Annotated in this window: 90 protein-coding genes and 1 tRNA gene (2 of these 91 only partly in view); 51 read left to right on the top strand and 40 right to left on the bottom strand. The window is 39.5% G+C overall.

All coding sequences use genetic code 11. The features are described 5' to 3' along the window. Both IEE83_RS33200 and IEE83_RS33195 read left to right on the top strand, forming a co-directional pair. A protein-coding gene (locus tag IEE83_RS33200) for a ComEC/Rec2 family competence protein (protein ID WP_194121063.1) crosses the window boundary here: on the top strand, positions 1-757 show its 3' portion. Its footprint begins 203 nt before the window's first position; the window shows 757 of its 960 coding nt (coding positions 204-960); its start codon lies off the left edge, out of view; it ends in the stop codon at positions 755-757. Next, positions 694-1,890, top strand: coding sequence for a ComEC/Rec2 family competence protein (locus IEE83_RS33195; protein ID WP_194121062.1), 1,197 nt, complete (start codon positions 694-696; stop codon positions 1,888-1,890). Before IEE83_RS33200 ends, IEE83_RS33195 begins: the two co-directional genes overlap by 64 nt. On the opposite strand, the gene IEE83_RS13420 is transcribed toward IEE83_RS33195, so the two are convergent. Next, positions 1,879-2,994, bottom strand: coding sequence for a DUF922 domain-containing protein (locus IEE83_RS13420; RefSeq protein ID WP_228101801.1), 1,116 nt, complete (start codon positions 2,992-2,994; stop codon positions 1,879-1,881). The two genes, IEE83_RS33195 and IEE83_RS13420, sit on opposite strands and share 12 nt — an antisense overlap. Positions 2,995-3,036: 42 nt before the next feature. Here IEE83_RS13420 and IEE83_RS13415 point away from each other — a divergent pair, with 42 nt between their 5' ends. After that, the gene (locus IEE83_RS13415; protein WP_194121061.1) at positions 3,037-3,510 is read left to right on the top strand and encodes a deoxycytidylate deaminase; all 474 of its coding nucleotides are present in this window, start codon (positions 3,037-3,039) and stop codon (positions 3,508-3,510) included. 67 nt (positions 3,511-3,577) lie between these two features. Here IEE83_RS13415 and IEE83_RS13410 read toward each other — a convergent pair whose 3' ends face one another. Then, a complete protein-coding gene (locus IEE83_RS13410; RefSeq protein WP_194121060.1) occupies positions 3,578-4,090 on the bottom strand; it encodes an FKBP-type peptidyl-prolyl cis-trans isomerase in 513 nt (170 codons plus the stop codon). Positions 4,091-4,189: 99 nt separating this feature from the next. Between IEE83_RS13410 and IEE83_RS13405 the strand changes: the two genes are divergently transcribed. Beyond that, on the top strand, positions 4,190-4,786 hold the full coding sequence (locus tag IEE83_RS13405) for an acyl carrier protein phosphodiesterase (protein ID WP_194121059.1): 597 nt from the start codon (positions 4,190-4,192) through the stop codon (positions 4,784-4,786). A gap of 48 nt (positions 4,787-4,834) precedes the next feature. Beyond that, entirely contained in the window at positions 4,835-5,854 is a 1,020-nt protein-coding gene (gene holA, locus IEE83_RS13400; RefSeq protein WP_194121058.1) for a DNA polymerase III subunit delta, read from the top strand. Between the two features lie 174 nt (positions 5,855-6,028). Here the strand turns inward: holA and IEE83_RS13395 are convergent, their stop codons facing one another. From IEE83_RS13395 to IEE83_RS13375, 6 genes are all read right to left on the bottom strand, one after another. Continuing rightward, positions 6,029-6,526, bottom strand: coding sequence for a 2OG-Fe(II) oxygenase (locus tag IEE83_RS13395; protein WP_310588503.1), 498 nt, complete (start codon positions 6,524-6,526; stop codon positions 6,029-6,031). Further along, positions 6,514-6,738 carry a hypothetical protein gene (locus IEE83_RS33430; protein ID WP_310588502.1) on the bottom strand — a complete coding sequence of 75 codons (225 nt, stop codon included), beginning with the start codon at positions 6,736-6,738 and terminating at the stop codon, positions 6,514-6,516. The genes IEE83_RS13395 and IEE83_RS33430 overlap by 13 nt, the downstream gene beginning before the upstream one ends. A 107-nt stretch (positions 6,739-6,845) precedes the next feature. Then, positions 6,846-8,624: an ABC transporter ATP-binding protein gene (locus IEE83_RS13390; protein ID WP_194121057.1), complete on the bottom strand. Its 1,779-nt coding sequence runs from the start codon at positions 8,622-8,624 to the stop codon at positions 6,846-6,848. 132 nt (positions 8,625-8,756) lie between these two features. Further along, on the bottom strand, positions 8,757-9,824 hold the full coding sequence (locus IEE83_RS13385; protein WP_194121056.1) for an SDR family oxidoreductase: 1,068 nt from the start codon (positions 9,822-9,824) through the stop codon (positions 8,757-8,759). Positions 9,825-9,949: 125 nt separating this feature from the next. Then, positions 9,950-10,531 (bottom strand): Crp/Fnr family transcriptional regulator, encoded by a 582-nt coding sequence (locus tag IEE83_RS13380; RefSeq protein ID WP_194121055.1) that lies wholly within the window; start codon positions 10,529-10,531, stop codon positions 9,950-9,952. A gap of 282 nt (positions 10,532-10,813) precedes the next feature. Beyond that, positions 10,814-10,887: transfer RNA gene (locus IEE83_RS13375), tRNA-Met, on the bottom strand. Positions 10,888-11,086: 199 nt separating this feature from the next. Here IEE83_RS13375 and IEE83_RS13370 point away from each other — a divergent pair. From IEE83_RS13370 to menD, 6 genes are all read left to right on the top strand, one after another. Next, positions 11,087-11,479 (top strand): START-like domain-containing protein, encoded by a 393-nt coding sequence (locus IEE83_RS13370; RefSeq protein ID WP_194123401.1) that lies wholly within the window; start codon positions 11,087-11,089, stop codon positions 11,477-11,479. Beyond that, entirely contained in the window at positions 11,479-12,981 is a 1,503-nt protein-coding gene (locus IEE83_RS13365) for an LptF/LptG family permease (protein ID WP_194121054.1), read from the top strand. Before IEE83_RS13370 ends, IEE83_RS13365 begins: the two co-directional genes overlap by 1 nt. Before the next feature lie 101 nt (positions 12,982-13,082). Next, complete coding sequence (rpsO, locus tag IEE83_RS13360; RefSeq protein WP_090335674.1) at positions 13,083-13,358, top strand: 30S ribosomal protein S15; 276 nt, start codon at positions 13,083-13,085, stop codon at positions 13,356-13,358. Positions 13,359-13,475: 117 nt separating this feature from the next. Next, positions 13,476-15,611 (top strand): polyribonucleotide nucleotidyltransferase, encoded by a 2,136-nt coding sequence (gene pnp, locus IEE83_RS13355; RefSeq protein ID WP_194121053.1) that lies wholly within the window; start codon positions 13,476-13,478, stop codon positions 15,609-15,611. A 68-nt stretch (positions 15,612-15,679) separates the two neighbouring features. Next, positions 15,680-16,543: a sigma-70 family RNA polymerase sigma factor gene (locus IEE83_RS13350; protein WP_015810559.1), complete on the top strand. Its 864-nt coding sequence runs from the start codon at positions 15,680-15,682 to the stop codon at positions 16,541-16,543. 109 nt (positions 16,544-16,652) lie between these two features. Further along, complete coding sequence (gene menD / locus IEE83_RS13345) at positions 16,653-18,374, top strand: 2-succinyl-5-enolpyruvyl-6-hydroxy-3-cyclohexene-1-carboxylic-acid synthase (RefSeq protein WP_194121052.1); 1,722 nt, start codon at positions 16,653-16,655, stop codon at positions 18,372-18,374. Position 18,375: 1 nt separating this feature from the next. Here menD and IEE83_RS13340 read toward each other — a convergent pair whose 3' ends face one another. Further along, on the bottom strand, positions 18,376-19,383 hold the full coding sequence (locus IEE83_RS13340) for a tetratricopeptide repeat protein (protein WP_228101800.1): 1,008 nt from the start codon (positions 19,381-19,383) through the stop codon (positions 18,376-18,378). A 69-nt stretch (positions 19,384-19,452) separates the two neighbouring features. On the opposite strand from IEE83_RS13340, the gene IEE83_RS13335 reads away from it, so the two are divergent. The 7 genes from IEE83_RS13335 (at position 19,453) to trmB (ending at position 28,727) form a co-directional block, all read left to right on the top strand. Next, positions 19,453-19,704 carry a hypothetical protein gene (locus tag IEE83_RS13335; RefSeq protein ID WP_194121050.1) on the top strand — a complete coding sequence of 84 codons (252 nt, stop codon included), beginning with the start codon at positions 19,453-19,455 and terminating at the stop codon, positions 19,702-19,704. 168 nt (positions 19,705-19,872) lie between these two features. Beyond that, positions 19,873-22,890 carry a tetratricopeptide repeat protein gene (locus tag IEE83_RS13330; RefSeq protein WP_194121049.1) on the top strand — a complete coding sequence of 1,006 codons (3,018 nt, stop codon included), beginning with the start codon at positions 19,873-19,875 and terminating at the stop codon, positions 22,888-22,890. Between the two features lie 38 nt (positions 22,891-22,928). Then, positions 22,929-24,599: a TonB-dependent receptor gene (locus tag IEE83_RS13325; protein WP_194121048.1), complete on the top strand. Its 1,671-nt coding sequence runs from the start codon at positions 22,929-22,931 to the stop codon at positions 24,597-24,599. A 30-nt stretch (positions 24,600-24,629) separates the two neighbouring features. After that, positions 24,630-25,697: an HU domain-containing protein gene (locus tag IEE83_RS13320; protein ID WP_194121047.1), complete on the top strand. Its 1,068-nt coding sequence runs from the start codon at positions 24,630-24,632 to the stop codon at positions 25,695-25,697. Between the two features lie 114 nt (positions 25,698-25,811). Then, positions 25,812-26,735 (top strand): hypothetical protein, encoded by a 924-nt coding sequence (locus tag IEE83_RS13315; protein ID WP_194121046.1) that lies wholly within the window; start codon positions 25,812-25,814, stop codon positions 26,733-26,735. 8 nt (positions 26,736-26,743) lie between these two features. Then, positions 26,744-28,045, top strand: a complete 1,302-nt coding sequence (locus tag IEE83_RS13310; protein ID WP_194121045.1) for a bifunctional folylpolyglutamate synthase/dihydrofolate synthase — start codon at positions 26,744-26,746, stop codon at positions 28,043-28,045. A 22-nt stretch (positions 28,046-28,067) separates the two neighbouring features. Then, positions 28,068-28,727, top strand: coding sequence for a tRNA (guanosine(46)-N7)-methyltransferase TrmB (gene trmB, locus IEE83_RS13305; RefSeq protein ID WP_194121044.1), 660 nt, complete (start codon positions 28,068-28,070; stop codon positions 28,725-28,727). 68 nt (positions 28,728-28,795) lie between these two features. On the opposite strand, the gene gap is transcribed toward trmB, so the two are convergent. After that, entirely contained in the window at positions 28,796-29,809 is a 1,014-nt protein-coding gene (gene gap / locus IEE83_RS13300) for a type I glyceraldehyde-3-phosphate dehydrogenase (RefSeq protein ID WP_194121043.1), read from the bottom strand. 552 nt (positions 29,810-30,361) lie between these two features. On the opposite strand from gap, the gene IEE83_RS13295 reads away from it, so the two are divergent. From IEE83_RS13295 to IEE83_RS13280, 4 genes are all read left to right on the top strand, one after another. Further along, complete coding sequence (locus IEE83_RS13295) at positions 30,362-31,177, top strand: 2,3,4,5-tetrahydropyridine-2,6-dicarboxylate N-succinyltransferase (protein WP_194121042.1); 816 nt, start codon at positions 30,362-30,364, stop codon at positions 31,175-31,177. 287 nt (positions 31,178-31,464) lie between these two features. Then, complete coding sequence (locus IEE83_RS13290) at positions 31,465-31,911, top strand: helix-turn-helix transcriptional regulator (protein ID WP_228101799.1); 447 nt, start codon at positions 31,465-31,467, stop codon at positions 31,909-31,911. A gap of 554 nt (positions 31,912-32,465) precedes the next feature. Next, positions 32,466-33,065, top strand: coding sequence for a TetR/AcrR family transcriptional regulator (locus IEE83_RS13285; RefSeq protein WP_194121041.1), 600 nt, complete (start codon positions 32,466-32,468; stop codon positions 33,063-33,065). Between the two features lie 21 nt (positions 33,066-33,086). Next, positions 33,087-34,229: an FAD-dependent oxidoreductase gene (locus IEE83_RS13280; RefSeq protein ID WP_194121040.1), complete on the top strand. Its 1,143-nt coding sequence runs from the start codon at positions 33,087-33,089 to the stop codon at positions 34,227-34,229. 322 nt (positions 34,230-34,551) lie between these two features. On the opposite strand, the gene IEE83_RS13275 is transcribed toward IEE83_RS13280, so the two are convergent. Continuing rightward, the gene (locus tag IEE83_RS13275) at positions 34,552-34,899 is read right to left on the bottom strand and encodes a winged helix-turn-helix transcriptional regulator (protein ID WP_194121039.1); all 348 of its coding nucleotides are present in this window, start codon (positions 34,897-34,899) and stop codon (positions 34,552-34,554) included. Between the two features lie 115 nt (positions 34,900-35,014). Between IEE83_RS13275 and IEE83_RS13270 the strand changes: the two genes are divergently transcribed. The 9 genes from IEE83_RS13270 to IEE83_RS13230 all read left to right on the top strand — a co-directional run bounded on the left by IEE83_RS13270 (position 35,015) and on the right by IEE83_RS13230 (position 48,951). Continuing rightward, entirely contained in the window at positions 35,015-35,977 is a 963-nt protein-coding gene (locus IEE83_RS13270; RefSeq protein ID WP_194121038.1) for an aldo/keto reductase, read from the top strand. A gap of 865 nt (positions 35,978-36,842) precedes the next feature. After that, complete coding sequence (locus tag IEE83_RS13265; RefSeq protein ID WP_194121037.1) at positions 36,843-37,424, top strand: RNA polymerase sigma factor; 582 nt, start codon at positions 36,843-36,845, stop codon at positions 37,422-37,424. 123 nt (positions 37,425-37,547) lie between these two features. After that, positions 37,548-37,970, top strand: a complete 423-nt coding sequence (locus tag IEE83_RS13260) for a hypothetical protein (RefSeq protein WP_194121036.1) — start codon at positions 37,548-37,550, stop codon at positions 37,968-37,970. 194 nt (positions 37,971-38,164) lie between these two features. Then, positions 38,165-41,353 carry a SusC/RagA family TonB-linked outer membrane protein gene (locus IEE83_RS13255; protein ID WP_194121035.1) on the top strand — a complete coding sequence of 1,063 codons (3,189 nt, stop codon included), beginning with the start codon at positions 38,165-38,167 and terminating at the stop codon, positions 41,351-41,353. Between the two features lie 40 nt (positions 41,354-41,393). After that, positions 41,394-42,905 (top strand): RagB/SusD family nutrient uptake outer membrane protein, encoded by a 1,512-nt coding sequence (locus tag IEE83_RS13250; RefSeq protein ID WP_194121034.1) that lies wholly within the window; start codon positions 41,394-41,396, stop codon positions 42,903-42,905. Positions 42,906-43,363: 458 nt separating this feature from the next. Beyond that, entirely contained in the window at positions 43,364-46,063 is a 2,700-nt protein-coding gene (locus IEE83_RS13245; RefSeq protein WP_194121033.1) for a c-type cytochrome, read from the top strand. Between the two features lie 132 nt (positions 46,064-46,195). After that, a complete protein-coding gene (locus IEE83_RS13240) occupies positions 46,196-47,104 on the top strand; it encodes a ThuA domain-containing protein (RefSeq protein ID WP_194121032.1) in 909 nt (302 codons plus the stop codon). A gap of 39 nt (positions 47,105-47,143) precedes the next feature. Then, on the top strand, positions 47,144-48,040 hold the full coding sequence (locus IEE83_RS13235) for a hydroxypyruvate isomerase family protein (protein ID WP_194121031.1): 897 nt from the start codon (positions 47,144-47,146) through the stop codon (positions 48,038-48,040). Between the two features lie 20 nt (positions 48,041-48,060). After that, positions 48,061-48,951: a hydroxypyruvate isomerase family protein gene (locus IEE83_RS13230; RefSeq protein ID WP_194121030.1), complete on the top strand. Its 891-nt coding sequence runs from the start codon at positions 48,061-48,063 to the stop codon at positions 48,949-48,951. A 93-nt stretch (positions 48,952-49,044) separates the two neighbouring features. Here IEE83_RS13230 and IEE83_RS13225 read toward each other — a convergent pair whose 3' ends face one another. From IEE83_RS13225 to IEE83_RS13195, 7 genes are all read right to left on the bottom strand, one after another. After that, positions 49,045-52,200: an efflux RND transporter permease subunit gene (locus IEE83_RS13225; RefSeq protein ID WP_194121029.1), complete on the bottom strand. Its 3,156-nt coding sequence runs from the start codon at positions 52,198-52,200 to the stop codon at positions 49,045-49,047. After that, positions 52,201-52,503 (bottom strand): DUF190 domain-containing protein, encoded by a 303-nt coding sequence (locus IEE83_RS13220; RefSeq protein WP_194121028.1) that lies wholly within the window; start codon positions 52,501-52,503, stop codon positions 52,201-52,203. Between the two features lie 14 nt (positions 52,504-52,517). Next, the gene (locus IEE83_RS13215) at positions 52,518-53,528 is read right to left on the bottom strand and encodes an efflux RND transporter periplasmic adaptor subunit (protein WP_194121027.1); all 1,011 of its coding nucleotides are present in this window, start codon (positions 53,526-53,528) and stop codon (positions 52,518-52,520) included. Positions 53,529-53,532: 4 nt separating this feature from the next. Next, positions 53,533-54,792 (bottom strand): TolC family protein, encoded by a 1,260-nt coding sequence (locus IEE83_RS13210; protein WP_194121026.1) that lies wholly within the window; start codon positions 54,790-54,792, stop codon positions 53,533-53,535. 170 nt (positions 54,793-54,962) lie between these two features. Next, positions 54,963-56,330: a HAMP domain-containing sensor histidine kinase gene (locus IEE83_RS13205; protein ID WP_194121025.1), complete on the bottom strand. Its 1,368-nt coding sequence runs from the start codon at positions 56,328-56,330 to the stop codon at positions 54,963-54,965. Next, on the bottom strand, positions 56,327-57,070 hold the full coding sequence (locus IEE83_RS13200) for a carbon-nitrogen hydrolase family protein (RefSeq protein WP_194121024.1): 744 nt from the start codon (positions 57,068-57,070) through the stop codon (positions 56,327-56,329). The genes IEE83_RS13205 and IEE83_RS13200 overlap by 4 nt, the downstream gene beginning before the upstream one ends. Positions 57,071-57,086: 16 nt before the next feature. After that, complete coding sequence (locus IEE83_RS13195; protein ID WP_194123399.1) at positions 57,087-57,773, bottom strand: response regulator transcription factor; 687 nt, start codon at positions 57,771-57,773, stop codon at positions 57,087-57,089. A gap of 218 nt (positions 57,774-57,991) precedes the next feature. Between IEE83_RS13195 and IEE83_RS13190 the strand changes: the two genes are divergently transcribed. Further along, the gene (locus tag IEE83_RS13190; protein ID WP_194121023.1) at positions 57,992-58,282 is read left to right on the top strand and encodes a hypothetical protein; all 291 of its coding nucleotides are present in this window, start codon (positions 57,992-57,994) and stop codon (positions 58,280-58,282) included. Between the two features lie 428 nt (positions 58,283-58,710). Here IEE83_RS13190 and IEE83_RS13185 read toward each other — a convergent pair whose 3' ends face one another. Both IEE83_RS13185 and gyrA read right to left on the bottom strand, forming a co-directional pair. Next, positions 58,711-60,144 carry a tetratricopeptide repeat protein gene (locus IEE83_RS13185; RefSeq protein WP_194121022.1) on the bottom strand — a complete coding sequence of 478 codons (1,434 nt, stop codon included), beginning with the start codon at positions 60,142-60,144 and terminating at the stop codon, positions 58,711-58,713. A 70-nt stretch (positions 60,145-60,214) separates the two neighbouring features. Continuing rightward, positions 60,215-62,857: a DNA gyrase subunit A gene (gene gyrA / locus IEE83_RS13180; RefSeq protein ID WP_194121021.1), complete on the bottom strand. Its 2,643-nt coding sequence runs from the start codon at positions 62,855-62,857 to the stop codon at positions 60,215-60,217. A 404-nt stretch (positions 62,858-63,261) separates the two neighbouring features. Between gyrA and IEE83_RS13175 the strand changes: the two genes are divergently transcribed. From IEE83_RS13175 to IEE83_RS13155, 5 genes are all read left to right on the top strand, one after another. Next, positions 63,262-64,566 carry a gluconate:H+ symporter gene (locus IEE83_RS13175; RefSeq protein WP_194121020.1) on the top strand — a complete coding sequence of 435 codons (1,305 nt, stop codon included), beginning with the start codon at positions 63,262-63,264 and terminating at the stop codon, positions 64,564-64,566. 70 nt (positions 64,567-64,636) lie between these two features. Next, positions 64,637-65,107 carry a RidA family protein gene (locus IEE83_RS13170; protein ID WP_194121019.1) on the top strand — a complete coding sequence of 157 codons (471 nt, stop codon included), beginning with the start codon at positions 64,637-64,639 and terminating at the stop codon, positions 65,105-65,107. A 108-nt stretch (positions 65,108-65,215) separates the two neighbouring features. Continuing rightward, entirely contained in the window at positions 65,216-66,325 is a 1,110-nt protein-coding gene (locus IEE83_RS13165) for a D-TA family PLP-dependent enzyme (RefSeq protein WP_194121018.1), read from the top strand. A 75-nt stretch (positions 66,326-66,400) separates the two neighbouring features. Continuing rightward, positions 66,401-67,471, top strand: coding sequence for a dipeptidase (locus IEE83_RS13160; protein WP_194121017.1), 1,071 nt, complete (start codon positions 66,401-66,403; stop codon positions 67,469-67,471). Between the two features lie 325 nt (positions 67,472-67,796). Further along, the gene (locus IEE83_RS13155; RefSeq protein WP_194121016.1) at positions 67,797-68,039 is read left to right on the top strand and encodes a hypothetical protein; all 243 of its coding nucleotides are present in this window, start codon (positions 67,797-67,799) and stop codon (positions 68,037-68,039) included. Positions 68,040-68,113: 74 nt separating this feature from the next. On the opposite strand, the gene IEE83_RS13150 is transcribed toward IEE83_RS13155, so the two are convergent. Further along, a complete protein-coding gene (locus IEE83_RS13150; RefSeq protein WP_194121015.1) occupies positions 68,114-70,348 on the bottom strand; it encodes a bifunctional alpha,alpha-trehalose-phosphate synthase (UDP-forming)/trehalose-phosphatase in 2,235 nt (744 codons plus the stop codon). A gap of 1,363 nt (positions 70,349-71,711) precedes the next feature. On the opposite strand from IEE83_RS13150, the gene IEE83_RS13145 reads away from it, so the two are divergent. Next, positions 71,712-72,155, top strand: coding sequence for a GNAT family N-acetyltransferase (locus IEE83_RS13145; RefSeq protein ID WP_194121014.1), 444 nt, complete (start codon positions 71,712-71,714; stop codon positions 72,153-72,155). 14 nt (positions 72,156-72,169) lie between these two features. On the opposite strand, the gene IEE83_RS13140 is transcribed toward IEE83_RS13145, so the two are convergent. From IEE83_RS13140 to IEE83_RS13080, 13 genes are all read right to left on the bottom strand, one after another. Continuing rightward, entirely contained in the window at positions 72,170-72,319 is a 150-nt protein-coding gene (locus tag IEE83_RS13140; protein WP_194121013.1) for a hypothetical protein, read from the bottom strand. A gap of 121 nt (positions 72,320-72,440) precedes the next feature. Further along, the gene (locus IEE83_RS13135) at positions 72,441-73,055 is read right to left on the bottom strand and encodes an RNA polymerase sigma factor (protein ID WP_194121012.1); all 615 of its coding nucleotides are present in this window, start codon (positions 73,053-73,055) and stop codon (positions 72,441-72,443) included. Positions 73,056-73,423: 368 nt separating this feature from the next. Continuing rightward, positions 73,424-74,602, bottom strand: a complete 1,179-nt coding sequence (locus IEE83_RS13130) for a serine hydrolase domain-containing protein (protein WP_194121011.1) — start codon at positions 74,600-74,602, stop codon at positions 73,424-73,426. Between the two features lie 28 nt (positions 74,603-74,630). Beyond that, positions 74,631-75,725 carry an alpha/beta hydrolase family protein gene (locus IEE83_RS13125; RefSeq protein WP_228101798.1) on the bottom strand — a complete coding sequence of 365 codons (1,095 nt, stop codon included), beginning with the start codon at positions 75,723-75,725 and terminating at the stop codon, positions 74,631-74,633. Between the two features lies 1 nt (position 75,726). Further along, positions 75,727-78,465 carry a M14 family metallopeptidase gene (locus tag IEE83_RS13120; protein WP_194121010.1) on the bottom strand — a complete coding sequence of 913 codons (2,739 nt, stop codon included), beginning with the start codon at positions 78,463-78,465 and terminating at the stop codon, positions 75,727-75,729. 221 nt (positions 78,466-78,686) lie between these two features. After that, complete coding sequence (locus tag IEE83_RS13115) at positions 78,687-80,003, bottom strand: TldD/PmbA family protein (RefSeq protein ID WP_194121009.1); 1,317 nt, start codon at positions 80,001-80,003, stop codon at positions 78,687-78,689. A gap of 103 nt (positions 80,004-80,106) precedes the next feature. Then, the gene (locus IEE83_RS13110; RefSeq protein WP_194121008.1) at positions 80,107-81,744 is read right to left on the bottom strand and encodes a TldD/PmbA family protein; all 1,638 of its coding nucleotides are present in this window, start codon (positions 81,742-81,744) and stop codon (positions 80,107-80,109) included. Between the two features lie 279 nt (positions 81,745-82,023). Next, positions 82,024-84,210, bottom strand: coding sequence for a penicillin acylase family protein (locus tag IEE83_RS13105; RefSeq protein ID WP_194121007.1), 2,187 nt, complete (start codon positions 84,208-84,210; stop codon positions 82,024-82,026). Between the two features lie 265 nt (positions 84,211-84,475). Then, positions 84,476-85,771 carry a M20/M25/M40 family metallo-hydrolase gene (locus IEE83_RS13100; RefSeq protein ID WP_194121006.1) on the bottom strand — a complete coding sequence of 432 codons (1,296 nt, stop codon included), beginning with the start codon at positions 85,769-85,771 and terminating at the stop codon, positions 84,476-84,478. A 43-nt stretch (positions 85,772-85,814) separates the two neighbouring features. Next, the gene (locus IEE83_RS13095) at positions 85,815-87,110 is read right to left on the bottom strand and encodes a M20/M25/M40 family metallo-hydrolase (RefSeq protein ID WP_194121005.1); all 1,296 of its coding nucleotides are present in this window, start codon (positions 87,108-87,110) and stop codon (positions 85,815-85,817) included. A gap of 21 nt (positions 87,111-87,131) precedes the next feature. Then, positions 87,132-88,580, bottom strand: coding sequence for an amidohydrolase (locus IEE83_RS13090; protein ID WP_194121004.1), 1,449 nt, complete (start codon positions 88,578-88,580; stop codon positions 87,132-87,134). 18 nt (positions 88,581-88,598) lie between these two features. After that, the gene (locus tag IEE83_RS13085; RefSeq protein ID WP_194121003.1) at positions 88,599-90,044 is read right to left on the bottom strand and encodes a SusD/RagB family nutrient-binding outer membrane lipoprotein; all 1,446 of its coding nucleotides are present in this window, start codon (positions 90,042-90,044) and stop codon (positions 88,599-88,601) included. An 18-nt stretch (positions 90,045-90,062) separates the two neighbouring features. Beyond that, on the bottom strand, positions 90,063-93,344 hold the full coding sequence (locus tag IEE83_RS13080) for a SusC/RagA family TonB-linked outer membrane protein (protein ID WP_194121002.1): 3,282 nt from the start codon (positions 93,342-93,344) through the stop codon (positions 90,063-90,065). A 1,183-nt stretch (positions 93,345-94,527) separates the two neighbouring features. On the opposite strand from IEE83_RS13080, the gene IEE83_RS13075 reads away from it, so the two are divergent. Together IEE83_RS13075 and IEE83_RS13070 are read left to right on the top strand one after the other, a co-directional pair. Next, positions 94,528-95,094 carry a site-specific integrase gene (locus IEE83_RS13075; RefSeq protein ID WP_194121001.1) on the top strand — a complete coding sequence of 189 codons (567 nt, stop codon included), beginning with the start codon at positions 94,528-94,530 and terminating at the stop codon, positions 95,092-95,094. Further along, positions 95,091-95,384 (top strand): tyrosine-type recombinase/integrase, encoded by a 294-nt coding sequence (locus IEE83_RS13070; RefSeq protein ID WP_194121000.1) that lies wholly within the window; start codon positions 95,091-95,093, stop codon positions 95,382-95,384. Before IEE83_RS13075 ends, IEE83_RS13070 begins: the two co-directional genes overlap by 4 nt. Before the next feature lie 226 nt (positions 95,385-95,610). Here the strand turns inward: IEE83_RS13070 and IEE83_RS13065 are convergent, their stop codons facing one another. Beyond that, entirely contained in the window at positions 95,611-97,287 is a 1,677-nt protein-coding gene (locus IEE83_RS13065) for a right-handed parallel beta-helix repeat-containing protein (protein WP_194120999.1), read from the bottom strand. A gap of 29 nt (positions 97,288-97,316) precedes the next feature. On the opposite strand from IEE83_RS13065, the gene tnpA reads away from it, so the two are divergent. The 3 genes from tnpA to tnpC all read left to right on the top strand — a co-directional run bounded on the left by tnpA (position 97,317) and on the right by tnpC (position 99,584). Continuing rightward, entirely contained in the window at positions 97,317-97,619 is a 303-nt protein-coding gene (tnpA, locus tag IEE83_RS13060; RefSeq protein WP_194119097.1) for an IS66 family insertion sequence element accessory protein TnpA, read from the top strand. A 3-nt stretch (positions 97,620-97,622) separates the two neighbouring features. Then, entirely contained in the window at positions 97,623-97,970 is a 348-nt protein-coding gene (tnpB, locus tag IEE83_RS13055; RefSeq protein ID WP_131962091.1) for an IS66 family insertion sequence element accessory protein TnpB, read from the top strand. A gap of 72 nt (positions 97,971-98,042) precedes the next feature. Further along, positions 98,043-99,584 carry an IS66 family transposase gene (gene tnpC / locus IEE83_RS13050; RefSeq protein WP_194119096.1) on the top strand — a complete coding sequence of 514 codons (1,542 nt, stop codon included), beginning with the start codon at positions 98,043-98,045 and terminating at the stop codon, positions 99,582-99,584. 8 nt (positions 99,585-99,592) lie between these two features. Here the strand turns inward: tnpC and IEE83_RS13045 are convergent, their stop codons facing one another. From IEE83_RS13045 to IEE83_RS13040, 3 genes are all read right to left on the bottom strand, one after another. Beyond that, a complete protein-coding gene (locus tag IEE83_RS13045) occupies positions 99,593-99,850 on the bottom strand; it encodes a hypothetical protein (RefSeq protein WP_194120998.1) in 258 nt (85 codons plus the stop codon). 551 nt (positions 99,851-100,401) lie between these two features. Continuing rightward, entirely contained in the window at positions 100,402-100,788 is a 387-nt protein-coding gene (locus IEE83_RS32935; protein ID WP_228101797.1) for a hypothetical protein, read from the bottom strand. Between the two features lie 417 nt (positions 100,789-101,205). Next, positions 101,206-101,808 carry a hypothetical protein gene (locus IEE83_RS13040; RefSeq protein ID WP_194120997.1) on the bottom strand — a complete coding sequence of 201 codons (603 nt, stop codon included), beginning with the start codon at positions 101,806-101,808 and terminating at the stop codon, positions 101,206-101,208. A 162-nt stretch (positions 101,809-101,970) separates the two neighbouring features. Here IEE83_RS13040 and IEE83_RS13035 point away from each other — a divergent pair, with 162 nt between their 5' ends. From IEE83_RS13035 to IEE83_RS13015, 5 genes are all read left to right on the top strand, one after another. Beyond that, entirely contained in the window at positions 101,971-102,768 is a 798-nt protein-coding gene (locus tag IEE83_RS13035; protein WP_228101796.1) for an FRG domain-containing protein, read from the top strand. 837 nt (positions 102,769-103,605) lie between these two features. After that, entirely contained in the window at positions 103,606-103,746 is a 141-nt protein-coding gene (locus tag IEE83_RS13030) for a hypothetical protein (protein WP_194120996.1), read from the top strand. Positions 103,747-104,956: 1,210 nt separating this feature from the next. Continuing rightward, a complete protein-coding gene (locus IEE83_RS13025; RefSeq protein ID WP_194120995.1) occupies positions 104,957-106,219 on the top strand; it encodes a sialidase family protein in 1,263 nt (420 codons plus the stop codon). A 74-nt stretch (positions 106,220-106,293) separates the two neighbouring features. Then, positions 106,294-106,938 carry an START domain-containing protein gene (locus tag IEE83_RS13020; protein ID WP_194120994.1) on the top strand — a complete coding sequence of 215 codons (645 nt, stop codon included), beginning with the start codon at positions 106,294-106,296 and terminating at the stop codon, positions 106,936-106,938. A 150-nt stretch (positions 106,939-107,088) separates the two neighbouring features. Next, positions 107,089-108,681: a DUF4394 domain-containing protein gene (locus IEE83_RS13015; RefSeq protein ID WP_194120993.1), complete on the top strand. Its 1,593-nt coding sequence runs from the start codon at positions 107,089-107,091 to the stop codon at positions 108,679-108,681. A gap of 75 nt (positions 108,682-108,756) precedes the next feature. Here the strand turns inward: IEE83_RS13015 and IEE83_RS13010 are convergent, their stop codons facing one another. Together IEE83_RS13010 and IEE83_RS13005 are read right to left on the bottom strand one after the other, a co-directional pair. Beyond that, positions 108,757-109,614, bottom strand: coding sequence for an SDR family oxidoreductase (locus IEE83_RS13010; RefSeq protein WP_194120992.1), 858 nt, complete (start codon positions 109,612-109,614; stop codon positions 108,757-108,759). Between the two features lie 103 nt (positions 109,615-109,717). Beyond that, entirely contained in the window at positions 109,718-112,351 is a 2,634-nt protein-coding gene (locus IEE83_RS13005) for a DUF3857 domain-containing protein (protein ID WP_194120991.1), read from the bottom strand. 185 nt (positions 112,352-112,536) lie between these two features. Here IEE83_RS13005 and IEE83_RS13000 point away from each other — a divergent pair, with 185 nt between their 5' ends. The 3 genes from IEE83_RS13000 to IEE83_RS12990 all read left to right on the top strand — a co-directional run. Further along, positions 112,537-113,559, top strand: coding sequence for a LacI family DNA-binding transcriptional regulator (locus IEE83_RS13000; RefSeq protein ID WP_228101795.1), 1,023 nt, complete (start codon positions 112,537-112,539; stop codon positions 113,557-113,559). A gap of 185 nt (positions 113,560-113,744) precedes the next feature. Beyond that, on the top strand, positions 113,745-114,932 hold the full coding sequence (locus IEE83_RS12995; RefSeq protein ID WP_194120990.1) for a PQQ-dependent sugar dehydrogenase: 1,188 nt from the start codon (positions 113,745-113,747) through the stop codon (positions 114,930-114,932). A 102-nt stretch (positions 114,933-115,034) separates the two neighbouring features. After that, positions 115,035-115,343: the 5' end (the start) of a mannonate dehydratase gene (locus tag IEE83_RS12990; RefSeq protein ID WP_194120989.1), read on the top strand. It continues 804 nt past the right edge of the window; only the first 309 of its 1,113 coding nucleotides appear in the window; the start codon lies at positions 115,035-115,037; its stop codon lies beyond the right edge, outside the window.

The raw sequence follows: 115,343 nt of genomic DNA, 5'->3' as shown, positions 1-115,343 counted from the left end.
CTTTTTGTTTGTTTGCGGCGTGTTCGATATCAATTTGCATTCGGCTGAGTTGAATAAGGATATCATAAAATTGACTAGCAATAAATATGAATTTTACGAAGCCGTCGTCACTTCTTTGCCCGAAAAAAGAGCAAAATCTTTACGTGTTGAAGTATTGATAAAGAGAGTCCACACGAATAAAAAATGGATTGATGTAGATGTAAAAGCTCTTTTATGCATTCCGCTCGACGCTTCTCAAATTCCTTATGCCAATGATTATCTGTTGGTTAAGGGAAATGCGGAGCAGCCAAAACCACCCATGAATCCGGAAGAATTTGATTACAAAAGATACTTATGGAATAAAGGTATTGTCTGGACAGATTATCTGCCGGAAGGTTCTTATCAGGTTGTTAAAAACAGAAATATCTCGGTTAGCGTAAAACAGTGGAGTATACAGATTTCGGAATGGGCTGACCGGCAATTCAGGACAAATCTGAAAGATGAAAAGTCATATGGATTAGTAAAAGCTATGCTTCTTGGCCGCCGTGATGACCTTCGTTCCGATCAGATTGACGATTACACAACTTCCGGAACGGTGCATATTTTATCAGTTTCCGGTATGCACGTGGCCATCATTTTCTGGGTGATAACCTTTATGCTTGGCTGGATAAAAAAGTTAAAAGGAGGGAAATACGTGTATCTCGCAATCGTGATATGGCTGATGTGTTTTATGCACTTGTCACCGGTATGGCGCCTTCTGTTCTTCGTGCCACACTGATGTGTATTGTATTTGTGCTGGCAGAAGTTTACAGTAAAAAGAATAACGGAATAAACACACTGGCACTTTCTGCGTTTATCATTCTTTTAATAGACCCGCAAGCCCTGTTTGACGTTGGATTTCAACTTTCATATTTAGCTATGGCGGGGATATTTTTGCTTTATGAGCCCATCGCAGCAATTTGGAAACCTACCGGGCGCATGCAGAAATATTTCTGGCAAATTACAGCGCTTTCCTTTGCCGCACAGCTGGCAACATTTCCATTAAGTCTTTATTATTTTCACCAGTTCCCGTTTTACTTCTGGCTTGTCAATCCATTTGTCATAACATTCACCAACTTATTATTACCTGCTGCACTGATACTGCTTTTAACATGTCTTGTGCCATTTGCAGCGATACATATGATGGTAGGTTTCATAGTAGATTTTCTATCCTGTCTGACCAATTTTTCAGTAGCCGTTCCTAAGGTATTACCAGGTTATCTGATAGAGAACTTATATCTCGATAAGGCCGAGGTTTTAATTTTATATGCTGCACTATTTATATTCTGGTTTGCTTATGAATCACAAGAATTTAGAAAGTTAAAAAGTGGTTTTATACTAATTTTTATATTCATCATTTATTCAGCTTCCATGAGCATCCAGTCGTACATCAGTCCCCAAGGCATGATTCACGCGGTTCCAAAACATGCTGTAATGAGTTTCAAAGACGGTAATAGAATGTATATTTCTTCTGATAAAGCATTTGAAACAGATACAAATGCTTATAAATTTTATATCAAAAACTATGCTGTAAGTGAAGGAGTTACGCAAACTATTTTTCTGAATAAAAAAATCGTCAGCCAAATTAATAATCTCACCATACGACATCTTGATTCCGGTTATTTGTTATCGTGGCGCGGGAAATTAATCTTCCGGGGAAATTATATTCCGACGAAAGCGGTGCTTGATTATATGTTGATTACGTCACCCAGATATCCAAAAACAAAGGAAATTCTGGCAGATAAGCATACAGTATTTTTGCTAGGCGGGGAAATAAAAAAGCAAACGAAACAGAGGTGGGAATATTTAATTTCACAAGGAAATTATACTTCACATGACCTGCTTACCAAAGGAAGTATACTATTGCCTTGAATAAATATCAAGAATCTCTTTCGAAATTTTTCTATCCCAGGCTGCTTGTTCACCAGCATTTAATCCGTGACCGGTAGCGTCGTCATAAGCTTCCTGTTCTTTATTCATTTCCCGGAAAGCTTCTATAAACTGATACTGAATTTCGCTATCGTAATCTTCGATGGTCAGTTCAGCATTTTCAAGTCGTTTTTTAAACCGTTCAACAACAATCCTGGTAATGTCAAAATGCAGCTGTTCATGCCGCAAGGTTCCGGCATTTTTCGCTTCTGCCAGTCCCCATGACATACTTTTTACCATAAATGTCTTTAAATCAATCTGTAAAACGATATCATTATCTTTTGGATAGGAGTGACCTTCATAGGAAAAGCTGGTAAATACCGCCGCAGCATAACGGCTCCCAGGTCGGTTTTTCTGTCCCTGGAAATCGCTCCATACCAATGGCCGACGAATACTGTAAAAAACGGTATCTGATTTGTCTGTTGACGTAATTTCATTAAAAACGAGTTTCAGATTTTTTGCCAGAGCAGGATTTTTTCCGGTGTTTGAGGTCATCCATTTTTGGAAATGCATTAAAGCCGGATCCAGTAATTGTTTGACCAGTTTGGGATAGTCAAAGTCCTTTTCCGGACGGGTGTAAACAGCGGAGGTCTGATAATTGGTCAGTTCAACAGGCACCATGTTACGATAATACCTGAAAGTAACCTCCAATTTTATATCTCCGGTAACCCTGTTTGGGCCAGCCCGTTTTTCATTAATTTGAAAATCGTTTACAGAAATATACAGAGGCAAATTGTCATCGTTTCTTTTGGGAGCAGCATATGACCAGTAGGACATAAGCTCTTTTTCAACCGTATTTCCCAGTGAGACAGGCTTTTCTTTTCCAAAAACAATGAGTTTGCCAATACCTGCACCTTTTATCTTTCTCTTATCTTCGACATTTTGAATAAAAAATTTGTTTGTTCTTATGACAGAGGATGCATCTTTGGGAAGCACAATAATTTCAGGATCATTTTGGCCAAATGAAAGTATGTTTGATGAAATAAAAAGGACCATCGGCAAGAGACTTTTAAGCATATTTGCCAATCTATATTGAATCCAATTCATGCTTTATCTAAGTTTGCAGGTAATTTTAAGTTTAAGAATCGAATGAGTTTAGACATAACGAAAATCAGGCCGGAATTTGATGATATATTTATGGAGCTGGCTAAAAATTTAGCGCAACGCTCTCATTGTATAAAAGCCCAGGTTGGCGCCGTCCTGACAAAAGATACGCGGATTATTTCAATTGGTTACAACGGACCACCCGCCGGAACGCACAATTGTGATGAAGAATTTCCCGAAGTAGGCTGTCCCCGTGATGCAAAAGGAAGCTGCTCACTCGCACTTCACGCAGAGCAAAATGCAATTCTCTTCGCTGTAAAAAATGGCTCAAACATAGAAGGCGCAACGCTTTTTGTTACGTTAGCACCATGCATTGCATGCGCAAGAGTGATTTACACAATGAAAATAAGCAAAGTAATTTTCCTGCATTCTTATGCAGCGTACAAAGGGATTGGCAGAGAAGAAGGTGTTGAGTTTTTAAGAACTTTCGGCGTAGAAGTTGAGCAATACGTAAAATAATGGTTAATTATTAATGATTAATTGTCAAAGGAGCCACTAACCATTAATAATTAATCAGTAACCATTATCAGTGGTGATGTCCACCTTCTCCATGAACGTGTCCATGGCTGATTTCTTCCGCAGTAGCCGGACGAACCGAAAGAATTGAACCCTCAAAGTGCATTTCTTTTCCAGCCAATGGGTGGTTGAAATTCATTACTACCACATCATCTTTCACTTCAACAACTTGTCCGTGCATGCGTTCCCCATCTTCATTGGTCATTGGAACAATATTTCCGATTTCAAGAAGTTCATCCTGATCGATATCATCACCCTGGAAAACTGCTTTTGGCAACTCAACAATTGCTTCCGGATCAAATTCACCATAACCTTCCTCAGGAGCCACGGTAAAGTCAAAAGTGTCGCCAGCGGCTAAACCTTCGATTTTGTCTTCAAATCCTTCCGGCAGACCACTGATACCCTGGATAAAATACATCGGATCTTCTTCCGTTACTACTTCGACAATATCCATTTCGCCGTCATTGTCCGGAATTCTAAGACTATATATAAGTGCTACGACATTATTCTTTTCGACTTTCATTTGCTTGTTTGGTTAAAATATTGGTTGTTGTAAAATAATTGTTCCATGGTGAAATAGGAAAAACAAACGTACGGGAATTTTGCCAAAATGTCTTTTTTTATGAATTTTTTAGCACATTTATTGCTTTCCGGGGAGAATGAGGAGGTTATAACAGGTAATTATGTCGGGGATTTTATAAAAGGCAGATTAACGGGGGAGAAAATTTCCGGCCTTAGTGCTGATTATCTGCTTGGTTTGAAATTGCATCGCCATATTGACATGTATACCGACGAACACCCAACCGTAAGAGAAGCCAAAAGGATGGCTGCAAAAGTATTGGGAAAAACAGCCGGAATAGCCATAGATATTTATTTCGATTATTTTTTAGCCAAATATTTTGACCAATTTTGTGATGAATCCCTGAAATCTTACAGCGAGCGTATGTACCGGGTGATTGAAAAAAACGACAGATTAATTCCGGACCATATGAAATCGATGGTAAGAGCCATGATTCGTCAGGATTGGTTAAATACCTATGAAACTCTGGAAGGCATAAAAATTGCTTTTAGCCGGTTGTCCAGGCGCGCCGATTTTCTGGATGTACTGGTATTGGCCGAAGGAGATCTGGCATTGAACGAAGCTTTTTATCACAACAAATTCAATATCTTTTTCCCTCAGTTGCAGGCGGAAGCTGCGCGTTTTATTAATGAAAATTGAGGGGAAATTATTTTTACCAATTTATAATATTCAAAATTAGATTAAAAAATGGCTCAAACGCCTGATATAGTTCTTAAAGAAATAAAAGCCAAGAAGTACAAACCCGTCTATTTTCTGTACGGGGACGAGCCTTTTTACATTGATGCGATTTCGGATGCCCTCGAAGCACGTGTAGTATCTGAATCTGAAAAAGGTTTTAACCAGTTTGTTTTGTATGGGAAGGATACGGATGTTGCCGGTGTGATCGGTTATGCCCGCAGATATCCGTTTATGTCTGAACGTCAGCTTATTATTGTAAAAGATGCCAACAAGCTTGGTGGCATCGAGCAAAAAGATTATCAGGCCAGGCTAGAAGATTATGCCTTAAATCCACTTCATAGCACAGTACTGGTTTTGTGTTTTCATGCCAATGCAGATGAGCGGAAGACTTTCGTAAAGGCATTTAATACACATGGTTATGTCGTGCAGTCCAAGAAAATGTATGACAACAAACTACCGGATTGGGTTGCGTCTTATTGTCAGGGTGAGGGTGTGAAAATAAGCCCAAAGGCGGTTCAAATGATGGTTGACAATATTGGAAACGATCTGAAAAGATTAACCAATGAAATCCGTAAAATCATGGTTAATCTTCGCGTTGATCAGGGAATTGACGCAGAGGTTGTTGAACGTTTTGTTGGAATAAGTAAAGAATATAATGTTTTTGAGTTTCAAAAAGCACTGCTGATGCGGGATGTGATTAAAGCCAATCGTATTGCTTCTCATTTCTCAGCAAATCCGAAAGACAATCCTTTGGCTCCCATTTTAATTATACTTTTCGGTTTTTTTTCCAAGGTACTTTTGGTGCATGCAAGCCAGGATAAATCTGAAAAAGGTTTGGCAACGGCATTGAGTGTAAATCCTTTTTTTGTCAAAGATTATTCGCTTGCTGCAAGGAATTATCCCTTGCCAAAGGTCGCACACATCATCCATTATCTCCGCGAATGTGACGCACGAATGAAGGGCCTTGATGGCGTAAGCACAACTGAGGGGGAATTGTTAAAAGAATTGGTTTTTAAAATCGTTCATTGATAATATTCTATAATTCTAATGCTGATAGATAATCTAACTTTGTTAGGTATTTTGATTTGATTATAATAGCGTATAAAAATGAATTATCAGGTAATGATCACTATATAATCCTGATATAAGAAATTCTAGGATTAGATATTATTCTCCTGGGATTTAGAACTGCAAATCAATATTTCAGGTGAGCGCATCATGAAAAATAATACCTAACGTGCAGCGATTTCCTTCATGAATTTCACTGACACCGTGTTTCATGTTTGCGCGGTAATAACCCATACTCCCTTTGACTGGCCTGAAATTTGTTGTGAAGATCAGTGCGTCACCCTTTCCTGGTTTTAAGACAATCGCTTTGGATTGTGCTCTGGGTGTTTGTTGGATAAGTACAAATTCACCGCCTTTATAATCAATCTCTGGTTCATTGAGAAAAAGTACAAGCTGCATTGGGAAAAATATTTCTCCATACAGATCCTGATGTAAGGTATTGAAACCTCCTTTTCTGTATTTCAGGATTAACACAGTAGGTTTTGTCTGATTATTATCGTGACAAAGTTTTTGAAGTTCAGAAAAGGAATCCGGGAAATTTTTGTCGATACGCAATACCTGCATCCATTGATTAGCAATTTTGGCGAGTTTTGGATAAATACTTTCCCGTAAGCTTTGTATCAGCCCGGGCAACGGATACTGGAAATTTTGTATTCACCTAAACCAAACCGGTAACGTTCCATAACAATGGTTTTTCGGTATAATTCCGGCTTGTCGTAATTGTGAATCAACTTATTACAGTCATCATTATTTAACAGTTTTGGAAGCAGGCAATAGCCATTTTCATGTAATTTCCCGGTAACTAACTCCCAATCGATTGCTTCCAGATTCGTATAAGTATCCATATTTTTGTTTTAAAGTTGATAAAACAAAAATATCAAACCCCTAAAAGCAGAAAAACCTGAATCTTGCTCAGTTAAGCAAAATCCAGGTTTCCATTGCAAGGTTTTTATCAGGATTGTAGCGCGTGCGTATCCTTACGCTCTCCAATCTGTTGGCGCCACATGGCATAGTAAAGGCCTTTTTCTTCTAGCAGAGCATTATGGCTGCCAGTTTCTATAATATTTCCCTTTTCAAGAACATAAATCCTGTCAGCGTACATAATTGTAGAAAGTCTGTGCGCGATCATAACTGTAATATGCTGGCGTTGGCTTGTAATGCTTCTGATGGTCGTGGAAATTTCTTCCTCGGTCAGCGAATCAAGCGCAGAAGTGGCTTCGTCAAAAATCATCAGATGCGGATTTCTCAGAAGTGCCCGGGCAATGGATAAACGCTGACGTTCGCCACCGGATAGTTTTAAACCGCCTTCGCCAATTACAGTATCAATTCCGTTTTCCGCGCGAAGTAAAAGATTATAACAAGCCGCTTTTTTCAGCACTTCTGTAATCATTTCGTCGGTGGCCGAAGGATTTACGAATAGCAGATTTTCTTTTATCGTACCGGAAAACAGTTGCGTATCCTGGGTTACAAATCCGATCTGATGTCTTAATTCATCAAAATCTATACTGTTGTCGCTGTGGTTGTTGTAATAAATATGACCATCATTAGGATGATATAATCCAACAAGCAACTTAACTAATGTCGTTTTTCCTGAACCTGACGGACCAACAAAAGCAATCGTCTCGCCGCGTTTTACTTCAAAGGAAATCTCGTCTAATGCAGGCTTTCTTGCAGTCTGATGCTGGAAATGGACATTTTCAAAACGAAGGGTTTCCACTGCGTCGATTTTTTCTGGATGCTCGGGTTTTCTTTCAATTGGCCGGCTTAGTAATTTTTCAAGATTGATAAGTGAAGCTTCTGCCTCACGATAGGACAAAATAACGTTGCCCAATTCCTGTAACGGCGTAAAAATGAAGAAGGAATAAAACTGCATCATCATCATTTGACCGACTGTAATCTTTTCATGAAAAACGAAAAACAAAAGTGAAAACATAATACACTGTTGTAGGAAATTCACGAAAGTTCCTTGAATAAAGCTTATTGAACGGATGCTTTTTACCTTTTTCAATTCCAGTTTAAGGATTTTGAAAGTGGTGGTATTAAGCCGTCTGATTTCCTGCTGGGTCAATCCAAGACTTTTTACAAGCTCAATATTTCGTAAAGATTCCGTTGTAGATCCCGCCAGAGCTGTCGTTTCTTTAACAATGTTTTTTTGTACTTCTTTTATTTTCCGGCTTAAAATACTTGTCAGTAAAGCCAGTACGACGGAGCCAATTAAATAAATGACCGGCAGCATCGGGCTAAGTTTAAAAGCTACGATGGTAACAAAAACAATACCTACCAATGTCGCAAAAAGTACGTTGACGAAGTTGGTAATGAATTTTTCACAATCTGCGCGTACTTTTTGTAATACGGATAAAGTCTCACCACTTCTCTGATCTTCAAAATCCTGGTAGGGCAGGCGCAATGCGTGACGCAGCCCGTCGGTATATAAATCAGCACCAAATTTCTGAATGACCACGTTGACGACATAATCCTGAAAAGCCTTGGCTATACGCGAAACCATGGCAGCGCCTATGATCATAAGCAAACCCATGGTAATACCACGGAAAAATTCATTGCCCAGGCCTTTGTCACGGAAATACTGCGCTTTATTGGCAAAAGGATCGATCAGTACGTTTCCTAAAATGTAAGGATTTAGAAGCGAAAAGATCTGGTTTATAGCAGCAAGTAACAGCGCGAGAAGGATAAGCCCTTTGTATCGGCTTAAATATTTTAGTAATAATTTCATTTCTTGATTTGCAGAATATAGGCTGGTATAATGATCAAACCGAAAAGCATGACATTTAATTCTGTAAAAATAAAAAAGACATCTAATTTAGATGCCTTTTAATCTGGTTAATTAATGCTGGAAAATTATATTTCAAGGTATCAAACGATCTTTTCGCAATTGTTCAAATAAATCGAAAAATGAATCTTTTGTGCTCTGATACTGTGTAAAACCCAGTTTGCGGCTTTTCGACATATCCGTCATCACCTCAATCGGCCGGCCAAGATCGAGGTCTGTATGCCATGCTGATGCCAGTCGGTCTAAGTTACTTTCTTTCAGGTTGTAGCGGCTTGCAATATTTTTCCATGTCTCCTGGTCACCTGCTATTTCTTCTTCAAGCGGATGAATTGTACCGTCAAATCCTCTTGCAGGAATATCAAACCAGGTTGCAAGTTGTTGCCATAGCCAGCTCCAACGAAATACTTCTCCATTTGTAATGTTAAAGGCTTCATTCTGAGCCGACGGCGTAGTTGCAGCCCAGATAAGATGTTCAGCCAGAATTCTTGCATCTGTAACATCTGACAAACCGTTCCATTGAGCAGAAGATCCCGGCCAAGTAAACGGCCGGCCAGTTTCCTTACATATGCTCGCGTAAACGGCCAGAGTTGTCCCCATGTTCATCAGATTGCCAACGGCTTGTCCAATAACGGTATGCGGACGGTGAATGCTCCACGTAAATCCATCACGATCTGCTGCGGCATACACTTCGTCCTCCTGAGCGTAGTAAAAATTTTCAATTTCCAAGCGGGGATGCTCCTCCCGAACAGGAGTTTCCGGCAAAGTGCCGGCTTTGGTATACGCTTCAAACGGACCAAGATAATGCTTTAATCCTGTGACCAAAGCGACATGCTGAACGGATTTCTTTGGAGATAATACATCCAACAGATTGCGAACCATCGCGCTGTTAACGCGAATATTTTCTGCTTCTGTTTCGTTTCGCATCCAGCTTGTAAAAAATATATGGGTTGGAGCCAGATCAGCCAATGCGGTTTTCAGACTTTCAGGATTAAGAAGATCCGCAGCGATTGGGTGCAGGTTATCGTTTGTTTTATCCGGGTTGCGGGCCAGGCCATAAGTTTTCCAGCCTTTGGAAATCAGTTTCTCAGCTAAATTGCTGCCCGTGATACCGCTTGATCCTACAACTAATGCTATGTTTGTCATATTTTGAGAAGTTACTGTAATAACTTTGAGACTATTTGTGCTAAATAAAGCACAAAGATACAGGCTTCAAATCTGCTGTGGATTGATGTGGAGCAAGAAATAGACTTGATCTGGGTCAAGTGAAATTATTTGCGTGCAGCAATATTTTTCTTGATACGGCTAATGGTTTCAGGTGCAAGACCGAGGTAAGATGCAATCAGGTTTTGGGGAATTCTTTGGATGATTGTTGGATGAGAGTCAGCCAGTTGTAAGTATTTTTCTTCTGCCGTATGGGTGATCGAGCTCATCAGCCTTTGTTCTTTTGTTACCAGGCTATTCTGATAAAGAATACGAAAATATCGGTCCATAATGGGGACTTTTAAAGTCAGAGCTTCATAATTTTCCAGGGATATCATCAACAATTCGGTGTCTTCGATGGCATCAATATTAAAAACCGCATTGGTACCTGAAAGAAAACTCTTGAAATCAGAAACCCACCAGCCTTCCCATCCGAAAAGGTTCATGTGTTCATCGCCCTTGTCATCAACATTGTAAGATCTTAACAGACCTTTTACAACAAACGACAGGTATTTGCAAACTTCTCCTTCCTGAAGAAGATATTGCCTTTTTCTCAATTTTTTTGAAATAAAGAAAGTTTCTATTGTTTCTTTTTCCTCATCGGTCAGAGAAACCTTATTCTGAATATGAGAAAAAAGTACTTGAAACATCCATTCTAAAATTTAGTGACAATTGCTGGTTACTGCACAAATTTATAAAGCGTAATTATAAAATTTAAATTCGTGTTCAATCTTTAAATCTATAATTCCTTTGTCGGATAACAATCTTTTAATTTTTGGACGGAAAGTAGTCTTGTTTATAAAATCAAAAATTTAAGATAAACAAATTACGTTATTGACAGGATTTACATTTCCAGGGTGTCGGGGAGCAAAAGCAGAATTTTGACAAGAAAAAAGCGGCATTTCAGAGTTAATCTGATAATGCCGCTTTCGTAGCGGGAAGCAGGATCGAACTGCTGACCTCAGGGTTATGAATCCTGTGCTCTAACCATCTGAGCTACCCCGCCGGACTGTTATTGTGGTGCAAAAGTATGTTAAATAAATTTATGACGCAATAGTTTTTGGTAAATTCACCTCAAAAAAGTAATTTAGAAAAAAAGAGAAATGTACGTTTCTGCTTTTTATTAGCGATTTATGCTATATTACAACTTTTAAGATCAGCAGGTTAACATTCTAGAAATGGACGCACCATTAAACCCAGTCAATATGGAAAAATTTAAATTTATTACTGAATTTGAATTACGCTCTTCCCCCAAAGTATTATTCCCATATATATCCACGCCTTCCGGACTTGAACAATGGTTTGCAGAGAAGGTAATTGTAATGCCAAATCAGAGATTCGATTTTCAATGGGATGGAGACAGTCATATTGCAAAACAAACCGGTTTACGAATTAATAAAGGTGTCAAATTTGAATTTGAAAATACAAGTCCTGACGAGCTTGACAATAATCACCTTGAAATGAAGTTAGAAGTAAGTGAATTAACCCAAACAACGTTTTTGAGAGTGATAGATTATTCTTCAAATAAAGATGAGGCTGAACTAATATCGTTGTGGAATGGGTTTATGGATAATCTAAAAGAAATTGTAGGGAGTTGATGAAAAAGCTGGATAAGCTTATACTAATGTCCTTTTGGGGACCATTTTTAGTTACTATGTCGGTGGTGGTTTTCATATTTTTGATGAAAATCATGATTTTTTACATTGACGATTTTGTGTCTAAGGATTTGGGTTTGTGGGATTATTCCCGGTTATTCTTTTTCTTCAGCCTGATTACCGTTCCTACCGCTCTTCCTCTTGCGATGCTGCTATCTTCGCTGATGGCTTTTGGGAACCTGGGAGAATTTTTTGAACTGACAGCCATAAAAAGTGCTGGAATATCCGTTGTTCGCGCTATGGCACCGTTATTTATTGTCGCCGTAGCCATCAGCATTTTCTCATTTTTCTTTAACGACCGTGTATCTCCATGGGCAAACCTGAAAGGGTATAGTCTGCTCTATGATATAAAAACAACCAAGGCGACGCTGAAAATTAAGGAAGGAATATTTTATAATGATCTTCCGGGTTATAGCATCAAGGTTGACAAAAAAATGGCTGATGCGCAATCCATGAAAGGGATGGTCATTTACAAACACGACAACCGTTCCTACGAACATGGAAATACTCAGATCGTTCTGGCTGACTCGGGGAAAATGTATACGATCAATGAAAATTCCAATCTGGTGATTGAATTGTATAGCGGCACCATGTATTCAGAAGACAATGAAAATGGAGGACGCCCGGCTTATATTGCTTCACCAGTGGCTGGTGGAGCGCTTCCGCCACCGCATACCAAGTTTACGAGACAGGATTTTGATCATTTTAAGCTGGTAGAAAGCTTGTCGTCTTTTGGTATGAAACGTACCGATGAAGGGCAGTTCAAGTATCATGAATTTATGAAAAATATCAATGATCTGAACCATACTTCCGATTCTATCCGGACTTCGTATGAGGAAACAAAAAAGAATTTGCTCCCAAACAGCCAGCAGTATTTTTCTTATAATTACAAACAGGGAACGGATAAAACATTGAAAGCCGGCAAGTGGATCGATTCATTATTGGCTAAGCCGGTTACCGATAGTTTAAAGAAAGAAATTCTGACCAATGCCAAAAGTTCTGCGGCCAGTATGCAGAGCTACGTAAAATCCAATACGGATTATTTACAGGCAAAAATGAAGGACGCCAGCAAGTATGAACTGGAAAAACATCATAAATATACGCAGGCACTTTCCTGTCTGGTTATGTTCCTGATCGGCGCTCCGTTAGGTGCCATCATCAAAAAGGGAGGTTTTGGAGTTCCGGTACTTGTTTCGGTTCTGTTTTTTATTTTACTCTATGTACTTATTAATCAAGGTGACAAGTGGGTGAAGGAAGGACTTGTAATCGTGCCGGTTGGTGCCTGGCTCGCCAATACGGTTTTGTTTTTGGCCGGAATGTATTTTATCGACAGAGCCCGCAGCGATTCACGTTTGTTTGATAAAGATGTTTACCAGATGCGTATCAAAAGAATTAAGGCTTTGTTCGCAAGTAGATTTGGAAAAAGACCGCTTATCAATTCATAGTAAAATTATATTTTCTTTATAATAAAAGAATTTGTACTTTTGCGACCTTGTTTACAGTATAGTGCTGTAAATGTATCATTTATTAATCTGTTGTTACAATCATGTATTTAACTACGGAAAAGAAGAGAGAGATCTTCGAAACCAAAGGTTTTAAGAAAGAAGGCGGAGACACAGGATCGGCCGAATCACAAATTGCTTTATTTACGTACCGTATCAATTATTTGAACGAGCACTTAAAGACGCACAAAAAAGATAATGACACTCGTCTTGGACTACTTAAAATGGTAGGAAAGCGAAGAAGATTATTGGATTATCTTTACAAAAACGACATTACTCGTTACCGTGCGATTATCGCGGAATTGAACATCCGTAAGTAATTTATTAGATCAGGGAACTTGCATCATCGTAAGTTCCCTGATTTTTTGCGGAATTTGACAGAATTTACAGGAAACGTTCTGGTGACGTTTTCACAGCTACCAAACATTACATATTCTATGCTCTTTAACATAGTGACCAAAACGATACCATTGCCTGATGGTAGAGAAATTACAATTGAAACAGGAAAATTAGCAAAACAGGCAGATGGATCGGTCGTGGTACGTATGGGTAATACCATGCTATTAGCTACTGTTGTTGCCAATAAAGATATTAGAGAGGGAATCGATTTCTTGCCTCTTTCGGTTGATTATCAGGAAAAATTTGCTTCTGCGGGTAGAATCCCTGGAAGTTTCATGCGTCGTGAAGGTAAACTTTCTGATCATGAAGTTTTGGTAAGCCGTTTGGTTGACCGTGTTCTTCGTCCGCTTTTCCCGGACGATTACCATGCAGAAATTCAGGTAAACATTATGTTGATCTCTGCTGATGCCGAGGCTTTGCCAGACGCATTGGCTGCATTGGCCGCTTCCGCTGCTATTGCTGCATCGGATATTCCTTTTGGCGGACCGGTTTCGGAAGTACGTGTTGCTAAAATCGATGGACAGCTGGTAATCAACCCGGGTTCTACGGCTTTGGAAAATGCTACTTTGGATCTTTTGGTAGGTGCTACTTACCAGGATATTACGATGGTAGAAGGAGAAATGGACGAAGTTTCGGAAGAAGATGTAATCGAAGCTTTGAAATTTGCTCACGAAGTTATCAAACAACAGTGTCTGGCTGTTAAAGAATTCGAAGCTGCTGTTGGAAATACAGTAAAGCGTGAATACGTAGGTGATATTCAGGATGAGGAGTTGGAAGCACGTGTTCGTGAATTCTGCTATGATAAAGTTTATGCAGTAGCCCAGTTGGGTTCTAAAAATAAAAATGTTCGTAAAGAAGCTGCGAAAGCAGTTTTGGCTGAATTCCTTGAAACGATTGGTGACGAAGAAGAAGTTAATCTTTCTCTTGTAAAACGTTATTTCCACGATCTGGAATATGACGCATCACGCCGTTTGGTACTTGACGAAAGAAAACGTCTTGACGGACGTGCATTGGATGAAGTTCGTCCTATCGCCTCTGAAATTGATTTTCTTCCAAATGCACATGGTTCTGCCTTGTTTACACGTGGAGAAACTCAGTCTCTTACAACGGTAACGTTGGGTACTAAAAATGATGAGCAGATTATTGATACGCCATTGAAATATGGTTACAGCAAATTCTTGCTTCATTATAACTTCCCTGGTTTCTCAACCGGTGAAGTAAAACCTAACCGCGGACCAGGACGTCGTGAAGTAGGTCATGGTAACCTTGCTTTGCGTGCATTGAAAAAAGTTCTTCCTGCAGCTGAGGACAATCCATACACAATCCGTATCGTTTCTGATATTCTGGAATCGAATGGTTCGTCATCTATGGCGACTGTTTGTGCCGGTTCTTTAGCGCTTATGGACTCTGGTTTGAAAATCAAGGCTCCTGTGTCAGGAATTGCAATGGGATTGATCTCGGATGAAAAAACAGGTCAATACGCTGTACTTTCAGATATTTTGGGTGATGAAGATCACTTGGGAGATATGGATTTCAAGGTGACTGGTACTGAAAAAGGTATCACAGCTTGCCAGATGGATATTAAAGTAAATGGACTTTCGTTTGAAGTATTGTCAGAAGCACTTTTGCAGGCAAAAGCTGGTCGTCTGCATATTTTGGGTGAAATGAATAAAACGATTAAAGAACATCGTCCTGACCTGAAACCTCACACGCCTCGCGCCGTCATAATCAAAATTGACCGTGAGATGATTGGAGCAGTTATCGGGCCTGGAGGTAAAGTTGTTCAGGATATTCAGAAAGAATCCGGTGCTACTGTTTCGATTGAAGAAAAAGATGGTGCAGGTTATGTAAGTATATTTTCGGCAGACAAGACTTCAATGGATAAAGCGGTTGCACGTATTCGTGGAATCATCCTTGTTCCAGAAATCGGAGAGGTTTATTCCGGTAAAGTGAAGTCTATAATGCCTTTTGGTGCGTTCGTTGAATTTTTACCAGGTAAAGACGGATTGCTTCATATTTCTGAGATCAAGTGGGAGAGAATTGAAACGATGGATGGTGTTCTCGAAGTTGGGGAAGAAGTACAGGTAAAATTGGTTGAAGTTGACAAGAAAACAGGCAAGTATCGCCTGTCTCGCAAAGTGTTACTACCTAAGCCAGAGAACAAAAACGCATAAAATTGTGTTTTCATCAACAAGGGCATTTATAAATGTCGTTATTTATACATATTAATATTTGAATTTAGATGAGACAGCTAAAGATCAGTAAGCAGATCACCAACCGTGAAAGTCAGTCGTTAGATAAATACTTGCAGGAAATCGGAAAGGTAGATTTGTTAACGCCGGATGAGGAAGTGACGTTAGCTCAAAAAATCAGGGACGGGGATCAGCTAGCATTGGAAAGATTGACTAAGGCTAACCTTCGTTTTGTTGTTTCCGTTGCGAAACAATATCAAAATCAAGGTCTTTCTTTGGGAGATTTGATCAATGAAGGTAACTTGGGACTTATTAAAGCAGCGCAACGTTTTGACGAAACGCGTGGTTTTAAATTTATTTCCTATGCAGTTTGGTGGATCCGCCAGTCTATTCTTCAGGCGCTTGCTGAACAATCCCGTATTGTACGTCTTCCATTGAACCGTGTTGGTTCTTTAAATAAAATTTCAAAAACTTTCTCTGAGCTGGAACAACGTTTTGAACGTGAGCCATCTCCGGAAGAGCTTGCAGAAGTGTTGGAAATTTCTTCTTCGGAAGTTGTTGATACAATGAAAATCTCGGGACGTCACGTATCTATGGATGCGCCTTTCGTTCAGGGTGAAGAAAACAGTCTTTTGGACGTTCTTGAAAATGATTTGGAAGACAAGCCGGATTCTGGTTTGGTTAACGAATCACTGCGTAAAGAAGTACAACGTGCACTTTGCACTTTGACACAGAGAGAAGCTGATGTAATTGCCCTTTATTTCGGCTTAAATGGCGAGCATGCGATGACTTTGGAAGAGATTGGTGAGAAGTTCAACCTAACACGTGAACGCGTTCGTCAGATCAAAGAAAAGGCTATCCGCAGATTGCGTCACGTTTCAAGAAGCAAAGCTTTGAAAACTTATTTAGGTTAAGACCTGAAAATAAAAGTGAAAAAAGAGATTTTAACAAACTCTGAAATCACAATCCGTATTCCAAAATTAAAATGGCCTCTTTTTGAGGCTATTTTTGTATATAATCGAAATGGCAGTATTACAGCCCTTAATTAATCTGGCCGAAGTTTGTTATGCCCAGGGCATACGGCACGTAGTAATTTCTCCCGGCTCCCGAAGCGCCGCATTAACACTGGCTTTTTCGCGCCACAGAGGCTTTGAAAAGCATGTGGTAATGGATGAACGCTCTGCAGGATTTATAGCGCTTGGAATGGCGCAGCAGTTAAAACAGACGGTTATCCTGATCTGCACTTCCGGAAGTGCAGCCTACAATTATGCTCCCGCAGTTACCGAAGCATTCTTTCAACAGATTTCTTTACTGATTTTAACCGCTGACAGACCTCAGGAATGGATCCATCAACTGGATGGACAAACGATTTATCAGGCTGAAATCTATGGAAAACATGTGAAAAAATCCTTCACAATTCCCTCAGATTACGATCATAAAGATGCCCGCTGGCTGATCAACAGGACAGCTAACGAAGCAGCTATTCTGGCACATTCAAAACCTTACGGTCCGGTGCATATTAATGTCCCGATCCGTGAGCCTTTTTATCCTGGAAAAGATGAAGAATTAAGTCCATCTGCCGATGTTCGGGTCATAAAAAAAGTGGAAACAGAAGCTTCTTTATCTATCGAAACCTGGCACGAATTATTGAATGAATGGGACAATGCAGAACGCATTTTAATAGCGGGTGGTCAGCATGAAAATGACAAAAAACTTAATCTTGTTTTATCAAAAATAACAGAAGAACTTGACGTTCCGGTAATAGGAGACTCCATTTCTAACCAAAAGGGAAACGATAGTTTTATTACGTTCCAGGATTTGTTTTTAGCTGATGCTGATACTGAAAAACTAAGACCTGATCTGTTAATTACCTACGGATTATCATTCATTTCAAAAGCATTTAAACAATTTCTTCAAAAAAATCCATCGATCAGACACTGGCATATCAGCGAAGACAGTCATGTCGTGGATACTTTCTTTTCTTTAACCCAAATAATCCCGCTTTCTGCTCAGTACTTTTTTGATAATCTATTTGAAAAGATTGATTATCAATTATTTGTGCAGGGTTCAGATCCGGAGAATGATTCTTCTTATAAGACAAGCTGGATCGAATATGACCTGAAAGTAAAGTCATTATCAGTCGAATATTTCATAAATCTATCACTGTTAAATGATCTAACATCTGTTAATTGGATCATAAATTTACTTCCGGCGGATTCTCAGCTGCATATTGCCAACAGTATGCCGATCCGTTACGTGAACGCGTTGGGTGATGGAGTTTCTCATCTTGAAATTTTTGCAAATCGAGGTACAAGCGGTATCGATGGTTGTGTTAGTACAGCCATCGGAGCAGCTTTGGTTAACAACAAACCAACCTTTTTACTGGTTGGCGATGTTGCCTTTTTATATGACCGGAACGGACTGTTAATTCAGCCGTTACCAGACAATTTAAAGATCATCGTTTTAAACAACAGTGGTGGAAATATTTTCAGAATGATCGACGGTCCCGCAAGTTTGCCGGAGCTTGAAAATTACTTTGAAACGCGCCATCCCTTTACCGCCAGAAGAACGTCAGAAGATTCAAAAATTGATTACTTTTCGGCGTCCGATTTTGAGGGTTTGAAGACTGAGTTATCGGCATTTTTAAGTACGGACAAAATCAGCTTGCTCGAAATATTTACTGACCCGGCAGAAAATGCAAAATCCTGGAAAGGACTGAAAAGTTTCATACGTTCAAATTGGTAAACTATTTGCAGTTTTTGGCTAATTCTTCAATAGCAATAGAATCTTTCAGAATCGTGCCTTTTTTCCAGATCTCGCAAGCTTTTGTTTTATCTTTTTGTTTGAAATAGAGTCTTCCAGTAAAGCCATAGAGCATTTCCACCGGTTCGGCCAGCTCTATGGCTTTATTGTATTCCAAAAGTGCCTTATCGGGATCATTTGACAGGTCATAATACAATCCCAGATTTCTTAGTGCGTAGCCGTTCTTGGGATTTGTGTCCAATGCCCTTTCTATGAGCTTTTTACCGTCTTCCAGGGCTCCTGTTTGCAATAGGACGTAACCTTTGTTATTTAAAGCTAATGCGTCATCTGGATGAAAATTCAGTATCCTGTCAAAATAAAAAATTGCGTTTTTCCACTCTTTGTTAATTGTTGCTATAAGTCCAAGGTTATTCAACGCTTCGGGTTGGGATGGATTAAGCTTGATAGCGGATGCAAAATCTTCTCTTGCCAGCTGGTAGGAGTGAAGTTTGTAATATACCGCACCACGATTTACAAATGCCTCGGTATTTTCTTTGTCCAGCAAAATCGCCTTATCATAATCTGCAATCGCTTCGGACGTCTGGCTCATGGCATCGTTTAGATTTCCCTTTATCAAAAAATATCTGGTTGAATCTGAATATTCTTTTGAAATCTTTTTCAAGTCATCTTCCGCACTCTTAAAATCGCCCAAACGGAGCGAAGATTCCGATCTTACGAGAATTGCCTGTATCAGTGTAGGGTCAAGTTTGATTGCTTCTGTCAAAACCTCACGGGCATCGTTTATTTGACCAATTTTCATTAACGTTATGCCTTTGTTCAGATAAGCATCCGGAAAGTCTGGATTTTTGGCGATGGCTTCATTATACAGACGAAGTGCTTCGGTATAATTGTTTTGAGTAAAAGCTACATTAGCCTTTAAAAAAAAATCAGCAGAATCTTTTTTATCCTGACCACCACACGACAAAATAATTAGCACTATAAATATTAGCAATATACTATGTTTAAACATTGAATTCATCCCAATTTTGAATTGATTACTTTTGCAAAAAAATATTTACCTATGCGATATATAAAGGATATACCCAACCAGCACTTCAAGATTAGTATTTACCAATGGAATAATAAGTACATCATCAAGATTGAAGCTGGTATGTTCGAGCAAACTTACAAAATCGAAGAATACGAGATTGCAAACGTCGAAGAAATAGAAAAGAGTATGGATATTGAGTTCCTGGAAAAGGTATCTGCCAGATTCTCTGGGATGCAAGAAGATTTTGCGAATACATTAAACCGTAATGATGTTATTTTTTGAAGTAATATCAAGATATTAGATGTTGCTTTTTCTCTATTTATACGCTTTCAAAGGCCTTTTCGTTAACTACCAAATAGTTTTAGCAGGTATTAGCCAGATAGCTTTATCTTTTAATAATATATGATCGCAAACAATAAATCACCACAAAAATCCACAAAACGAACCCCTATGCTTTTAAAACATGGCACTTATGCGCTCGGTTTAGGCTTATGCGTTGGTACGTATACGGTTAATGCTCAGAATACTATGAGTTACACTGCACCGGAAGCGCATTTTCGTAACGGCCTTGAATATTATGAAAAATTAAACTTTGTAGCCGCCAGGCAGGAGTTTGGCGACTATCTGAATGCAAATGATAATCTGTTAAGTACGAGTGATTACAACAAGGTTACGGCCGAATATTATGTAGCGGTTACTGGCTTGTATTTAAATTATCCTGAAGCGGAAGTTCAGGTGGACCGGTTTGTAAGAAATCATGCCGAACATCCTAAGGCACAGCAGATTTATGGAGATCTGGGGAAATATTACTACGAAGCCGGAAATTATGAAAAGGCAATCACTTATCTGGAAAAGGCAGTAAAACTTCCAGGTAATGGCGGTAAGAAGATGGATAATACCTATCAGCTTGCGATGTCATATTACAATACAAAAAATCTGGATGCGGCCTTGCCTTTATTCAATCAGGTAAAAACTGATCCTTCGTTTGCTAATGCAGGGGATGCATCGTTTTATGCAGGGGTTATCAATTATCAGAAAAATAATTTCGAAGAAGCTTATCAGGATTTTATAGCCGTTGAGAATCACCCTAACTATAAAGAAGAAGTTCCCAACTGGATTATTTCTTCTTTATACCAATTGAAACAATACGATAAATTATTGTCTTATGGTGAGAAAATTCTTGCCCAACAAAGGGGCGGAACAAAAATTGCTGAAGTCGCATTATATGTGGCAGAAGTCTACTACGAAAAAGGAGATTATGCTGCGGCTGTAAAGGCCTATGAGCGATATAATAAAATGAAAGCTGGTTCTGTTCCACCGGCAGTTGCTTTGCATTATGGACATTCTTTGTTTCGTACAAACAACTATAATGGAACAATTTCTACACTTAAGGGTGTTGCGACAGGGAAAGATTCTGTATCGCAATACGCTTCATATCTGCTCGGTGTCAGCTACTTAAAGACGAGTAATTTAAGTTATGCTTTAACAGCATTAGACAATGCAGCACGGTTGGATTACAATCCTGTCATCAAGGAAGAAGCTAGCTACAACCATGCAAAAGTACAATTGGATCTTGGCAACAATAATGATGCTGTAAAAGAATTTAATGCTTTCATTACTAAATATCCGAACAGTAAACATCAGGAAGAAGCCACGGAATTAGTTGCAGAAGGTTATTCGGGAGCAAGCAATAACACGGGCGCGATTACTTATATTGAAGGTTTAGCAAAACGGAATACCAAAATTAATACCACCTACCAAAGACTTACTTTTAACCAGGGTGTGGTGGAATTCAATCAGGAACGTTTTGAGCAGGCGCTTGCCTTCTTCAACAAATCGATCAAATTCCCGATTGATGAAAATATTTTTACAGCAGCTACTTTTTATAAGGCAGAATCAAATACCGGTTTGAAAAAGCTGGATGATGCGGTTGCTATTTATACTCAACTCTCAAAAAATTCCAAAGCTGGTATTTACGCCCGCAAAAGTCTTTATGCTTTGGGATATGTTTATTACAACCAAAAGAAATACAGTCAGGCGCTGGGTTACTTCAAAGAATTCACAAACAATACGGAAGGTATTGACGGGAACATTATTGAAGACGCTTACGTGCGACTAGCGGATTGTTACCTGGCTGCTAAAAATTATAACGAAGCTATTGGTACTTACGACAAAGTTTCTGCAAAAGGAAAAGTTGATAAGGATTACGCTTTGTTCCAAAAGGGGCGTGCATATGTTTACATGAACCGTGAAGCCGATGCACGTAAGAACTTTGAAACGCTGATCAGTCAGTTCCCAAGTTCACGTTATCTGGATGATGCTTATTTCCAGATGGCAGATATTGATTTCAAAAACGGAAGTTATTCTGCCGCTGTAAAAGGATTTACGCGCATGATCAATGAAAAACCTAAGAGTTATCTGATCCCTGCCGCTCTTTTACGTCGTGCTCAATCTTACTATAACTTGCAGGTCTACGAACAGGCGATTGTTGACTTTAAGAAAATCCTTTCGGATTATTCGGATTCACCATCGGCCAGCAGCGCACTGGAAGGTATCCAGGAAAGTTACACAGCCGTTGGTCGTCCCGAAGAATTCACTCAGGTGCTTGGTGTGGTACGTAAAAACAACCCTGGTAATGATAAACTGGAAGACGTTGAATTCGACAACGTTCGTAATCTTTATTATGCTGAGAAATATGATAACGCAAAACAGGCGTTGCTTGATTTTATAAAGACTTATCCTTCAAGTAAATATCAGTATGACGCAAGATATTTTATCGCGTCATCTTTTGATAAAACTGGAAATGTTGCGGATGCCTTGCAGTATTATGGTAAAGTTGTTCAGGAAAACCGCTCCACTTTTGTAGCTGCTGCTGCCCAGCGTTCTGCTGAACTGGAAATCGGACGTGGCAATTTCAACAATGCTGTTACCAATTTCAGAGTTCTTCTTCGTAATTCAGAAAATAAAAAAGAGCAGACACAAGCCTGGATTGGTTTGATGGATACTTATTACAATCTGAAAAGTTACGATTCAACGCTTTATTATGCCAAGGAAATCATCAATGTAGGAAATGTTGTTCCGGGCGGACTAGGCAAAGCGCAGCTTTATTTGGGTAAAGTTCCTTACGAAAAAGGAGATTTAACAAAGGCATCGGAAGATTTTAAAAAACTGGCCAGTACTTCAAAGGATGAATACGGCGCGGAAGCAAACTATATGGTTGCTACAATTTTGTATAAAAATAAGAAATATAAGGAGGCAGAAACCGCTATCCTGGATATGAGTAAAACCTTCGAAGGTTTTGATTACTGGCGGGTTCGATCCTTCATTTTACTTGCAGATGTGTATATGGGCATGAAAGAAGTTGGACAGGCCAAAGCAACCCTGAGCTCGATCATCGACAATTCTGATGATCAGGAAGCAGTGAAACTTGCGAAAGAGAAACTGGCCCAGTTTGAAAAACAAAAATGATAAATTCCTGTCGAAGCAAACAGCAAAAAATATTTCTTATGACGCATTCAAGAACAATTCGAACATCCATATTTTTATTAACTCTGGGTTTTTCCAGCTCTGTGGCTTTTGCACAGAGAGGGGAAATTGAAAGCCAGACTTATGAAATTGTAAAGGAAAAAAGTATTGAGTTCGCTCCTGCAAACCGGCTTTTTGATAAAGTTCAGCCAATTCAGGGCACAACAAATGAAAAGAAAGTTAATTATCAGATATTGGATCCACAGATCAGTATAGCGTCACCAAAAATAACACCATCGGTCGCGGCATCATCTGATGAAAAAGCACGTCAGGATCAGCCTGATGTTTTGAATAATTATATCAAACTGGGAGCCGGTAATTATGGCCGTTTCCTTGGAGAAGCTTTTGTGAGCGGTCGCCGTGCAGATGATCTTGTATTTACTGGTCAGCTAAAACATTTGTCCGCGGGTAATGGTCCTGTTGATGGTAAAAATTCCGCCAATGCGAATACCAATATTAAGGTAGGCGGAAAGTATATTATGAGTACTTATAAGGTTGATGGTTCGTTGGAATATGACCGGAAGAACTACTATTTCTATGGCTACAAACCTCAGATAGAATCTTACGTTGTGAACCGCGACAGTATCCGTCAGACGGTCAATAATTTTGGTTTCAATCTTGGTTTTGAAAATACAAACCCGGACGTTGCCGTTGATTATTCTTTAAAGACAAGTCTGAATACATTGCATGACCGTTACAACGCATCTGAGCTTGACTGGGGGACTACGCTTAATGCTTCGGTTCCTATTTCAAGTTCTTTTTATGCACAGTTGGAAGCAGGTGCTTTTATCTCGCAGCGTGTGGATGCTTTAACGTACAACCGTAATTTGTATCGTGTTAAACCTACGTTCAAGTATACGTCTGATATTTTCACAATTACAGCCGGTATCAACGCTGTAAATCAAACTGACAGTCAGTTAAATATAAACAAGACAAAAGCATTTCCGGTATTAAATATTGACCTAAGCCCCATTGATGGTGTTCATGTATTTGGAGGATGGAACGGCGACGTAGTTCGCAATACGTTAAAGGGAATGTTGAGCGAGAATCAATGGTTGGGACCTAATGTATTGATTGTCAATACAGAAAAAAACTCTGATATATTTGCTGGTGTTAAAGGAGAAGTAGCCGGTGGCTTTAATTATGAAGGTAAAGTGTCTTATACTTCTTATCACAACTTCTACAACTTTAACAACTCGTTGGCTGATACTTCGAAATTCTCCATTATTTATGACCCGCAAAAAACAAAGGTGTTGAATATTTCGGGACAGGCCGGATATACTTACAACGATTTGTTTAAAACATCTTTGAAAGTAAATTACTATGATTATTCAATGGGTTCGGTTGAAGAAGCATGGCACCGTCCGGATTTAACTTTGAACTGGTTTAACGCTTTGACGATTAGTAAAAAGTTATTTGTTACAGCTGATTTTTACATGTTAAAAGGAATAAAAGCGAAAAATTTTCAGAGTGGAGTTGTTACCAAATTGCCTGTTATTTCAGACTTGAATTTGAAGATAGATTACCTGTTAACCAGGAACTTCTCAGCTTTTGTATCTCTCAATAACATATTGGGCAAGGAGTATCAGCGGTATCAATACTACCCGCAGCAGGGATTGAACTTTGTTGGAGGATTATCATTTTCTTTTTAACTTCGCTTCATTCACCTCAAAATGCACTCCATGATAGCTGTTGAAACGGTAATAAGAAAACTGGTAACTGACTACGAATTCGTAATCATTCCGGGCTTTGGCGCGCTGCTTTCTCATCAGGCTCAGGCCTTTTACAATGCAGAGACAGGCATGTTTTCTCCGCCGGATAAACGCTTGGCTTTCAATGAGTTTTTGAAACTTGACGATGGGTTATTAGCTAATTACATTTCCCGTCAGGAGCAGATCAGTCATGGAGAAGCAGTTGCTTATGTTAAGCGTTATACGGATAAACTTCGTGTTTCGTTGCAGACAAGTGAGCGTGCTACCATTGAAGGAATAGGCGAGTTCAGTATGAATGTTGAAGGGAAGCTGGTTTTTGAGCCAAATACCGACAGATATTTCAAGGACGAATGGTACGGTTTCAGAAGTACAGCAGCAAAACTGGTTGAGAAAAGAGCTTCTGTTTTTAACACGCCTGTTGTTCATGTTCACGAAGATCACGTTGAAGTACTTGAAGAGGAGGAGCCACGCGCTGTTAAAGTGAACTGGATCGCATGGACAGCAGCTGCCATGATAGCCGGATTGATGTTTTATTTCAGTTTGTTCTATGTGTCTTCAAATGGTGAAAACAGAAGTACGCTGAATCCTTTTACCAGCTTTTTTGAAAAAATGACTTCCAGTACGCCGGTAGTTGCTAAAAAAGCGCCAGCTGCACCAAAAAGAAGAATAGTTTATGTTGTTAAAAAAGCTCCTGCTAAAAAGATTGATAGTATAGCACCAGTAGCAGCAACAGTTGAGATTGCAAAGCCGGTTGAAACGAAACCGGAGGTTATTATTCCAAAAGAAACAGCCTCAGTCTCAAATAAACATTTTTATTTAATTGCAGGCGCTTTTAAAGGAAACAGACAAGCAAATGTTCTTTTGGAAGAAATGAAGAAAAAAGGATATACTGATGCTGTTATTATTGACGCCGATAAATACAGCAAAAAAGTTAAAGTAGCTGTTGAAGGATTTGAAAGTGAAGGAGATGCATACCGCGCTTCTGCAAAACTTAAAAAAGTAATAGGAGAAGAGGGCTGGGTTTATAAAAAGAGATAGACCAGGTTTAAAAGATAAAAAGTACCGGGAAGGAGCCAGCAAGGCTCCTTCTTTTGTATTTATACGAAAATGACATATTTTTACGTTCAACACCAAATCACAAAAAATTAGCCAATGTTTGAATTACAAGCAGAAGATCGTCAGCGAATAGCAATATCCTGGGCATTGTCTGTTGGTATCACAGCTGTTTTGCTGGGAATATTTTTCTTCATACGTCTCAAAAGCTCTATCGCCAAAGTGGAGCCTATGGAGCTTTTTGTTGAGGTCAATTATGGTACCAGCAAAGTCGGAAAGGGTGATATACAAACTTTCAACAAACCAAGTAATTCGAAAGTAAGAGAGAATATGCGTGCTGAGGCTGAAGAAGTAAAACAGCGTAAATCTGTTTCTCAGCCTAAGCCAACACCTCCGACTCCTCCAAAAGTCGAATCTGTAAAGCCTACCAAAGCGGTAACTGAGAAAGTGATTACCTCTAAGGCAGAAAGTCCTGTTGAAGCTCCCGAAAAATCGGAAACAAAAAAATCAACCGGAAGTGCTACTTCTTCGGCTCCGGTAAGTAAACCTGTTCCTGAAAAAGCGGTTAATAAAGATGCTCTTTTCACGAAATCTTCCGGAAGTAAATCGGGAAGTAATGGAACGAACGGAACCAAAAGCGGAGTTGGTGGAAATAATAATGGAGACGATGCAGAAGGCGTAGGCGATAAAGGCTCTAAAACAGGGAGTTTGTTTGCCAAAACATACAAAGGTGAAGGCGGTGGTGGCGGAACGGCCGTAGGGCTAAGTTTATCGGGTTGGAAGTGGTCACGCAGACCGGTTGTTAATGACAAATCGGATGCAACAGGTTCTATTACCTTCAAAATAACAGTTGACAAGAATGGTCGCGTTAAAAATATCATCACACAAAGTACTACGGTTACTGACTACGACGTGGTAAATCAATACCGCAGCGCCGTAAGAGATCTTACTTTTATTTCTCAGTCATCCAATGTTCCGGAGGAATCTACGGGAACAATCACTTTTAAAATCAGTTCGCAGTAATATAGATAATGGATTATCAGGAAACAATCGACTATTTGTATAGTCGCCTACCAGTCTTTCAAAATATCGGGGCCCGTGCTTTTAAGCCGGGCCTTCATACTACCCTTCAATTGTGTAATCACCTGGGAAATCCACAGGAAAAATTTAAAACAATCCATGTTGGCGGGACCAATGGAAAAGGGAGTACTTCTCATATGCTGGCTTCTATAATGCAGGACGCCGGATACAAGGTAGGATTGTATACTTCGCCTCATTTAAAGTCATTTACAGAGCGTATACGGGTAAACGGAATCAGCATTGATGAAGATTTTATTGTAAAATTTACCAGTGTTAACAAATCTTACATTGAAAGTTTAAGTCCTTCCTTCTTCGAAGTGACAGTTGCCATGGCATTTTCTTATTTTGAAAAGTGCGAGGTTGACGTCGCCGTTATTGAAGTTGGCATGGGAGGCAGACTGGATTCGACCAATATTATTACACCCGTACTTTCGGTTATCACCAACGTAAGTTATGACCATGTTCAGTTTCTGGGGGATACGCTTGGGAAAATTGCCTTTGAAAAAGCCGGGATTATCAAGAATGGAATTCCGGTAATTGTAAGCGAAAAGCAGGAAATTGAGATCTCAGAGGTTTTTGATCAGGCTGCATTGGAAAGAAATTCAGAAATTGCTTACGGTGCAGACGTATTTACCGTTTCAAATTCATCGCATAAAAATGGTGCTTTAAGTCTGGATATTGTTTCAAAGGCATCCGGCCAACTAATTTATCCGGATTTAAATCTGGATCTGGCGGGTGATTATCAACTCAAAAATATTTGTGGCGTTTTAACTGCAATAGAAAAATTACAAGAAACAGGTTTCGAAATTAGTCGGGAAGCGGTTTACAGCGGTTTATCCCATGTGCAAAGCAACACAGGTTTGAAAGGCCGCTGGCAGAAATTAAATGACAAGCCCCTGGTTTACTGTGATACTGCGCATAATTACGCCGGAGTTTCGGAAACCATGAGACAGTTTAATAGTCTGGTCTCAAAGCAAAAAAGATTTGTAATTGGTTTTGTTTCTGATAAGGATATTTCTTCCATTTTAAACCTGTTTCCCAAAGACGGAATTTATTATTTCTGTCAACCTTCGAATCTCAGGGCTTTGGATGCATTAGAATTGCAGCAGAAAGCATTGGAATCAGACTTGAAGGGGAATGTTTACCCAGATGTAAATAAGGCTCTGGAAGCCGCAATTTTGGACTCTGATCAGGAAGATGCCATTTATGTTGGCGGAAGTACTTTTGTTGTGGCTGATCTCGATCAGTTATAGTTTGTTGAATTATATTTTAAGCATGTCAAGAAGAAAATTATCCCACTATCAGTTTAGCGCACAAGCTGCAAATGTTATCGAAATTGGAAAGCCCCTGTATACGGAGATTAAGGGAAAATGGAATGAGCTTTACTTTAACAACAGTAATCCTATCGTTTTAGAATTGGCCTGCGGAAAAGGTGAATATACTGTGGGCCTTGGAAAGGTTTTTCCGGACAAGAATTTTATTGGAATGGATATCAAGGGAGACAGGATAGCGAGAGGTAGCCTGGCAGCGACGGAATCCGGGTTGACCAATGTCGCTTTTCTTCGTGCAGGAATCCAATATTCAGAAGAATTTTTTCAGGAAAACGAGTTGGACGAAATCTGGCTCATTCATCCGGATCCACAAGTACGAGACCGTGATGAGCCTAAGCGATTAACAAATCCTATTTTTTTGAATAATTACGCCAAATATTTGAAGAAGGGTGGCTTGTTCTGTTTGAAAACGGACAGTACTTTTCTTTATGAATATAGCCTGGGCACGTTGGAGAATTCAGAAAATTATAAAATTATTGAGCATACAGACGATCTGTATAAGTCGCCGCTACTTTCAGAACACCATGGTGTCAAAACCCATTATGAAAGTATTTTCGTAGCGAAGGGTTACACGATCAAATTTATTAAGTCGGTTGTTGAATAGGGTAAACAAAATAACCCGTTATGATAAAATTTCATAACGGGTTATTTTTTAGCAATACTAAATACTAATTATTTGCTTATTAAAGTAGCAAAGTAGTTAACAGTACGAACAAGTTGTGAAACATAAGACATTTCATTGTCATACCAACTTACAGTTCTTACCAATTGAGTATCTCCGATTTTTTGAACTTTCGTTTGTGTAGCATCGAAAAGTGAACCGTAGCTGATACCGATGATGTCGCTGCTCACGATCTCATCTTCTGTATAACCGTAGCTTTCGTTCGCAGCAGCTTTCATAGCAGCATTGATCTCTTCTACGCTTGTTTCTTTACCCAGAATAACAGTTAATTCAGTAAGTGAACCTGTAAGCGTAGGTACACGTTGTGCAGAACCGTCCAGTTTACCTTTCAATGAAGGCAATACCAATCCGATTGCTTTTGCAGCACCTGTACTGTTAGGAACAATGTTCTGAGCAGCAGCACGAGCTCTTCTCAAATCACCTTTTGGGTGTGGAGAATCCTGTGTATTCTGGTCGTTTGTATAAGCGTGGATGGTAGTCATCAAGCCATTTACAATACCGAATTTATCTTCCAGAACTTGCGCCATTGGTGCAAGACAGTTCGTTGTGCAAGATGCTGCGCTGATAACTGTTTCAGATCCGTCAAGAATATCGTGGTTAACGTTAAACACGACAGTTTTAAGATCTCCGGTAGCAGGAGCGGAGATAACCACTTTCTTAGCACCAGCTTTGATGTGCGCCTCAGCAGACTCTTTGCTAGTAAAGAAACCTGTACACTCAAGAACTACATCAACATCATGCGATCCCCAAGGAATTAATGAAGGATCTCTTTGCGCATATATAACAACGTTTTCGCCGTTTACAACGATTGAATTTTCAGTTGAGGTTACTTCTGCATTAAATCTGCCTTGTGCAGTATCATATTTAAGTAGGTGAGCAAGCACTTTAGGACTTGTAAGGTCATTGATGGCTACGATATCGATACCCTCCATGTTATAGATTTGGCGATAAACTAGACGGCCGATACGTCCAAAACCATTGATTGCAACTTTAACTTTTGACATGTGCTTATAAGGATTATGTTATTACGGGGGCAATATTAAGAAAAATGAATGCCGATTTAAAGGAATTAACAGAATAATTGCGTTCTAAATTCATTGTCAATACTATTCTAGTCATATTAGGCTATTAAAATTATGGTAGTAATTTATTTAGTATTTTACTAAACTAATTTTATTGGTATTTTTTAATTTTTACTAAATATAATAGTTACTATTTGCGGCTTTTGTAAAGATGTATTATTGTAACGGCGGGCTTGATTTAGTATAAGTTTGTGTTGGTTATGATATGGAATTTTGAACTTATTGATATAAAAATGATCTGATAAAAACTACGAAAATTTCCTTTATAACATTTAGGAATAGATGCATTGGAGCTATAAAACTTGCCCTTAATGTTTTATATTTGTAACGGATGGTAGGAGGGTTTATGTCTTATTTACTGAATTCGCATTTGAATATAATTATATAGAAATATGCAAATTATAATTTTATATTAAAACATAACTAACTATCTTTCAATAAGTTAAATACTTTTTATTAATCAATTACTTTAACATGAGCCTTAGTACTCAAATCGAAAACATCTGGTCTGACCGGGAATTATTGAAGGATCCGGAAAATGTAGAATTAATCAAAAGCATAATTGAGGAAGTCGATAAAGGTCGTCTTCGTGTGGCAGAACCACAGGAAGATGGTACTTGGGTTGTAAATGAATCACTAAAAAAAGCGATCATTCTTTATTTCCCTATTCAAAAAATGGAAGTACTTGAAACCGGGATTTTTGAGTATCATGATAAAATGAAACTTAAAACAGGGTACGAAGCACTGGGTGTTCGGGTGGTTCCTCCGGCCGTTGCACGTTACGGTTCTTATATTTCCAAGGGAGTTATTTTGATGCCTTCATACGTTAATATTGGCGCCTACATAGATGAAGGAACTATGGTTGATACCTGGGCAACTGTGGGTAGCTGCGCACAGATAGGTAAGAATGTTCACCTTAGTGGTGGCGTTGGAATTGGTGGTGTTTTGGAGCCCGTTCAGGCCGCTCCGGTTATCATTGAGGATGGTGCATTTATTGGCTCCCGCTGCATCGTTGTGGAAGGGGCACATATCGGTAAAAGAGCTGTTTTAGGCGCTGGTGTAACGATCACAGGAAGCTCAAAAATTATTGATGTTACAGGACCAGAGCCGGTAGAATATAAAGGATTTGTTCCTGCCGATTCAGTTGTGATCCCTGGTACCTTACCTAAGGAATTTCCTGCTGGTACGTACCATGTTCCTTGCGCATTGATCATTGGAAAACGTAAGCCAAGTACAGATTTAAAGACTTCTCTTAATGATGCGTTGAGAGAAAATAACGTTACAGTTTAACTTTCTGCATCCTTTACAATTGCAGTTATTAACTTTCCCGGTTTAATAAATTATAATGCGGTATTCTTGATTGAATATCGCATTTATTTTTGTGTTTACATTTGTAAATCTAAAATTACACGTATCTTTCTATTTGTTAAACTGTTTACAATATTAAATAGTATCAACTAATTTACATTTGTAATTGCTTAAAATATTAAACTTAAGAATTTACAAATGTGTTGTTTACATTAATAAATCAATTTATATTTGTGTGTTGATATTTGTAAATATTAAACTGTTTAATAATGTATCCTACGATGGATTTGAACGAGAAGATAAAGCAGATACTTGTTGACAAAAATATATCCCCATCACATTTTGCGGATGAGATAGGAATACAGCGTTCGAGCATTTCTCACATCATTGCCGGGCGAAATAAACCTAGTCTGGACATCGTGCAGAAAATCATCCGGAGATTCCCTGATTTAGGTATAAACTGGATTTTAGAAGACGAAGATTTGCCAGAATCTATCAGTGAAATAAAGCCTTTCAAAGCAGATAATTATACCCTGCTTAATGGGCAAAAAACAGGTGCAACGAGCCTCTCAGAATCGCGTAAAAATAATACGGCCTCACAGAATCCCGTACAGGAAAATGTAGCTGGGACAAAATCGTCAATACAGGAAGAGAAGAAGGTCGAAAGGATTTTGATATTTTATTCCGATGGAACATTTCAGGAATTTAACAAATAATGATCATTTGATTACTGTGAACTAATTAGATAGTTTACAAGGTGCTTTGTGAAATTATCTAAGTGCACATTTTGAAAATTTCCTGCCATGAGGTCTCACTTACTAGGTAACTGGTGACTCTGATATGGGTGATGATTATTTGAGAAAGATATAAATCTCCGTCAGACAATTACGCATTACACGATTCAGATCTGCACATTTCGCTAATCGTTTTTATTGTTCAAATGAGCCATTAAAAATTCCTATTCGCATGTGAGTAATGAAAAGTTAATTTCGGAAGTATGTAATGTCTTATAACATCATACTTGTTAAATAATTTCTCAAAAATAGTAGATTAGCGAAATACTAAAAGGAATAACTTCTAAGAGTAACTTAACAACTTTTCTCGTTAAGATTTTCCTCACACTTTCTATCGATAAAACTGAATTTGGCGTAATAGTCTATACAACTTCAAATCTAAAACTTCTCATTTTTCATAAAATCAAAAAAATATTTTATAAGTAAATAAACATTTACTTACTTTGCACGTTATTACTGAAATCAGCTATGATATCATGAGACCAAAAAATTTAGAAAAGGAAGACGCAATCAAAGCCGTAGCATTACAGATAATCTCAGATGAAGGTCTGGAAAATTTAAGCATGCAAAAATTAGCAAAGGCTGCCAACGTATCTCCGCGAACGATATATATAAAGTATGAAAGCAAAGAGGACTTTTTGATAAAGCTTTTCATCGATGAAGTTCTGGGTTCCTATGAAAAGGCTGTACTTGAAAATTTCACAGAGGAGATGAATTTTTCGGAAGGTGTCAGGAAATTATGGTTGAACACCTTCCGCTATCTTGTCAACAACCGTCATTCTTTCGCCCTGCTCCAATACGGAAAATCGTCGCCTTTACTCAATAAAGCATTTCAAAAATCCAATATTAAACAAGGACAATTCTTTGCACCGATTCATAAATTTTTAAAAACGAATGTAGCGACAGGCGTAATTCGGGATCTTCCTGGTGATGTACACAGGGCTTTATTATTCTCGCCGCTCCTTGATCTCATGAATGAATATTTTGACTATCTGGAAAGACCAGAGCAAATTATCACCGAAGCTATGATTTTGGAATGCTGTGAGATGGTAATAAAAGGCATATTGAAAGACTAATATCTATAATTAAATAAGAAAATGAATCTTCTAAAAAACAAGAAAATAGCAGTTGTCGGAGGTGGCCCGGGCGGATTGACAATGGCAAGACTTCTTCAAATGAATGGTGCCGATGTAAAAGTTTATGAGAGAGGCGCTCACAAACACGCCAGGATGCAGGGAGCAACGCTGGATCTTCATGAAGAATCTGGTTTAAAAGCGCTCAAAGAAGCCGGACTGATGGACGCGTTTTGGAAAAATTATCGTCCCGGCGCCGATCGTTTGAGAATCGTCGATAAAAATGCAGACGTTGTTTATGACGATGCCAATGAAAAAGAAAATGAACAGTCCAGGCCGGAAATAGATCGCGGGCCACTCCAAAATATACTTTTAGATTCATTAGCGCCAGATACCGTTGTCTGGAACAGCCATTTTTTATCTCTTTCAAAGCAGGATGATTTTTGGAAGCTGGACTTCAAAAATGGTAACTCAGCACTTGCAGATATCGTCATAGCCGCAGATGGAGCTAACTCGAAATTACGTCCTTATATCACTTCAATAAGGCCCTTCTTTGCAGGAATTACGATCGTAGAAGGCACCGTTTACCATTCTGAGATGAAGACTCCAAATATTCACAAATTGCTGAATGGAGGCAAAATATTTGCCCTGGATGATGAGAAAACCCTGATCGTAAGCTCGAAGGGCGATGGAAGTCTTGTATTCTACACGGGAAATAAAACCCGTGAAAATTGGGTTCGAGATTGCGGTATTGACTTCGCCGACAATGCTCAGGTACTAACCTGGTTTAAAAAGGAATATTTGGGATGGAATGGTGCCTGGGATGAGCTCTTTGAAAACGCAGTTTCCAATTTCACACCGAGACCACAATACTGCATGCCGCTGGACCAGACATGGGAATCTTTGCCAAACCTGACCATGCTTGGTGACGCTGCACATCTCATGCCTCCGTACGCAGGTGAAGGTGTCAACATGGCCATGGTTGATGCATTGGAATTAAGCCAGTGTCTATTAAATGACGACTTTATAAATATCCATTCCGCCATTGCTTCATACGAAAAACAAATGCTTGAACGATCTTCTGAAACTGCGAAGCAGACTTTGGAGTCTACCGAAGCATTACATTCGCCCGGTGCCAGTGAATGGCTAATTTCTTTAATCAGCTGATCACAGCCGCTCCATAAAAAATTATACATAAACTTCCAAGTACCTGTTTAATAGATGCTTGGAAATTTATTAAATATAATATGTAATATACATTTCATATTTAATAATTATATTATATGAATAATCAGTTTGATACTTACAATACATAAATAACATTTTAAACTTTTTATACTAATTATACTTTTATATTTTATTAATATTAAAACAAAATATCTTACTTTTTAAAAGGTAACTAAGTCGCTGGATATATGTAATTAAGAATTCTTTGGAAAGCTATATCAGGATATTAAGTCTTTGTGCCAAAAAAATTATGATTTTATGACTAGGTTTTAATTAAATTTTCCAGTTCAGCACGATGATCTTCTCCCCATTGCGCTACGTACATAATTGCAGGAATAAGAGATTTGCCCAGTACAGTAAGCTCATATTCTACTTTAAATGGAAGCTCATCAAAGGTAATTTTGTAAAGAATTCCGTGATCGATAAGCTGTTTCAGCTGTGTATCCAAAACCCTTCTTGAAGCATTTGGCAATTTTCGCTGTAATTCTCCGGGACGTTTTATTCCGGAATAAATACTCCAGATCAGGTTGGCTTTCCATTTGCCATTCACCACTTCCATAAAAAGGTGCAACCCACAATCCAGTGAAACAGGAATCTTTTTTTGGTACATCTCAATTGTTTTTATTGGCAAAGATATGTCTTATGCATTTGATTTCAGGTATGGATAAATTCACCCATACTTGTATCACATTTCCACAGAACACAGTTTTGCATAAAAAAACATCATGAAAAATAAATTATTCGGAACCCGGACGGGTTTATATGCAAGTGAAATCATACTGGGTGCCGCAAGTTTTGGAACGCGAAGCGGCCATGGAACCGATCCTGAAGATGCCAGAAAGATACTTGCCGCTTATGCCGATGCCGGTGGCAATTTTATAGATATTGCTGACCGTTATCAATTTGGTGAAGCCGAAGAAATTGTAGGGGAATTTATAAATCACCAACGCGGAAACTTTATAATTTGCACTAAATACACGCAAAGCAGTGAAGCCAGTCCCGCAATCGGCAATTTTGGAAATCACCGTAAGGCAATGAGACAAGCGGTAGAAGCAAGTTTGAAAAGACTAAAAACCGATTATATCGATATTTATATGCCGCATTTTGATGACGGTGTTACGCCTCTTGAAGAAATTGTGCGGGGATTCGAAGACTTGGTTCATTCAGGAAAAGTACTTTATACAGGTTTAACAAATTTTCCCGCCTGGAAAGCTGCCGCCATTGCAAGCTCGACATCTTTAACCGCGATTCAGATTGAGTACAATTTATTACAGCGCACGCCAGATCGCGAACTCATACCAATGGCAACAAAATTTGGGTTGGGAACAATGATGTATTCGCCATTAGCCGGCGGCTTGCTCACTGGAAAATATCGAAAAGGAGAAACAGGCCGAATTACGCTTGGCGCCAATTCAGAATACCAGGAAAATGAACTTACAAAGTCAATAATCGATCAGCTTTTTGTAATTGCAGCAGAACTGGACATTACACCTGGTCAGGTTGCTTTTGCCTGGGTCTTATCAAAAGATGCATTTCCGATAGTAGGAGCACGGACAATAAATCACATTATCGATGGCCTGAAAGCTGGCCAAATCCAGTTGAGTCCAGAGCATATCGATCGCCTCAACCAACTTAGCGCTGTTACATTGGGTTATCCTCACGACTTATTAGCGACCGTCCAAAAGTAATCGTTCGCATTGCGGATTAGAACAAATTCTTCTTCATTATTCAAAATGTCATTTGCTGATAATATGATCGACATGTGACATTTTGAATAATTATTAGAGCCGGATTACATAGCCTTGCTCATACATCTTACATTATAGCATATATACAATTGAGGGAAGCAGAAATCTGAATATTATATTTCGTTACTCTACATAAATCTTTTGAAAAATCAGCAGACAATTATCTATTTGATTACTTACCACCTAATTGACCTTCCGAAAATCTTCTTGTTTCAAGAAGATTTCATCATATGCTTTTGGAGAAGATAGCTGCAATTCGACAACACAAAAATCCACATTAATTAAAAATATCTATGGGAACGATTAAATGACATTGACGCCAAAATCAATAAGTTAATAATCAGATACTTATATTTGAATACATATAATAATTTATAAGTGTATAATATTTATATGTCATTTTATAAATATCGATTTTTCTATACATAAAATACATACTTAAAGTACAAAAAGTATATAACTAATTAAAATATTATTTAGTTATTAATGTATTAAAAGTATAATTATCACAATACAAATTAAATGATCGTATTATATAAAAAGTATAATACATCAACTATTTCCATGAGTTCCCCATTGGTCTTTTTACATATAAATAAAGCAAATGAACTGGATATAACGGTTACACGAAATCCAGTATAACTAGACAGATAAAAATTTGAACTTTACCAGACAGAGCAGGATAGTTGACCTACCTGCAAACACTATTATTGTACATATTATTCATTTAGTATAACTATTTACTCTAATTAATAAGAGGAGTAATGGTACTTAATGTTAACCACTATTGGGAAATTATTTATCTATGAGCTCATCTGATATTAGTGTGTCTGAAATGCAACTCATTGAAAATTTTATTCAAGGAGACAGAGGCTCGTTTTCAATAATCTATAAAAAATATTGGTATAAACTTTTCCTTATCGCGAGCCGAAGACTTAATGATAAAGATACTTCCGAGGAATTGGTGCAGGAGATTTTTGTACAACTTTGGGAAAAACGCAGCACTTTGCAAATCCAAAGCCTGGAAAATTATCTTGTACGTTCAATAAAATATGCAGTTATCGATCACATACGCTCTCAGATAGTTAAAGATAATTACATCAGTTACTATAAAACGTTTCTCGACCAGGAGGAATCACAAACGGAAGAGCTTGTTGCAGTAAATGACATGACGTTTTTTATGGAAAAAGGCTTGAAGAGTTTGCCAGAGAAATCACAGGAAGTTTTCAGGCTGAGCAGAATGGAAAACTGGCCTGTTACAAAAATTGCTACTCACCTTCAACTGTCTGAAAAGGGCGTTGAATACCATATCACAAAGTCTCTCAAAACACTTCGGATTTATTTAAAAGATTTCGTCGCCATTCTATTAATATATTTTTTTATATAATTATTTAATGAATGTTTGAACATAGGGCATTGAAAAATATGAATTTTATATGATTTAATATAATGTGTCTAGGGGACATGATTGGTTAAACGACTTAGCTATATAATTCCTAACTGCTCTGCCATGACAAAGTCCGAATTTGAAGATTTGCTTTTACGCTTTTCGAAAGATGAATGTACAAAAGACGAGAATTTACAACTTCGGAGATGGTTTAGAAGAATAAAAGTGAAGCGGTATATGATGTTGACAGACACTGAAAGGTCTTTGCTTGAAGTGAAAATGCTATATGAAATTAACCGTAAAATTGATGCAAACGAGCGTCCGTTTCCCGGGAACAATCTTTCAGGTTTGCTAGGGACATATTTAATTTCCGCTGGTATTGCAGCAGTACTGATTATGGCGATTTTTTTAGTCAAAAAATATAAATCGATTGGGAGTCTTATTAAAAACGAAATACCATTTGAGCTCGGTCACTCAACAAAAAAAGGGCTTGTTTTTCATGAAATAGCCCAAAAGTCAAACAACGATATTAATAAGCATAAATAACTAAACCGTTTTATTCATCTAACCCATTTCATATGATATTAAAATAACCAAACCCTTTTTTAAAGTAACAGCCGAAAGTGAGCCACCACTTCCGGCTGAAAGTAAGGCTTAATCCTTCGTATAGTGCGCCCGTTACCGGGAGCAGGAGGAAGCGCTATGTTTTATTTTTTACATCCAATAAAACCATCAAATTTATGAATCAACCGCGACAATTACAATTGTACGCTTTACTGTACAAGATTACCAGGATATCTCTGTCACAGCTTGTCATAGGACTTTTACTTTGTACAGCATCTTTTGCATACAATCCGTCTACGAAAACTATTGTGGATCATCCTGTCAAAGGAAAAATTACAGATGAAACCGGCCAGGGGCTTCCAGGTGTAAGTGTAATTTTGAAAGGAACAACAGCAGGTACCGTTTCAAATGAAGCAGGTGAATACACAATCAATACTCCCGACCAAGGGGGTAAACTTGTTTTCTCTTTCATGGGATATTTATCTCAGGAAGTTGAAACGGGTACGCGTACCACCGTGGATATTAAATTAGAGGTCGATTCAAAATCTCTATCGGAAGTTGTTGTCGTTGGTTATGGTAGTCAAATTAAAAAGGAGATTACCGGAGCTGTACAAACGATCAAAGCAGACGAGATAAAAGACATGCCAGTTTCACAGGTTACCCAGAAACTTCAAGGAAAACTTGCCGGTGTTCAGATCAACCAGACAACTGGTAAACCAGGTCAGGGAATGCAGATTCGTATCCGTGGCCAGTTGTCAGTTTCTGCTGGTAGCGATCCACTTTACGTTATTGACGGTTTCCCGATTACAGGAAGTATCGGCAATATGAACCCGGACGAAATCGAGGATATCACGATTTTGAAAGATGCTGCCTCAACTTCTCTTTACGGTTCTCGTGCTGCGAACGGTGTTGTGTTGATTACAACAAAAAAATCTACAAACGGAAAAACCAATATCGGTCTTAACGTTTACGCGGGTACTCAAAATGTACCTGATCATGGGTTGATCAAAATGTTGAATGCAGAAGAATTTGCACAGTTCAAAAAGGAGTCTTATGAAGATATGAACCAGCCTGTACCCGACATATATCAGGATCCAACACAATACAGAGGAAAAAATAATGACTGGTATCGTGCATTACTCCGTCGCGCTCCACTTCAAAGTTATAATTTGACGTTAAGCACTAATACAGAGAAATCAAGTACTTCCGTTGTTGCCGGGGTTTTCAACCAACAAGGTGTTGTTTTGAATAACCAATACAAAAGATATTCTTTGCGTATTAACAATGAATACCGTGTTAGCAATAAAGTAAAGCTTGGCTTTAATATCGCTCCGTCATACATTTATGACAACACGCCGAAATCAGATGGGGACCGTGGTACGGGTATTCTTTTTAACGCTTTGCACACATGGCCGATTATGCCAATATATGATGCAAATGGAAACCTGACTACTTATAACAATTTACCAGGTAATACAGGTAATATTTTTGCCTATCCGAACTGGGTGCGTGCTGCACAGCAATTGATTAATGAAACTAAGAAAACCGGTTTCCTGGGTAATGCATACGCTGCATACTCGCCAATAAAAGGGTTGACTTTCAAAACCTCTTTTAACACAGAGTTTTTGGCAACGAAATTCTATTATTTCAACCCGTCTACTGCAACTTACCAGATTAATGTCCCTATTCCAACAACCGCAGCATCGGTTCGTTCGAATACACAAAATTTCAGCTGGTTAAATGAAAACACAGTTACTTACAACAAAGCAATTGGTGATCACAATTTTGAATTGCTTGCAGGTTTCACGCAGCAAAAAGTTCGGGAAGAATACTTACAGGTTTCGGCCAGTGTATATCCGGATGACCGTATTACAACCCCTCAAAGTGCAATTAACATTACCAGGGGCAGTGGAACTTCAAGTGGTGTGAATCAATATACGTTATCGTCGTACCTATCACGTTTGACTTACAACTTTAAAGGAAAATACCTTTTCACAGCTGCTGTTCGTGCTGATGGCTCTTCCCGTTTCGGTGCTGATAACCGTTGGGGGGTTTTCCCGTCAGCTTCTGTGGGCTGGGTGTTGTCGGATGAAAATTTTGTAAAAAATATCAAACAAGTTTCTTTCGCAAAAGTTCGGTCAAGTTATGGTGTAATTGGTAATAACAACATTGGTAACTACACGCAGTATGCAACGGTTGACAATACAATAAACTCTGTATTTGGAAGTAACGTAGCAGCGGGTGCGGCAGTGACTTCTTTACAAAACCGTAATCTTGGCTGGGAAAAAACAAAACAGTTTGACCTTGGTCTTGATCTTGGTTTGTTTAACGACCGCATCACCTTTGTATATGATTTCTATACAAAAAGAACAACAAATCTTCTTTACAGTGTTCAGATCGCACAAGAAGCAGGTTTTGGTAATTACAACGACAACATTGGTGAAATTAAGTTCTGGGGACATGAATTTTCTCTGACTACCCGTAACACAGTAGGAGCTGTTAAATGGACAACTAATGCCAACATTTCTTTCAACAGAAATAAAGTATTAGCCCTTTCAGATGGAATTGACCGCGTTTATGGTGACGTTAACATTACTCAGGTAGGGCACCCATTTGGCCAGTTCTACGGTTTGATTAAAGACGGATATTATACAACTCAGGAACAACTTAAAACAACACCTGTTGTACCTGGCCGCTCAGCAATCGGAGTTATAAGATATAAAGATTTGAATGGAGATGGTGTTATCACTAACGGTGGGGATAAGGACGATAGGACTATTATCGGTAATCCATTCCCAAAATTCACTTATGGGCTTACCAACTCAGTTTCATATAAAAACTTTGATTTATCGGTTACCGGTTCAGGATCATTTGGCAATCAACTTTATGTTCAGCATTTGTATAGTACTGCCAACCTGGATGGTGTTTTCAATATGGTTGCAGGCGTAAAAGATCGTTTCCGGGTTAAGAATTCAATAGATCCGGTCACTAAACAACCAGTGGCTACTACAATCATTACCGAAGGAAAAGGAATGTTTGGTGCTACGAACAACGGAGGAAATTACACTGGTCTTGAAAGAGACTGGGCAAGTACTCAATTCCTGGCAAATGCCTCTTACTTTACTATCAAAAACGTAACGTTGGGCTACAACATCGGTATAAAGAATAAATTATTCAAATCTGCACGTCTTTATGCTTCCGTTCAACAGTTGTACGTGTTCACGAAATACTGGGGTGGCCCCAATCCTGAAACAAGTGGACAACCTGATGGAACTGGTCCTGGTAATAATTTGAGTCTTGGACGTGACTATTCTAACTATCCGGTGCCACGTACATGGACAGTAGGTATCAACCTGAACTTCTAAAATACCGTAGCCAGCTATTAACATTTTATCGATCTTGATAATGAGAAAAAAACTAATCATAACTTGCCTTGCCAGTACGCTGGCATTCACAAGCTGCCAGGATAAATTCCTGACTGTTTTACCAGAAACGACACTTAGTTCTGACGTTTACTACAAAACCCAGGCTGATTTCGAATTCGCTGTAAACGCAACTTACGCACCATTGAGAACTATTTTCAATGACCGTGCCTGGAAATTGGGAGAATTGCATTCTGATAATGCTTATTATGCACGTAATCCACTTTATGGTGCGGTGGACGCCACTGAAAACATTGCGGATTTTGCTGTCCCTACGGCGAATGGTGTCACCGCTAATGATAATGTTTTACAGCAGTGGCGGCAGGATTACTTAATCATTGCGAGAGCTAACCAAATATTGGTGCTGATCGATGGTGTAGATTTCGATGCTACTGCTAAGGCTAACCTGAAAGGACAAGCCTTGTTTTTAAGAGCTTTTGCCTACTTTGAACTGGCAAGATATTTCGGATCTGTTCCTCTTCACTTGATACCAGTAACAACGCGCCAGGAAGCAGCCTTACCGTTGTCAAAAGTGGAAGACATATATGCTCAAATCGAAAAAGATGCCAAAGAAGCCTCTACATCTTTGTTGTCAAAATCTAAACAGGAAGCTGGAAGGGTTACATCTGGTACAGCAAAAACGTTACTTGCCAACCTTTACATTGTACAGAAAAAATGGGCCGATGCAGCAACTTTGATGGCGGATGTAGTAAAAAGCGGTGAGTACTCACTAATGCCAAACTATGATGACGCATTCTCCGGAACGTCTGACAACAAAAACAATGCAGAATCTGTTTTTGAAGTGCAATATATGGAAGGCGCGGCGGGATATAACGGTAACCTGATTTATCAGATCATGCCATCACCAATCACAGCAGAAGAATTGTTCCCGATTACAGGAACCAATAATACGCAGGCTACTTCCCAGGAAAGTAATGATATCCCAACTCCGGATATCATTGCCGCCTTTGAAACAGGCGATAAGAGAAAGGATGTTAATATCGGGTATGTTACACTTAGCCAAAGTGCCAGAGCAAACAAAGTCTTCCCTTATGTCAAAAAGTTCGCCCGCAAGCATACGCAGCAAGGCAACACAGGTCAGAATTTCCCTGTTTATCGTTACGCAGAAGTGCTTCTTTTCCTTGCAGAAAGCTTGAACGAATCCGGCAAATCTGCTGATGCTATTCCATACCTGAACCAGGTACGTGCAAGAGCAGGATTAGCAGGCACAACAGCTTCTTCCCAAGCTGATCTTCGTGAAGCGATCTTCAAAGAAAGAAGAGTTGAATTGGCTTTTGAAAACAAAAGATGGTTTGATATCGTTAGAACGGGTAGGATCCAGGAAATCATTGTTCCTTATGGTGCAAGAGTAAAAGCAAATCCAGATGCTTATTATTTCCCTGCTGGTTCTGTTCCTCCGGGCAACGCGTTTACGGTTCTTGATCAATATTATGGATTACCAGCTGTGGAATCGGCGCTATCGCCTAATTTCTAACATTGGTCGAAGATTTAAATAGTCTTTAACAACATAAAAAGTGTAGTAAGATAAGCTTACTGCACTTTTTATGTTTAAGAATAGTACTTAAAGTAATTTTAAAATGCATTGATCATACAACACTTTAAAACCATTTAATACTTAATTGTACACAATAAAATTATTATACTTTAAATATTTTCAATACGTATATATAGTATAATTAGTTAGGTACTTTAAATAAAGTTATAAAATATAATACGTATAAAAAGTAATATACTTATTAAAGTCATTTCGTTAGAATTTGCTTAATTTAGTATGAAACCCGACAGAACAGGATGGTGAGATCAATCAATCCTTTTATAATTGCAAAATCCGATTTTTTCGAGAATAAGTTTGTTTTATTCAAGTCGATAAATCTTTAAATACAAAATTCATCATACTTTAAAATTTATATTACTTAAACTCTGAGCTGTAAAATGTACACAAAAAAACAATGGTCCAGACTTCCAATAACACTTGCGGTGCTTATTGCCGTGGGTGTCTTTTGCGGGGTTTTATTAAGCAACCGGTCTGCCAAACACAGGCCGCCTGGCTCCAAAGTAGATAAACTGAAACTTGCCGATGGATTTGTTGCAGAGCATTTATATAGCCCATCGGAAGAAATGAACGGATCATGGGTTTCCATGACTTTTGATAACAAGGGAAGAATGATCACGAGTGATCAGTACGGCGGACTTTTCCGTCTTGAACTTCCGGCAATTGGATCAACTGAAAAAGTTAAAGTTGAAAAATTGCTTATTGAAGGAGACACAGCGAAAGTTGCAATGGGTTTTGCCCATGGTTTGCTTTATGCTTTCAACAGCCTTTATGTAATGATCAACAACCGTGAAAGCGCAAAATTTCCAAAAGGAAGTGGCCTATACCGTTTGCAGGATACTGACAACAATGATAGGTACGATAAAATCACTTTGCTGAAACCACTGGTTGGAGAAGGCGAACACGGACCGCACAGTATCGTTTTATCCCCTGATAAAAAATCACTTTATGTAGTGGCCGGTAACTTCACTGATTTGCCAAAAATGGATTCGTACCGTTTGATGCCAAACTGGAAAAACGATAACCTTTTCCCATGGATCAAAGATCCGCGCGGTCATGCAAACGATCGTAACGCACCAGGCGGCTGGGTAGCACATACAGATCCCGAAGGAAAAAACTGGGAATTGATGGCTGCCGGTTTCCGTAACTCTTATGACATTACTTTTAACGAAGCCGGAGATTTGTTCATCTACGATTCAGATATGGAATGGGATTTCGGTACACCATGGTATCGCCCGACCCGCGTTTGTCATGTAACAAGTGGCGCTGAATATGGATGGAGAACGGGATCAGCAAACTGGTCGCCAACATTTGCTGATAACCTTCCACCGATCATGAACATCGGACAAGGTTCGCCAACAAACCTGATTTACCTTAAAGACGCACGTTTTCCTGCAAAGTATAAAAGCACACTTCTGGCGTTCGACTGGAGTTTTGGTATCATGCACGGTTTGCACCTGAAACCAAATGGCTCTACTTACTCAGCAGAACATGAAGAATTTCTTTCAGGCGCGCCGCTTCCCCTTACTGATGGAGCTATCGGTCCTGACGGTGCTTTGTATTTCCTTACTGGTGGCCGTCGTCTTGAATCTGATTTGTACCGTGTATATTACAAGGATTACAAAAACATTCCTGCGGGAGCAAATGCTGTGCAGGTGACGATCACGCCCGAGCACAAACAACGTACGGATATTGAACAGTACCACACAAAACAAGATCCAAAAGCAATTGATGCAGCATGGCCATTATTGAAAAGCCCGGATCGTTTCTTACGTTATGCAGCGCGTATCGCGATCGAGCACCAACCGGTAGCACAGTGGCAGGCAAAAGCATTAGCTGAAAAAGATCCTCAGTCGCTTATTTATGCTTCACTTGCATTGGCCCGTGAAGGAGACGCTTCGGTAAGAACTCAGCTTTTAAAAGCAATGATGGGTATTGATTTGAAAAAATTGACAGATAGTCAAAAACAAGATTTGCTAAGAACTTTCGAAGTTGCTTTTTACAGAATGGGACAACCTGATGCTGCTCAAAAAGCACAGCTTATCGCATATCTTGGACCAAACTATCCATCAGCAAATGCAGGACTTAATCGTTTCTACGCCAAACTTCTTGTATTCCTTGAAGATCCAAAGGTTGTTGATCAGACACTTGGCCTGATTGCTAAAAATGAAGTTTTCGATGACAAAGACAATGCGATGGCAACTGCCTCAGCGGATCTTATTCTTCGTAACCCTCAATATGGCTTGGATCTTGCCGGATTGTTGGAAAAAATGCCGCCAGCTCAGCAAATGTTCTATGCTATTTTGCTCAGCAGCGCAAAAACGGGATGGACACCAGCTTCAAGAGAAAAATATTTCAAATGGTATGAAAAAGCATTCAGCTATCAGGGTGGTCGCAGCTACATTGGTTTTATTGACAAAGCACGTCAAATGGCTTTGCAAAATGTACCAAAAGACAAATATGCTTATTACAACAAATTGTCTGGTGCAGATTTGTTGACAACCAACGGAAATGATCTTGCCAATTTGTACAATCCAAAAGGACCTGGACGTGGCTGGAAAGTTGATCAGGCGGTTGCGCTTGTTCAGGATAGTTTACAACATCGTGACTTTGAGCGTGGAAAATTAATTTTCTCTGCTGTATTATGTAGCCGCTGCCACATGATCCAGGGTGAAGGCGCCGATGTTGGTCCGGACTTGACGCAACTCGGAACTCGTTTCTCTCCAAAGGATATGCTTGAAGCGATCATTGAACCGAACAACGCTATCTCTGATCAGTTTGCATCTATTGCCTATGAATTAAAAAGCGGAGAATCCGTTGTTGGTCGTCAGTTGAATGAAGATGCTAATTTCTATTACATCGCTCAAAATCCTTTCGACTCGAAAACGATCCGTAAAATCTCGAAAAAAGAGGTTAAGTCTTCTAAAATATCTCCGGTTTCTATCATGTTGCCAGGATTAATTAACGGACTGAACCCTGATGAACTTAGAGATCTGGTTGCTTACCTGATGTCGGGTGGAAACAAAAACAACCCGATTTATCTTGAATCATCAGGTGCTGCAAAGAAGACAGGTAAATAACCTGACTTTTGAGTAGAAATTAAATATTTGATCTTAAGTAGTGGTGTCACTGAATCGACGTTTAGCTTTGCAAAAGGCAAAAGATGTCAACAGTGACACCACTGATTTTTTAGGGCAATGATTAAAATTGGAATGAAACAATACCAAATATTACGCTTGTTTTTCTTGCTGGCTATCGCCGGCCTGTTTTTCCAGGAAGTAATGGCCAAAAAGCCATCGCCAAAGAAGATTTACAAAGTGCTGATCATTGACGGGCAGAATAATCATAGAAATATGGCTGACGGAACCGTGATGATGAAAAAGTATCTGGAAGAAACCGGTCTTTTTACGGTAGATGTAGCAACAACGCCTAAGAAAGGAGAAAATTTGGATAATTTTAAACCTGATTTTTCGAAATATAATGTGGTTTTATCAAATTATAATGGAGATTCCTGGCCGGAAGCTACCAATATTGCATTTGAAAAATTTATGAAAAATGGCGGCGGACTTGTGACGGTGCATGCAGCTGACAATTCTTTTCCTAACTGGCTGGCTTATAACCAAATGATTGGAATAGGTGGATGGGAGGGGCGTAATGAAAAATCCGGTCCTTATCTGTATTTTGATGAATCGAAAGGTAAAATTGTAAAAGATACTACAAAAGGAGTTGGTGGAAGTCATGGCAATCAACATGAATTTATCGTCAAAACAAGAGATGCCAATCATCCGATCATGAAAGGTTTACCAGCAGAATGGCTGCACCAGAAAGATGAACTTTATGACCGGTTGAGAGGACCGGCAGAAAACGTTGACGTGTTGGCTACGGCATACAGCCCGGTTGAACAAAAAGGATCAGGGCGTAATGAACCTATGCTGATGACTTTACAATACGGAAAAGGAAGAATTTTCCATACAACGCTTGGACATGAGAATTACTCCCAGAAATGTGTAGGATTTATTACAACATTACAAAGAGGAACAGAATGGGTTGCGTCAGGAAAAGTTACACAAGCAGTTCCAAAAGATTTTCCAACGGCAACAAATGGCAGCGCCAGACCCTAATATTTATTGTATCAATTAAAAAATAATATACCAGTTTTGATGAAAAGTACATCCAACAGACGTACAGCACTAAAAAATCTCATAGCAGGCGCTGGCGTTTTGAGCTTACCGTTATCGATGACGAACGTAATGGCTGCCTCGGAAAATGCCCTGGGACCTAAATTGAATGGGAAAATAAATCACTCGGTGTGCCGCTGGTGTTACAGTAAAATTCCATTGGAAACGCTGGCTCAGGAAGCTAAGAAGATCGGTCTGAAATCTATTGAATTATGTGGTCCGGAAGAATGGCCTGTTCTTAAAAAATATGGATTGACTTGTGCGCTTCCCTGGGGAGAAGGATTGACCAAAAGTCTGGATCAGGGATTTAACGATCCAAAAAATCATGCGGAACTGATCAAGGGTTTTGAAGATATTATTCCCAAAGTACAGGCAGCGGGTTATAATCAGATTATTTGTTTCTCAGGAAACCGCCGTGGCATGAGTGATGTGGATGGTATGATGAATTGCGCTATTGGACTGAGAAAATTAATGCCGATTGCTGAAAAACATAATGTAACTCTGGTGATGGAATTGCTGAACAGCAAAGTGAATCACAAAGATTATATGTGTGACAATACGGCTTGGGGAGCTGGTTTATGCGAAATGGTTGGATCTGAAAAATTCAAACTTTTGTATGACATTTACCATATGCAAATTATGGAAGGTGACGTAATAGCAACGATCAGAAAGTACCACAAATACATCGCTCACTATCACACAGGTGGTGTTCCCGGAAGAAATGAAATTGATGAAACGCAGGAATTATATTACCCTGCTATTATGAAAGCGATTACTGAAACCGGCTACAAAGGTTTTGTTGGACAGGAATTTGTGCCAAGCCGGAAAGATGATATCGCTTCTTTAAAGCAAGGCGTGACGATTTGTGATATTGCCTAAATTGAGATTATACCCAAAACATGAAATCAAAAACGAACAGACGAAACGTGTTAAAAAAAATGATAGCAGGAGCCGGTCTTTCAGCTTTACCCTTATCGGTTACGGGCGTCTTTGCAGCATCTGACAAAGCGCTTGGTGCCGAATTAAAAGGAAAAATAAATCATTCGGTTTGCAAATGGTGTTATTCCAAAATTCCATTGGAAACCTTTGCCCAGGAATGTCAGAAAATTGGTTTGAAATCAATAGAGCTTTTAGGTCCAGAAGAATGGCCGATTTTGAAAAAATACGGACTGACTTGTGCCTTACCAAACGGGGCAGGAATGGGTATTGAAAAAGGATTTAACGATCCCAAAAACCATGATGCGCTGATAAAAAGTTACGAAGAGATTTTTCCGAAAATTCACGAAGCGGGCTATACAAGTGTTATTTGTTTTTCGGGTAACCGTAACGGAATGTCGGATATTGACGGCATGAGAAATTGCGCAGAAGGTTTGAAACGCCTGATTCCCTCAGCTGAAAAATACAATGTCACGCTCATCATGGAACTGCTGAATAGCAAAGTCAACCACAGAGATTATATGTGCGATCACACAGCCTGGGGCGCTGGACTTTGTGAAATGATCGGTTCTGAAAAATTCAAACTGCTTTACGATATCTACCACATGCAAATTATGGAAGGCGACGTAATTGCAACGATTAAAAAGTATCATAAATACATCGGACACTATCACACGGGTGGTGTTCCGGGCAGAAATGAAATTGACGAAACACAGGAGCTATATTATCCTGCAATCATGAAAGCAATCGTGGATACGGGCTTCAAAGGCTTTGTGGCTCAGGAATTTATACCAAGCCGGAAAGACGATATTGCTTCGCTGAAACAGGGTGTTACGATTTGTGATATTGCTTAATCACATAGATACTGGTTATAAAGTAAAAACCCCGCTGGCTGTTTCAGTCCGACGGGGTTTTACTTTAATACATCAACTTATAACATCCACTGATTATTCAAGTTTCAATTCGTCTCCATCTTCGGTAACAACTTTTACTTTTCTCTTTCTCTCAGCCCATAAGTAAAGCGGTGGCAATAATATTGGAGCGAAAATAAGCGTACTGGTTAATCCACCGATAATTACGGTCGATAATGGGCGCTGAACATCTGAACCAATTCCCGAAGAAATAGCAGCCGGGACAAGACCGATAATCGCTACCACAAGGATTGATAATAGTGCCCGAAGCTGTTCGGTAGAAGCCAGCAAAACATTGCTTCTGATATCATTTTCAGTATTCAAAACAGCCCGGTTTAATGCGGAAACAAGCAATACGCCGGCCATAACCGATATGCCGAAAATACTAACAAATCCAACACCGGCCGACACGTTGAAATAATAACCACGCATCAGCAAAGCCACAATTCCTCCGCCTAATGCGAACAGTATGCAACTCATGGTAACCATGGTATGTGAAAGATTTTTGAACAACATAAACAGGAACAAAAATACCATAACGATTGTAAGCGGAATTGTGAATGCCAATTGTTTTCCTGCACGTTCAAGGTTCTCATACTGACCACCGTAAATTATGCTGTAACCTTTTGGAACCTTGATTTTGGCATCCAGTTTTTTCTGTAATTCAGCAACAAAACCTCCCTGGTCACGACCTCTGATATTGGTACGAACGGTCACCATTCGTTTGCTTCCATAGCGATAAATGTTAGTCTGACCTTCAATAAAGTGAATGTCTGCCAACTGATCCATAGGAATCAAAGCGCCTGTCAGCGATGGAATTTGAAGATTTTTAATTACATCAATTGAATTTCTATATTCCGGCAAAAAACGTACAACAATATCGTAACGTTTTGTTCCGTCATACAAGGTCGATATGGTTTTACCACCAATCGCAGCCTCAATCATATTCTGGATATCCGCAACATTTATTCCAAAACGCGCAGCATTCTGGCGATTTATATTGATGGCTAATTGTTCCTGCGGACCTTCCTGTTCAATATTAACGTTTTCAGCACCAGCGGTTTCTTTCACAATTTTTGTGATGCTATCCGCTTTCATACGCATCATACCCAAATCATCGCCGACAATAGAAATAGCAAGATCGGCAGCACTACCAGTCACAATTTCCATAACCTGGTCAATAATAGGCTGACCGGAAGAGAAGGCAACCGACGGCAATTGTGATTGCAGATCAGCTTTGATTTTCTGAACAAGCTCTTTTTTCGTAATCTCTTTGGCCCACAGATCATAATCTTTCAAACCGATCAGGATTTCATTTCTGTTGGCCGGAAATGGATCCGTGCCATCATCATTACGTCCGGATTGTGTGATCACAAAAGATATCTGTGGATATTTTGCAATGATACTTCTGATCTTCGGCGCGTAACTTGCATTTTCCTGAATGGTAATCCCAGCCGCAAAATTTCCTCTTAAAAAGATCGAACCTTCATCCAGAGTCGGGAGGAATTCAGATCCCAATTTTGCTCCAAAAAGCACCAGAACCATGACAACAGCAAAACCAATTAATACGGTGGATTTGTAATAGGTCAAGAATTTTGCTACAATTTTCGCGTAACCTTTTGCCAAACCATCAAGAACAAAATTCTTATGTTCTTTCATAGGTTTATCCGGATTTGCCAATTGTTTCTTGTAAGCGAAGGAAATTAACACTGGTATAAAAGTTAATGCTGCCAGCATTGACCCAATTACGGCAAAAGCAAGTGTTAAAGCCATTGGAGAGAACAATTTTCCTTCCACACGTGTCATCAACAAAATCGGCATGTAGGCTAAAATAATGATTGTAACGGAGAAGAAAATTTCACGTCCAACTTCCTGAGCAGCAAGCAAAGTAATCTTGACAATTCCCTGTTGTTTTTCCTCAACCGTAGCCGTTCTGTATTTGCGTATTAGGTGCTCAGCCATTACGCAGGCTCCATCCACGATGATACCAAAGTCAATCGCACCAAGAGAAAGAAGGTTGGCAGGAATTCCTGTCAAACGCATCAATATAAAAGCAAATAACAATGAGAACGGAATTGTCAACGCCACAACCAACGCACTTCTAATACTTCCCAGGAAGAAAATCAATAGAATAATTACGATTGAAATTCCTTCAAAAAGTGTGTGGGCAACTGTTTCAAGAGAGTGATCAATAAGGAAACTTCTATCATATAAAGGACGTAAAGTAACACCTTCCGGAAGTTCGGTCTCCTTCAAATCCGCCATTCTTTGTTTCAATACTTTCAAGACTTCACTTGGGTTTTCATAACGGCGCAAAAGGATAATTCCCTCAACACCGCCGCTTACATCTACGCTGTCTTTGGTAATAGTGTAACCCATCACGCCACTTGGAGGTGGTGGTGTTATTTCAACCGTTGCAACATCACGAAGAAAAACCGGAACACCGTTGGCCGATTTCAAAACGATATTTTTGATATCTTCCTCTGTCTTAATCGCTCCCAAGCCACGAACTGCAAAGCCTTGTCCACCGCGGGAAATAATATTGCCACCGGTATTCTGATTATTGGCATCTACGGCATCCATTACGTTTTGCAAGGAGAGACCATACTTAACCAGTTTTTGAGGCGAAGTTAAAATATGGAATTGTTTTAACGGACCACCGAAAGTTGTAACATCCGCAATGCCAGGTACTTGTAACAAAGCAGGTTTAATAACCCAATCCTGCAAATCTCTCAATTGTGTAGGACTAAAAGTTGGCGGCGCCTCAACAACGTAACGCAAGATTTCGCCTACCGCCGTAGATAGGGGAGCCAGTTCCGGTGCTACACCATCAGGTAATTCAGCCGCTGCAACTCTTTCCAAAACCTGCTGTCTTGCGAAATAATCATCAGTTCCGTCTTTGAAAGTAAGCTGAACAACAGAAAGTCCAAAAATAGTACGACTTCTGCGATCCAAAACATTAGGTGTATTTTGTAAAGCGCGTTCGATAGGAACTGTTACCTGTTGTTCCACTTCTTCCGCTGCCCGGCCAGGATACTGTGCGATCACAATTACGTTTGTATCTGCAATATCGGGGTAAGCTTCGATTTTAAGCTGGGTAAAGCACCAGTAACCGATGCCCATAAGTACAAAACTGATGGAAATAACGACCCATCTGTTTCGCAAACTAAAAAAAAGCAAGTTCTTAATCATCTAATTCCACTTATCTACGTGATTGGTAATAATAAATCCGCTTTTCACTTCTTTCCGAAGTTCTGTCAAAGCCGATTTTACATTTTCTTCTTCATCAATGAAGGTGATCAAAATCGGCGTCTCATCGAAACTGAAAAGATCAAACGGTCGGTTAAGATGCTTGCTTTCATCATAGCCCAGTCGGCCAACAAAAACTGTGGCTCCCCGAATTTTCTGCTTAAGCAGCAGTTGCATAATATATTCGTACAGGGGCTGCTCCCGGAAAAACTGATCTTTCCCGATAAATATCTGTGCTTGTAGCATAATTTGGAACTAAATTAATAACCGAAAGAAAGTCCTTTCAACTGCATAACACCTTTAATTGCAATCGAATCATCATTATTCAAACCTGAAAAAACAATAATTCTGTCACCAACCTGGTCGCCAATATTTACCTCCTTCCGTTTGAAAGTAGAAGTACCATCTTTTACAAATACATAATTCTTACCTTGAATTGTAATAATAGCATCCTTGCTCACGCTGATATTTTTTCCTTCGCTCACACCAAACATCAGTGTTCCAAACATTCCGGCTTTCAATTTGTTATCCGAATTATTAAGGCTAACACGCAATTTGATCATTCGTGTAGCCGGATCAACCATATCTGCAACGTTGTCAATTTTCCCTGTAAACTTCTCATTTGGGAACGCTGTGAACTGCAAAATGCACTGGCTACCACTCTTAATTTTGCTAACATCGTTTTCAGGTATATCACAGGTGATATACGCAGTTCCCGCTTTTGCCTTACGCAGCAATTCAGCCTGAAATCCACCTTCTTTCAGCTTCGTTTCATGTTCTATCAGAGCAGCTCTTTCGTTGTTAAGATTTGTCTCCTCCATTGCCATAGCAGTCTGGGCATCAAGCAAATCCTTTCCGGTTGCAGCGCCATGTGCCTGCAAATCCTGAACTCTTCCAAGTTCAATTTTTCTTTGTTTTATGTTGACGTTTTGGATTTGGTTTATAGTAATCAAATGCTGAATCAACTGGGTGTAACTTCCCGCCAGTTCAGGATTTTGGAACAAAACGATATTCTGTGACGCACCTTCATTTGATTTTACAACAGTGGCTGAAACTGTTGCCGGGGCAGTAATATCCGCAGTAAGCGAGCTGCTTCCAATGGTTTCTGTTTTAAAAAACTTTACGCTTTCTGCCTTTGGAAATTCTATTCTCGCGCCGTTCTCAGATATCTTGGGCTCAACGTTTTCGACAGGGGCTGATTTGTTTTCCTTTTTCTCGCAGGCAATAAGCAGAACACCAAAAAGCCAGCCGTATTTAAAAAAATTCTTCATGATATTATTGCGCGATTTGATTGATTATGCCAGATGCGTACAAGAGTTTGATATAGCTCTGACGGTATAATTGTAAGGTTTCATAATATTGTTGCTGTGTATCAAGCCAGCTTCTTTGTGCTTCCAGAAAATCAATAATAGTTGTTCCTCCGTGTAAATAAGAGTATTTCACATTATTTAAAATCGTCTGGGACTGGCCAAGAAGGCTGGTGAAATTTTGCAGATTTTGCTTTTGTGTTTGATAACTGCTGAAAGCAGTTGTGATTTCACTTTGTATCAGGGATTGTGTCGCAACCAGATCCTGTTCTGCCTGTTGTTTCAACACGTTCGACTTTTTGATTTCACCCTGATTTCTTGAAAATAACGGAATTGCAATTGTTCCATAAATACCGGCATAAGGTGCGCCATTTTGCGGGTTAAAAATCGCGCCCAATTCCGGAACGGGTAGGGCAAGTGATTTTTGCAATTTAATGTTGGAATTGGCAACATTAATTGTCGACTTCAAAGTCTGGATATCACTTCTTGATTGTAACGCGTCCTGCAAAAGATCGTCGATATTTGACGGAAATGCAAAAAGGAAATTATCTGTTGTATCAACGCTGATCTCATCAGCAATTCCCATTAGAAATTTCAGATTAACAAGCTCATTTTTATAATTCTGATCAGCCGTTCTCATCTGAACATTGTACTGATTGGCTAAAAGCTCCGTCCGTGCAAGATCAGTTGTTGTAATTACCTGATTTTTCAGACGAACTCTATTCGTATTGACCAAAGTATCAATATTACTTTTTGCAATATTCAATATATCAAGCTGTTTGCGTGCCGACCAGACATCCAGCCATTTGTTAGCGACGTCCTGGAATAAATTACGTTCCGTTTCTGTGTACGCTTTTTGATTCAGAATTACGTTCTGATTGGCATACTCAATCTTGTTTCTTCTCAATTCCGGCATCTGAAAAGGCTTGGTCACCTGCCACCAAACCTGGCGGTTCAAATGATTGGCCCAGCTGGTATTGTCCGGAAATTTAGATTGCTTGATAAGCTGCAAAGACTGATTATTCAGAACGGGATTTGGACGTAAATTTGCTGTAACAATATCTGCCTGAGCAATATTTACATTAAATTGTTCCCTTTTCAGATTGGGATTATTTATTTTGGCTGCCTGCAAAGCTTGTTGCAAACTATATTTTGTCTGGGCGGCAGCCGGTTCAAAAATCCAAAACAATATAACGATGGCGGTGATTATTACTCCTCTGAACTGCATTACCTTCTTATTAATTGCTAATATGATACCAAAATTGCAATTTCCTGATGACAACAACCGTTAGAGAACTTATAGAAAAAAATTAGAAAAACATTAGAGACAAAAATTACAAGCAAAAAATAGAGTAGAAGAGAGGAAACACCAGAATTGGCTTACTGTAATTGGAATTTTTACAAGTGGGGGAGTACTACCGTAAAAATTGTCCCTTTGCCAATTTCGGAAGAAACGGAGATAGTACCTTTATGGAGGGCGATAATTTTCTGGGTGAGGGAGAGGCCCACACCGTTTCCCTCAGCAAATTTTTTATTATTTCCTCTAAAAAAAGGAGTGAAAATTAATTCTAAATCTTCATTAGAAATTCCTATTCCATTATCAGAAAACATTAAAATAACTTTTTCTTCTTTAAAATTAATCTCAACAGTTGTTTCCGGATTGTTTGAAAACTTCCCTCCGTTCTCCAACAAATTTGCAAATGCCACATTCAATAAATACTCATTCCCTACTATCGATATCTCACTGTCGGTTTCAAATTCTTTTTCATAATGAATATCAATCAGATACTTGGGATTTTCCTTCTGCACCTTCTGTCTGGCATCGAGTAATATTTCATCTATCCTAACCTGTTTAAAACCAATTTCAGATGGATCATAACTGGCCTTTGCAAAATCCAGGAGACTATCAGAAAGTTTGGATAAACGTCTTGCATCAATCAAGGTGTTACTGATCACTTTTTTATATTCAGCTACACTACGTTCTTTATACGTAGACAATTCCAGCTCTGCCGTAAGCACTGCCAGCGGCGTCCTGACCTCGTGGGATATGTTTGAAACAAACTGTTTTTGAGCCTCAAAAGAATTTTCAATCCGGTCCAGAACACCGTTAAAAGTAGATGCCAGTTCTGCCAGTTCATCTTTACCTTCTGCGTTATCAAGGCGTAAATCAAGATTGGATGCTGTGATATTTCTGACCTTGTTCACAATTTCGGTTACCGGTTTTAATGCTCTTTTGGAAAAAAATCTTCCCGCTGCATAAATTACCAAAATTGAACAAACAAACATCAGCCAAATTGTCTCACGTAAATACCGGAGTTTGCTATAACCGTATTTATCATAGGCAGATGCTGTGATGATATATTTTTTATTTTCGTATGTAAAAAGAAGCCCTACCGCCTGCCAGTCACCTTGATAAAACCTGATGTATTTCCGATTCATAATGGTTTTCATCATTTGCCTTGTTTCTTTTACTGCATCAATATCGGCAGCATCGTGATAGAGCAAATCTGAATTTGTATCAAAAATAGCTACCTGGACTTCGTTGATAGTTTCCATATTGTTTTTGTAAATAGTCTGCAAGGTATGTGCATCTACTTTCGCGGCAAAAAAAAGATTTGCCTTCGTTATCGTTTCCTGATGAAGCCTTTTAAAAAACTCATTTTCACGGTTTTGATAAGCAGAATAATAAACCAAAGATGCGAATACAAGCAAAATTGCGGCCGTCAATACTGTAAAAAGTACGCTTAGTTTCGTGCGGATTTTCATAAGTCAGAAGATTTTACAATCTCAGCTTCCCAGGATTTTTCAGTTTTACGGACGAGCAACAAACCTTCCCCGGTGCCTTCAAAACTTTCGATTAAATCTCCCTTATTATTCCAAAATCCACTTTTTCCCGCAGACTCAAATCCATAAGACGGTCCACCAAAATTAGACATCAGAACATTCATTGAAAACTCTGTGGCGTATCCCTGCAAATTTTTATAACCTTCTGAAATGCCATTGGGTGTATAAAAAATACTGGCTAGATAAATAGTACTATTCAGCGAAGCCGCTTTGAGAGCATGAGCAGGATTTGTAATATCGGCACAAATTGCAACAGAAAATGCCTCATTTTCAACGATTATTTGCAGACTGTCATTCTCTCCTGGTGTGAAGAAAATTTCCTCTCCATCATGAAGATATTGCTTGGTATAAATTTTCTCCCGGCCATCAGGATGAAAAATAAATGCTCCAATAAATAACTGAGATACAAGACGGACAGGAGCTCCGGCTATGATAATAATATTTTTCTGTGCAGAAAGATTTCTCAATTCATCCAGCCTTGGATCATTCGGAATAAATTCAAGACTTTCAGCTAATTCACGTTCATATCCCGAGATTGACAGCTCAGGAAATAGCATAAGATTTACACCGTATTCCGCAGCCAAATTGATCAATCTGTAATGATCAACCAGATTCTTTTCAATATTCTCCTTCGGAATTGTCTGTGCTGCGGCGATAATCATTTCCAGGTAATTAAATTTATAATTCTCCGTTTCTCAAAATAAAACCCATTCCGGATTTGGTATGAATCAGTTTTTGATCAAAGTTTTTGTCAATTTTCTTTCTGAGGTAATTGATGTAAACATCGATGAAGTTAGTGCCCGTATCAAAATGTGTATTCCAGACTTTATCTGCAATTTCTGCTCTTGACAAAACCCGTTCACTATTCTGCATCATATATTCCAATAACTTAAACTCCTTTGGCGTCAATACAATTTCAATTTGAGAGCGCTTAACTATTTTTGTCTGATCATTCAGTTCAAGATCTGCATATTTTAAAATGTAATCCTGTTGTTTTGCTGTGATACCGCTACGTTTCGTCAACGCCCTGATTCGAACCTGTAACTCTCTGAAATCGAAAGGTTTAACAAGGTAATCATCTGCACCTGCATCAAAAGCTTCAACCTTATCATTGGTTGTGCCCAGAGCAGTAAGCATCAAAATTGGAATATCTGGTTTTACTGTCCGGACTTCTTTACACAAATCAATTCCATTAATATAGGGTAGGACTATGTCCATGATAATTAGGTCGTAATCGTTTTTCAGTGCAAGATGTTTTCCAATTAGCCCGTCATATGCCAAAGTTGTGGCATAACCATTTTCTTCCAGTCCCTGTTTTACCAGAACTGCTAATCTTTCTTCATCTTCAATAACCAAAATATTCATAAACCAGGCTTCTAACTTGTGCAAACATACTATGATTTTGATAGAATAAATTATTCTCTTTTTGCTTTTACCTGGATAAGTAAAAGAAAAGAATAACTATACATTTTTGTTACTAAAACTACACAAAAATGTATATGCAGACTTGATGAAAAACATAATTTTATATACATTTTTTGTATATTTAGGTTATGGAATTTGTTATGTAAACAAACAACGATATGATAGAGGTAATTCAAAACTACAAGGAGCTCAAAAAAAACATGGGTAATTTGATCAATAAGTCTGGTTATAAAAATTCATTTTTAGCTGAAAAGATAGGGATGCAGCCGACTTTATTTTCTGTTAAAAAACAAAGAGGTAATTGGAGTGACGATGAGATGGAGAAGATTCTTGTTTTGATTGAAAATGAGGAGCTGGAAGATTATTATTTCGGGGAGTTGTTGAGAGAAAAAGAAAAAGAGGAAACTATAAATTATTCGGAATTTAAAAGAGAAATGGGGTGGAAATAATATTAGCCAAATAAGAGTTGGTGACTGGCGAATTGGTTTAAAGTTTGAAAACAGCCAAATTCACTTATTGCATTTCATTATAATAGCATCTCGCGGTGATGTCTATAAACATTTTCCACCTAAATAATTAAAATTGACTTCAAAATCACTGTTTGGATCAAAATTCAATTTAAATCCAACAAAAACAATTCTCCATAAATCATAATAATAAATTGATTTACAGTTTATTACTTCAAATTTTTGCAAAATTAAAGCTCCTTAGGTTTAAACAAATAAAATCAATCGACCCACAGCACGCTATACTCAATTCTCAGTGTCTGAAATTTGATATCAAATTGTTTTATAATTTATATTATGTTAAATAGAATATCTCATAAAAATAAGACACCTATTTATAGGTGTCTTATTAATCTATTAGTATCTAGTTCTTATTCTTCTGTACAAGCTACTCCTTTACCTGCAAATTGTTCAAGAACGTTATTAACTGTTGCTAAGTTATCTTTTGCCTCAGCTTCGTCTTTAACCTGAATTGCTTTTTCGAAGTATGGTTTAGCTTTTTTGAAACGACCGCAAACACGACCTTCAACCTCTTTACCACGCTGCTGATACTCAGTCATGTTCATATTGTCAACTTCGCTTTTCAATTGAACTGCTTCGTTGAAATAGAAAACGCCAAGGTTATACAAAGCATCGTAGTTAGCTGCATCGATTGTCAATACTTTTTGGTAAGAAGCAATTGCCTGGTCGTTAGCGTTTTTCTTTTCGGCTTTCAACTTGGTGATTTCTCCTTCAAGTCCAGCTGTATCAGTACCTTTCGAAGCTTCCTGAGCTGTTTTGATTTCAGTTTCCAGTGAAGCGATAGCCTCAGTAGATTCTTTTTTCTTTGTAGCAAGATCAGCTAGCTGACGTTTAAGATCTGGCTTCGCAGGAGTCTTTTTAAGAAGAGCGCTTACTCTTTTTACTTCACCGTCATAAATGCCAAGTTTCTCTTTTTCAGCTTCAAGTTTCTTAGTCAGGTCAGCAGTTTTGTTTGCTCCAGAACCTGCTTTACCTTGAAGTTCTTTAATCTTGGTACCAAGTTTGCTGTTCATGTTATCATAAAGAATCGCAAGATTCACAATGTTCTGAACATTATTTGGATCTGATTTAGTCAATGCCGTCAATTCCGCAATTGCCTGATCTTCTTTACCAGAAGCTAAAAGAATATTAACCACTTCTGATTTAAGATCTTTATTACCTGGTGAGCGTTCAAGACCTTTATTCAAAGTAGCAACCGCTTTATCGAAATTGTTTTCACCACGGTACAACTGAGCCAAACCGTAGAATACGCTTGGATCTTTACCACCGTTTTCCACATATTTCTCAAACTGAACTTTTGCCTCCTCTTTTTTATCAATTTGCTGTGCTGCAATACCACCGTACAAACTTGCAAGTGTATCCTTTGTATTTACAGTTTGTGCCAATTGGAACATTTCCAAAGCACCAGCAAGGTTTTTATTCTGATACTTCTCAGCACCTTGTCTTACAAAAGCGTTAAACAATGAAGGATCTTCACCAGTAATGAATTTCTGTGCATCCTTTGCTTTTTTCGGATCAATCTCCGCAGCTTTTTTATATGCTTCAAGAGCAGTCTTTGCAGCACTGGAATCCAACTCCGAACTTTGGCTGGCTATTGAAGAATAAGTGGTGGCGCGATCCATCCAGAATGATGCTTTTGCACTTGCCTTAGGATCAGATACCCCTTTATCACTTTTTTCTTTGTCTTTGCGGAGTTGATCTACAACAGCCTTATCAACGGCAGTCTGCGCAAACGCAGAGAAACCGATCAGACTAAGTGCAGAAACAAAAAACATTTTTTTCATAGATCTCGGATTGGTTGTGAATGATACTTCTAAATACAAATATTAATAATTAACCTAAATATTACAAAAATCATGCCTCTGGCGTCTCAGAATCGTCGTTTTCAGTGTCATCTTCCTCTACATCTTCATCTTCGATACTGTCTACAATTTCATCTTCAATAACCTCAGCGTCATCGCCTCTAATGATCAGTGAATCAGTTGCTTCACCAATTTCTTTTACGATTACATTGCCATCTTCGTCTAATTCTTCGGCTGCTTTTTCATCCGGATCTTTCAGGATTCTGGTTACCGAAGTAATTTCGTCTGAGTTGTTCAGTCTGATCAATTTAACACCTTGCGTATTACGTCCGGCCTGACGAATATCAAGAACACTCATGCGAATGGCGATACCATTACGCGTAATGATCATCAAATCGTCCTGCTCGGTAACTTCTCGAATTGCAACCAGTTTACCAACTTTATCAGTGGCATTCATGGTTGAAACTCCTTTCCCACCTCTGTTTGTTACGCGGTAACTATCTATCAATGAGCGCTTTCCAAATCCGTTTTCAGAAACTACCAGCAACTGTGCATCTTCACGGTTAATACAAACCATTCCGATCACTTTGTTTGCAGGATCATTCAGGTTGATACCACGAACACCAGCAGCAGTTCTTCCCATTGGCCTCACTCCTTTTTCATTGAAGCGAACGGCACGTCCTGCACTTGATGCAATAACGATATCGTTATCTCCATTTGTTAATGCTACATCCAAAAGACGGTCGCCCTCATTAATTGAGATTGCAATAATACCATTCGTACGTGGACGAGAGTATGCTTCAAGCAAAGTTTTCTTTATCGTACCTTGCTCTGTACACATAATGAGGTAATTATTGTTGATATAATCCTCATTCGTCAAAGTACGTACATTAATAACCGAACGAATCGAATCACCATTTTCAAGGCTGATCAAATTCTGGATCGGACGCCCTTTTGACGTTTTACTTCCCTCTGGCACTTCATACACTTTCATCCAGAACAATTTACCATATTCGGTAAAGATGAGCAGATAGTTAAGCATCGTTGCCGAGAACAAATGTTCGGTAAAATCGGTATCCTTGGTTTTCACACCACGAGAACCTACCCCACCCCTTGTTTGTGTTCGGTACTCAGCCAGCGGCGTACGCTTGATATAACCTTCATGAGAAATGGTAATAAGCATTTCCTCATCCGGAATCATATCTTCATCACTGAACTCCTCAGCAGCAAATTCAATTGTTGTACGACGCTCGTCGCCGTAGCGATCTTTAATATCACCAAGCTCAGTTTTGATGATATCGTATTTACGGTATTCGTTTGCAAGAATATCTTTCAAATCAGCGATGATCAGCATAATCTCTTCATATTCCTTCACAATTTTGTCTCTTTCAAGACCTGTCAATCTTTGCAGACGAAGTTCAAGAATTGCTTTGGCCTGGATTTCACTTAAAGCGAAATTCTCCATCAAACCTGTCTTCGCAATCTCAGGATCACGTGCGTTACGGATCAAAGCAATTACGGCATCAAGATTATCAAGCGCGATAATCAAACCTTGTAAAATATGTGCTCTTTTTTCAGCTTCGCGCAATTCGTATTCCGTACGGCGTGTGATGACGATGATACGGTGTTCTACGAAATGTTTAATCAGATCTTTCAGATTCAGCATCACCGGGCGACCTTTTACAAGAGCCACATTATTAACGCTGAATGAAGATTGAAGCGGAGTATATTTATAAAGGTGATTTAAAACGATATTTGGAATCGCATCTTTTTTCAAATCGAAAACGATACGCATCCCATCTCTATCCGATTCATCACGGATATCAGAAATCCCATCCAGTTTTTTATTATTGATCAAGCCGGCGATACCTTCAATCATGGTAGCCTTGTTGGTCATGTACGGAATTTCAGTAACGATAATCTGTTCCCGACCCGTTTTGGTAACATCAAAAGAAGCTTTTGCACGAACAATGATCCGGCCTCTTCCCGTTTCCATTGCAGCACGCACACCCTGATATCCATAAATGATACCACCCGTTGGGAAATCCGGTGCCTTGATATGCTGCATCAACTCAGAAATCTCAATTTCATTATTGTCGATATAAGCAAGCACGCCATCCACAACTTCCGACAAATTGTGCGGAGCCATGTTTGTCGCCATACCTACGGCAATACCGGAAGATCCGTTTACAAGCAAGTTTGGAAATTTCGCTGGAAGAACCGTTGGCTCTTCAAGAGAATCATCAAAGTTTGGCTGAAAATCAACTGTATCTTTACCTAAGTCATTTAATAATTCGTCAGCAAGACGTTTCAATCTTGCTTCTGTATAACGCATCGCTGCCGGAGAGTCGCCATCAACGGAACCAAAGTTTCCTTGTCCGTCAACCAACATATACCGCAACGACCACGGTTGGGCCATACGCACCATTGTATTGTAAACCGAAGCGTCACCATGCGGGTGATACTTACCTAAAACCTCCCCTACTATACGAGCTGATTTTTTGTGGGATTTGTTATAACCAACACCCAAATCAGACATACCATACAACACACGTCTATGCACCGGTTTCAAACCATCGCGAACGTCGGGTAAAGCGCGGGAAATAATAACTGACATCGAGTAATCGATGTATGCTCCTCGCATTTCATCCTCAATATTAATGGGGATAATGTTTTCACCTGAAGATTCTGCCATAAAGAATTAGAAAAGAATCAAAAATTTAAAATGAGAGATTGATTTTATACAAATACTCACTGGATTATTACAATATCGTAACTTCCAAAAAGACAAATTTCGCTATTTTTAGGCATTCTAACAAACTTCTGAAGGCATATTCTGTATTCGTTTTCTATCGCTGTGATCCTGGGGAATTTAGGATCGATAATATTCATGAATTCCGTGATTTCGGCCTGGTATCGCACACCCATGCATGCCGCCTGGGCTGAGATAATGAGCCTTTCAGGCTCTTTTTAGGGTAAGAATCGAGTTTGTTTTGGGGTTTTGTGATAATTAATTGGAAAGTAAGTGCGGTTCAATCGTTAAATTTATTAGTATGCATCCTTATTATTGAAAAACCTCATTTCCCTAAATTCCTTTTTATGCCTTTATTACTGACATTTCTTTCCATTTTATTTCTGATTCTGCTCATTGCCTGGCTCAAAATTGATACATTCATATCCTTTCTTCTGGTATCAATTGGTTTGGGACTTGCAAGCGGACTTGACGTTGTGACGGTAAGTAAGGCAATTCAAAAGGGAGTTGGAGGCACGCTGGGAGATCTCGTACTGATTGTAGGGTTTGGAGCGATGCTTGGAAAACTGGTAGCCGATAGCGGTGCAGCCCAAAGGATAACAGATGCATTGATTGGCGTTTTTGGACAAAAATATATTCAGTGGGGAATGGCGCTTGCAGGATTTGTAATCGGAATTCCTCTTTTTTATAATGCCGGTTTTGTAATTGTGGTCCCACTTATTTTCATGATCAGTGCCACGGCCAGACTTCCTTTATTATATGTAGGAATTCCAATGCTTTCGGCATTATCTGTCGCTCATGGTTACTTACCACCTCACCCATCTCCGGCCGCCATTGCCAGCCAGCTTAATGCGGATCTTGGAAAAACATTATTTTATGGTTTAATGGTTTCGATCCCGGCCATAGCCGTTGCTGGTCCAATTTTCGGAAGTACGCTAAAAAGATTTACACCAAAACCTGACGCTGATTTATTCAATGTAAAACCAAGGCCGACTTCGGAATTACCGGGTTTGGGAATTAGTATTGTCACGGCTTTACTTCCGGTATTTTTGTTAACAACTATGTCAGGGATAAAAAGAGTTTATCCTGATAACCAAGCGATTGCATTACTTGCAGAACCTTATTTCGGCATGTTACTTTCTGTACTTTTCGCCGCTTATACGCTTGGTATACAGCGCGGCTTGAACATGAAAGGTATCAGTAAATCGATGGAAGAAGCTTTTAAAGGTGTTTCTGTAATTCTTTTGATTATTGCCGGTGCGGGAGTTTTTAAAGAAATCATGACAGCCAGCGGTGTGAGTACCTACATTGCCGAAGGTTTGGTAGGTATTGATATTTCTCCAATTATTTTAAGCTGGGGAATTGCCGCGGTAATTCGCGTCTGCGTTGGATCAGCAACGGTTGCAGGATTGACTACGGTCGGCATACTTTCTCCTCTGCTGATTCACTCGCCCGTTCCTCCGGAACTGATCGTGCTGTCCATAGGCTCCGGAAGTTTAATGTTCTCACATTTGAACGATGGGGGCTTCTGGCTTTTCAAAGAATACTTCAATTTAAGTATAAAAGATACACTGCTGACCTGGTCGGTTATGGAAACAATTGTGTCAGTAATGGGGTTGTTGGGGGTTTTAGTATTAAATTTGTTTGTGTAAGAGTAAACAAAGGACACTTTTGCATCTTTTCAAAAACAATACTTAATTATCAACCTTATCTTTTTATTGCATGACTCCTGAATCCAATTTCGAAGCACTGGGACTTAATTTACCGCCGGCTCCTAAACCATTGGGTGTTTACAAACCATATCTGATCGTTGACAATCGTTGGGTTTATGTTTCGGGACACGGAACTATACAGGACGATGGCAGCCTGATCATTGGCCGAGTCGGTGCTGATCTTGATGTTGAAGAAGGCAAACTGGCTGCGCGCCAGGTTGGACTTGCTATTTTGTCAACATTGAAAACAAATCTTGGAAGTCTTAACCGAATAAAACGTGTTATCAAGGTTTTGGGAATGGTCAATGCAACAACAGATTTCGAACGTCATCCTTACGTAATCAACGGTTGTAGCGAGTTATTTGCAAAAGTTTGGGGCGAAGAAAACGGCATTGGTGTCAGAAGTGCCGTAGGAATGGGTACCTTGCCTGATAATATTCCTGTTGAAATTGAAGCAATGTTTGAACTGGAAGAAAATTAGAATATCTGCGATTGCTGATTGAAAAAACGCATCGTGTTATTCTGAATTCAGACTACGGCCTTTTCTGATCAGCAATCGCCTCTTTCTTAAACAAAATATCTATCCAAAATGTGGTATCTACTCAACAAACCGGAAGAAGTAATTTCTCCCTCTCTTCTTTTTTATAAAGACAGAATTGAAAACAATATCCGAAGTATGGTGCACATTGCCGGAGATGCCAACAGGCTTGTACCACATGTCAAAACGCATAAAACTTCTGAAATTGTAAAATTGCAGTTGAATGCAGGAATCTCAAAATTCAAATGTGCTACGATTGCCGAAGCTGAGATGCTGGCAGATTCCGGCGCTAAGTGGATTTTACTGGCTTATCAAATGGTGGGTCCGAACATTTCCAGATTATTTGCTTTGAGAAAGAAGTATGCAGATGTCACATTTTCTTCACTGATTGACAACGAACAATCTGCTCAGGTTCTAAATGATTTTTCTGAAACACAGGATTTTATTTCTACAATATTTATTGATGTAAATAATGGAATGAACCGTTCAGGCCATACGACCGACGGGACAATCCTTTCTCTATATCGTTTTTTAAATACGTTACCAAATATTGAAGTTTCAGGTGTTCATGTTTACGATGGACATATCAGAAACGCAGAGTTTTCGGAGCGGAAAGCGGCAAGTGATGAAGCGTTTGAAAGGGTATATCCATTATTTGATTTAATCCGGGAAGCTACTGAAAAAGAGCCGGTGATCATCGCGGGTGGTTCGCCGTCTTTCACAGTGCACACGCTTCGTCCGGAAGTTTTTTTAAGTCCGGGTACCAATGTTTTGTGGGATTGGGGTTATGGTGATCAGTTTGATGATCAGCCATTTTTGCATGCTGCGTTAATTTTGACAAGAGTTGTTTCAAAACCTTCCGTTGGTATTGTCACCATTGACTTGGGACATAAAGCGGTTGCAGCTGAAAATCCTATCGACAAACGTTTCAGATTATTAAACCTTAACGGATATACTGTTACGGGACAAAGTGAAGAACACGGCGTTTTAGAAATCGGAGAAGATGCCTGGGAAAATATCCAGATCGGCGATGTTTACTATGCGCTCCCCTATCACATTTGTCCTTCCGTTGCTTTGCATGATTACGCATCCATCATAGAAAATGGTGATGTCATTGACGAATGGAAAATCGTAGCCAGAAATCGCCGCATAACTATTTAAAAAATTCATCCTAAACTATGAGTGAGCCATCATTCTCTCATTCAGAATTCACTCATTCAATTATTGTAAAAAGTTATGTTTTTATTTGATGCCCACCTGGATCTGTCCATGAATGCTGTGGAATGGAATCGGGATTTAACACAGGATTTACATACGATACGGGATCGTGAAAAAAATCTGACAGACAAGCCTGACCGCGGTTTGGGTGTTGTCAGCTTTCCCGAAATGCGTAAAGGAAATATAGGCATGTGCGTTGCCACTCAGATCGCACGTTTTGTAAAACCAGACAGCAAAATTCCCGGCTGGAATTCTCAGGCGCAGGCCTGGGCCATGACACAGGCGCAAATAGCCTGGTACAAAGCCATGGAAGATGCCGGTGAAATGATTCAGATTAATGACTTACCCGGCTTAAGAAAACATCTAGCACTTTGGGAAAATGCAGAATCAACAGAAAATTTACCGATCGGATATATACTAAGTCTTGAAGGTGCTGATTCTTTCATTACTTTAAAAAATCTGGAAATCGCTTACGGATACGGACTTCGTGCTGTCGGGCCTGCGCATTATGGTCCTGGCGTCTACGCGTATGGAACCGATTCCGATCAACCTTTATCACAAAAAGGAAAAGATCTGCTGGCTGAAATGGATCGGTTAAAAATGATTCTGGATGCTACACATTTGTGCGACAGTGCATTTTGGGATGCGATGGAAATTTATCAGGGACCGGTTTGGGCAAGCCATAATCTGGTCCGCGAAATTGTTCCGCATAACCGTCAGTTTTCTGATGATATGATTAAGGAATTGCTGAACAGAAAGGCAGTAATCGGAATGGCTTTCGACGCCTGGATGATGATCCCGGGCTGGGAACGCGGAAAATCAACACCGCAAAGTACTGGTTTGAAAATCGAACATGTTGCTCAGCATATAGATCATATTTGCCAGATTGCCGGAAATGCATTACATGTTGGAATCGGCTCAGATCTGGATGGTGCTTATGGAAAAGAACAATCTCCGGGCGACCTGGATTCTATTGCTGATCTTCAAAGTATAACAGGAATTTTAAAAAACCGGGGATATTCTGATCAGGATATTGAACAGATCATGTGGAAAAACTGGGTTGATTTTCTGGAAAGATCCTGGGTATAAACAGATAGGTAACAGAGAAAAAAAGAGGCCAAAGGAGTTACACAGAGATTATTTAAGAAGCGACATTTCTCCATTTGCGAGATGTGTCGCTTTTCTGTTAAAGTATTGCCTTATTGCCTAATTGTTGCCAAGATTTCGACATGTTAATGATTTCATCATAAATCATCCCTGTTTATTACTATTAAGAAAATTACATTTGTTTATAATGAATTAAAATATATTTATTTGGATTGATTATAAATAATAGTGACCTTTGATGTTGTAGAGCGATAGCAAACTGCTGTAATCTTTAACACATTTGGATTTATAATACTGGTAATAACAAATGAGCACAATATATAAAATTTCTTTTCGTGCTAAATTAAAGGATGGATTATCATTCCAACGTCTGCATGACTGTCTGAAAAAATTAAATGTAAAACACTGGGCGTACGATTTCCAGAATCTTTTGCTAAGTCTTCAATCCGATTTTCCTGATTTCCGAAGTATTCAATCAGCGCTTCGCTCTGCGGGTTTCAGATGCAATTTTGTAAAGATGGAAAACGTAGATCATCTGCTGGCCGGATAAAATACAAAAAGACCAAAAAAGAGCAAGCCACGCAGAACGTGGCTTGTTAACTTATTATTAAATTAGTTAGGTTGTTATTCTTCGGATGAAGATACCATAAATTTCAGAAAGTGAAATACCTCCTGCTGATTTTTAATATGATTTCTTGCCGCCGACAAATCATCCCCTATTTTTATCGTATACGCCGTTTCAGGTAATGCCTCAAACATATCCTCATCCGTAGTATCATCTCCAATGGCCAGGATAAAATCATAGTCGCTATTTTCTACAAATGCCCTTGCAGCTGTTCCTTTGTTAAAGGCTGTCTTTTTTACTTCTATTACTTTATTTCCCTCAATGATCTGCAAATTCAGTTCAGGCTGGATAAAACTTTTTAGCTGCCAGGTTAATTCCTGAGCACGCCTTAACGCATATTCCTTATCCTCAGCCGTCCGGTAATGCCAGGCCAGTGATGTTTCTTTTTCTTCGACAAATACACCCGGACAACGTTTGGCATACATATCAAGAATGGGCCGGATGCTTTCTTTCCAGTTTTCCTCATAACCTTCATTCAAAACCCATTCGTCACTATCCTTTGTTTTTACCAAAGCACCATGTTCAGCTATAATGTGAACCGGTAAATCGTGGAAAAGATCATTTAGAAAATATCTGTCTCTGCCGCTTATGATGATTACAGTATCCCGTTTGGCAAGATCCATAATAATTTTTTTGGTATCCGCAGATACTATGGCCTTTGCCGGATCCGGAACGATAGGCGCAAGTGTGCCGTCATAGTCAAAAAACAAAATCCTGTTTGATGAAGAATCATAAGCCTTTCTAATCGCGTCAATTCCTTTATTTGTTAAAAACACCTGTCTCAGGCGTTCGTGTTCTTGTTCAAGCATAATCATTTGTGTAAAAAAATCATTGGTCCATGCAAATATGTCATACTCCCGGATCCGGGTTTGCATGGCGTCCATTCGTTTTGTTTGTTCTGCTTCCGACATTTCGAAAGCTCTTTCAATGGCATCAGCAATATCCTGATTATCAAGCGGATTTATTATCAGTGCTTCGCCAAGCTCAGCTGCGGCTCCTGCCATTTCGCTCAGTATCAGAACACCTTTTCTATCTTTCCGGCTTGCTACATATTCTTTACAAACCAGATTCATCCCATCTCTGACAGGTGTAATCAATGCTACATCACTGGCTGTATACATTCCCAGCAATTCATCGTATGACATGGAGCGGTATTGGTAAATTATCGGCTGCCAGTTAATATTTCCATAATTGGCATTAATTCGTCCAACAGTCTGATCAATGTCAGATTTCATCTGCTGGTATTGGTCAATTTTGTCCCGTGATGGAACTACGACCATGACATAGGAAACCTTCTCGTGCCAATCCGGATTTTGCTCCAAAAATCTTTGAAAACCATGTAGTCTGTGTAAAATACCTTTCGAATAATCCAGACGGTCTACTGAAAATATGATTTTATCTTTTAAAGATTCCCTGGCCAGCAATCTTTCGCGGGCTATCTCCGGTTCGTTATATGCTTCGTTAAACTTTTTGTAGTCTATACTGATCGGAAAAGAATCAACTTTCACGATTCGGTTACTTAAATTGATGTAATGAAGTTTGTTTCCATAACCAGCAACCATACGCGCAGCTTTGAGGAAATATTCCACATAATCATTTGTGTGAAATCCCACTACATCGGCGCCAAGAATTCCGTCAATGATTGCCTTACGCCATTTTACAGGCAGCATTCTGAAAAGCTCGAAAGAAGGGAACGGTATATGGAAAAAGAAACCGATTTTGTTGTCTGGAAAGCGATCCCGTATCATTTCCGGAAGCAGCATCAGCTGATAATCCTGCACCCAAACAACATCGTCAGGTTGAATAATTTCAGCCACTTTATCGAAAAACAAACGATTAGCTATCTGGTAGCTTTCGAAATATTCATCTTCAAATTTGGCGAGAGACGGAAAGTAATGACACAGCGGCCAGATCAGATTATTGCAAAAACCTTCATAGTAATTCTCGTTTACGTCGGCAGGAATAAATACCGGGTGTGCCTGAAAACTGTCATTTGCAAGCGACTGGCCTTCAAGTTCTTCCGGCGTATTCTCTGTAAAGCCAACCCACTGGATTTTTTCAGCAGAATTGAATGGCGATCCTTCCTGCTCATGCACCAGTGAAAGCACCGCAGAAACCAGCCCTCCAGAATTCTGGAAAAGTTGAACCTGATCGTTTTCGTTAATTATTTTAAAAGGTAGTCGATAGGCAACAATAATTAATCGTCCTGTTTTTTCTTTTTTTAAATCATTCATACGTTCGTTGCATTTAATTGTCAAATGCACCTCACTAAAATAAGGTATGCAATCTTATAATAATGCAAAAGGTAAACCTTGTACCAAAATTGATTTTTGGAATAGATGCATTTGGTTCGTTTCACTGAATAAAATCAGTTTTTTAAATAATTACCGCAATTACTGTTCCAGTACAAGTACTTTGAAAGAACGTTTACACTTATTCTTGAAAAATTATAGAATCTACCTATTTCATTTGTAGCGACAATTCTATAATTTTGTATCTGCATCACTTCGGTGGTGTATAGTGTGTGTTGTAGTGCACAAATAATCTTGGCATATGCCGGGATTTTTTTGTTTTGTGACCTACCGGTAAATTATTTCCATCTTCTATTCCATAATATTTGTTCAAATAAATATTATAAAAATTCCGTGATTAGCTAGCTTCTGTAAAGGACAAATCTGTCAGTAAATTCTATGTCATGCGACACTTCGTCACAGATTAAACCTGCTTTGTTCAATACTGCCACAGTACCTAAAATTAATAATGTTAAAATAGAAATTACTTATTGTATTTTTTAAATCTTAATTTTCTACAAATTATTAAATATCAATAAGTTGAACTTCGATTATAAAATTGGATTTATTTGCTAGCACGATTTTTGTATAGTCAGACGCAATCAAAGTGGTTTACTGCTTTGAGGTGAGAAATATTTAGTAAAAGATCCTTGCAGCTGCGGGGATTTTTTCTTTCATTTTTGCAAATATAAATTTGAACTTTTTCTACATTTAATAAAGCCACATGTAATATAATTACGAATTTAATTTGGAATATATTCTACAAGAATTTTGTTTTTCAAAATATTTATTCTACTTTTAAAACAGTTACCTAATAATGTAGAGTGCTGGGTTAAATAATTAGCAAAAGGGCCTTGGTTATACCGAGGCCTTTTTATTTTATCCAATTTACAGAACTGTATTTTACAATTTCGCTCGTCGATCTCAATAACGACTGGTCAATTTCCTAAACTTTGGAAGTAAAATACCCTGTTATATTTCATCAAAAAATTTCTCGTCCACCTTTTTCCAATTATTTTTACTTGGTTAAAATGTGATTAAATCAATTACTGAGATATATTTTAATTTGATCGCAGCCGTTATTTATTAGAATTTCAGAATAATACTTGAAGTTATTTTGGTATGCATTTCGACAATTAAAATATGATGAATGCACCCAAATAAATCTTATACATTTTTTATAAATCCCGGTTGCGAGTAGTTAAAAACCTGCCCTTTTCGGCAGGTTTTTTTATGTTTGTTGAAAAATATATGGGTTTTCATATTTTATCAGATATTTTCGCGCATCAACTAATTCTTTTCCTCCATGCTGATTGAACAATGCACAAATCATCATTTATCACGCCTAGCTGAAATATTTAATGATTACAGAATTCACTTTGGGCAAGAGTCTGACTTAGTTGGATCCAACGCATTTCTTGAAGAAAGATTATTGAAAAATCAGGCCGTGGTATTTGTAGCAATTGATGAAGAAAGTGATGAATACATGGGATTCACGCTGCTTTACCCAATGTATACTTCATTAAAAATAAAATCAACATGGACGTTGAATGACATGTTCATTGCCGAAAAATACAGGAAATTTGGAGTCGCCAGTAAATTGCTTGAAAAAGTTAAAGAATTTGGTAGTGAAACGGATGCTCAGTGGATTTCGCTAAAAACCGGCATTGAGAATTTAAAAGCACAGGCGCTTTATGAAAAATTCGGTTTTGTAAAAGATGAAGGACATTTTTACTATTACCTTCAATAAGCAATGCAAAATTGCTAATCCGCTTCATTCGTATCATCTGCATCGGATGATATCTCTTCATCGACGATCCGATTGAAGGTTTCGTCAAGTCTGCCTTGTTTGAGCAATTGTAAGAAAACCGTCAGCTCTTCCGCAGTGGCTTCATTACTGAGATAACGACTCACGAGCTTATCCAGGAAAATTTGTTCTTCCATATTTCTGTTTCTTGTAAGACAACAACTGACAGTGTGAGGGTACCCTGGCAGTGAATAAATTACAAAGAAACAAAGAACATAAATTAAAGATTCAGGCAAAAATAAGGAGGTCCATTTCAGCAAAATCGAAAAAAGTAGACAGATAAAAACCAAACGCAATTCCTAAATCTCTTTCCACGGCAAGTCGCATAATTTTCATCGACCGCACCATGTGTTTTTTTATGAGATTTTTTGAAACGCCCATATTTTCGGCTGCTTCGTCATAAGACAAACCTTGCTGACGGCAAAGCTGAAAAACTTTTTTGCTTTGTGGTGTTAACGTTGCAAGTATGGTTTGAAGAAAACTCTGGTACTCATCCGACTGTACTTTGTCTTCACTCCCGTTATGTGCGTCACTGTAATTCTGAACAAAACCTGAAAGCCTTTTTTCTTCTGACACAACCTTTTTAAGTACGTTCAGGCTATGATTCTTACCTGCAACCAGCAGATAATTTTTGAACGAGTGAACTTCGGTAAGTTTATGCCTATCCTCCCAGATTTTAATAAATACCTCCTGGCAAGTATCGTTCGCCAGATCAGAGGATTTCAGTATTTTATAAACCAGACGATACAGATCAGGTTTGAAGCGCGCATATATTTCTGAGAAAGCCTTTTCGTCCCCTTCGGACACTTTTTTTAAAATAACAGACTCGTTTTTAAAATACATTATTTTCGATGGCTAGGAGTTATAAACAAATTTTATCACTTTAATCAATAGCAAGATATTATAACAGTAGAGAATAGAAATGCCAATTATTATTTCATATAACAAGAATCTTACAAAACAATTTTACCATTTTTGAATAGAAAATACAAATATTATATAAAAGGTACAGTATATTATTGTTATGTTTATGAAAGGAGTTTCTGACTGTTTTCAAATGAACAGATTGACCTAAAATTGGTTACAAAATCATCTCATCAGGTTGTACAAATTGTAACCGATTGGGGTCAAAACGAACGAAAGCCAACCGTATCAAAGTTGGCTTCGTTCATATAGCATTATTGGTGTCAGTTTATTTAAAACTGATTTTACTATTTCTTTTTCTCGATTTTCACATCTTCCTTCAAATACATCTGAGCTAACTGGAATGCATATTCATCGATTTTAATACTTCCAATATTTGCCTGGATGGCAACAACCAAACCTTCTGCCGGATAATTCATAATGAAGCAACGCGTACCCTTCACCGTTCCGCTATGTCCATACCAGTTTCTTCCGGCCAGGTCTTTTCCAACAAACCAGATTAGTCCCTGCCAGGACGGAATTATTCCGGCCGCTTTTGATGGATGGATTGCCTTTTGATTTTTTTCAAAATAAGGCGTGTACATTTTGGCTATCGTAGCAGGTTTTAGTAAAACTCCATCGTTCAGCGCAATACACAGTTTAACCATATCTTCCGAAGAAGCGATGATTCCGCCGCCAGCATATTTGTAGCTCGTATCTTCATAATCCGGATTAACGATTACTCCACTTTTATCGCGCACATAACCTTTTCCACGATTTGGAATCACACGAGAAGGAATATCAAACCAGGTCGCTAACATACCGGCAGGTTGCCAGATGTTCCGTTTCATGTATTCCTCAAAGCTGATTCCGGTTATTTTTTCAACAATGCCGTGCATCAGATTGCTCGCGTAAGAGGAATATGAAAAATATGCACCAGGATTAAAAAGAAGAGAATCGTCACGAAAAATGGTAGTTGCCTCTTCGAAATTATCATAATGCCTCATTCGTTTCAAACCGAAATTATCATTGTCTTTGGCAGCATAATGTCTGATTCCGGATGTATGGGTCAGAATATGTTTGATTGTAATCGGTTTCTGCTTTTTGGGAAAATAAGGAAGGAATTTCTGAATTTCATCATCCAAACTCAACAATCCTTTTTCTTCCAATTGCATGATTGCAATCACTGCCACAGCCTTTGAAACAGAACCGATGTTATGCACCGTTTTCCCATTTTGCAAAACCCTATTATCCAGATCCGCATAACCAACGCCACCTGAAAAAACCATTTTCCCGTTTATCGCCACGGAAGCAGAAACACCCGGCGCTCCACTTTCATCCGCAACACGTTGCAAGTAATTCAGTACATATTTGTCCTCAGAATTTTCATGTTTGAATCTTCCTGGCTGTGCATTTATGATATCGGGAGATGCTAAAAAAAAGGCCCCAACCGTTATACCAAAAACTATTCTCTTTAAACCAATCATAAACTAATCCGTGTAAATTTTAAATTACTCAACCCTTTTTCGGAGGAAAATAACTGGATTGAATCAGCTCTTTTACATCCTTAAATTTCTTATTCGGTTTGAGATAACCGGCCAGAAAATTGTAAACCTTGAAGCGAATTTCCTTTGCACCGTAGTTGTCTATACGATCAAAAGTATGGCCGCCGGGGATGTCTTTGTAAATCTCGTATTCAAATTTCTTCCCTTCGGCTTTCAGCGATTTGATCAGATGCTCCACTTCCAGAGAATTAACATCCTCATCATTTGTATTGGTATGAACCAAAAGCGGGGTTTTTAATTTTTCTGCATTCCAGGCCGGAGAGCGTTTGCGATACTCAGCAACATTTTCATCAGCAGATTTCCCAATATGATAATCGGCTGAATAAGCGTCACGATAACTTTGTGATTTATAACCCATTCGTGCAACCAGATCGCTTACCGGTACACCTGCGTAAGCAACTGCGTAATCTTCCGGATGATTGAAAATATTCAAAAGTGTGATCATCCCGCCATGGCTCCAACCCAGAATTCCGACCCGGTTTTTGTCAAGGAAATCATAGTTCTGAATCATATAATCACGACTGCTTTTAACATCTTCCACTTCCAAACCGCCATAATCAATCTGGCGATAAAAGCCTGCGCCATACCCTGTACTTCCACGATAATCTGCTGCAACCACAACATATTCCTGCGCGATCAATTCGCGGATAATATGGGCATAAGTTGAAGTGAAATTGCTATGCACGCCGCCATGCGGAAGCACAAGCAAAGGATACTTTTTATTGACATCGATTTTCGCAGGAATGAAAACATAAGCCGAAAACCGAACCGGATTTTTCGCGCCTTGTCCCGTTGGATTTTTGATAACGGCAGGTGGCGGACCGGTGATAATTACTTTATCGACAAAGGCAACATCTGCAAGTTTATTATGCCAATCCAGATCATCGATTCCCTTGGTAATCTGATCGAAATCATGCTGCATGGCTTCAATTTGCTTTGCCATTTTACTAACCTGGTCTTCAAGTGAAGCCTTGGATTTTTCCTGAGCAAATCCTGCCTGACCGATCAAAAGGCCAAGCAGAATTAGAATATTTTTTTTCATCATGTTAATTAGGAGAAGAGTAAAGTTGGTTAAAAATGACTTTGAACGTGCCGTATGATTGGGCGCGGAAAGTGATTTCCGGACCGAAAGCGATCAGTTTTCCTTTCCCAACATTGGCTTCGAAAGCGGCAACACCATCCTGTAAATAAGCTTGTCCCCATGCCCAGCCACTGCGCAAAGGTTTGTTTGAGTCGAACCACATTAATGGCTTGATCGCGCCTTTGGAAACGGCTTCAACTGAAAGATTAAAAACCGGACTCGAATCAAAATAAATGTCGCTTTTCGAATTCATTCCCCAGGTGATTTTTTGTGTCGAATCAACGGAAACCTGCAAAACACTTCCCGGAATAAAATATTTATCGTTTGGCAAAAGGCGCTCAACACCGGTTGCTGTCATTTCCATCAGCGCATTGCGAACAGGTAATCCGATATGATAAGCCAGACTTGTACTGGTTCCAATCGTGAAAACTGAACCACCTTCTTCCATGAATTTTTTCAAAGCCGGAATGGATTTCGATACACTCAGACTTCCCATTTTACTATGAAATTCAGCCGGAACATCTTCTTCCTTTGCTTCTTTACGAACATATTCCTCTGCGCCTGGTCTGGCATTTCCAATTCCCGGAATCGCTCTGGTTACGAACAAAATCAGGTCGTACTTTTTGCGCAGATCACCCGCATCAATATCCTTTGCGTAAACAAGCTGAATTGGAAAATGATATTGCTCCATAATCCAGCGAACCCAGCCGGACGGCATCGATCCGCCATAATTATCCCAAAGCGCTACACGAGCCGGTACGACCTTGGTCAGATTTGTTGGACGTTTTCCAACTGTTTTTACAGAACTTCCTAATTGAGCCGAAGATTTTTCCAATGCAGATTTGGCTTTGGCTGAGACTGGAACAAAAAATGTCCCCTGCTCTTTTCCATTGGAAATTCTGAATACTTCCAGGCCAGCCGCTAAAAGATCATTAATAAAAATGAATGAATTATTCACCGCTGGACTAAGCTCGTAACCAGCAACCGAACCCGAAGGAACGACCGTTTTTAATGTCTGCAATTCTCCATAGGGCAACGTGACAAACGGACCTGAAAAATCTCTTAAAATTCTGTCAAAACTTACGCCCATCTGGTAAGCCAAAGTCCAGCCCGCGCCATCGTAAGGACGGATCGGAGGACCGCCGGCATATTGAAAATCATTCGGGTGATCCTGAGGTTCGAACATATCCAGAATATGCGGACGAAAAGCCTGGTTCGACTTCACAATGTATGAACCTGCGGGATATTTTTTACCGGAAACAGTAAAATCAGCAGACGCCTTCTGTACCTGAATTCCTGCTTTAATCAGCGCATTCAGGAAATTAACAGCCGTTGGAAAATCTGTCTGGTTGGCAGGAATAATATAACCACGTGCATCACGAAGCGTGGAATCTTTCAGGATTAAATCATAATAATTAACCTTCGGAGCTGGCGCGGCAGTGCTTGCGGTTAAGGCAGGTTTCCCAGCTTTCATTGCTTCATTGATCGCATCAATGCGTTTTGGATATGGTGTCCAGTAATCCATATTTCCACGGTCAATAGAATTTTTTCCCATGTGGTAAATATTGAAAAGCAGATCGTCGTAGTTACGCGCTGCATAATCCAAAACCGAAAAATTCAAAGAAAGTGAATAGTCTATCGACTGTCTGAAATGCCATGTTTGCGGCGTTACCGGATTTGGGGTAGCGCCATTTGGAATCAAACGGTTTGGCACCAAAGGAATATCTTCCGGTGTTGGCCCACCGATAATTTCTGTCAGCAAACCAACCATATTGTGAAACTGCGTTGTTGTACGCAAACCTCCATTATACCAGGTAGAAAAAGTAGAACCGGTTAAGCGGGTATAACCTGGTTTGTTTTCAACATTCAATCGATTATACATTGCTGCACCAAGTGCATCAATCCCTGTAATCATCAATGGATCAAATACATAATTGAATGGATCACGGTAAGGAGGACCTGCCAGAACAGAACCAGCTGGCCCACGTTGATGGTGATTATACATTACCTGCGGCAGCCATTCAACAAAAAGCTGACGACCCATATTTTGAGATTCTTTCATCTGCATCATATAAAAATCACGGTTATTATCATGACCGATATACTTCTGATATAATCTTGGAAGGAATTCAAGCGTACGCTTTTTAGGATCTTTTTCACGCATGTACCAATTACTGACAAGCTCTTGTCCATCCGGATTGGCATGCGTCATGAGTACAATCACATTATCAAGAATTCGGTTTGTTTCCGCATCCTTGCGACTTGCCAATTGATAAGCCGTTTCTATTAACTGGTGAATACCAACAACTTCCGTTGCGTGCAAACCGCCGTCAATCCAGACAACCGCTTTTCCGTCGGCAGCCAGAGATTTTGCCTCCTCGGGAGTAATACCTTCGGCACGGGCCAGTTTTTGCGATATGTCCTTATACTTGGCAAGGTTTTTCAAATTGGCGGGAGAAGAAATAATCAGCATATACTGATTACGACCTTCTTCTGTTAAACCGATACTGGTTAACTCAACGCGATCCGAAGCGTCAGCCAGTTTTTTAAAATAAGCTTCCGTTTGAGTGAAATTGGCAAGTTGGTAATCATCTCCAATAGCAAAGCCGAAATGATCCTTCGGAGAAGGAACGGACTGGCTATATGAAACCGAATTACCTGCTAAAATGATGAATAGTAATAGGAGAAAAGGTTTTTTTATCATAGCGGATTAGAAGTAGTAAAGGTTATTTATAGGCCGTCGGCTTTCGGCAATCGGCATTCAGATTTGGGTTTTGCTTAGCTTTTTGATAATCAGATACTTACTAACAGCAAAATTCAATTCGGACTAAATATTCAGTTTTCGGTATTCGGCAATCAGATTTTGGCAATAAATTATTTTTTACCAGAATCTGAAAGCCGACTGCCGATAGCTGAAAGCCGCTGCTATACTGCGTCTGAAAGACTTGAAAAAGTAAAATCGCGGATTTTTAAAGGCGGCACCATATTGCCTCTGGTTCTGACGGATTTACCCATCGCTTCCAGATTGTTTAGCATAATCACTGGACTTTCATTAAACCGGAAGTTTTTGACCGGATGTTTGATCTGTCCGTTTTCGATATAAAAAGTACCGTCACGCGTAAGTCCGGTGTAGAGCAAAGTCTGTGGGTCAAGCCAGCGTGTGTACCAGAAACGGGTTACAAGAATTCCTTTTTCAGTATCTTTTATCAGATCTTCCAAAGAACCGGTTCCACCTTCCATGATAAATCCATCTGGTGCAAGGATTGGCGCAATACCTTTACTTTGTGCCCAATAGCGAGAATAAGACATATTTTTTACCACACCTTTATCGAACCAAACAACTTTTTCAAGAGGAAGCCCTTCTGATGAAAAAGGTTTTGCAGGAATATCTTTATCCGTTGGGTCAGAATAAATGGTGACACGTTCATCGAGCAACTTCTCTCCTATTCGGGTTCCTCCGCCTTTTTTGCTCAGGAAACTTCTTCCCTCATCAGCCGTTCTGGCATCCATGGCGCGGATCATGAAAGAAATCAATTCTCCCGCGGCAGTAGGTTCAAGAATTACGGTGTATTTTCCCGGCTCAAAAGCTTTTGCACCTCTGGAAGAAATGGCTTTTTGCATCGCAACTTTGGTAGCGACTTTTGTATCCATCAACGCACTGTCATTGAAATCACCAGAACCATAACCCGATCCCAAACCATCAGCCGTACGAACCGTTATTGAAAAATCAACAGAGGTACTTTTGTTATAAGCAAATAAACCTTTGCTATTTCCAAGCGCTTCAAAACCGGCAGAATCTTCTAAATATCCTGCGCCAGTCAGCTTATTTTCACGAACAGGAATAATGCTATCCTTCGCAAACTTGGCACGCTGAGCAGGATCAATCTTCGCCGTAGTATCCAGAAAACCTTTACTTTCCAGATATTTTTGTGGGCCTGGCATAGGCAAGTATTCAACATTTTCAGGTGCCAGTTTTGCAACTTCCTCCGAGCGCCTCACCGCTTTTTCAAGCGATGCATCATCAAATTCGTTGACCGTTGACGTACCCTGTTTTTTACCAAAAACAGAAGTAATTGATAACGACAAGTTATAAGTTTCGGCACTCGTGGAAACCGAATTACGCGCAAAACGAATATTTCCTGTTCGTTTTCCGGTAAGCTCAACGCTTGCTTCGTCCGCTTTCGAATATCCTAAAACCTTATCTATAATTTTTTTCGCTTCTTCTTTCGTTAAAATCTCCATACGGGATCATTCATTTAATAATTTACAAAAAGCATATCTATCTAATCATTCAAAAAAATGCAATTGACATCCTGATTAAATCCTCAAATCAAGAAAATCAAGATCATATTTTGCGCCCTGTATTAATCACATTCACGCCATTAAACCGCGAAGTCGAACATCCATGAGATACCGCGCTCGACTGGCCAGGCTGACCTTTTCCATCAAAAAGAGTCCCGAACAAACGATAATCATCCTTGTCACAGATCTTCGCACATGAATTCCAAAACTCCTGAGAATTAGACTGATATGCCGCATTATCCAGCATCCCGACAATTTCGCCGTTTTTCACCTCATAAAATAATTGGCCGCTAAACTGGAAATTATAGCGCTGCTGATCAATGGAGGACGAGCCTCTTCCTAAGATATAGATTCCCTTTTCTGTGTCCTTAATCATGTCAGCAACGCCGTATTTTTCCTTACCGGGCTGCAACGAAACATTGGGCATTCGTTGAAACTGAATCGAATCCCAGCTATCGGCGAAACTGCAACCCTGCGATTCCTTCTCGCCAAGTAAATGAACCTGATCACGCGTTGCCTGATAGTTTACAAGAATTCCGTCCTTGATCAGATTCCAGTTTTTACAAGGCACGCCTTCATCGTCATATCCAACGGCGGCCATACTATTAGGCTGCGTTTTATCAGCAACAAAATTCACGATCTTGCTACCGTACTCAAATGTTTTCGATTCCCATTTCTCCATCGTCGCAAAACTGGTTCCTGCAAGGTTTGCTTCGTAGCCCAGAACACGGTCTAGTTCCAGCGGGTGGCCTACGGATTCATGAATCGTTAAACCGAGATTTGAAGGATCCAGTATCATATCATATTTCCCTGCAACAACCGTTTTAGCAGTCAGTTTTTCCTGCGCCTGATGCGCTGCGAGAATTGCATCTTCGACCATATCGTAAGAAAAACGATAAACGGTAGGTTTTCCCAGAATTGACATTTTTTCAGAAGCCAGTCCGTCCAGATATTCATAACCCATACCAATTGGAGCACTTAACGCGTCGCGGGTTTTGAATTTCCCAGCTTTTTTGTCAACTGCCGTCACAGTGAATGTCGGCCACATTCTGTGCACATCCTGATCAATGTAAGAGCCATCGGTCGATGCGAAATATTTCTGTTCGTTGATGAAAAACAGGTTCGAGTTTACGAATGTCGCGCCATTTTTGATCGCTTCACCATTTACTTTCATCAACAGATCAATCTTTTCTTTCACAGGAATTGTGAAAGCATTTTTAGTGATCGGCGTTTTCCAGGTCTGGATTCCTACACCTTTTTGAGGGGCCAGAATTACCGGCTCCTCCTGCATTTCAGAATTCGCTTTTGCTATGGCCACGGCAGTCGCTGCACATTTTGCAATGCTATCAACCGACAAGTCATTTGTTGCACAGAAACCCCATGTTCCGTTTGCAATCACACGAATTCCTAAACCGTAAGATTCTGAGTTGACAATATTTTCAACCCGCATTTCTTTGGTAAAAAAATACTGTCTCAAATACCTGCCAATTCTTACATCGGCGTAAGTTGCACCTTTGCTTTTTGCAGCGTTCAGTGCTACGTCGGCCAGTCGTTTTTTTGCGGTAACATCAATGCCTGGCATCATTAAATCTTCTGCCGAGATGATCCTGCCCTGCACCATTCCGGAGGAAAATAACGCGGCTCCCATTCCGGATAACTGAACAAACTTTCTTCTGTTCATAAAAAATCGTTTTACTAAATGAGTTACTTGATCGTTAAGAGTTTATTGGATTTTTTGTTTTTTGTTCTGGTTTTGATAGTGTGGTTTATTCCTGCTTTTTATTACTGAAAGATTGAATAAGTTTTTAGCTCTGTCAGAGTTTTCAATACCGGTCGGACGGCTTTTCCCGCCGTCGGACGGATATTAAAAAGTTTGATCTTTAACCAATTCGTACTTCAACAAAAATCACCTTTTTTAAACCAGAAAATCCGTCTGCTTTTGACAGACGGATTTTGTTTGTTATTCTCCGGGATGATAGGTTTTCTCAGCGTTTTTCAGGACATCTTTTTTATAGAAAAAGATGTCTTTGTATTGATGATTGATATACCCATCAACCTGATCTGTAAAATGTGGCGAAGCCGGATCAGAACTTGCACCGCCAGTCAAAATCGTTTTGGCTTTCAGTTCTTTACCAAATTCTACCACGGCTACAAAAGTGTTTCCGGTGATACCATAACGGTTTTTCGAGTCAGGACTTTTCTTGCTCACATAGGCATTCAAAGAACCCAGGTATCCAGGCGTTGCTGGTAATGGCCAGCTTTTTTTGCTGTCGGTTCCCAGTTCTCCTTCCGGATTTCTCTGGTAACGGTTAACGGTTCCCCAGGCTACTTTCCATGTTCCAAAATCTTTTGTCAACTCAGCAACGATATCTCTGAGAGCATCTGTCATTTGGCGGGCAGTCAGATTGTCCGTCGATACCGCTGCTCCGTTCGTTACAGAATATCTTTCTTCGTTGGTATATGGTTTTTCCAATTTGGCCACGTCCATTTCAATCACTTTTTCAATCCACATGACGGCAAGTGTCGTAGCGATCGAACTTGTATCGGTTCTGAAATCCCATTTTTTCAAAACCTCAATCGGTCCTGCTAATTCCGGCATTGGCTTTTCTGAACTCGTGTAAGAATAGATCAGATTTGGAATGAAACGTGCCGCATTTGGCAAATAGGTATCATGTGCAGCGGCGATAATATCGTCCATGGTTGCATCCTGAATCTTATCCAGAACCCGAATGGCATCCATTGCACGCGGCGTATGTCCATCCGGGAACATATATTCGGGCTTTTTTGCCATCGTAGAATCGTACTTACCGGTTGCGTACAAAACTGTTGAATTACAATTTTGCAGCCATCCGTTTGCCGGGTTTTTGTAGTTAGGAATTTCATCCAGTGAATAGGTTCCTTTCCATTCCGTTGCATCGGTACTTCCATCCACCGGACGTTTCCAGTTTAATGAAGGATCTTTTTTTGGAACGAAGTTTCCGTGCCAGTAAGCGATATTACCATCTCTGTCGGCGTACATGACGTTACTTCCCGTCATCACACGTTTGTCCATAGAAGCTTTAAACTGATCGAAGTTTTTCGCTTTCATTTTTTCCCAATGCATGGCAAGAAGATCAATACTTCCGTCGATGGTTTTTAAGGAAACCCACTTTTTGTTCAGAATAGAAACTACCGGACCGTGATGCGTGCGGTAAACGGTGAATTTTTTAGTCAGGATTTCATTTCCTTTTTTATAAGGAATTGTGATTTCAGTACTATCAACCGCTTTCATTTCGCCGTTGTATTTGTAATAATACTTTCCATCTTTTTGCTCAACCATTTCTGCGTATAAGTCTTTCCCATCAGACAAAGAAACCGGATGCATCCAGCCAAGATATTCATTGAAACCCTGGAACAAGCTGAATTGGCCAATAAATGGTGCTCCGTAAGAGTTAAGACCTTCTTCACTCGTAACCTGAATTTCAATACGTCCGTAAAACTCTGAATGCGGATTGATCAGGATCATCGCATTTTTGCTTTTCGTACGCGAAGGTGCTATCGCCCAGCCATTTGATCCTGCTGGCTCACGGAAATTGTCTGGTTCAAAACTTGGTAAGTAAGAAGTAAATCTTGGTCCTTTTTTGGAATATAATGCAGCAAAACCAGCCTCGTCGATATTGCTTCCACCCAAAGCAGGGACATTATTCATCAACGACATCCAGGGTTCCATGCGCTTGATCAGCTTTGTCTTTTTGTCTGGATGCGTAATCAGGTAAAGGTTGACACCTCCGGCAAATCCGTCACATAGTTTCTGTAACCATTTTGGAGATTCTTTGTACAGAGCTTTTGCCCGTGTAGAATCGGTGTACATTCTTGTCCAGAGATCTTTATAAATCGCGGCTTCACCATCTATTTCCGACTGACGCCCTAAACGACTGATCAACGACGATTCCAGTTTATCGAAGAATTCTTCGCATTGTACATAACTCATTCCAAAGACAGCCTGCTCATCGGTTTTTGTGTACACATGGGGAACGCCGTACTTATCTTTGACGATAGTAATCTGCGCTGCTTCTTTTTTCAAAGCCTTAATTTCTTTTGGAGAAAATGTCTGTGCTGACACATTGAAGGACAATGCAAGAAAGGCGAAAATGGTTATTTTTTTCATTTTAAAAAGTGGGTTATTTTCCAGTTTTTGGGATTATTGCGGAAATTATTGCGGTGTGCTGCACCTTTACGATCATATTGGAAATCTTTCGCTACAAGTATTTCGGTGCTCCGCAATTTTATTGCGCATTTAGATTTCGCTTGTTTTCCAAAAATATTTTGGTGCTCTGCACCTTTACATCTAATGAAACATATTTGACTTTCTACAAATATGTTGGCGCTCTGCGCCTTTAATAAAATCGAGAGTTTTGAATTTTCATCAATCTTTATTTTGTTAATCTTAACATCAAGATCGCTGTACGTTTCACAATTGCTTCAATTGAATTAAGATTAACATATTCTCCCGGAGCATGGGCACCGCCGCCTTGAACGCCTAAGCCGTCCAGTCCGTCAACATATTGCGCAACAAAAGAAATATCGCCTGCACCTCTTTTTCCCGGATCAAATGCTTTCACTTCGCCTTGTCCCAAATCCAAACTTACTTTATTCAAAACGCTCAACACACCCATATTTCCTTCGGTTGGAGGCATGGCAGGGTAGCCGTCTTTAAACGTGATTTCTGCTTTTGTCAAAGGAAGATTTTTGCCAACAATCGCTGTCATTTTTGCGCGGGCATTTTGTAATTGTTCGTTGGTAAGAAAACGAAGATCTCCGTTTACAACCGTTGTGTTGGCAATCAGATTGGTTTTTCCGGATGCTTTTCCTTCGATTGAAGTTGCCGTCATATCGGTTGCTGTTCCGCCCATGATCAGGCCCGGACTGTATGTCAAATTTGGCTCCTGCAATTCTGTATAGAAAGAATTAAGAATTCTCGCGGTTTCGTAAATCGCTCCTGCGCCAGCATTTGCAGAAAAAATCCCTGATGAATGAGACTGCTTTCCTGAAACTTTCAAAGACCAGCCACTAGCGCCACGACGAGCAACAGTAGCATAATTAAAGCCTGTTCCATTCTCAAATCCCAAAGCAATATCACTTCTTTTTGCAATATCAATAATGTCCTTGCGACTGATCTCAATCGGCGATCCTGCACTTTCTTCGTCACCATGAATGATTACCACAATTTGTCTGTCTTTCAACAAATTGGCTTCTTTCATCGCTTTTAAGGCATAGATCATTACCATGTTTCCACCTTTCATATCACAAGATCCCGGACCAACGGCAATGGTATCTTTTTGTTCCCATTTCTGGAATGGACTGTCCGCTTCAAAAACGGTATCCATGTGCCCGATCAGCAACAATTTCTTTCCTTTTGTTCCTTTGATTTCAGCAATCAAATGTCCGCCGCGATTCATGGATTCAGGCATATCTACCCAGGTCGTAGTGAAACCGATATCTTCAAGCAATTTTTTGTAAAGCGCACCTACTTTTTTAACACCGGCAGGATTTTGTGAGCCACTATTGATATTGACCGTTTCTTCTAAAAACTTTACAGACTCCTTGTGATTTTTTTCAACGTTTTTTGTGATAAGCACTTCTTCTTTTGACAATTTCTGGGCAAAGGACACGGATTGAAGAGAACCCAGTAATCCAAGTAAACCGGCAGTATAAATCTTATATTTCATAATAATGGAGTGATTGAAGCAAATAAATAATTCTGGAATTTAATCAATTCGTGGAAAGGCGGTGCATAAAAACCGCCATACGCTTTATAATTCCTTCAACATAATTCAAATTGACATATTCATCAGGTGCATGCGCGTTTCCGCCAACTGTTCCAAGTCCGTCGACGACATCAATATACTGCGCGATTTGTGTCATATCTCCGCCGCCACGAAGCGCCGGATCGAAAGCCGTAACTTTTCCCTGACCAAGATCCTGACTGGCCTGACTTAGTATACCAAGCAATTTTTCATTACCAGGCGTTGGCGGCATTGCACCTGAACCACCCGTAAAAGTAATTTCTGCTTCGGTATGCGGAAAACCTTCTTTTACAATCGCTAACATTTTAGCACGAGCCTTTTCCATTTGTTCAATAGAAATATAACGGAGGTCTCCTTTTACGATACTTGTTGTGGCTACGATGTTAGATTTCCCAAACGCAGTTCCGCGAAGTCCGGTTGAATCGATATTTGCTTCCGCGCCAGCTACCATAATGCCAGGACTGAATGTCAGGAATTTCTCCTGTAATTCTTCTTTAAAACGGCTCAGGATTCTTGCCGTTTCATAGATCGCACCAGGTCCGGCTTTTTCTGAAAATATTTGTCCGGAGTGAGATTGTTTTGCTGTAACTTTTAAAGTCCAGCCGCTTCCGCCACGTCTTGCGATTGACGCTGAGTTGAATTCTTTTCCGGATTCAAAACAAAGTGCATAATCACTACGCTTGGCTGCGTCCACTAAATCTTTTCTGCTTATTTCAATGGGAGAACCGGCACTTTCTTCGTCGCCGTGGATGACAATTACAATTTGTCTGTCTTTCAACTGGCCGGTTTCATACATCGCTTTCAGCGCATAAAGCATGATCATAATGCCGCCTTTGGTATCATTAGCACCGGGACCGGATGCGATTGAATCTTTCACCGACCATTTTTGAAATGGACTATTGAGATCAAAAACCGTGTCCATATGAGAATTCAGTAACAATTTCTTGCCTTTGGTTCCTTTGATCTCAGCAACCAAATGCCCGCCCCTTTTCATGGAGGCGGGCATATCGACCCAAGTCGTGGTGAAACCCATATCATCAAGCATTTTCCGGTAGATCGCTCCGACCGTTTTCACGCCTTCGGTATTGTTGGTACCGCTATTTATGTTGACGGTTTTTTCAAGAAATTTTACTGCATCCTCATGATTTTTCTCGACATTCTTTACGATTGCAATTTCCTGTTTGGTCAGCTTTTGCGCAGAACTGATTTCCGGCACACCCAGGGCAGAAGCAATGAGAAGAAAAATTATTTTTGACTTCATAAGTTAAAATTTAAATCAAAATCACTTGTTACGATAATCCAGCGCAGGTTTTCTGTCCCCCACCATGGCTTCGTATTTGAAACCGGTCCCTCTTTTTTCATCCAGTTCTTCCTTGGCTGTTTTCAAAACAGACGGATTTTTGAAAATGTCATAAGCTGAAAGTGCCATCGATTTTGCTGCAACCATCATCCCTTTGGTACCAATGGAAGTCCCGCCGCAGGCAACTGCCTGCCAGCTATGACCTGGTGTGCCCGGAACAAAAGTAGCAATGCGCACACCGGCCGTTGGAACCGCCCAGCTCACATCACCCACATCGGTAGAACCACCTCCGCCTTCACGAATTTTTTCTACTTTATAAGGCTGAATTAAAACCGCAGCATCCAGGGATGGAAGTTTGCCTGTGAAAGAAGTCCGGATTTTGTCAGCATACGTTTTTTCTAATTCGCTGTATTTCACTCCGCCAACTTCACTGAGATTTTGATACATGATCTTCGCAAGCGTTTCATTCGGCAGCAAATTAAAGGCCCCACCGGTTACTTCATAGTCCACAGTGGTTTCCGTACCCAAAGCAGCACCTTGCGCCGCCTTCACCACACGTGCAAAAAGATCCTTAACCGTTTGCATTTCAGGATGTCTTACATAATAGTAAACCTCAGCGAAATCCGGAACAACATTGGGAGCTTCTCCACCTTTTGTGATTACATAGTGAATTCTGGCGTCCGAAGGCATATGCTCACGCATCATGTTAACCATATCATCCATCGCCTCAACGCCATCCAGCGCCGAACGCCCCCGATCAGGAGCGGCGGCGGCATGTGCAGAAACACCATGAAAACGAAACTTGGCAGACATATTGGCAAGAGAGGAAGTTGCGTTGGCAAGATTTCTATCGCTTGGATGCCAATGTAAAACTGCATCGATATCATCAAACAAACCGGCTCTTACCATGTACACTTTCCCAGATCCGCCTTCTTCTGCCGGTGTTCCAAAAACGGTAACCGAACCTTTCGTACCGCTGCTTTTCAACCAGTCTTTAACAGCAATTCCGGCAGCTACGGATCCTACGCCAAAAAGATTATGACCACAACCATGTCCGGCTGCTCCGGCCACTGCTTCTTTTTTTTCAGGATCATTGGTTTGAGATAAACCTGGCAAAGCGTCAAATTCCGCAAGAATTCCAACTTTCGGACCATCCGTCCCGTACGTTGCTACAAAAGCAGTCGGAATTCCGGCAACACCGGCAGTTACTTTGAATCCGGCTTCTTTCAATTTTTGTTGTAACAAAGCAGAACTTTTTGTTTCCTGATAACCAGGTTCTGCGTAACTCCAGATTTTTTTTGCAGTTTCTCCATAGGCCGTTGTCAGTTTATCCAGAGAAGAGACAATCGCCTCTTTCTCTGAATTTTTCTGACCGATAACGTCCACAGATAAGTAGCAAAGCAAACCCATCAGAATGACTCGTTTTTTCATCGTTTTATTCTGAACAGATTATTTATAAATGCTAGTAAGCTCAAACAAACCAGGAGCCACCTTAGGACTGCTTGTGTTTGAGTTCAATTCATTTTGAGAATAGATAAAACGACCTGGAAGTTGTGTCCCGTTACTTGGCGTAATTTTGATACCCACCGATTCTGAACGTGTACGGCGCTCATCATCCCATCCGATATGCTGACCGTAGAATGTCACATAACGTTCTTCCAGGATTTCACGAAGAAGAGCCTGATCGGCCGTAATTCCATCTTTATTTTCCATACCGCCGGTTGCGAAATCATCTGCTGTGTAGGCTTCATATTTGTAAGTCCCGGCTACTTTATAGGTTGCATGCAAATAGCCGCCACCGTTTAGAAAAGCACGGTAGTTATTCAAATAGCCCAAAGCAACATCAAAACCTTTACCAGAGCGCAGAGCAGCTTCGGCCATCGTCAGCACATTTTCCTGATAGGTAACCAAAGGAAAACTTGCATCTCTTGCAAAAAATCCACGCGCCGTTGTTGTCGTAGAAGTATTTGGCTCGATAACACCCGGTGCATTTACACCGTTTTCAAGATAATAAAACTTGAATCTGGCTGTTTCAATCGTCTTTGCATTTCCACGATATTTTGCATTTGCTGGATTAAGCAGGAAGGTAAGATATGAATCTTCACCCGTGATACTTCCCGCACGAATGTTTGTTAAAAAGCTATAATTGGCATTTTCATTAACACTCGCCGTTGTTCCGTGAAGAGAATATAATGAATTGGCAAATGTACTTACACCGGTGGTCGCAGCCGTCAATGCGGCATCGTACTGTTTTGTATCTGTCAAAAGACGCGCTTTCAAGGTATAGGCAACCTGTTTCCATTTCGTTGCATCACCACCCAGGTAAATGTCTTCCGTGGTAACAATTCCAATTCCAGATTCAAGATCTGCAATCGCTTCATCAAGACGGGCAAGCAATTTTGGATATAATTCAGCCTGTGTTTCAAATTTTGGATTTGGAAATTCTGCTGTGTTACCAGCTTCTGAGTAAGGAATATCTCCCCATAATTCCGTAGCCGTCGCCATCCCATTCACCTGAACAATTTTAGCTATTCCGGCCATTTTCCGGTTACCCAGCGCTTCCGCTTTTTCGATGGCAATTAACGCATTTTTATTAACGCCTGCGAAAAACAAGTTCCAGTCATCATCAAAGTTACTCGCCGTAATCTGGTACAAATACCAGGTTCCCAATTGCTGAAATGTTCCTTTTCCATAACCTGTCCAAACGATGGCAAGGCGACTGGCAAGTCCTTCCTGCGCAGCCATGTTTGCGATTTCTGTTCCGGTGAAAACATATCTTGCCGGTGCGTCAGTAGCGTTGTTTGGATCTTTGTTCAAATCGTCAACGATTCCTTCGCAGGAAATAAAACCGAGGCCAACCAGCAGTGCAAACACTGATTTATAAATACTTTTCATGAGTTACCAATTTTGAAATTAATAATTGACTTTAAGACTGAACACCAATGATTTTGTGTTCGGGTTGTTGAAGTAATCTACCCCACGCGCGTTACCAACACCAGAGACGTTTGTTTCCGGATCCACACCAACAATTTTTGTCCATAAAATCGGGTTTCGCGCTGTTACTGTAAAATCAACTGATTGAAGTTTTGTTTTCTTCTTAAAACCAGCGGATTTTAAACTGTATCCAAGAGAAATTTCACGGATACGTGTCCAGCTACCATCTTTCACAAATTGTTCAGCCAACTGTCCTGAGTGACCGCCGATGGAAGTATAGAAAGACTGGTCAAGCAAAACAGGTCCTCCGCCGTAATCAGCGATATTTCCTCTTACTGTTGTTCCGGCAGCTGTAAGCTTCCCAGCGTAGTTATAAGTATCCTGAGCCAAAGTTACTTCATGCCCAACATCCGCATAGGTACCGAAGTTTACCAACACCCCTTTTGTTCCTTCATAAAAACTACCACCCTGAGAAGTTTCAAAAAGTACATTAAGCGACACATTTTTGTACGACACATTTGTACCGAAACCACCTCTCCATTTCGGGTTAGGATTTCCAATAATAGCAAGGGTTGTGCTCAACTGAGGGAAACCATTTGCGGTTAAATCCATTTCGCCGTTTTCCTTGCGTTTATATGTACCACCGTAAAAAGATGACAAAGCATGTCCAACGTTCGCTACTGTACTAAGCGCACCACCAGTAAATGTGATGATTTGTGTTCCGCCTAAATCGGTAACTTCATTGGTATTTTTGCTCCAATTGGCAAATACATTTACATTCCAGTCTTTTTTCTGGAAAACGTTCATGTTAAGATCCACTTCAAGACCTTTGTTCTGCATTTTACCAGCGTTGGTATATTTCTGAGTAAAACCAGTTGAACCGGCTGCCGAAACCTGCAAAAGAAGATCTTTAATTTCGTTTTGATAATAGGTAAATCCGGCAGAAAGTTTGTTTTTGAAAAAACGAAGATCCGTTCCTAATTCAAATTCAGTTTTACGCTCTGGTCTTAGATTTGGATCGCCCTGTGTGTAGCTCTGTACATACGCCCCGCCATATCCGCCACCGTCTAGATTTGTTGCCCAGCTACCAAATGAAGCATTTACAAAAGAGGTAGTATTTTTATAGGCGTCTGGCTGAATACCAACAACACCAAAAGAACCACGAATTTTACCAAAGGAAAGAATTTCATTATTAGACAGCCCGGGAAGTTGGGTAAACTGCCAGGCTACATCCGTTGAAGGATAGTAAAAAGTAGATTTGGAAGCACTACCGAACGTTGAACCTGCCTCACCGGCTGCCGAAACATTTAGATAAAGCTGATCATAAAATCCCAAATTCAAAGTCGAATAAAGACGAGCCATGCGACGATGTTTTTCACTGTTGTAAGGATAGTTGTTGGCAAAAGTTGAGTTGGTAAAGTTGGCAGGAGCATCTTCCAAAATAAAATTGTTCATCAATCCGCCCAAGCTATTATACTTTCTGTCGTTCACATTAAAACCAACAATCAGCGTCCCGGTGATGTCCTTTGTAATATTATGCGTCGCACGACCAATTACGTCCATGTTCAATTCCGTTTCCTTAATCATTTGCTGCTCGTACTGACCAGCACCGGAATTCGCTACCGAGTTAACCGGGTTGTTTGTAACACGTCTGTCTGTATACGTATCTAGACCTCCTCTTGCTGTGATATTGAACCAGTTTGTCGGACTAACAACCGCCTCAGTACTCATGATAAAACGATCAACTTCTGAAAGGTTTGTCAGCTCATGAATAGTCCACAACGGGTCATTGTAACTTGGGTTGGCAGATGCTCCCAGGTAATTTCTATACGAACGCTGACGGTTTGCAATAGCAGAAGCAGTTGGGGAAGAGAAATAAGAGCCCTTCCAGTAACGGCTGTCAAAGTCAGGAGAAGAGCGAAGCATACCAAGGTAAAGACCACTGGTATTATCACCTTTCTGAATACGGTTTGATGTTGTTTTTACATACGTTGCGTTCGTTGAAATTCTAAGAATGTCATTAAACTGGCGTGTGCTGTTAAAACGAACTGAACTTCTTTTATAATCACTTTGACCTGCGAAAATCCCTTTTTGAGAAAGGTTGCCAAGGCTTAGATAAAAGTTCCCTTTTTCATTACCTCCGCTGATTGCGAGGTTATTATCAAAATAAGTCCCGGTACGGAAAACAGCATCTTCGCGTGCCTTGTTATAAGTTTCCTGAGAATTCTTTTTGATGATCGGATAAAAAGTCGGGCCGTTATACGCTTCAAAACGTGCTCCGTTCATATTTACATCATCCGCAGCACCAGAGCGCGTAGAGATTTTATCTCCCCAGGAATATTGTGTCGTTGGGTTATAAATACCACCAGAACCCTGCCCATATGCAGACTGCAACGGATGCAATACATTTACTTTGTCAAAAGATGCAGTAGAAGTATAACTGATATTCATTTTCTTGTCATCAGCACCTCGTTTTGTGGTGATAACGATTACACCGTTTGCTGCGCGTGAACCCCACAAACCTGCCGCCGAAGCACCTTTTAGAACCTGCATACTGGCAATGTCTTCCGGGTTGATATCATTCAAACGAGATTGCTGAGCCACACCACCACGGGCATCACCTTCGGTTGTATTACTCATCGGAATACCATCAATAATGACCAAAGGCTGATTAGAACCTGTAATTGTATTCTGACCACGGATCTGGATATTGGAACCTGCTCCCGGGTCACCGCTTGAACGCGAAATCTGAACACCGGCAGCTTTACCAGCCAAACCGTTGATCACACCCGTTTCACCGGAACGACGGATATCATCGGCTTTGATCGTAGATGATGTCGAGCCCATTCTGTCTTTATTTTCTCTAAAACCAAGTGCGGTAACTACTACTTCGCTAAGTTGTTTTGAATCGGTAAGTAACGAAACATTAATTGTCGAAAGGCTTCCAACCGGAACTTCCTTTGAAATAAAACCAAGAAAAGAAAAAACGAGAATATCGCTTTGGGCAGGAACTTCAATGGTGTAATTCCCTTCGGCATCCGTTGAGGTCCCGGTCATGCTCCCTTTGATCACAACGTTCACACCAGGAATTCCCGAACCGTCTTCTTCCGAAGTAACTTTACCCTTCACAGTAACTGCAACAGAGGCATGGCGCTCATCTCTGATCTTTCCGTTACCGCTGGACCGGGCCGGATGACTCAGGCTTCCGGCTAGCAAAACAATCCAAAGTGCAAGGGCCTTTTTGGGTAAGGATTTATTCATAATTATCTATCATTATTGGGTTAAACTTAATTCAGCTCAGATAAAATTTATTCTATCACGACGATATCCCTTCAAACGAAATTCAAGTATTTATTTTTTCATTTTTAAAAACAACAGCCGTTAATTCTGCCATTTTAATAAGAGACAATATTAAATTTTGAAATATATACTATATGACAATCGTGAAAATTCGAAGGGTACCCTGTATTTTGATATTCTTTAAAAGTTTAAATTCTTTCCTCTTATCAGAATAAAAGGAATAGAAATTCGATTAAAAACGGACGTTTTTATGACAGCGAAGAAGAAATTCAGGAGTTATTTTTAGAAAAATTGAAGAATAAAATAGCGTACAATATCAGGTCAAAAAATTCGTTGATGACTTTCTTTTTTTCGCGCTTTCAGCTCTTTACTTTATTTACTAATATTGTATAAAGTTGATGTAAAATCTATATCAATTACAATTACATCATTAGATATATAAGATATATAAAGATAACCTCCTGTATTTTTGCACTTTAAATCTTTTTTAACTTTACAATCTAAGTCTAGTATAACACTGTTATGATAAGAATGAGTATATTACACTGTTAGTTATAAACTCTTCCATTTCATGAAAAGCCAAGCGTTTCAATTTTCTTTGACAAGAGAAATATCAAAGAAGGGTATTAATCAGTCAGATGGGCTGTTTATTTCAACGGAGAGCAGAAATACTACTCGACGGGACTGGTTATTGATAAGCATGAGGTTGAGTTTCTGAAAAAAACAAGAGTGGATTGAGTGGTAAAATAAAGGATCTATCGCTTCGAACATTATGGAACCGGGTTTATGGCGAGAGTTATATTGACTCATTAACCGAATTGCCTGCGGAAAGCATATCAAAAATAGGCCAGCGTACCCTCGCTCAAATTGAGTCCTATTTACTTTTCAACTTTTTGGAAACGTCGTTGCCGGCAAATTTAAGCCCGACGATAGAGAAGTTTATCCAACTGATTTATTAAAGGCGCTATCATTAAGAAGCGTAAAGCTTGAAAAAGATGAAAAGCTGGGAAATTCTGACCTGTTCAAATACACAGCACGTAGTTTTATGAAATTTGCTGTCTTTAAAAACTACACATCTCAAAATAATCCGGAAATTCCTTTTCACATTGTTACGGAAAAGTTTTTAAGAGACTAGGAAAAATGGATGCTAAAATCTGGCAAAACTAAAAAGTCAAAAGGGAAAGGTCAACCCAAACCATTACAACTCCCTGCCAGCACCACGATGATAGGTATCTATTGCCGTAATGCAAGGACTGTTTTCAATGAAGCAATAAATGAAAAAGTAATTGATGCTGATCTTTATCCTTTCAAAAAGAACGACTATAAAATACCTTCGTCAAGAAATAAGAAAAAGGCTTTAGACGAATCGGTTCTATATTCAATCTTTAATTATGAATGTAAGCCAGGATCAAACTTTAATTATGAATGTAAGCCAGGATCAAAAAAAGAGCAGGGCCGTGACCTCTCGATATTATCGTACCTCTGCAATGGTATAAACCTTACTGATTTATGTAATCTGAGAAGATTTCAAAAAGATTTCGCAAATGGCTACATTGATATAATACGCGAAAAAACGAAAGAGACTAATAGAGAACATCAGCAGCATATTCGGATAATGCTTGGAGAAAAGGTTTTAGAAATAATTGAAAGTGGGGAAATCCAGATCAGCGAGACGGGAGTTACCTATTTCCTTTTATTGACGACTATATGACACTGAGAGAAAAGAAACAAGCAATACTCCGTGTAATTACCAGTGTAAATTATCACATGAATAAAATCGCTACAAATCTCGATATTGATGTTAAAATAAACACCTACGAGGCACGGCATAGCTTTGCGACAACCCTACTCCGTTCTGATGCTCCATTGGCATTTATTTCTCAGTCTCTGGGTCATTCAAGTATGGCGACGACTCAAAGGTATCTTGGATCTTTTGAAGTTGGTAAAGCGAAGGAATATTTGAGTGCTTTGATACCTAAATCTCCGGAAAGTGAATCGTAAAAAAATATCTGAAATGAATTAAGTGTGATCCGACCGAGGATTACTCTGCCTGAACTATGGCTCAATTTATCCAGCGTTTTTTTGAATTGTTATAAGTGTATTTATTTCCACCTATAATTCACTAGTTAATGTTTGTGTTGTTTCTGGGGTACAGGAATTAGTAGTGACAATAATATAGCCAGTTATCCGCTTATTAATCAGTCCTTTATGAATAAGCCCGGCTTATTCATTTAAAATAGCTTACAGATAAGTTTGTCGAAGCAACATTAAACTGGAAAGCATTTTCATTTGTGAAGCCAAAAGTTTTATTATTTGCGATAACAATATTATCAGACGTACTACTATATTCCCTATATAAACCTGTCCCATTTGAGTTAGGTTTACTAATAGGTGTGAATATGGCATCCTTATAAACTACATTGTCTGTAATTTTACCAAATGCAGTACCTGTTCCATCTAAGTAAAGCACAGGGGCTAATGCGTTTTTCGAAAAATAAGAATTACCAGAAAATTGATTACGGCACATTTCAAAGTGTTTAACATTTCCCTTGAAGATGCCAGTTACACGAAGCGTATTTATTTCTGTATTATTGTTGAATTTGAATCCATTTACATTTTTAATAACAAAAATTTCCCCTAATTCCCGCATTGTATTGTTAATCACTTCTATATTTTCGGCACCATCTGCTGAAATAAGGATTCTATCATCTTGAAGAGATGTACTTTCAAATTTACAATGTTTTATTTTGGCATTTATTGAATTACTTAAGTCAAAAAACTTATATAGATTGGATGAATTATATCTAACATTTAAACATTTAGAATTTTCAAAATATAGATTTTTACATCTATAAGTTACAGTGCCAACATCTCTCGGCCTTGTTCTGATTGCATTGTTAAATTCACAGTTTTCGAATTTATGATTTTTCGTACCAACAAGTTCTATTGAAAAAAATCTACTTTGTTGGTAAGCAAATTTACAATTAGTAAATACAATACCACTTGCTGTATAAGAATCGTAATCCCAAGATACATTCCCATCAAAAAGGCAGTGGTCGAATTTAACGGAGATTTCGTCTTTGGGACTGTAAGCAGTTCTGGCCCCTATCATATTGTTGAGAAACTTACAACCAATGAATAACACATCTTTCAGTTGAACTAATGAATTATTGGTATCTCTTTCAAGGTCAACGCCACTTTGAGGGTCCTGCCCTTTAATATTGGAAAATTCACACCCATAAAACGTTAATTTCGAACCTCCGTCAATACTCATCCCTTGCCTTCTGTTGTGATGAGATTTGGTGTTTCTTATCGTAATGTTAGAATTCACAATGTAATTATGGAGATAATCAGGAGATAGATTAATGCCATCAGCCCACATTTTAGAAATATCTACATTTTCAATTAATACGTTTTTTGAACCTTGCAGTGATATTCCATAACCCCATTGCCCTTCATCGAAAGTACCATCGGCGCGCTTATGTTCGTTTAATGCCGGATCTAAATCAAAGTCCCCTATAATATTACCGCCTCTGATTGTAACGTTCTCTTTGTTCCAAATCGTAATGAAGTTATATGCATGCATAAATGTACCTCTCATTTTAAGCGTTACGTTATCTCTCATCTCAAAGGTTCTGTTCGATGGAATGTTTATCCCTCCGGGCGATCCGTTTCCATCGCCCGCTTGCCACCACGTAATCCCAGCAGGATCTCGATCGTAACGGTAATAAGAGCCTCCTTCACCTCCTCTATTCCCCCGGCACCAATATTTACCAGAATATGTTATCACAACTTTTGGGGCTATCTTCAAGGCGTTATTAATAACCAAAGTATTTCTATCGACCACAGAAACAGTGTTAATTTCTGGTTGTAATGTAAGCAATCGCCTGTATCCATCTTTCAAGGCTGATCAGTAATAATGAGCTTTGGGGTATGAAAAAAGAACAACACAAATCCCAGCAACGGTATCACCAGCTCTATCTTCGATGGAAAAGTAGCGGAAAAGGTGCTCGTGTATTCTGCGAGCAGGAATCCGTTAAGTATTCAACATTCTGGTATTGGGCCAAAAGGTTTAAAGCCAGTACTCTTCCGGAGGCTGAGTTCATCGAAATGAAGGTTAATAAGATCGAAGTAAAGTCTTCTCAACCAGTCGCGGAACTTCGAGTGACCGACAAAAGTGCTCTTGTTTTCTATGAGTTGCCAGAGCCCTCATGGGTAAAAGCACTACTGGCTTAACCGATGCTGTCTTTATCTTCTTCTACACGTTACTTCTTGTTCAGCCAGCCTGTGGATATGCGCTGCGGAGTCTATTCGCTCGCAGGCCTGGTACAAAACGGTTTAAAGCTGAACCCGCTATCAGGTGATGTCTTTGTGTTTATTGGAAAACGAGCTAATCAGGTGCGTCTGCTACAATGGGATGGCGACGGCTACGCACTCTATGCAAAACGATTAGAGGCAGGTACCTTTGAGCGCCCGTCAGATAAAAAATTACTGATCTCTACGAGGGAACTGACGCTAATTTTACAAGGTGTTAAGTTAAAATCTGTTCAGCTGCGCAAGCGTTATAAACAACTGTCCACCTATTAAAAAGCGCATAATATTTTTTAGAAAGTGGCCTTCACGGGTTGATAAGCCACTTTTTTGGTGTATTTTTATAGTATGACCGCAGCAGAACCAGACTATAAATTATTATACGAACAGGCCCAGCAGAAGCTGGAGCAGACCGAGCAAAAACTTAGGCTGGCGCTGTTGGATGCTAATGAATTACGCAGAAAACTTTTCGGAATAAGATCTGATAACAGAGTAAAAAAACATCTGGAAGGGCAACTTGATCTTTTCCCTTTAGGTGCCACATCTGAGGATATACAAAACTCGGAAGAACTTGCAGTTAGGGAAGCTAAGAGTCTTAACCAGGAGCAGGACAACCAAGGTGAAAAGCGTCAGAAAGCAGCTCGCACAAGAATGGTATTGCCAGACGAGCTGGAAAGGGAAGAAGTCATAATTGATCCTGAAGGTGATCTGACTGAATATAAAGTGATTGGTCAGGAAGTCACTGAAATACTGGTAATGGTCCCTGCCTGCTTCAAGGTGCGCAGAATCGTTCGCCGCAAGTGGGCATTGAGAGATTCTGTTAACTCAGATGCAAAGGGTGTACTGATTGCACCAATACCATCCCGGACAATCCAACGAGGTCTCTTTGATGAATCCGTCCTTGCACATCTTCTTACCGGTAAATTCGTGGATCATCTCCCACTGTACCGGCAAAAGCAGATCTTCGAGCGGATAGGAATGAAAATCCCGCCTTCGACACTAACGGATAATACCAATGCAGCATGTAAATCCCTGGAACCGATCTACAATGCTTTGAAGCGTGAAGTATTGGCCAATCTGTACTTGCAGATTGACGAGACCAGCATACAGGTCCTGGAAAACAGCGGAAAGAAAGGAAGCTCTCACAAGGGCTACTTGTGGGCTTATCATGCCCCTGCAGATGGACTGGTTTTCTTCGATTATTGTCCAGGGCGAGATAAAACAGGACCGGAAAGAATATTAAAAGACTTCTCAGGCGTTATCCAGACTGATGGATACAATGTCTATCAGAGCCTTTTTGAGAAGAATCAATCCATCTACCATTACTTTTGTATGTCCCATATCCGCAGGAAGTTTGATGAAGCGGTTAAAAATGACAACCAGAGAGCTGCTTGGGCGGTAGGAACTATCGGTCAGCTTTACGGGATTGAAAAGGAAATCCGTGAGCATACGCCACCACTCAGTGAAGGTCAGATTGTCGAAAAAAGGATGACGAAAGCCCTGCCGATACTCACCCAACTACACGAATGGATGCAGCAGGAGTATCCCAAAGTACTACCACAGAGTCCTATTGGAAAGGCGATTGGATATGCTCTTCCATTGATGGAAAGTATGAGACTATATGCGCTCCATGGAGATTTACAAATCGATAATAATCTGATCGAGAATGCTATCAGACCAATCGCATTGGGTCGGCGTAATTACCTCTTTGCAGGCACGCATGACACTGCTCAAAATGCTGCCATGATCTATTCTCTTTTCGCCACATGTAAAAAGCATGGAGTAAATCCGAACGACTGGCTGCTGGATATTCTTCGCAAAATGAATGATCCTGATTATGATGGTAGATTCTCAGACCTTCTTCCAAACCGCTGGAAACTGAATCAATAATCTCTGTATTACACCTCTTGGAAAAATAGGGGGATGCCCGACTGCTTACGTTGTAATCCATAATAAGCCACGTCACAAATTAAGAATTTGTGCTCTAATTTTAGGTTTGAATCTATTTGTATTATGCTGCCTTGGTCATCAGCCTGTGTTGTAGATGATTTATAATATGCAATAACTCCCGGCGTATCTCCATAAGTATAATAACCATGGAGTAGAACTCCTTTATAATTGTTGTTTTTTATATCGGCTCTTTCTTGATCTGACATAGACCGCATTTCCTGCATCGTGTTCTTATGAAGGTAAGTATTAACATTCCTTTCGGTATTACTGAGGTGGGCCGAAACGCAAAATGAATAAGCCAGACAGATAAACAAAAGTAATTTTTTCATAAACTAAATAGAATGACTTTTAAAACTCTCTGGATCCATCCTTTCGGGTATTTCCGTTTGTTTGAGTTTTATTCAACGCAAATAATATAGAAATCATTGCGCTCGTTGGACTGTCTTAGCGTGGTTTAAGTTCTTAATACTTGGTGATCAATAGCTTGCCACGCATATATCTCAGTGCGTGTCCTTTAAATCGCCTGACTCTACTTTTTCTCCGGTCCAATTACTAAAATCGTCAGAATCATCTGTATAGCTGCATGCAGAATATTTATTCGATTTGTTAATAATTATGCTGTACCAATTTGAAGTCCGACCCAAATTTCTCCAGCGTAAAATTTGATACCGGCAGGAGAACTTCCGCTCGTGTCAGTCTGAAATACAAATGCCCATGTTGGTATTGATGTCATAGCCATTCTCTGAGCATAAGTCATTTAAGGAAATGGTTTAGATCCCTTGGTTGTTGATGCGACCTGAAAGACCAGATTTGACGCTGGTATATATCCGACACTTTCACAGGCTATTAAGCCATTGTTACCATAAACAGTTGCATCATACTGAATTGCAATATTCTGCTGAAAATGCACTCGCTCAGGAAAAACAACATGGTTTAAGCTTGAAATCTGTGTCTGATAAAACCAGGCATTCCCAATAGACCCGGAGCTGGTGAATATCGTTCCGTAATTTGACGTACCCGATCCTGTTATACCTCCTGTTATAGACCCAAGGTCTGGGATTGAATTTATGTTATAAGTAGTTCCATTAAATGTAATCGTCCTATCATCCCGCATTGGTGTATACTCTAAGGTACTGGTAACCATCCCGGAATTGATGCCAGATATGTAACTTGATGGATTACTGCTATTATAAGGCGTATATCCAAGAGCCCCAGTCGCATCGGTATAACTTACACTGGTTTTATATCCAACTAAAGCATGGTTTCCCCAGTTAAATGCTGTTTGTCCGTTATTTATACGAGGGTCATTGCCCTCTGCCGCTGAGCCCGCGGTTGTTCCTTAATAAACAACCCATGTTCTTGCAGTACTTCCATCGTATGGAAGCCCTGAAAATCCGGTTCCTTCGGTAAGCGTTGCATGTGTGTGCGATCCGGCTGCATAACCCTGAGACGTAACCCAGCTTTCTGTTGCATATCCTGACAGTGCCGAACTGGTAATATATCCTGCCGGATTTGATGAATTGTAAGGCGTGAACCCAAGCGCAAAGGTACATCTACCGAATTAAGGGAGGTCCATACATCCGCTAATCCGTACATCCGCTAATCCGTTAGATTTCAGGAATTGACCTGCTACTCCTGCTGCTCCACCAGGTTTAAGCGTACCGGAGTACTTGAAATTACCTGTCAATTCAAGCGCATCAAATCCTACATTATTGCTGCCTATTACCACACTTCCGGCATAAGGCATCAAATTAAGCGTTCCTCCCGATCCTGTATTGTTTTCGATAACATCCAGCGCCACACGGCAGCTCGCCTGTGAGCTCGCATGTCTTATAACTGCAATACTTAATCCATGTGCCGTGTTCGCCTCGTTAGAACCAAACAAAGCAACATTTCTAGTACTTGTGTCTGTTTTCGCATACCCGTTGGATACTTGAAGATTATGATTTGTAGGACTAACGCCAATACCAATTCGCTCCAGATAATAACGGAGCGGAGAGTCGGAAATCGTGTTCGATCCTGTCGCACCTGGTATATATCCGCTTGTCAAAGACCCGCCTATTTTTGCCGTCCAGGTTGCCTGTGTGGCATCAGATGGTAAAGAATATCCCGACGCAAAACACAATGCAAGTGTTCCGGATGTGGTTACCGGAGATCCTGACACAGAAAATCCGGTAGGCGCTGAAAGTGCTACACTTGAAACTGTTCCGCCGCCGCTAGTATAAAAAATGACACCGGTAGTAGAATTATAAGATATTACACTTGAACCGCTGATGAGTGCTCTCCCTGCACTTGTAAAATCAAGAATGTTTACAGCTAAATGGTTATGAGCAAAAATTATGACCTAACCCCTACATTAGTCAGAGAGCCTGTACATCCATACATTAAGCGGTCTATGGATTACATTGAAAACAAACTAGTTCAAACTCATACGGCGCAATCCATTCGGCTTGCAAAAATAAAATCTGAATTTCCAAATGTATACAAGGCATTACTGTATCACAATATTAAACTAAAAATGATCTGGGATTTCTGTTATCATGCGAATCTTTGCGGTTTAGCTATACCAGAAAAAATGGATTTTTTCGATTATGAAATACATCGGGAACCGAATATTTTGTTTCCGGGCATCCCAAAGGAAGACGCCTTTAAGCAAAGACTATTGAATAACCATCCTACATCTCCAAAACCGACTCTAAGTACTGGGTTAGCACAACATCATGGCATACCAACCAGATTGTTAGACTTTACTCTTGATCCTTTAAGAGCAATATATTTTGCTTCGCTGGGGCAAGGATATTCTGATATCTGGGTGTGGGCCATTAAACTTTCGAATTTTGGAGAAGCCATGGTTGAGCATAAAAAATTTATTACAGACGAGAAAAAGGTTAAACCATTGCTAAGTCAATATTCCGTTGCAATAATGCCTTCCGCCTCCAATAGTTATTTGTACAACCAAAGAGGAATATTTTTATATCCGAAACATGCTAATGAGTATCTGCTCGAATTTGGCAAGCATCCCGATTTGAAAGATTTTATGGAAGCTTATTATGGTGATGCAAAACATCAATTAACTCAAATTGTGCTTACGCGAATACATATGGATAAATTAAAATACTTTTAGCAAAGGAAGGTATTACACCAGCGATTCTTATGCCAACCTACGACAATGTTGCTCGTGAACTTTTAAATCAAGTATAACCTCCAATACATAATTTTAGTATCAAATTTGTTAGGACTGTTTCTTAACTAATAAATACTATGATAAAAATGGAAAATATATGTTTAATTGCACACAAAATTTACCCTTCTCAAAAATACTTATGCAACAAACATTACCTAAAATCATATGATCCACTGGTTTGAACAACTACCGGATCAATGCCCACCCGGTGACGCCCATGATCCAAAAGGCGAAACTTATTATCGATTATGTAAAACTAATTTTCCTTGTGATGAAGATTTTCATTCACAACGAAAAGTGCGTCCCTCCAGGTTTGGAACGGTGTTGACGAATGTATAGCAATGTCTATATCTGTATTTAAATCTAAATCGCGCGCATTGAAATTGCAAAAAATTCCAGCGTTTAGAAATCATAAGATCGGCGCCATTGTTCTTTTATCTGTAGATGGGGTTGTCTCCGAAACAGGCGGGGAAGGTCACTATTCCTGGTGGAGAAGTATAGGTTTTGATCACACAAAGTGTTATATTGTTAAGGAATGAAACAAGAATTGACATTAACACAAATAGTTGAAAACTACGATTTGCCAATCATCTTTATCGCTAGCGATAAAGTGTTTACTAAGTATTTGTGCATTTTAATTTCGGATTCTAGCCTGTATCCGAATATTTAACAACTACTATATCGAGTAGTAGACTATCCAATATTCTAGCAGGTTAAATTGACCTCCGAAATATTTTTCAGTATCCAGAATCAAAAACTTGGTACACATTTGAATACATGTCACCGGAAATAGTCGCAACACCATTTGATATAAATGAAGTACCTGAAAATTATCTTCCAGAATCAGGATACTTTTTTGAAGCCAATATTGATGGGGATGATATTATCCGGGAAGAAGCGACGATTAAGGGACAATGAAGATCGCCATAGCATACCGGCGGTAGACTTAAGCCATATCCTCATTTTATATCAATTGTTTATCACCTACTCATTTAAAAAATTTCTCGACCAAAATCTCGAAATAAGTCGTTCAAAAGTGAAATAATATTAATAGCTTTTGACTCCTCACCGGGTTCATTTAATATACCTTCATTCAGATTCCCCGATTGGGCTGTTCGGGAATTCTACGCTTGATTATGCTTTGAATAAATTTGACGAGATAGCTAATAATTTCAGCTACAATCAATTTAACGACCATCTTTTTATTGGAGACTCATTGCTAAAATCCAACAATGAGGAGCTTTTGGTATTAAGCCTCAGAAATATTAAAGGCCATGCAATATCAAGCTTTACAAAAATGCTTAAAAAATTATAGATAACGATTTAAAGTTTTCTCATAAATGGTATTCTCCTGGATCGCTGGAGGTGCATAAATCTAAAATCGATAAGGCGAAGGCACTCGATATTTATCATTTTTTAACTCAGACGTCGGAATTAAGTACCGAAATAAAATAGTTTGAAGGTTATTTTAGCCAAGTTGATATTGATAAAAAGACGTGGAGGATTGTAAATTCAGAAGATAATAAGCCATACAGCGGCTCAGCAACCAGAGACCTCCTTCAAGGTATAATCGTGGAAACCCAGAATTATAGAATTGAATGTGAGGAAATATTAGAGGAGGCCATCGTAAGTCAGAGGGACAAAAAAAATTATATCCTTATCCGTTTTCTTTCTATTGGTACCATTTAAGTAATTTCATGATTTAAGACCGCTTCATAAAATAATGAGTTTCACAACTAAATATTCAGTCTATTATTGCATTCCAGTCCATATTTTTTACTTAAATTAGCTCCAACATATGGCTAGTATCATTCTGGTACGCTGCTAATGTTATCATATTCATTGTTAGATACACTGATACCCAGTTATTAAGATATATTAATTTTGTAAACATATAACTCAGTACCAAGTAGTTATGCTTACATTTAAAGATAGTTGGCGTAGATGTAAAATCTATATCAATTAAAGGTTACGATATTTGATAAAAAGCCCTGGAATTCCGGGGCTTTTTATTTGGCTAAACCAACGAAAAGCTCGTCTGGCAGTAACAATAAAATTCTATAAATTTGACGGATAATAAATGCCGGAACGGCCGTTATTAATGCTGTTCCCAATTGTTACAGTTGATATGAAAAAGATTTCTTTCTTACTTTTTATATTCTTATTTGCAGCAAGCGCCTACCGTTGTCCTGATTTTTTCTCAGAAGGAGAAAGAGGTCCTTTTCCAATTTCTCTGCCAGACGGAGACGCTTCCGGAGCCTACCTGACAATTGATAATAACACCAATCCGGTCCTCAGCTGGGTTCAGCAGGTAAGTCCAAATAATTACAGAATGTTTTACGCGGTTTCATTTGACGGTGGCCACACATTTGAAAAACCGAAGTGGATTACCACTTCAAAAGGAATTTATCCGCATGATGAAAATCTTTCAAAACTCATTTATAGAAAAAATGGTGATATGATCGCGATTTTTGCCGTCAGTAATCCCAGCAAAGAGAACAAATTTGCAGGACTGCTTTATTACACGCAGTCATTTGATAACGGCCTAGTATGGACCGAACCAAAACAATTATCTCCCGCAAAATCCGAAAGTAACGATGAGCGCTATTTCGACATGACGCTTCTTCCTGATGGTGAGGTTGGCGTTGTATGGCTTGATTCCAGAAAACCAGGAAAGGCGATGACATCCGGACATGATCATGAACGTATGGATATGATGGAAGGTTCTTCAATTTACTTCTCAAAAACAGATCATAGAAATGGATTTATTGAAGAAAGCAGGATTGCAGAATCTTCCTGTCAATGTTGCTGTACCAAATTATTAACCGACGAATCCGGCGAGCTGCACCTTACTTACCGGGCAATCTTAAATGACAGCATCCGTGATATGGTTCATTCTGTTTCTACGGATAATGGCAAAACATTTTCGAAGCCTGATCGCATCAGTGCAGATAACTGGGTGATACGCGGTTGTCCGCATACCGGACCTGCGATGACAGGCAACCAGTCAGGCTTACACTTTGCCTGGTACACGATGGGAACCGGAAAGGGAATTTTTTACTGCAATACTACGGATGATAAAAACTTTTCTCCGAAAGAAAGTATCAGTGCTTCGGCTTCAGCAAAACATCCGCAAATTATTTCAAATAAAAAAGGGAAACTGGCGATTGTCTGGGATGAACTTAATGAGGAAGGAAATTCCAGAATTGGTATCCAGACCAGGGATATGAATGGAAAACTTTTAAAAACTGGCTTCCTGACTCCCAAAACCGTAAATGCAACCTTTCCTGTGGCTCTTCCATCCGGACCAAACGGAATTCTTGTAGCCTACACGAAAAAAACGGGAGACAAAAATCAGGTATTTTATGACTGGAAAAGTCTTGGTGAGTAATTATTTTCTCCTGAACGCTGTTACATACGCAGCCAATCAGTATACTTATTACTGTTGGATTAGTTTAATTTCAGATGTTCAAAAGATTAATATTTTTACTCATTTCAATCTCCACTTTTTCAACTGTTTATGCCCAGGAAAACTGGAAACTCAGCACTGAAAAAGACGGCGTTAAGGTTTTTACAAAATCAATACTGACTTCAAAAGTCAAGGCATTAAAAATAGAAACTGTCCTGAACGCGTCGGCGTCACAGCTTGTGGCGGTAATTATGGATGTTGAAAAAGGCAAAGAATGGGTGTACAGTACCAAATCCTGTGTTTTGCTCAAACAGGTTTCGCCTTCCGAATTGTATTATTACTCAGAGGTAATTCTTCCCTGGCCGGCACAAAATCGCGATTTCATTGCGCATATCATGGTCAGTCAAAATCCTTCAACCAAAATAATTACAGTCGATGCGCCATGCGTGACCGGCTACGTTCCGGAAAAAGCAAATATTGTCAGAATACAAAAGTCGCTCGGAAAATGGATTATTACTCCTATATCAAAAAGCCAGGTTAAGATAGAATATACACTCGCTGTTGATCCGGCTGGGTCTATTCCTGCCTGGCTTGTCAATCTGGTAGCTTCACAAGGACCACTGGAAACGTTTAAGAAACTCAGGACTCAACTGCTGAAAACCGAATATCAAAATGTAAAATTATCCTATATTATTGATTAACAGTAATTTATATAAAAATTTAAATTGATTACATCAATCAGATTAAAAGAGAATTAAAATTAAATTAAAAATTTAATTACTTTTTAATCCAAGTGAATTGTTTGAACGTATGTGAGTAGAAAAGTATTACTCATCTTATTCAACCGATTTATGGAAATTTTTAAGCAACATTTGAGAAAGGCAACGTTTGCTCTTGGTCTCGCGGCATCCCTGGCGATGTATTCCTGCGAAGATCACCGACTTGCTCCCACAGAACAAGCACTTCCGGACAGGATTTTCTACGCACTTTCCGACAACAACCAACTTTACGAGCTTAATGTAAAAAACACTACAACACCACTCAGATCATTTTCAATTACCGGTTTGGAAAGCGGTGACGTTCTTGCCGGCATAGATTTTCGTCCGGCAACTGGCCAGCTTTATGCAATCAGTTCTCAAAGTAATCTTTATCAAATCAATGTAAAATCCGGTGATCAGCAAGGTAAGGCAACCAGAATTGGTACTGCGCCCATAGCTACAACATTAGCTGGTTCAAATATTGGCTTTGACTTCAATCCTACTGTTGACAGAATTCGTGTTGTTACAAATACAGCTCAAAATCTTCGTCTGCATCCTGAAACCGGCGCCGTCGTTGCAGGCGATTCTCCATTAAACGGACCATCTACCACAATTGGCGCAGTTGCTTATACTAACAGCCGTGCAGGTGTAACTGCTGCCCCGGGCGTTGGCACTACACTTTATGATATTGATCCGGTTGCTGATATCCTGTACATTCAAAACCCTCCAAATCCTGGCGCTTTGGTAGCTGTTGGCGGCTTGGGGCTTGACATCCAGGATGTTGGTGGATTTGATATTTCACCGGACATTAATTCGGGTGATGTTTATCCGATTGCTTCCGTTAAAATTGCCAATGAATGGGAACTTGATTATGTCAATCTTGCAACTGGAAAACTGCAAAAACTTGGAAAACTGCCAACTGGTGTAAATATTATCGGTATTGCAATACCTTCTCTTCCTGTTGCTTATGCATTGGACGGGTCTAACAATATTAAGATTTTCAATCCAACAAACGGATATGATTATGGTACAAAAGCCGTGACCTTGCCAATGGGGGTAACATTGCTGGGTATTGATATCAGGCCGGCAAACGGACGTTTGCACGCATTGGGAAGCAATAGTAAAATCTACGGAATTGACCTTGGCTCTGGCGCAGCTACTGAATTATCAAGCCTGAAACTTTTATCAGATAATTCCCCTCTCACGATAAGCGGTACCATTTTTGGTGTAGATTTTAACCCTGCTGCTGACAGATTAAGAGTTGTAAGCAACACAGGACAAAGTTTGAGAATCAATGTCACAGATGGCACGACCGTCGTGGACGGAGCATTGAAAATCGGTGTTGGCGGGCCAACTCCTTTTGTGACCGCAGTAGCTTATACCAATAGCTACCCTGGCGTTGTGGCAGCGAATACAACTTTGTTTGATATCGACAGCGAATCTAATCTTCTTTACAAACAAATACCACCGAATGATGGAATCTTGACTGATCCAAAATCTCTCGGCATTGATGTTGACGCTACCATTGGATTTGACATAGGAAATATTTCGGGCACCGGATATGCTATTTTCACCGTGGGCGGCAATACAAGTTTCTATTCTGTTGATCTTGCATCAGGTACTGTTCAACACAAATTCCCATTCAATGCACCTGTTAAAGGACTGGCGTTGGGTTTCGGATTATAGAATTTATTGTATAATAAGAAAAACGGGTGATCAGAATAATTCTGGTCACCCGTTTTTCTTGTTAATTTGATCAAATTATCCGTTAACAATCTGTCCTCCATTGGGATGTAAAACCTGCCCTCCCATATAAGATGCATCTTCACTTGCCAAAAACACATAACAGGGCGCTACTTCACAAGGCTGACCGGGACGTTTGAATGGTGTATCCTTTCCAAATTTCTCTACATGCTCTGCATCAAAAGTTGATGGTATTAAAGGTGTCCAGATTGGTCCGGGTGCCACAGCATTAACCCTGATTCCCTTTTCAGCAAGATTCTCGGATAATGATCGCGTAAATGCAACTATTGCTCCTTTTGTTGCAGAATAATCCAGTAAACCCGGACTGCCGTGGTATGCAGTAACCGATGTCGTATTAATGATACTATCACCTTCTTTCATATGTAAAAGAGCTGACTGAGTAAAATAGAAGAAAGAAAAAATATTTGTACTAAACGTGTTTGTTAGCTGAGCGGAAGAAATGGACTCAATATTTTCCTGTGGATGCTGTTCAGCTGCATTGTTAACGAGGATATTTAATGTCCCAAATTGACGAACAACTTGCCCCAAGGCATCCTCACAAAAACTTTGCTGTCTGATATCGCCGTGTATTGTAAGGCATTTTCGCCCCTCCGCTTCTACCATTTTCTTCGTTTGTGCGGCATCCTCATCCTCCGATAAGTAAACGATGGCCACATCAGCACCTTCCCTTGCAAAATGAACTGCAACTGAGCGACCAATACCGCTGTCGCCACCTGTAATGAGCGCAACTTTACCATCCAGTTTTCCGCTTCCTCTATAATTTTCCCGAATTACAACCGGCTCAGGATTCATCTTTTGCTCAATTCCCGGTTCTTTTTCCTGTGTTTGGCCCTTAGTATCTATGTTGAATTCCATGACGTGAAAGATTAGGTAAAAGTTTAATTTAACCCGCCCTTTAAAAAACATGTGCCATATCATTTACAACTTATTGCCCGCAAAATTATGTACCGGCTATGCCTCAGATTTGTGAATCCTGATTGATAACCGTCGCATCAGCATCTGGAAAATCTTCATGTTCCTGATCATAACTTATTACAAAGGTTCTACTGACACGATCTGATTTATTTAAATATGGAATCCAGATTGCTGCATAAAAAGTCTGCCTTAAAATGGTACCAATTAAAGCAGTTTCATCAGCACCCAAAGTTTTAAAAATCATGTATGTGACAACCGTATCCAGGATAACAAAAAGCAAATTGGATCCGGCGAAAATTGAAAAGAGAAGCGGGAAGGAGCTGCGTTTCTTAAAAAAAAGTATGATCACCAGTACAGCAAAAGAGGCAAAAAACAGGTTTCCCATTGCTTCCATTACCAGTAGTAAATGATATGCCGTTATTCTGAATTCAGATTGTCTCAGCATTGCATTCCAACCGGAACCGTCAAAGAAAATAACATTTGCTGTTGTAAAAAAACCGGACAAAATCGTAAAAGGAGTAAAAACCAACCCTAGCCCCAATAGCCCCAGCCAACCTCCAATTGGTATGCTCTGATAAAAACCGGGTTCCTGTACAGGTGAAAATTTATAAACTTTCATAAAAAACAAGACGCAACCAGCCAGAAAAACGAGACATATTAAAATCACACTTGTGTTAAAGTCTTCGTTGGAATTTGTAATCGAGGAGCCATCACCCAGCAAATTATATTCAAGATTATCTGAAAGTTTTTCCATATCCTTCTTAAACTGCCCAACCTCTCCTGCATTCACATAATCTTTCAGCGTAACATATTCGTAATGAAGTTCCCAGACATTCTCCGCCGCGATATATTTAGAACTGAACTGGATTTCATAAGATGCCCTTTTGATTTCCCAACTGTCCAGGGGAATATTTCTTTGATCGGGTAATATGGCTCTGATTGTGTAATCAAGACGATACGGATAAGTCAACGCAACAGGATTTTTCCGGGGTCTGTTTGGAAGAATAATTAACTGATCATAAAGCATTTTCCCAAAAAAACTGAAAGAATTTGTATGCCTGGTACTGTCGTAATGCCAGCCATTTTTCATGCTGTATCTTTCAACCAAAGAAATATTATTGGCTTCCCGCTGGTCATAATATTCAAGGGAATCTATTATTTCAAACTCGGCATGCTTGTAGATATCACGGTAGTAATTGAGGTAATTCTTTTCGGTTTCAGAGAAATTATTCTGTTGAAACTGTGCACGGACAGCATCCGCCTCGGCATCAAAATAAACGGTTTTGGTAACCAGTTTTCCTTTCCCGGTTGTATCTGTGTTAAGCGGTACAGTAAATTCCTCGATTATTGAAACACTGCCCGGCTTTTGTAATTCCAGCGAAATAACATCATTTTGACCCTTTTTCAACAATAACCCTTGCCCATAATCCGGAAAAGCAATCTGGGAATTTTCCCCTCCCTGCAAAGAATAAGTCGCATCGATAAGGCGAAATTCTTTCTTAACTTCACCTAAACTGACATGTACAACAACATGATTAAAATCCGCAGGAGTTGGCAGATATTCAGACAAATGAGATTTTCTGTAGGTATCTACCAATAATGGATTTGCGTCAATTTTATTAGCCCGTAAAAGTGCACAAAGCAAAAACGCTTTATCCTTACAATCACCATAACGCTGGTTAAAAACATCTTCCGGGTTGTGGGGTTTGTGAGAATTTTCGCCTGTCTCAATACCCAGGTAACGGACTTCATCCTGAACAAACCGGGTTGCCAGGCCTATGTATGCATTATCACTTCCTTTTGATGCTTTCTTCCATTCTTCTACCTTGTTTTTTAACACACCCGACAATGCCGGAAACTGATAAAATTGCAATCCCCAATTAACAACTTCATTCCAGCTTTTAAATTCTGTAATCTGGACAAACGCATAATTACGAAACCAATAAGGCGTAAAATCTTCATAAGGCTCACCTTTAATATTTTTCACGTCCCATTCAAAAACGGTATTAATTCCGTCTTTTTTTACAGTCCTGGCAGGTGGCTTATTGAAATCTTTAAAAGAAAGACTTCTATTGTTCCCTGCTATAATGGCATAATGCTTATGGGCAATATAGTCATATGCGCCAAAAGTGAAAGTTTCAGAATATTTGTTTTGAAAAACAGAATTCCAACCAATTACAGAATAGGAATATTCAATTTTATCACCCTTACGAATGTCCTTCAAAATCATAGAGGCGGAATAACTTCCGTTATAAATAAACCGTTGCCGGTCTGTTTCCTGCGGCATTATTTTAAAATCAGCCGCATTCAGCTGATTGATTGCTTTGCCATCACGCCATACAATGATATTGTGAAAAGTAACCTGCTCATAGGAAGGCTCATATACAACGGATATTTCCGATCCGTTCTGAATTCCGCTTTCTGATGCAATTTGTCGTATATACCTATAAAAGGTTGTCTTCTTTTCCAGATTCGCCTGCATATCCGAAAACAAAATATAATAGCCGTCAGAAAAATCCTTTGGAGAAGCAGCTTTCCCGCCGGGCGTAACAGGAATAACCCAGGATGGAGCGGCAGAAATACGAACCGCGGGTGAGGCCGAAACATACAGGCCCACTAAAAGTAAAGCCAGAAAAGTCAGCCAGAACTTTTTAACAGAATTAAGGGTAAATTTCAAGTATAAATCTTTAAGATGAGAGTAAACGTTTCTTAAAGCTAAAATAAATTTTGTAACTATTATATACTAGCTTATACATAAAATTTTTTCCACAATAAAAAAATTAATCTGGCTTGTCAATTTTTCCGGCTAACACAATTTTTGCCACATTCCAAATCTTGCTACATTTACAAAAAAGCATCAAATTGAAGAAAAACAGCGTCACTTTAAGCGATATTGCCAGGGAACTCAATATGACGGCCGCTACGGTTTCCCGTGCTTTAAGTGATCATCCTGAAATTAGTGCCAAAACCAAAGCTATTGTAAAAGAAACCGCACAAAGGCTTGATTATAAAGCCAATCGCATTGCTTCATCCTTGCGCTCAGGAAAAACGAATGTTATTGGTGTACTTATCCCGACAGCTGAAAATGCGTTTTTTGGCTCGGTTATTCATGGAATTACAAACCTTGCCAGTAAACATGGCTATTCAGTACTTATTCATGAATGTGATGAATTATATGAACTGGAAGTCAAAGGAATTCAAACTTTTATAGGCGCGCGAGTCGACGGGATTATTGCTTCACTTTCCAGAAATACGCTGGATTATGAACATTTTCTGGACGTAAAAAGAAGGAATATCCCACTGGTCTTTTTTGACCGGGTTCCAAATCTAGACATACCTTCTGTTGTGATTGACGGATTCAACGGATCTTTTTGGGCTACGCAACATTTGATCGATCAGGGTTACAAACGGATTGCACACATTTCCGGTCCGTTGTATATCAATACATTTAACGACAGATTCAGAGGTTACGAAGCAGCTTTAAAAGCCAATAATATTGCTCTGGATAAAAATCTTATCTATAACGGAAATATTTCCATCGAATCAGGAATGGAAGGAACACGCCAGTTACTGGAACTTCCTGAACCGCCTGATGCCATATTTGTGGCAGAAGATTTTACCGCCTTAGGCATTCTTAAACAATTGAAAATCAGCAAAATTAACGTACCGGAACAATTTGGCGTTTTTGGATTTTGCAACGATATGTTCAGCGAACACACAACGCCATCCCTCTCAACAATGGACCAGCAAACCGTGCTGATGGGACAGGAAGCTTTCAAACTTTTAAACCGGATCATTGAAAATGGTAATGAAGAAAGTTCTTCCAGAATTGTTGTAACACCACTTCCTGTTATCAGAGAATCCTCTTTGAAAAAAAATTACTGAAATTCATTGTAGAGGGCAAAAAGCCTAGCTTTTTATTAAATATCAATTAAGTTTTCAAATTTTTATCATTTTCCGTAAACGATTACGTTAATTTGTAAGTGATAAAGTCGGGAGCAATAAAAAGCTTTCTTTTTTATCCGAATAACTCCCCCTAACACAAATTATAATAAACGAAAAGTAAAAAAATGCTCAAAAAATTAACTATTCCTATCCTTTCAACCTTAATGATGTCGGCATCGGTATTTGCCCAGGTGCCGGATTCGCCCGTTAAAGTAAAACTTGCCCTGATAACCGATCAGCTCTCTCACCCTACCGCATTTGCGGTAACAAAAAAGAATCCTGATCTGCTTTTTGTTACAGAACAGGAAGGCCGTATCAGGGTTATTCAAAAGGGGAAACTATTAGAAACTCCTTTTCTGGATATTAAAAAGGAGGTACTGAAAAAAGAAGGCTACGACGAACGCGGATTACTCGGTCTTGCGTTTCATCCGGATTACGCCAGCAATGGTAAATTCTATGTTTATTGCAGTGTCCCCGTAGCTAATCCGGTTAAAAATCAGCTCGATCATCAAAGTGAAATCCGCGAATACATAGTCTCATCCAATCCGCTTGTAGCAGATGCGGCAAAAATGAGCAAGGTTTTGATAATAGACCAGCCACAATCGAACCATAATGGCGGTGATCTCAAATTTGGAGCGGACGGATTTTTGTACATTTCTGTCGGTGACGGCGGTGGTGCAAATGACCAGCATGGAGAGTTTGGAAATGCTCAGAACAAGACTAATCTTCTTGGTAAAATTCTGCGCATTGACGTTAACAAACTTCCATATACTATTCCTTCTGACAATCCTTTTGTTGGTGACGCAAATGCCAAACCGGAAATTTATGCTTACGGATTGCGTAATCCATGGCGTTTTAGTTTTGATAAAAAAACACATCAGCTTTTTGCCGGTGATGTAGGACAAAACAAATATGAAGAGGTTGACATCATCACAAAAGGCGGTAACTACGGATGGAGACCGATTGAAGGATTGCATGCGTTTAATGAGAAAGATCCGCAACCAAAAAATCCAATAGCGCCCATAACAGAATACCCGCATCCGGAAGGATTGAGTATAACCGGTGGCTTTATTTACCGGGGAAAATCAATCCCTTCATTGACGGGTAAATATGTTTTTGGTGATATGATGGGACCTATCTGGTCATTGTCGCCCGGAAAGGATGATAAGTGGACCAGAAATAAATTATCTATTGGCAAAGATGCGGGTTACTGGCACGTTTACAGTTTCGGTGAAGATCTTTCCGGCGAACTGTATGTGCTGACCATAATTCTTGAAAACACCAAAGGTTCGCTGTATAAGATTGTACCTTAATTTACAAACTTCTTTCCCTCTGGAAACCTCAGTTCTGATCTCTTCACCGAGTAAATGACTGGGGTTATTTTCTTTAACAGGTAGTATTAAATCGGAAATTCCATGAAAAATACACGTCGCAGTTTCATCAAAAACAGTGCTTCGCTGGCATCGTTATCTTTGCTGGGTAAATCACAGAATTTGAAAATTTCCGAAAAACAGAAGGAATATATCAAAGATGGTGGTTTGCAGTTTTGTCTTGCGCATTTTTTTGGAATGAACAGACAAAGGATAGAATTGTCGAAACAAATGCGTGTTTTGGGCGCTGTGGGCGGAATAAGTCCGGGAAGTATAGGATTGAAAGATGTAAAACCATGGGATTATCAGGCCGTCCTGGCAGTAAAAGAGGCATGGGCAAAAGAAGGCTTGACA

Source organism: Dyadobacter subterraneus, from assembly GCF_015221875.1.
In the GTDB taxonomy this organism is placed as follows: domain Bacteria; phylum Bacteroidota; class Bacteroidia; order Cytophagales; family Spirosomataceae; genus Dyadobacter; species Dyadobacter subterraneus.
This window is presented reverse-complemented; position numbering and strand designations above follow the sequence as displayed.

What these genes read in the sequence shown, in the direction of transcription:
- gap (WP_194121043.1), bottom strand. Translation starts at nt 29,809, where the DNA reads ATGTCAAAAGTTAAAGTTGCAATCAATGGTTTTGGACGTATCGGCCGT.
- IEE83_RS13200 (WP_194121024.1), bottom strand. Translation starts at nt 57,070, where the DNA reads ATGATTATCGCCGCAGCACAGACAATTCCGAAGGAGAATATTGAAAAG.
- IEE83_RS13030 (WP_194120996.1), top strand. Translation starts at nt 103,606, where the DNA reads ATGTCACCGGAAATAGTCGCAACACCATTTGATATAAATGAAGTACCT.
- IEE83_RS13085 (WP_194121003.1), bottom strand. Translation starts at nt 90,044, where the DNA reads ATGAAAAGTATTTATAAATCAGTGTTTGCACTGCTGGTTGGCCTCGGT.
- IEE83_RS13390 (WP_194121057.1), bottom strand. Translation starts at nt 8,624, where the DNA reads ATGAAATTATTACTAAAATATTTAAGCCGATACAAAGGGCTTATCCTT.
- IEE83_RS13335 (WP_194121050.1), top strand. Translation starts at nt 19,453, where the DNA reads ATGCGATATATAAAGGATATACCCAACCAGCACTTCAAGATTAGTATT.
- IEE83_RS13410 (WP_194121060.1), bottom strand. Translation starts at nt 4,090, where the DNA reads ATGAAAGTCGAAAAGAATAATGTCGTAGCACTTATATATAGTCTTAGA.
- IEE83_RS13115 (WP_194121009.1), bottom strand. Translation starts at nt 80,003, where the DNA reads ATGGAGATTTTAACGAAAGAAGAAGCGAAAAAAATTATAGATAAGGTT.
- IEE83_RS13135 (WP_194121012.1), bottom strand. Translation starts at nt 73,055, where the DNA reads ATGTATTTTAAAAACGAGTCTGTTATTTTAAAAAAAGTGTCCGAAGGG.
- IEE83_RS13175 (WP_194121020.1), top strand. Translation starts at nt 63,262, where the DNA reads ATGCCTTTATTACTGACATTTCTTTCCATTTTATTTCTGATTCTGCTC.
- IEE83_RS13320 (WP_194121047.1), top strand. Translation starts at nt 24,630, where the DNA reads ATGATAGCTGTTGAAACGGTAATAAGAAAACTGGTAACTGACTACGAA.
- IEE83_RS33195 (WP_194121062.1), top strand. Translation starts at nt 694, where the DNA reads ATGGCTGATGTGTTTTATGCACTTGTCACCGGTATGGCGCCTTCTGTT.
- IEE83_RS13100 (WP_194121006.1), bottom strand. Translation starts at nt 85,771, where the DNA reads ATGAAATATAAGATTTATACTGCCGGTTTACTTGGATTACTGGGTTCT.
- IEE83_RS13170 (WP_194121019.1), top strand. Translation starts at nt 64,637, where the DNA reads ATGACTCCTGAATCCAATTTCGAAGCACTGGGACTTAATTTACCGCCG.
- IEE83_RS13125 (WP_228101798.1), bottom strand. Translation starts at nt 75,725, where the DNA reads ATGATGAAAAAAAATATTCTAATTCTGCTTGGCCTTTTGATCGGTCAG.
- IEE83_RS13370 (WP_194123401.1), top strand. Translation starts at nt 11,087, where the DNA reads ATGGAAAAATTTAAATTTATTACTGAATTTGAATTACGCTCTTCCCCC.
- IEE83_RS32935 (WP_228101797.1), bottom strand. Translation starts at nt 100,788, where the DNA reads ATGGTTACCAGTACCTTAGAGTATACACCAATGCGGGATGATAGGACG.
- IEE83_RS13090 (WP_194121004.1), bottom strand. Translation starts at nt 88,580, where the DNA reads ATGAAAAAACGAGTCATTCTGATGGGTTTGCTTTGCTACTTATCTGTG.
- IEE83_RS13190 (WP_194121023.1), top strand. Translation starts at nt 57,992, where the DNA reads ATGATAGAGGTAATTCAAAACTACAAGGAGCTCAAAAAAAACATGGGT.
- IEE83_RS13285 (WP_194121041.1), top strand. Translation starts at nt 32,466, where the DNA reads ATGAGACCAAAAAATTTAGAAAAGGAAGACGCAATCAAAGCCGTAGCA.
- IEE83_RS13325 (WP_194121048.1), top strand. Translation starts at nt 22,929, where the DNA reads ATGACGCATTCAAGAACAATTCGAACATCCATATTTTTATTAACTCTG.
- IEE83_RS13280 (WP_194121040.1), top strand. Translation starts at nt 33,087, where the DNA reads ATGAATCTTCTAAAAAACAAGAAAATAGCAGTTGTCGGAGGTGGCCCG.
- IEE83_RS13250 (WP_194121034.1), top strand. Translation starts at nt 41,394, where the DNA reads ATGAGAAAAAAACTAATCATAACTTGCCTTGCCAGTACGCTGGCATTC.
- IEE83_RS13385 (WP_194121056.1), bottom strand. Translation starts at nt 9,824, where the DNA reads ATGACAAACATAGCATTAGTTGTAGGATCAAGCGGTATCACGGGCAGC.
- holA (WP_194121058.1), top strand. Translation starts at nt 4,835, where the DNA reads ATGGCTCAAACGCCTGATATAGTTCTTAAAGAAATAAAAGCCAAGAAG.
- IEE83_RS33430 (WP_310588502.1), bottom strand. Translation starts at nt 6,738, where the DNA reads ATGGATACTTATACGAATCTGGAAGCAATCGATTGGGAGTTAGTTACC.
- menD (WP_194121052.1), top strand. Translation starts at nt 16,653, where the DNA reads ATGGCAGTATTACAGCCCTTAATTAATCTGGCCGAAGTTTGTTATGCC.
- tnpB (WP_131962091.1), top strand. Translation starts at nt 97,623, where the DNA reads ATGCTGTCTTTATCTTCTTCTACACGTTACTTCTTGTTCAGCCAGCCT.
- IEE83_RS13070 (WP_194121000.1), top strand. Translation starts at nt 95,091, where the DNA reads ATGACACTGAGAGAAAAGAAACAAGCAATACTCCGTGTAATTACCAGT.
- IEE83_RS13210 (WP_194121026.1), bottom strand. Translation starts at nt 54,792, where the DNA reads ATGCAGTTCAGAGGAGTAATAATCACCGCCATCGTTATATTGTTTTGG.
- IEE83_RS13255 (WP_194121035.1), top strand. Translation starts at nt 38,165, where the DNA reads ATGAATCAACCGCGACAATTACAATTGTACGCTTTACTGTACAAGATT.
- IEE83_RS13205 (WP_194121025.1), bottom strand. Translation starts at nt 56,330, where the DNA reads ATGAAAATCCGCACGAAACTAAGCGTACTTTTTACAGTATTGACGGCC.
- trmB (WP_194121044.1), top strand. Translation starts at nt 28,068, where the DNA reads ATGTCAAGAAGAAAATTATCCCACTATCAGTTTAGCGCACAAGCTGCA.
- IEE83_RS13270 (WP_194121038.1), top strand. Translation starts at nt 35,015, where the DNA reads ATGAAAAATAAATTATTCGGAACCCGGACGGGTTTATATGCAAGTGAA.
- pnp (WP_194121053.1), top strand. Translation starts at nt 13,476, where the DNA reads ATGCTCTTTAACATAGTGACCAAAACGATACCATTGCCTGATGGTAGA.
- IEE83_RS13245 (WP_194121033.1), top strand. Translation starts at nt 43,364, where the DNA reads ATGTACACAAAAAAACAATGGTCCAGACTTCCAATAACACTTGCGGTG.
- IEE83_RS13080 (WP_194121002.1), bottom strand. Translation starts at nt 93,344, where the DNA reads ATGAATAAATCCTTACCCAAAAAGGCCCTTGCACTTTGGATTGTTTTG.
- IEE83_RS13415 (WP_194121061.1), top strand. Translation starts at nt 3,037, where the DNA reads ATGAGTTTAGACATAACGAAAATCAGGCCGGAATTTGATGATATATTT.
- IEE83_RS13145 (WP_194121014.1), top strand. Translation starts at nt 71,712, where the DNA reads ATGCTGATTGAACAATGCACAAATCATCATTTATCACGCCTAGCTGAA.
- IEE83_RS13220 (WP_194121028.1), bottom strand. Translation starts at nt 52,503, where the DNA reads ATGCTACAAGCACAGATATTTATCGGGAAAGATCAGTTTTTCCGGGAG.
- tnpA (WP_194119097.1), top strand. Translation starts at nt 97,317, where the DNA reads ATGAAAAAAGAACAACACAAATCCCAGCAACGGTATCACCAGCTCTAT.
- IEE83_RS12995 (WP_194120990.1), top strand. Translation starts at nt 113,745, where the DNA reads ATGCTCAAAAAATTAACTATTCCTATCCTTTCAACCTTAATGATGTCG.
- IEE83_RS13420 (WP_228101801.1), bottom strand. Translation starts at nt 2,994, where the DNA reads ATGAATTGGATTCAATATAGATTGGCAAATATGCTTAAAAGTCTCTTG.
- IEE83_RS13185 (WP_194121022.1), bottom strand. Translation starts at nt 60,144, where the DNA reads ATGAAAAAAATGTTTTTTGTTTCTGCACTTAGTCTGATCGGTTTCTCT.
- IEE83_RS13105 (WP_194121007.1), bottom strand. Translation starts at nt 84,210, where the DNA reads ATGAAAAAAATAACCATTTTCGCCTTTCTTGCATTGTCCTTCAATGTG.
- IEE83_RS13235 (WP_194121031.1), top strand. Translation starts at nt 47,144, where the DNA reads ATGAAAAGTACATCCAACAGACGTACAGCACTAAAAAATCTCATAGCA.
- IEE83_RS13130 (WP_194121011.1), bottom strand. Translation starts at nt 74,602, where the DNA reads ATGATTGGTTTAAAGAGAATAGTTTTTGGTATAACGGTTGGGGCCTTT.
- IEE83_RS13295 (WP_194121042.1), top strand. Translation starts at nt 30,362, where the DNA reads ATGAGCCTTAGTACTCAAATCGAAAACATCTGGTCTGACCGGGAATTA.
- IEE83_RS13290 (WP_228101799.1), top strand. Translation starts at nt 31,465, where the DNA reads ATGTATCCTACGATGGATTTGAACGAGAAGATAAAGCAGATACTTGTT.
- tnpC (WP_194119096.1), top strand. Translation starts at nt 98,043, where the DNA reads ATGACCGCAGCAGAACCAGACTATAAATTATTATACGAACAGGCCCAG.
- IEE83_RS13150 (WP_194121015.1), bottom strand. Translation starts at nt 70,348, where the DNA reads ATGAATGATTTAAAAAAAGAAAAAACAGGACGATTAATTATTGTTGCC.
- IEE83_RS13195 (WP_194123399.1), bottom strand. Translation starts at nt 57,773, where the DNA reads ATGAATATTTTGGTTATTGAAGATGAAGAAAGATTAGCAGTTCTGGTA.
- IEE83_RS13075 (WP_194121001.1), top strand. Translation starts at nt 94,528, where the DNA reads ATGCTAAAATCTGGCAAAACTAAAAAGTCAAAAGGGAAAGGTCAACCC.
- IEE83_RS13225 (WP_194121029.1), bottom strand. Translation starts at nt 52,200, where the DNA reads ATGATTAAGAACTTGCTTTTTTTTAGTTTGCGAAACAGATGGGTCGTT.
- IEE83_RS13240 (WP_194121032.1), top strand. Translation starts at nt 46,196, where the DNA reads ATGAAACAATACCAAATATTACGCTTGTTTTTCTTGCTGGCTATCGCC.
- IEE83_RS13035 (WP_228101796.1), top strand. Translation starts at nt 101,971, where the DNA reads ATGAGCAAAAATTATGACCTAACCCCTACATTAGTCAGAGAGCCTGTA.
- IEE83_RS13015 (WP_194120993.1), top strand. Translation starts at nt 107,089, where the DNA reads ATGGAAATTTTTAAGCAACATTTGAGAAAGGCAACGTTTGCTCTTGGT.
- IEE83_RS13405 (WP_194121059.1), top strand. Translation starts at nt 4,190, where the DNA reads ATGAATTTTTTAGCACATTTATTGCTTTCCGGGGAGAATGAGGAGGTT.
- IEE83_RS13120 (WP_194121010.1), bottom strand. Translation starts at nt 78,465, where the DNA reads ATGATAAAAAAACCTTTTCTCCTATTACTATTCATCATTTTAGCAGGT.
- IEE83_RS13165 (WP_194121018.1), top strand. Translation starts at nt 65,216, where the DNA reads ATGTGGTATCTACTCAACAAACCGGAAGAAGTAATTTCTCCCTCTCTT.
- IEE83_RS13350 (WP_015810559.1), top strand. Translation starts at nt 15,680, where the DNA reads ATGAGACAGCTAAAGATCAGTAAGCAGATCACCAACCGTGAAAGTCAG.
- IEE83_RS13215 (WP_194121027.1), bottom strand. Translation starts at nt 53,528, where the DNA reads ATGAAGAATTTTTTTAAATACGGCTGGCTTTTTGGTGTTCTGCTTATT.
- IEE83_RS13310 (WP_194121045.1), top strand. Translation starts at nt 26,744, where the DNA reads ATGGATTATCAGGAAACAATCGACTATTTGTATAGTCGCCTACCAGTC.
- IEE83_RS13155 (WP_194121016.1), top strand. Translation starts at nt 67,797, where the DNA reads ATGAGCACAATATATAAAATTTCTTTTCGTGCTAAATTAAAGGATGGA.
- IEE83_RS13275 (WP_194121039.1), bottom strand. Translation starts at nt 34,899, where the DNA reads ATGTACCAAAAAAAGATTCCTGTTTCACTGGATTGTGGGTTGCACCTT.
- IEE83_RS13380 (WP_194121055.1), bottom strand. Translation starts at nt 10,531, where the DNA reads ATGTTTCAAGTACTTTTTTCTCATATTCAGAATAAGGTTTCTCTGACC.
- gyrA (WP_194121021.1), bottom strand. Translation starts at nt 62,857, where the DNA reads ATGGCAGAATCTTCAGGTGAAAACATTATCCCCATTAATATTGAGGAT.
- IEE83_RS13265 (WP_194121037.1), top strand. Translation starts at nt 36,843, where the DNA reads ATGAGCTCATCTGATATTAGTGTGTCTGAAATGCAACTCATTGAAAAT.
- rpsO (WP_090335674.1), top strand. Translation starts at nt 13,083, where the DNA reads ATGTATTTAACTACGGAAAAGAAGAGAGAGATCTTCGAAACCAAAGGT.
- IEE83_RS13230 (WP_194121030.1), top strand. Translation starts at nt 48,061, where the DNA reads ATGAAATCAAAAACGAACAGACGAAACGTGTTAAAAAAAATGATAGCA.
- IEE83_RS13020 (WP_194120994.1), top strand. Translation starts at nt 106,294, where the DNA reads ATGTTCAAAAGATTAATATTTTTACTCATTTCAATCTCCACTTTTTCA.
- IEE83_RS13315 (WP_194121046.1), top strand. Translation starts at nt 25,812, where the DNA reads ATGTTTGAATTACAAGCAGAAGATCGTCAGCGAATAGCAATATCCTGG.
- IEE83_RS13025 (WP_194120995.1), top strand. Translation starts at nt 104,957, where the DNA reads ATGAAAAAGATTTCTTTCTTACTTTTTATATTCTTATTTGCAGCAAGC.
- IEE83_RS13260 (WP_194121036.1), top strand. Translation starts at nt 37,548, where the DNA reads ATGACAAAGTCCGAATTTGAAGATTTGCTTTTACGCTTTTCGAAAGAT.
- IEE83_RS13045 (WP_194120998.1), bottom strand. Translation starts at nt 99,850, where the DNA reads ATGTCAGATCAAGAAAGAGCCGATATAAAAAACAACAATTATAAAGGA.
- IEE83_RS13110 (WP_194121008.1), bottom strand. Translation starts at nt 81,744, where the DNA reads ATGAACAGAAGAAAGTTTGTTCAGTTATCCGGAATGGGAGCCGCGTTA.
- IEE83_RS13095 (WP_194121005.1), bottom strand. Translation starts at nt 87,110, where the DNA reads ATGAAGTCAAAAATAATTTTTCTTCTCATTGCTTCTGCCCTGGGTGTG.
- IEE83_RS13160 (WP_194121017.1), top strand. Translation starts at nt 66,401, where the DNA reads ATGTTTTTATTTGATGCCCACCTGGATCTGTCCATGAATGCTGTGGAA.
- IEE83_RS13330 (WP_194121049.1), top strand. Translation starts at nt 19,873, where the DNA reads ATGCTTTTAAAACATGGCACTTATGCGCTCGGTTTAGGCTTATGCGTT.
- IEE83_RS13010 (WP_194120992.1), bottom strand. Translation starts at nt 109,614, where the DNA reads ATGGAATTCAACATAGATACTAAGGGCCAAACACAGGAAAAAGAACCG.
- IEE83_RS13365 (WP_194121054.1), top strand. Translation starts at nt 11,479, where the DNA reads ATGAAAAAGCTGGATAAGCTTATACTAATGTCCTTTTGGGGACCATTT.